The sequence below is a fragment of the Ruegeria sp. AL1 genome, assembly GCF_056540905.1.
In genome coordinates this window covers 108,109-220,509 of record NZ_JBQFXP010000007.1, presented here as the reverse complement: position 1 = coordinate 220,509, position 112,401 = coordinate 108,109, and the positions used below count along the sequence as shown (strand labels likewise).

Annotated in this window: 114 protein-coding genes (2 of these 114 cut by a window edge); 45 read left to right on the top strand and 69 right to left on the bottom strand. The window is 59.9% G+C overall.

Features of this window, described 5'->3' with window-relative positions; all coding sequences use genetic code 11:
- Positions 1 to 87 carry the 5' portion of a response regulator transcription factor gene (locus ACRZ9X_RS13180; RefSeq protein ID WP_480519545.1) on the bottom strand. The gene continues 600 nt to the left of window position 1, outside the view, so only the first 87 of its 687 coding nucleotides appear in the window; the start codon lies at positions 85 to 87; its stop codon lies beyond the left edge, outside the window.
- A 161-nt stretch (positions 88 to 248) separates the two neighbouring features.
- On the opposite strand from ACRZ9X_RS13180, the gene ribA reads away from it, so the two are divergent.
- Complete coding sequence (gene ribA, locus ACRZ9X_RS13175; RefSeq protein ID WP_480519543.1) at positions 249 to 1,343, top strand: GTP cyclohydrolase II; 1,095 nt, start codon at positions 249 to 251, stop codon at positions 1,341 to 1,343.
- Positions 1,340 to 1,840: a L,D-transpeptidase family protein gene (locus ACRZ9X_RS13170; protein ID WP_480519541.1), complete on the top strand. Its 501-nt coding sequence runs from the start codon at positions 1,340 to 1,342 to the stop codon at positions 1,838 to 1,840. Before ribA ends, ACRZ9X_RS13170 begins: the two co-directional genes overlap by 4 nt.
- Here the strand turns inward: ACRZ9X_RS13170 and ACRZ9X_RS13165 are convergent.
- Positions 1,824 to 2,483 (bottom strand): YggS family pyridoxal phosphate-dependent enzyme, encoded by a 660-nt coding sequence (locus ACRZ9X_RS13165; protein WP_480519539.1) that lies wholly within the window; start codon positions 2,481 to 2,483, stop codon positions 1,824 to 1,826. The genes ACRZ9X_RS13170 and ACRZ9X_RS13165 overlap by 17 nt on opposite strands.
- A gap of 103 nt (positions 2,484 to 2,586) precedes the next feature.
- Positions 2,587 to 3,558: a porin gene (locus ACRZ9X_RS13160; RefSeq protein WP_480519537.1), complete on the bottom strand. Its 972-nt coding sequence runs from the start codon at positions 3,556 to 3,558 to the stop codon at positions 2,587 to 2,589.
- A gap of 270 nt (positions 3,559 to 3,828) precedes the next feature.
- Between ACRZ9X_RS13160 and ACRZ9X_RS13155 the strand changes: the two genes are divergently transcribed.
- The 4 genes from ACRZ9X_RS13155 (at position 3,829) to holA (ending at position 8,430) form a co-directional block, all read left to right on the top strand.
- Positions 3,829 to 4,320, top strand: coding sequence for a DUF3576 domain-containing protein (locus ACRZ9X_RS13155; RefSeq protein WP_480519535.1), 492 nt, complete (start codon positions 3,829 to 3,831; stop codon positions 4,318 to 4,320).
- A gap of 72 nt (positions 4,321 to 4,392) precedes the next feature.
- On the top strand, positions 4,393 to 6,927 hold the full coding sequence (gene leuS, locus ACRZ9X_RS13150) for a leucine--tRNA ligase (RefSeq protein WP_480519533.1): 2,535 nt from the start codon (positions 4,393 to 4,395) through the stop codon (positions 6,925 to 6,927).
- Positions 6,914 to 7,405: an LPS assembly lipoprotein LptE gene (lptE, locus tag ACRZ9X_RS13145; RefSeq protein WP_480519531.1), complete on the top strand. Its 492-nt coding sequence runs from the start codon at positions 6,914 to 6,916 to the stop codon at positions 7,403 to 7,405. Before leuS ends, lptE begins: the two co-directional genes overlap by 14 nt.
- A complete protein-coding gene (holA, locus tag ACRZ9X_RS13140; protein ID WP_480519529.1) occupies positions 7,402 to 8,430 on the top strand; it encodes a DNA polymerase III subunit delta in 1,029 nt (342 codons plus the stop codon). Before lptE ends, holA begins: the two co-directional genes overlap by 4 nt.
- Here holA and ACRZ9X_RS13135 read toward each other — a convergent pair whose 3' ends face one another.
- Positions 8,431 to 9,624 (bottom strand): TIGR03862 family flavoprotein, encoded by a 1,194-nt coding sequence (locus ACRZ9X_RS13135; protein ID WP_480519527.1) that lies wholly within the window; start codon positions 9,622 to 9,624, stop codon positions 8,431 to 8,433.
- A gap of 45 nt (positions 9,625 to 9,669) precedes the next feature.
- On the opposite strand from ACRZ9X_RS13135, the gene ACRZ9X_RS13130 reads away from it, so the two are divergent.
- On the top strand, positions 9,670 to 9,969 hold the full coding sequence (locus ACRZ9X_RS13130) for an HNH endonuclease (protein ID WP_480519525.1): 300 nt from the start codon (positions 9,670 to 9,672) through the stop codon (positions 9,967 to 9,969).
- On the opposite strand, the gene ACRZ9X_RS13125 is transcribed toward ACRZ9X_RS13130, so the two are convergent.
- Genes ACRZ9X_RS13125 through ACRZ9X_RS13115 form a run of 3 tightly spaced genes read right to left on the bottom strand, consistent with a single transcriptional unit; the run spans position 9,970 to position 12,058 of the window.
- Complete coding sequence (locus ACRZ9X_RS13125) at positions 9,970 to 10,707, bottom strand: VOC family protein (RefSeq protein WP_480519523.1); 738 nt, start codon at positions 10,705 to 10,707, stop codon at positions 9,970 to 9,972.
- Positions 10,704 to 11,312, bottom strand: a complete 609-nt coding sequence (locus tag ACRZ9X_RS13120) for an enoyl-CoA hydratase/isomerase family protein (RefSeq protein WP_480519521.1) — start codon at positions 11,310 to 11,312, stop codon at positions 10,704 to 10,706. The genes ACRZ9X_RS13125 and ACRZ9X_RS13120 overlap by 4 nt, the downstream gene beginning before the upstream one ends.
- Entirely contained in the window at positions 11,309 to 12,058 is a 750-nt protein-coding gene (locus tag ACRZ9X_RS13115) for an SDR family oxidoreductase (RefSeq protein ID WP_480519659.1), read from the bottom strand. The genes ACRZ9X_RS13120 and ACRZ9X_RS13115 overlap by 4 nt, the downstream gene beginning before the upstream one ends.
- Before the next feature lie 133 nt (positions 12,059 to 12,191).
- Between ACRZ9X_RS13115 and ACRZ9X_RS13110 the strand changes: the two genes are divergently transcribed.
- From ACRZ9X_RS13110 to lpxK, 5 genes are all read left to right on the top strand, one after another.
- Positions 12,192 to 13,715, top strand: a complete 1,524-nt coding sequence (locus ACRZ9X_RS13110) for a DUF2125 domain-containing protein (RefSeq protein WP_480519519.1) — start codon at positions 12,192 to 12,194, stop codon at positions 13,713 to 13,715.
- 126 nt (positions 13,716 to 13,841) lie between these two features.
- Complete coding sequence (locus ACRZ9X_RS13105; RefSeq protein ID WP_480519517.1) at positions 13,842 to 15,188, top strand: TldD/PmbA family protein; 1,347 nt, start codon at positions 13,842 to 13,844, stop codon at positions 15,186 to 15,188.
- Positions 15,175 to 15,975, top strand: coding sequence for a 3'(2'),5'-bisphosphate nucleotidase CysQ (locus ACRZ9X_RS13100; protein ID WP_480519516.1), 801 nt, complete (start codon positions 15,175 to 15,177; stop codon positions 15,973 to 15,975). Before ACRZ9X_RS13105 ends, ACRZ9X_RS13100 begins: the two co-directional genes overlap by 14 nt.
- Complete coding sequence (locus ACRZ9X_RS13095) at positions 15,972 to 17,207, top strand: 3-deoxy-D-manno-octulosonic acid transferase (RefSeq protein WP_480519515.1); 1,236 nt, start codon at positions 15,972 to 15,974, stop codon at positions 17,205 to 17,207. Before ACRZ9X_RS13100 ends, ACRZ9X_RS13095 begins: the two co-directional genes overlap by 4 nt.
- On the top strand, positions 17,194 to 18,192 hold the full coding sequence (gene lpxK, locus ACRZ9X_RS13090) for a tetraacyldisaccharide 4'-kinase (protein WP_480519513.1): 999 nt from the start codon (positions 17,194 to 17,196) through the stop codon (positions 18,190 to 18,192). Before ACRZ9X_RS13095 ends, lpxK begins: the two co-directional genes overlap by 14 nt.
- Before the next feature lie 41 nt (positions 18,193 to 18,233).
- Here lpxK and ACRZ9X_RS13085 read toward each other — a convergent pair whose 3' ends face one another.
- Positions 18,234 to 18,896, bottom strand: a complete 663-nt coding sequence (locus tag ACRZ9X_RS13085; RefSeq protein WP_480519511.1) for a DsbA family protein — start codon at positions 18,894 to 18,896, stop codon at positions 18,234 to 18,236.
- A gap of 15 nt (positions 18,897 to 18,911) precedes the next feature.
- Positions 18,912 to 19,418, bottom strand: coding sequence for a DUF721 domain-containing protein (locus tag ACRZ9X_RS13080; protein WP_480519509.1), 507 nt, complete (start codon positions 19,416 to 19,418; stop codon positions 18,912 to 18,914).
- Positions 19,419 to 19,523: 105 nt separating this feature from the next.
- On the opposite strand from ACRZ9X_RS13080, the gene mutY reads away from it, so the two are divergent.
- Entirely contained in the window at positions 19,524 to 20,555 is a 1,032-nt protein-coding gene (gene mutY, locus ACRZ9X_RS13075) for an A/G-specific adenine glycosylase (protein WP_480519507.1), read from the top strand.
- Between the two features lie 59 nt (positions 20,556 to 20,614).
- On the top strand, positions 20,615 to 21,751 hold the full coding sequence (locus tag ACRZ9X_RS13070) for an alkane 1-monooxygenase (protein WP_480519505.1): 1,137 nt from the start codon (positions 20,615 to 20,617) through the stop codon (positions 21,749 to 21,751).
- Between the two features lie 82 nt (positions 21,752 to 21,833).
- Here ACRZ9X_RS13070 and ACRZ9X_RS13065 read toward each other — a convergent pair whose 3' ends face one another.
- The 4 genes from ACRZ9X_RS13065 to ACRZ9X_RS13050 form a co-directional block, all read right to left on the bottom strand.
- Positions 21,834 to 23,219, bottom strand: coding sequence for an adenylate/guanylate cyclase domain-containing protein (locus ACRZ9X_RS13065; RefSeq protein ID WP_480519503.1), 1,386 nt, complete (start codon positions 23,217 to 23,219; stop codon positions 21,834 to 21,836).
- Between the two features lie 137 nt (positions 23,220 to 23,356).
- Positions 23,357 to 24,460 carry a DNA methyltransferase gene (locus ACRZ9X_RS13060; protein ID WP_480519501.1) on the bottom strand — a complete coding sequence of 368 codons (1,104 nt, stop codon included), beginning with the start codon at positions 24,458 to 24,460 and terminating at the stop codon, positions 23,357 to 23,359.
- Positions 24,461 to 24,565: 105 nt separating this feature from the next.
- Complete coding sequence (locus ACRZ9X_RS13055) at positions 24,566 to 25,183, bottom strand: ribonuclease HII (RefSeq protein ID WP_480519499.1); 618 nt, start codon at positions 25,181 to 25,183, stop codon at positions 24,566 to 24,568.
- A 114-nt stretch (positions 25,184 to 25,297) separates the two neighbouring features.
- The gene (locus ACRZ9X_RS13050; RefSeq protein WP_480519498.1) at positions 25,298 to 25,783 is read right to left on the bottom strand and encodes a hypothetical protein; all 486 of its coding nucleotides are present in this window, start codon (positions 25,781 to 25,783) and stop codon (positions 25,298 to 25,300) included.
- Positions 25,784 to 25,959: 176 nt separating this feature from the next.
- Here ACRZ9X_RS13050 and ACRZ9X_RS13045 point away from each other — a divergent pair, with 176 nt between their 5' ends.
- The 3 genes from ACRZ9X_RS13045 to ACRZ9X_RS13035 all read left to right on the top strand — a co-directional run bounded on the left by ACRZ9X_RS13045 (position 25,960) and on the right by ACRZ9X_RS13035 (position 28,583).
- Positions 25,960 to 26,247 (top strand): hypothetical protein, encoded by a 288-nt coding sequence (locus ACRZ9X_RS13045; protein WP_480519496.1) that lies wholly within the window; start codon positions 25,960 to 25,962, stop codon positions 26,245 to 26,247.
- Entirely contained in the window at positions 26,219 to 26,920 is a 702-nt protein-coding gene (locus tag ACRZ9X_RS13040; RefSeq protein ID WP_480519494.1) for a winged helix-turn-helix domain-containing protein, read from the top strand. The genes ACRZ9X_RS13045 and ACRZ9X_RS13040 overlap by 29 nt, the downstream gene beginning before the upstream one ends.
- A gap of 91 nt (positions 26,921 to 27,011) precedes the next feature.
- A complete protein-coding gene (locus ACRZ9X_RS13035; protein WP_480519492.1) occupies positions 27,012 to 28,583 on the top strand; it encodes a DUF427 domain-containing protein in 1,572 nt (523 codons plus the stop codon).
- Positions 28,584 to 28,593: 10 nt separating this feature from the next.
- Here the strand turns inward: ACRZ9X_RS13035 and ACRZ9X_RS13030 are convergent, their stop codons facing one another.
- The 6 genes from ACRZ9X_RS13030 to ACRZ9X_RS13005 all read right to left on the bottom strand — a co-directional run bounded on the left by ACRZ9X_RS13030 (position 28,594) and on the right by ACRZ9X_RS13005 (position 32,311).
- Entirely contained in the window at positions 28,594 to 29,391 is a 798-nt protein-coding gene (locus tag ACRZ9X_RS13030; RefSeq protein ID WP_480519490.1) for a DUF1217 domain-containing protein, read from the bottom strand.
- Entirely contained in the window at positions 29,388 to 29,789 is a 402-nt protein-coding gene (gene flbT, locus ACRZ9X_RS13025) for a flagellar biosynthesis repressor FlbT (RefSeq protein ID WP_480519488.1), read from the bottom strand. The genes ACRZ9X_RS13030 and flbT overlap by 4 nt, the downstream gene beginning before the upstream one ends.
- Positions 29,786 to 30,163, bottom strand: a complete 378-nt coding sequence (gene flaF / locus ACRZ9X_RS13020) for a flagellar biosynthesis regulator FlaF (RefSeq protein WP_480519486.1) — start codon at positions 30,161 to 30,163, stop codon at positions 29,786 to 29,788. Before flaF ends, flbT begins: the two co-directional genes overlap by 4 nt.
- A gap of 78 nt (positions 30,164 to 30,241) precedes the next feature.
- A complete protein-coding gene (locus tag ACRZ9X_RS13015) occupies positions 30,242 to 31,489 on the bottom strand; it encodes a flagellin N-terminal helical domain-containing protein (RefSeq protein ID WP_480519484.1) in 1,248 nt (415 codons plus the stop codon).
- Positions 31,490 to 31,698: 209 nt separating this feature from the next.
- A complete protein-coding gene (locus ACRZ9X_RS13010; protein WP_480519482.1) occupies positions 31,699 to 32,046 on the bottom strand; it encodes a flagellar biosynthesis protein FlgN in 348 nt (115 codons plus the stop codon).
- Positions 32,036 to 32,311, bottom strand: a complete 276-nt coding sequence (locus tag ACRZ9X_RS13005) for a rod-binding protein (protein WP_480519480.1) — start codon at positions 32,309 to 32,311, stop codon at positions 32,036 to 32,038. Before ACRZ9X_RS13005 ends, ACRZ9X_RS13010 begins: the two co-directional genes overlap by 11 nt.
- 110 nt (positions 32,312 to 32,421) lie before the next feature.
- Here ACRZ9X_RS13005 and ACRZ9X_RS13000 point away from each other — a divergent pair, with 110 nt between their 5' ends.
- From ACRZ9X_RS13000 to ACRZ9X_RS12990, 3 genes are read left to right on the top strand one after another with little or no spacing between them, the layout of a single operon-like run.
- The gene (locus tag ACRZ9X_RS13000; RefSeq protein ID WP_480519478.1) at positions 32,422 to 33,609 is read left to right on the top strand and encodes a flagellar hook-length control protein FliK; all 1,188 of its coding nucleotides are present in this window, start codon (positions 32,422 to 32,424) and stop codon (positions 33,607 to 33,609) included.
- A gap of 3 nt (positions 33,610 to 33,612) precedes the next feature.
- Positions 33,613 to 34,275 carry a flagellar hook capping FlgD N-terminal domain-containing protein gene (locus ACRZ9X_RS12995; protein ID WP_480519476.1) on the top strand — a complete coding sequence of 221 codons (663 nt, stop codon included), beginning with the start codon at positions 33,613 to 33,615 and terminating at the stop codon, positions 34,273 to 34,275.
- Between the two features lie 54 nt (positions 34,276 to 34,329).
- Entirely contained in the window at positions 34,330 to 35,199 is an 870-nt protein-coding gene (locus tag ACRZ9X_RS12990) for a phosphotransferase (protein ID WP_480519474.1), read from the top strand.
- Positions 35,200 to 35,204: 5 nt separating this feature from the next.
- On the opposite strand, the gene ACRZ9X_RS12985 is transcribed toward ACRZ9X_RS12990, so the two are convergent.
- From ACRZ9X_RS12985 to ACRZ9X_RS12965, 5 genes are all read right to left on the bottom strand, one after another.
- On the bottom strand, positions 35,205 to 36,506 hold the full coding sequence (locus ACRZ9X_RS12985) for an NAD(P)/FAD-dependent oxidoreductase (RefSeq protein WP_480519472.1): 1,302 nt from the start codon (positions 36,504 to 36,506) through the stop codon (positions 35,205 to 35,207).
- The gene (locus tag ACRZ9X_RS12980; RefSeq protein ID WP_480519470.1) at positions 36,503 to 37,321 is read right to left on the bottom strand and encodes an ABC transporter permease; all 819 of its coding nucleotides are present in this window, start codon (positions 37,319 to 37,321) and stop codon (positions 36,503 to 36,505) included. The genes ACRZ9X_RS12985 and ACRZ9X_RS12980 overlap by 4 nt, the downstream gene beginning before the upstream one ends.
- Positions 37,318 to 38,208, bottom strand: a complete 891-nt coding sequence (locus ACRZ9X_RS12975; protein WP_480519468.1) for an ABC transporter permease subunit — start codon at positions 38,206 to 38,208, stop codon at positions 37,318 to 37,320. Before ACRZ9X_RS12975 ends, ACRZ9X_RS12980 begins: the two co-directional genes overlap by 4 nt.
- A complete protein-coding gene (locus ACRZ9X_RS12970; protein WP_480519466.1) occupies positions 38,208 to 39,335 on the bottom strand; it encodes an ABC transporter ATP-binding protein in 1,128 nt (375 codons plus the stop codon). The genes ACRZ9X_RS12975 and ACRZ9X_RS12970 overlap by 1 nt, the downstream gene beginning before the upstream one ends.
- A gap of 69 nt (positions 39,336 to 39,404) precedes the next feature.
- Positions 39,405 to 40,490 carry a polyamine ABC transporter substrate-binding protein gene (locus ACRZ9X_RS12965; RefSeq protein WP_480519464.1) on the bottom strand — a complete coding sequence of 362 codons (1,086 nt, stop codon included), beginning with the start codon at positions 40,488 to 40,490 and terminating at the stop codon, positions 39,405 to 39,407.
- Positions 40,491 to 40,630: 140 nt separating this feature from the next.
- Between ACRZ9X_RS12965 and ACRZ9X_RS12960 the strand changes: the two genes are divergently transcribed.
- Together ACRZ9X_RS12960 and ACRZ9X_RS12955 are read left to right on the top strand one after the other, a co-directional pair.
- Entirely contained in the window at positions 40,631 to 41,314 is a 684-nt protein-coding gene (locus ACRZ9X_RS12960; protein WP_480519462.1) for a GntR family transcriptional regulator, read from the top strand.
- Between the two features lie 75 nt (positions 41,315 to 41,389).
- Complete coding sequence (locus ACRZ9X_RS12955) at positions 41,390 to 42,787, top strand: aspartate aminotransferase family protein (protein WP_480519460.1); 1,398 nt, start codon at positions 41,390 to 41,392, stop codon at positions 42,785 to 42,787.
- 77 nt (positions 42,788 to 42,864) lie between these two features.
- Here the strand turns inward: ACRZ9X_RS12955 and ACRZ9X_RS12950 are convergent, their stop codons facing one another.
- A complete protein-coding gene (locus tag ACRZ9X_RS12950) occupies positions 42,865 to 44,151 on the bottom strand; it encodes a lytic murein transglycosylase (protein WP_480519458.1) in 1,287 nt (428 codons plus the stop codon).
- An 88-nt stretch (positions 44,152 to 44,239) separates the two neighbouring features.
- Positions 44,240 to 44,953: a helix-turn-helix transcriptional regulator gene (locus ACRZ9X_RS12945; protein ID WP_480519456.1), complete on the bottom strand. Its 714-nt coding sequence runs from the start codon at positions 44,951 to 44,953 to the stop codon at positions 44,240 to 44,242.
- Between the two features lie 82 nt (positions 44,954 to 45,035).
- On the opposite strand from ACRZ9X_RS12945, the gene ACRZ9X_RS12940 reads away from it, so the two are divergent.
- Positions 45,036 to 45,731 (top strand): glutathione S-transferase family protein, encoded by a 696-nt coding sequence (locus ACRZ9X_RS12940; protein WP_480519454.1) that lies wholly within the window; start codon positions 45,036 to 45,038, stop codon positions 45,729 to 45,731.
- The gene (locus ACRZ9X_RS12935; RefSeq protein ID WP_480519452.1) at positions 45,728 to 46,114 is read left to right on the top strand and encodes a DUF1801 domain-containing protein; all 387 of its coding nucleotides are present in this window, start codon (positions 45,728 to 45,730) and stop codon (positions 46,112 to 46,114) included. The genes ACRZ9X_RS12940 and ACRZ9X_RS12935 overlap by 4 nt, the downstream gene beginning before the upstream one ends.
- Here the strand turns inward: ACRZ9X_RS12935 and rnr are convergent.
- The 3 genes from rnr to dapE are packed head-to-tail and all read right to left on the bottom strand — an operon-like array spanning position 46,105 to position 50,127.
- A complete protein-coding gene (rnr, locus tag ACRZ9X_RS12930; protein WP_480519450.1) occupies positions 46,105 to 48,363 on the bottom strand; it encodes a ribonuclease R in 2,259 nt (752 codons plus the stop codon). The genes ACRZ9X_RS12935 and rnr overlap by 10 nt on opposite strands.
- Before the next feature lie 45 nt (positions 48,364 to 48,408).
- The gene (locus ACRZ9X_RS12925) at positions 48,409 to 48,984 is read right to left on the bottom strand and encodes a TIGR04282 family arsenosugar biosynthesis glycosyltransferase (RefSeq protein ID WP_480519448.1); all 576 of its coding nucleotides are present in this window, start codon (positions 48,982 to 48,984) and stop codon (positions 48,409 to 48,411) included.
- Between the two features lie 3 nt (positions 48,985 to 48,987).
- Complete coding sequence (gene dapE, locus ACRZ9X_RS12920) at positions 48,988 to 50,127, bottom strand: succinyl-diaminopimelate desuccinylase (RefSeq protein ID WP_480519446.1); 1,140 nt, start codon at positions 50,125 to 50,127, stop codon at positions 48,988 to 48,990.
- A gap of 208 nt (positions 50,128 to 50,335) precedes the next feature.
- Between dapE and ACRZ9X_RS12915 the strand changes: the two genes are divergently transcribed.
- Positions 50,336 to 51,394: a transporter substrate-binding domain-containing protein gene (locus tag ACRZ9X_RS12915; protein ID WP_480519444.1), complete on the top strand. Its 1,059-nt coding sequence runs from the start codon at positions 50,336 to 50,338 to the stop codon at positions 51,392 to 51,394.
- Here the strand turns inward: ACRZ9X_RS12915 and ACRZ9X_RS12910 are convergent.
- Both ACRZ9X_RS12910 and ACRZ9X_RS12905 read right to left on the bottom strand, forming a co-directional pair.
- Entirely contained in the window at positions 51,391 to 51,735 is a 345-nt protein-coding gene (locus tag ACRZ9X_RS12910; protein ID WP_480519657.1) for a hypothetical protein, read from the bottom strand. The two genes, ACRZ9X_RS12915 and ACRZ9X_RS12910, sit on opposite strands and share 4 nt — an antisense overlap.
- Positions 51,736 to 51,788: 53 nt before the next feature.
- A complete protein-coding gene (locus ACRZ9X_RS12905) occupies positions 51,789 to 54,914 on the bottom strand; it encodes an ATP-binding protein (RefSeq protein ID WP_480519442.1) in 3,126 nt (1,041 codons plus the stop codon).
- Between the two features lie 492 nt (positions 54,915 to 55,406).
- On the opposite strand from ACRZ9X_RS12905, the gene ACRZ9X_RS12900 reads away from it, so the two are divergent.
- Positions 55,407 to 55,955, top strand: coding sequence for a hypothetical protein (locus ACRZ9X_RS12900; protein WP_480519440.1), 549 nt, complete (start codon positions 55,407 to 55,409; stop codon positions 55,953 to 55,955).
- A 136-nt stretch (positions 55,956 to 56,091) separates the two neighbouring features.
- On the opposite strand, the gene dapD is transcribed toward ACRZ9X_RS12900, so the two are convergent.
- Positions 56,092 to 56,919, bottom strand: coding sequence for a 2,3,4,5-tetrahydropyridine-2,6-dicarboxylate N-succinyltransferase (dapD, locus tag ACRZ9X_RS12895; protein WP_480519438.1), 828 nt, complete (start codon positions 56,917 to 56,919; stop codon positions 56,092 to 56,094).
- Positions 56,920 to 57,026: 107 nt separating this feature from the next.
- Positions 57,027 to 57,938 carry a threonine/serine dehydratase gene (locus ACRZ9X_RS12890; RefSeq protein ID WP_480519436.1) on the bottom strand — a complete coding sequence of 304 codons (912 nt, stop codon included), beginning with the start codon at positions 57,936 to 57,938 and terminating at the stop codon, positions 57,027 to 57,029.
- Positions 57,939 to 58,017: 79 nt separating this feature from the next.
- Between ACRZ9X_RS12890 and ACRZ9X_RS12885 the strand changes: the two genes are divergently transcribed.
- Positions 58,018 to 58,860, top strand: a complete 843-nt coding sequence (locus ACRZ9X_RS12885; protein WP_480519434.1) for an LOG family protein — start codon at positions 58,018 to 58,020, stop codon at positions 58,858 to 58,860.
- Positions 58,861 to 58,863: 3 nt separating this feature from the next.
- The gene (locus ACRZ9X_RS12880) at positions 58,864 to 59,961 is read left to right on the top strand and encodes a cystathionine gamma-lyase (protein ID WP_480519432.1); all 1,098 of its coding nucleotides are present in this window, start codon (positions 58,864 to 58,866) and stop codon (positions 59,959 to 59,961) included.
- Here ACRZ9X_RS12880 and ACRZ9X_RS12875 read toward each other — a convergent pair.
- Entirely contained in the window at positions 59,956 to 60,345 is a 390-nt protein-coding gene (locus ACRZ9X_RS12875; protein ID WP_480519430.1) for a hypothetical protein, read from the bottom strand. The two genes, ACRZ9X_RS12880 and ACRZ9X_RS12875, sit on opposite strands and share 6 nt — an antisense overlap.
- 159 nt (positions 60,346 to 60,504) lie before the next feature.
- Here ACRZ9X_RS12875 and ACRZ9X_RS12870 point away from each other — a divergent pair, with 159 nt between their 5' ends.
- From ACRZ9X_RS12870 to ACRZ9X_RS12860, 3 genes are all read left to right on the top strand, one after another.
- Entirely contained in the window at positions 60,505 to 61,422 is a 918-nt protein-coding gene (locus ACRZ9X_RS12870; RefSeq protein WP_480519428.1) for a DnaJ C-terminal domain-containing protein, read from the top strand.
- A complete protein-coding gene (locus tag ACRZ9X_RS12865; protein WP_480519426.1) occupies positions 61,419 to 61,757 on the top strand; it encodes a hypothetical protein in 339 nt (112 codons plus the stop codon). The genes ACRZ9X_RS12870 and ACRZ9X_RS12865 overlap by 4 nt, the downstream gene beginning before the upstream one ends.
- Positions 61,758 to 61,820: 63 nt before the next feature.
- Entirely contained in the window at positions 61,821 to 63,473 is a 1,653-nt protein-coding gene (locus tag ACRZ9X_RS12860) for a U32 family peptidase (RefSeq protein ID WP_480519424.1), read from the top strand.
- Between the two features lie 3 nt (positions 63,474 to 63,476).
- On the opposite strand, the gene ACRZ9X_RS12855 is transcribed toward ACRZ9X_RS12860, so the two are convergent.
- The 5 genes from ACRZ9X_RS12855 to ACRZ9X_RS12835 form a co-directional block, all read right to left on the bottom strand.
- Entirely contained in the window at positions 63,477 to 64,091 is a 615-nt protein-coding gene (locus tag ACRZ9X_RS12855) for a cytochrome P460 family protein (protein WP_480519422.1), read from the bottom strand.
- Between the two features lie 221 nt (positions 64,092 to 64,312).
- On the bottom strand, positions 64,313 to 65,497 hold the full coding sequence (gene rlmN, locus ACRZ9X_RS12850) for a dual-specificity RNA methyltransferase RlmN (RefSeq protein WP_480519420.1): 1,185 nt from the start codon (positions 65,495 to 65,497) through the stop codon (positions 64,313 to 64,315).
- Between the two features lie 79 nt (positions 65,498 to 65,576).
- Complete coding sequence (locus ACRZ9X_RS12845; protein ID WP_480519418.1) at positions 65,577 to 65,954, bottom strand: lysozyme inhibitor LprI family protein; 378 nt, start codon at positions 65,952 to 65,954, stop codon at positions 65,577 to 65,579.
- A gap of 136 nt (positions 65,955 to 66,090) precedes the next feature.
- Complete coding sequence (locus ACRZ9X_RS12840) at positions 66,091 to 66,258, bottom strand: hypothetical protein (protein ID WP_480519416.1); 168 nt, start codon at positions 66,256 to 66,258, stop codon at positions 66,091 to 66,093.
- A 146-nt stretch (positions 66,259 to 66,404) separates the two neighbouring features.
- On the bottom strand, positions 66,405 to 66,938 hold the full coding sequence (locus tag ACRZ9X_RS12835; RefSeq protein ID WP_480519414.1) for an invasion associated locus B family protein: 534 nt from the start codon (positions 66,936 to 66,938) through the stop codon (positions 66,405 to 66,407).
- Positions 66,939 to 67,116: 178 nt separating this feature from the next.
- Here ACRZ9X_RS12835 and ACRZ9X_RS12830 point away from each other — a divergent pair, with 178 nt between their 5' ends.
- Positions 67,117 to 68,115, top strand: a complete 999-nt coding sequence (locus tag ACRZ9X_RS12830; RefSeq protein ID WP_480519412.1) for an asparaginase — start codon at positions 67,117 to 67,119, stop codon at positions 68,113 to 68,115.
- A gap of 3 nt (positions 68,116 to 68,118) precedes the next feature.
- On the opposite strand, the gene ACRZ9X_RS12825 is transcribed toward ACRZ9X_RS12830, so the two are convergent.
- The 8 genes from ACRZ9X_RS12825 to hutI form a co-directional block, all read right to left on the bottom strand.
- A complete protein-coding gene (locus ACRZ9X_RS12825; RefSeq protein WP_480519410.1) occupies positions 68,119 to 68,439 on the bottom strand; it encodes a YciI family protein in 321 nt (106 codons plus the stop codon).
- A gap of 22 nt (positions 68,440 to 68,461) precedes the next feature.
- Positions 68,462 to 68,890 carry an SRPBCC family protein gene (locus ACRZ9X_RS12820; RefSeq protein ID WP_480519408.1) on the bottom strand — a complete coding sequence of 143 codons (429 nt, stop codon included), beginning with the start codon at positions 68,888 to 68,890 and terminating at the stop codon, positions 68,462 to 68,464.
- On the bottom strand, positions 68,878 to 69,207 hold the full coding sequence (locus ACRZ9X_RS12815; protein WP_480519406.1) for an ArsR/SmtB family transcription factor: 330 nt from the start codon (positions 69,205 to 69,207) through the stop codon (positions 68,878 to 68,880). The genes ACRZ9X_RS12820 and ACRZ9X_RS12815 overlap by 13 nt, the downstream gene beginning before the upstream one ends.
- 40 nt (positions 69,208 to 69,247) lie before the next feature.
- Positions 69,248 to 70,126 (bottom strand): phosphoserine phosphatase SerB, encoded by an 879-nt coding sequence (gene serB / locus ACRZ9X_RS12810; RefSeq protein WP_480519404.1) that lies wholly within the window; start codon positions 70,124 to 70,126, stop codon positions 69,248 to 69,250.
- 168 nt (positions 70,127 to 70,294) lie between these two features.
- The gene (gene hutU, locus ACRZ9X_RS12805) at positions 70,295 to 71,977 is read right to left on the bottom strand and encodes a urocanate hydratase (protein ID WP_480519402.1); all 1,683 of its coding nucleotides are present in this window, start codon (positions 71,975 to 71,977) and stop codon (positions 70,295 to 70,297) included.
- Positions 71,974 to 72,771, bottom strand: a complete 798-nt coding sequence (hutG, locus tag ACRZ9X_RS12800) for an N-formylglutamate deformylase (RefSeq protein WP_480519400.1) — start codon at positions 72,769 to 72,771, stop codon at positions 71,974 to 71,976. Before hutG ends, hutU begins: the two co-directional genes overlap by 4 nt.
- A complete protein-coding gene (hutH, locus tag ACRZ9X_RS12795) occupies positions 72,771 to 74,306 on the bottom strand; it encodes a histidine ammonia-lyase (protein ID WP_480519398.1) in 1,536 nt (511 codons plus the stop codon). The genes hutG and hutH overlap by 1 nt, the downstream gene beginning before the upstream one ends.
- Entirely contained in the window at positions 74,303 to 75,508 is a 1,206-nt protein-coding gene (gene hutI, locus ACRZ9X_RS12790) for an imidazolonepropionase (RefSeq protein ID WP_480519395.1), read from the bottom strand. Before hutI ends, hutH begins: the two co-directional genes overlap by 4 nt.
- 79 nt (positions 75,509 to 75,587) lie before the next feature.
- Here hutI and ACRZ9X_RS12785 point away from each other — a divergent pair, with 79 nt between their 5' ends.
- The 3 genes from ACRZ9X_RS12785 (at position 75,588) to ACRZ9X_RS12775 (ending at position 79,277) form a co-directional block, all read left to right on the top strand.
- Positions 75,588 to 76,943: a formimidoylglutamate deiminase gene (locus ACRZ9X_RS12785; protein ID WP_480519393.1), complete on the top strand. Its 1,356-nt coding sequence runs from the start codon at positions 75,588 to 75,590 to the stop codon at positions 76,941 to 76,943.
- A gap of 18 nt (positions 76,944 to 76,961) precedes the next feature.
- On the top strand, positions 76,962 to 77,666 hold the full coding sequence (locus ACRZ9X_RS12780; RefSeq protein ID WP_480519391.1) for a GntR family transcriptional regulator: 705 nt from the start codon (positions 76,962 to 76,964) through the stop codon (positions 77,664 to 77,666).
- A gap of 93 nt (positions 77,667 to 77,759) precedes the next feature.
- The gene (locus ACRZ9X_RS12775; protein WP_480519389.1) at positions 77,760 to 79,277 is read left to right on the top strand and encodes a malonate--CoA ligase; all 1,518 of its coding nucleotides are present in this window, start codon (positions 77,760 to 77,762) and stop codon (positions 79,275 to 79,277) included.
- On the opposite strand, the gene ACRZ9X_RS12770 is transcribed toward ACRZ9X_RS12775, so the two are convergent.
- From ACRZ9X_RS12770 to ACRZ9X_RS12740, 7 genes are all read right to left on the bottom strand, one after another.
- On the bottom strand, positions 79,264 to 80,001 hold the full coding sequence (locus ACRZ9X_RS12770) for a metallophosphoesterase family protein (RefSeq protein ID WP_480519387.1): 738 nt from the start codon (positions 79,999 to 80,001) through the stop codon (positions 79,264 to 79,266). The two genes, ACRZ9X_RS12775 and ACRZ9X_RS12770, sit on opposite strands and share 14 nt — an antisense overlap.
- Positions 80,002 to 80,124: 123 nt before the next feature.
- A complete protein-coding gene (serA, locus tag ACRZ9X_RS12765) occupies positions 80,125 to 81,720 on the bottom strand; it encodes a phosphoglycerate dehydrogenase (RefSeq protein ID WP_480519385.1) in 1,596 nt (531 codons plus the stop codon).
- 72 nt (positions 81,721 to 81,792) lie between these two features.
- Entirely contained in the window at positions 81,793 to 82,947 is a 1,155-nt protein-coding gene (locus ACRZ9X_RS12760) for a phosphoserine transaminase (RefSeq protein WP_480519383.1), read from the bottom strand.
- A 193-nt stretch (positions 82,948 to 83,140) separates the two neighbouring features.
- A complete protein-coding gene (gene gcvP / locus ACRZ9X_RS12755; protein WP_480519381.1) occupies positions 83,141 to 85,996 on the bottom strand; it encodes an aminomethyl-transferring glycine dehydrogenase in 2,856 nt (951 codons plus the stop codon).
- Positions 85,997 to 86,139: 143 nt separating this feature from the next.
- Entirely contained in the window at positions 86,140 to 86,505 is a 366-nt protein-coding gene (gene gcvH, locus ACRZ9X_RS12750; protein WP_480519379.1) for a glycine cleavage system protein GcvH, read from the bottom strand.
- An 18-nt stretch (positions 86,506 to 86,523) separates the two neighbouring features.
- Entirely contained in the window at positions 86,524 to 87,621 is a 1,098-nt protein-coding gene (gene gcvT / locus ACRZ9X_RS12745) for a glycine cleavage system aminomethyltransferase GcvT (protein WP_480519377.1), read from the bottom strand.
- Between the two features lie 290 nt (positions 87,622 to 87,911).
- The gene (locus ACRZ9X_RS12740; RefSeq protein ID WP_480519375.1) at positions 87,912 to 89,108 is read right to left on the bottom strand and encodes a Zn-dependent hydrolase; all 1,197 of its coding nucleotides are present in this window, start codon (positions 89,106 to 89,108) and stop codon (positions 87,912 to 87,914) included.
- 129 nt (positions 89,109 to 89,237) lie between these two features.
- On the opposite strand from ACRZ9X_RS12740, the gene ACRZ9X_RS12735 reads away from it, so the two are divergent.
- From ACRZ9X_RS12735 to ACRZ9X_RS12720, 4 genes are read left to right on the top strand one after another with little or no spacing between them, the layout of a single operon-like run.
- Positions 89,238 to 89,888 carry a histidine phosphatase family protein gene (locus ACRZ9X_RS12735; RefSeq protein WP_480519373.1) on the top strand — a complete coding sequence of 217 codons (651 nt, stop codon included), beginning with the start codon at positions 89,238 to 89,240 and terminating at the stop codon, positions 89,886 to 89,888.
- 11 nt (positions 89,889 to 89,899) lie between these two features.
- A complete protein-coding gene (locus ACRZ9X_RS12730) occupies positions 89,900 to 90,514 on the top strand; it encodes a glutathione S-transferase family protein (RefSeq protein ID WP_480519371.1) in 615 nt (204 codons plus the stop codon).
- A gap of 14 nt (positions 90,515 to 90,528) precedes the next feature.
- Complete coding sequence (locus tag ACRZ9X_RS12725; protein ID WP_480519369.1) at positions 90,529 to 91,584, top strand: saccharopine dehydrogenase; 1,056 nt, start codon at positions 90,529 to 90,531, stop codon at positions 91,582 to 91,584.
- A gap of 3 nt (positions 91,585 to 91,587) precedes the next feature.
- Entirely contained in the window at positions 91,588 to 92,730 is a 1,143-nt protein-coding gene (locus tag ACRZ9X_RS12720; RefSeq protein ID WP_480519367.1) for a saccharopine dehydrogenase family protein, read from the top strand.
- Between the two features lie 93 nt (positions 92,731 to 92,823).
- On the opposite strand, the gene ACRZ9X_RS12715 is transcribed toward ACRZ9X_RS12720, so the two are convergent.
- The 4 genes from ACRZ9X_RS12715 to ACRZ9X_RS12700 all read right to left on the bottom strand — a co-directional run bounded on the left by ACRZ9X_RS12715 (position 92,824) and on the right by ACRZ9X_RS12700 (position 94,696).
- Entirely contained in the window at positions 92,824 to 93,027 is a 204-nt protein-coding gene (locus ACRZ9X_RS12715) for a hypothetical protein (protein ID WP_480519365.1), read from the bottom strand.
- A 48-nt stretch (positions 93,028 to 93,075) separates the two neighbouring features.
- Positions 93,076 to 93,306: a DUF1127 domain-containing protein gene (locus ACRZ9X_RS12710; RefSeq protein ID WP_480519363.1), complete on the bottom strand. Its 231-nt coding sequence runs from the start codon at positions 93,304 to 93,306 to the stop codon at positions 93,076 to 93,078.
- Between the two features lie 202 nt (positions 93,307 to 93,508).
- Complete coding sequence (locus ACRZ9X_RS12705; protein ID WP_480519361.1) at positions 93,509 to 93,826, bottom strand: DUF3775 domain-containing protein; 318 nt, start codon at positions 93,824 to 93,826, stop codon at positions 93,509 to 93,511.
- Between the two features lie 99 nt (positions 93,827 to 93,925).
- Positions 93,926 to 94,696 (bottom strand): DUF1365 domain-containing protein, encoded by a 771-nt coding sequence (locus ACRZ9X_RS12700; RefSeq protein WP_480519360.1) that lies wholly within the window; start codon positions 94,694 to 94,696, stop codon positions 93,926 to 93,928.
- 284 nt (positions 94,697 to 94,980) lie between these two features.
- Here ACRZ9X_RS12700 and ACRZ9X_RS12695 point away from each other — a divergent pair, with 284 nt between their 5' ends.
- The 3 genes from ACRZ9X_RS12695 to ACRZ9X_RS12685 are packed head-to-tail and all read left to right on the top strand — an operon-like array spanning position 94,981 to position 96,613.
- The gene (locus ACRZ9X_RS12695; protein WP_480519655.1) at positions 94,981 to 95,496 is read left to right on the top strand and encodes a sigma-70 family RNA polymerase sigma factor; all 516 of its coding nucleotides are present in this window, start codon (positions 94,981 to 94,983) and stop codon (positions 95,494 to 95,496) included.
- A gap of 10 nt (positions 95,497 to 95,506) precedes the next feature.
- Positions 95,507 to 96,157, top strand: coding sequence for a ChrR family anti-sigma-E factor (locus ACRZ9X_RS12690; protein ID WP_480519358.1), 651 nt, complete (start codon positions 95,507 to 95,509; stop codon positions 96,155 to 96,157).
- Between the two features lie 51 nt (positions 96,158 to 96,208).
- Positions 96,209 to 96,613, top strand: a complete 405-nt coding sequence (locus ACRZ9X_RS12685) for a hypothetical protein (protein WP_480519356.1) — start codon at positions 96,209 to 96,211, stop codon at positions 96,611 to 96,613.
- Positions 96,614 to 96,616: 3 nt separating this feature from the next.
- Here ACRZ9X_RS12685 and ACRZ9X_RS12680 read toward each other — a convergent pair whose 3' ends face one another.
- From ACRZ9X_RS12680 to ACRZ9X_RS12655, 6 genes are all read right to left on the bottom strand, one after another.
- On the bottom strand, positions 96,617 to 97,846 hold the full coding sequence (locus tag ACRZ9X_RS12680) for a DNA recombination protein RmuC (RefSeq protein WP_480519354.1): 1,230 nt from the start codon (positions 97,844 to 97,846) through the stop codon (positions 96,617 to 96,619).
- A gap of 58 nt (positions 97,847 to 97,904) precedes the next feature.
- Positions 97,905 to 99,761 (bottom strand): DNA mismatch repair endonuclease MutL, encoded by a 1,857-nt coding sequence (mutL, locus tag ACRZ9X_RS12675; protein ID WP_480519352.1) that lies wholly within the window; start codon positions 99,759 to 99,761, stop codon positions 97,905 to 97,907.
- Between the two features lie 284 nt (positions 99,762 to 100,045).
- On the bottom strand, positions 100,046 to 100,975 hold the full coding sequence (locus ACRZ9X_RS12670) for a metal ABC transporter permease (RefSeq protein ID WP_480519350.1): 930 nt from the start codon (positions 100,973 to 100,975) through the stop codon (positions 100,046 to 100,048).
- Complete coding sequence (locus tag ACRZ9X_RS12665; RefSeq protein ID WP_480519348.1) at positions 100,972 to 102,177, bottom strand: metal ABC transporter permease; 1,206 nt, start codon at positions 102,175 to 102,177, stop codon at positions 100,972 to 100,974. Before ACRZ9X_RS12665 ends, ACRZ9X_RS12670 begins: the two co-directional genes overlap by 4 nt.
- 3 nt (positions 102,178 to 102,180) lie before the next feature.
- Positions 102,181 to 102,984 (bottom strand): metal ABC transporter ATP-binding protein, encoded by an 804-nt coding sequence (locus tag ACRZ9X_RS12660; protein WP_480519346.1) that lies wholly within the window; start codon positions 102,982 to 102,984, stop codon positions 102,181 to 102,183.
- A gap of 3 nt (positions 102,985 to 102,987) precedes the next feature.
- Entirely contained in the window at positions 102,988 to 103,941 is a 954-nt protein-coding gene (locus tag ACRZ9X_RS12655) for a metal ABC transporter solute-binding protein, Zn/Mn family (protein WP_480519344.1), read from the bottom strand.
- Between the two features lie 198 nt (positions 103,942 to 104,139).
- Here ACRZ9X_RS12655 and deoC point away from each other — a divergent pair, with 198 nt between their 5' ends.
- From deoC to ACRZ9X_RS12640, 3 genes are read left to right on the top strand one after another with little or no spacing between them, the layout of a single operon-like run.
- Complete coding sequence (deoC, locus tag ACRZ9X_RS12650) at positions 104,140 to 105,138, top strand: deoxyribose-phosphate aldolase (RefSeq protein ID WP_480519342.1); 999 nt, start codon at positions 104,140 to 104,142, stop codon at positions 105,136 to 105,138.
- Positions 105,139 to 105,185: 47 nt separating this feature from the next.
- Entirely contained in the window at positions 105,186 to 107,519 is a 2,334-nt protein-coding gene (locus ACRZ9X_RS12645; protein WP_480519340.1) for an aldehyde dehydrogenase family protein, read from the top strand.
- Between the two features lie 25 nt (positions 107,520 to 107,544).
- A complete protein-coding gene (locus ACRZ9X_RS12640; RefSeq protein WP_480519338.1) occupies positions 107,545 to 108,360 on the top strand; it encodes an SDR family oxidoreductase in 816 nt (271 codons plus the stop codon).
- A gap of 242 nt (positions 108,361 to 108,602) precedes the next feature.
- Here ACRZ9X_RS12640 and ACRZ9X_RS12635 read toward each other — a convergent pair whose 3' ends face one another.
- The 5 genes from ACRZ9X_RS12635 to purH all read right to left on the bottom strand — a co-directional run.
- Positions 108,603 to 109,907, bottom strand: coding sequence for a M16 family metallopeptidase (locus ACRZ9X_RS12635; protein WP_480519336.1), 1,305 nt, complete (start codon positions 109,905 to 109,907; stop codon positions 108,603 to 108,605).
- Positions 109,904 to 111,244, bottom strand: coding sequence for a M16 family metallopeptidase (locus ACRZ9X_RS12630; RefSeq protein ID WP_480519334.1), 1,341 nt, complete (start codon positions 111,242 to 111,244; stop codon positions 109,904 to 109,906). Before ACRZ9X_RS12630 ends, ACRZ9X_RS12635 begins: the two co-directional genes overlap by 4 nt.
- Before the next feature lie 80 nt (positions 111,245 to 111,324).
- On the bottom strand, positions 111,325 to 111,843 hold the full coding sequence (locus ACRZ9X_RS12625; protein ID WP_480519332.1) for a DUF3035 domain-containing protein: 519 nt from the start codon (positions 111,841 to 111,843) through the stop codon (positions 111,325 to 111,327).
- Between the two features lie 49 nt (positions 111,844 to 111,892).
- Positions 111,893 to 112,363 carry a signal peptidase II gene (lspA, locus tag ACRZ9X_RS12620; protein ID WP_480519330.1) on the bottom strand — a complete coding sequence of 157 codons (471 nt, stop codon included), beginning with the start codon at positions 112,361 to 112,363 and terminating at the stop codon, positions 111,893 to 111,895.
- Positions 112,363 to 112,401, bottom strand: the 3' portion of a protein-coding gene (gene purH / locus ACRZ9X_RS12615) for a bifunctional phosphoribosylaminoimidazolecarboxamide formyltransferase/IMP cyclohydrolase (protein ID WP_480519328.1). It continues 1,551 nt past the right edge of the window; 39 of the gene's 1,590 nt are visible here — the last part of the coding sequence; its start codon lies beyond the right edge, outside the window — the gene reads right to left on this strand; the stop codon is at positions 112,363 to 112,365. Before purH ends, lspA begins: the two co-directional genes overlap by 1 nt.

Genomic DNA, 112,401 nt, shown 5'->3' with positions numbered 1-112,401 from the left:
GTCCTCGGTCATCACAAGCTGCTCACTCAGCGCTTCGCGCAGATCCTCATCATCGTCTACCAGCAGGATTTTCTTAAGCTGTGCCATATCCGGTCCTCCTAAGCCTTTTCCACCACTTGCGTGCAAAAGACGCCATCAACAAGGTTTGCTGCAATGGTTTCACGCCCTCGTGTCTGAGACGGAGGAATTGTTTCACATTTCGCCCAGATCGCGGTAGGAGAAAGATCGAACGTTACAGGGTAACATGCATGAGCCTTTTTCCCGACATAACCGAATTGCTGGCCCGTGCCCGCGCGGACCTGCGCATGGGTGTTCCGGTTGTATTGACAGACGACAGTGGCACAAGTGTCCTGGCGCTGGCCTCAGAAACGCTCAGCCCGCAGCGGCTGGCTGATTTGCGCGGGCTTGGTGGCAACCCGGTCGTGGCCATCACGGTCAGGCGGGCAGAAACTCTGAAAGCACGCGCCTATGATGGTGATTTGGCGCGCATTGCGATTCCGGCAGAGGCAGATCACGCCTGGGTTAAGTCCGTGGCCGACCCATCCGATGACCTGAATTCTCCGATGAAGGGACCGCTCGTGTCCGAGCGTCAGGGCAGTGCAAACCTGCATCGCGTGGCGATTGCGCTGACAAAGTCGGCGCGCTTGCTTCCGGCCGCCATCGTTGCACCTGTCGAAAATGGTGCGGCATTTGCAGCGACCCATGGGCTGACCTGCATCGACCATTCCCGTGCGGCCCCACATCTGACGGACCGCAGCCCGCTGCACGCGATTGCTGCCGCGCGCCTACCGATGGATGTATCAGAGGCGGGGCGCTTGCATGTGTTTCGTCCAGAAGACGGGGGCGAAGAACACTATGCGGTAGAGGTTGGTCGCCCCGACCGCGACAAGCCCGTGCTTGCCCGCCTGCATTCGGCCTGTTTCACGGGTGATCTGATGGGCAGTCTGAAATGTGATTGTGGCCCGCAATTGCGTGGCGCATTGGCTCAGATGGGCACCGAAGGATCTGGTGTATTGCTGTATCTGAACCAGGAAGGGCGCGGGATCGGGCTTGCCAACAAGATGCGCGCCTATTTTCTTCAGGATCAGGGCTTTGACACGGTTGAAGCCAACCACCGGCTGGGTTTTGAAGACGATGAGCGCGATTTCCGGCTGGGGTCTGATATCCTCAAGTCACTCGGGTTCAATTCGGTTCGGTTGCTGACCAATAACCCGGCCAAGATCGCCATGATGGAGCGCACGGGAATCGCAGTGACCCAGCGCGTGCCCCTGAAAGTTGGCGAAACCGCGCATAATCGGGGGTATCTGGCGACCAAAGCCGCGAAGTCGGGCCATCTGTTGTGACATCAGCCGATTTGGTCCTGACGCCACGTGGTGTAAGGTTTCTTGGACGTATCTTCCCATGTGTGATTGGAAAGGGCGGCGTGCGTGCCGAAAAGTCAGAAGGTGACGGCGCAACGCCAGCCGGAACCCATCGGATCGTTGGAACGCTGTATCGTGCCGACCGCATGGCTTGCCCGAACACCTGGGCCAGCCCCATTGGTCCCGGCGATTTATGGTCGGATGATTCAGAAGACGCAGCTTATAACCACCGGGTGCCGGCCCCTTATCACGGCAGTCACGAACGCTTGCGCCGCGCCGATCCCCTGTATGATTTGGTTCTGGTCACGGACTGGAACTGGCCGAACGCGGTTGCGGGGCGCGGCTCTGCCATTTTTCTGCATCAATGGCGTCGACCGGGGTATCCCACCGAGGGCTGTGTGGCCTTCCGGCGCGACCATCTGCTCTGGATCGCGCAACGCATCGTGCCCGGTTCGCGCCTGATTATTCCTGAGGTTTGACCCGCGCGCCGAATATGGCGGACCCGACCCGAATATGCGTCGCGCCCAGCGCAATCGCAGTCTCGAAATCGCTGCTCATCCCCATGGACAGTCCGTCCAGACCGTTGCGAGCCGCGATCTTTGCCAGCAACGCGAAATGCAACGCCGGTTCTTCCGCGACAGGGGGAATACACATTAGACCACACACCGGCAGGTCCAATGCGCGGCATTCGCCAACAAACCCATCGGCGTCTGCAGGCATGATGCCCGCCTTTTGCTCCTCCTCGCCGGTATTGACCTGAATGAACAGATCCGGGCACGCGCCAATCTCTTGCGCGAGGCGGGCGAGGGTCTTAGCCAGTTTTGGACGGTCCACGGAGTGAATGGAATCACATAGTTCCATGGCCTGCCGGACCTTGTTGGTCTGGAGGGGCCCGATCAAATGCAGATCAATGCCGGAATACCGGCTTCGGAAATCGGGCCATTTGCCCACGGCTTCTTGCACGCGGTTTTCTCCGAAACAGCGATGACCCTGCTGCAAAACGGCCTCGACCCGCTCATTCGGCTGCACTTTTGAGACGGCAATCAACTTGACCGAGCCCGCAGCCCGATCAGCAGTGGCTTCGGCTTGGGCGATGCGGTTTTTGATGTCTTGCAGGGGCATGGGACCTCTTGGTTCAGTGCTAAGCGCAGAAAAACACCATGTCGGCCCAAAAGAAAAGGGCAGGTCCGAAGACCTGCCCTAAAAGCTTGTAGTTCAGATCAACTTAGAAGTTGAAGACCACACCGAAGTCGGCCTGAACAGTATCGTCGGTACCATCGTCGGTGTTACCAACACCACCGGCCAGCGATACACCGCCACCCAGATCGTAGGTTGCGCCGATACCATACTGCTGGTTGTCGTCGTCGCCGCTACCGTCGCCGTATGCAGCGATCAGAGTGGTTGCTGCGCCCAGGTTGTAGGCGACAGACAGACCCCAAACGGTACCGTCGTTGTCGGAAGTGGTGGATTCAGTTTCGTCGTCACCAACCAGAGCGGTTACGTTCCAGTCGCCGAAGTCAGCGCCCAGAGTGAACAGCAGCAGGCTTGGGTCGTCGCCACCACCAGAGGAGTCGGTTTCACCGTAAGCGATAGCTGCCGTGATGTTGTTGAACGCGTAGCTAAAGCTGATATCCCACTGGTCAGCACCGCTCAGAGCGGCATTGCCGTTTTCTGTGGTGTTCTGGTCATACGACGCACCAAAGGCAAAATCGCCAATTGCGTACTGGAAGAACACAGCGTTTGCGCCTGCACCGGTCGACGAGAAGGCCAGGAAGTCATAATCGATCGCAGAAGTCTGACCGATGAAGCTTTCCAGACCCGGCTCGTTACCACCGCGGTTCGGCAAGTTGTCAAAGGCACCCGAGACGTTGCCCGCGTCAACACGCAGACCGCCGTAGATAACCGAGAAACGTGCGCCGCTCAGCTCAGCCGCGTCGGCTTCGCCGGTGCCGCTGTCTTCGTTTGCTTCCAGGCGAACACGCGCCGAGAACTGAACACCGCCATCGGTTTCCGCGTCGCCGTCCAGGTTCAGACGGAAGCGCGAGATCAGGATGGTGTCGTCGATGTTGTTGTTGGTGTCGGAACGATCTTCCTCATAACCAATACCAAAGCGACCAAAGCCGCTGAACTTGATATCAGCCGATGCCATGCTTGCAGTCGCCAGCAGGGCAGTCGTTGCGAAGAGAACTTTTTTCATCTTGTTTCCCTCGGTTTCAAACATTTTTTACTCGAGACGTGTTAGGCACATGTCTCAGCACGGACATCGTTTCGCTCTTTTTGCCCCCTTGGCGCAAGGTCGGCATAAGAACCGTGCCGTCATTCGGGTTGGATTGGTGCAAGGATGCCACAGTAATATCGGGGCCGATCCTGCCGCGCGGTTCACTTCCATATGCAAAGAATTGACTTGTCGCACCACAGGTCCTTGTCTAGGAGTATTCGCGACCGTTCATGACAGGCGATACAGGACATGCTGAAAACCCGCCCACAGACGATTCTGGCATTGATTGCAGCAGCGGCTTTAGCATCAGCTTGCGGAAGCCCCCCTCCGGGTGATGCCAGCCGATTGACTTCAGATGGCAGCGGAACCCTGGAACGTGAACTAAACGAGCCCGACCGGGCGACAATCTGGGATGTGTTCGGACCAAACAACTCGGAACAGGTGACTCAGGTCAATCGGTATCTGTGGACCGCTTCGCTGGACGTTCTGAATTTCCTTCCGGTTGAAGAGGTTGATCCCTTTACTGGTGTGATTCTGACGGGTTACGGGCGACCGCCCGGTGGTGGGCGTCAATATCGTGCCACCGTCCATATCAGCGATCCGGCCCTAGCCGCGCGGTCACTGTCGGTCTCGTTGCAAACCAACGGAGGCGCACCGGTCAGCGCCGCAACCACCCGCGCGGTCGAGGATGCGATTCTGTCCCGTGCCCGCCAGTTGCGCATTGCGGACAACAGGCTCTAGCCACCCGCCGAAAATCACAATATTACCACGCCGGGCTCTGTCCCGGCGTTTTCATTCACGAAGGACCGCACGATGTCGCGCTACTCGGCCACCGAAATCGAAGCAAAATGGCAAGAGGCCTGGGACAAGGCCGGGATTTTCAACGCCAACCACAAGGCGGATAAGCCGAAATACTACGTGCTTGAGATGTTCCCCTACCCGTCGGGGCGCATTCATATGGGGCATGTGCGCAACTACACGATGGGTGACGTGATCGCGCGGCACAAGCTGGCGACGGGTCACAACGTGCTGCACCCGATGGGCTGGGATGCCTTTGGAATGCCTGCGGAAAACGCGGCGATGGCCATCGGCGGCCACCCCAAGGACTGGACTTATGGCAACATCGCCGACATGCGCGGGCAGATGAAGCCACTGGGCCTGTCCATCGACTGGTCGCGTGAGTTTGCCACCTGTGATCCCGAATATTACGGCCAGCAGCAGGCTTTGTTTCTGGATATGCTTGAGGCCGGTTTGGTCTATCGCAAGAACGCCGTGGTGAACTGGGACCCGGTCGACATGACTGTTCTGGCCAATGAACAGGTGGAAAACGGGCGCGGTTGGCGCTCGGGTGCTTTGGTGGAACGGCGCGAGCTGACGCAGTGGTTCTTCAAGATTTCCGACTATTCCGAAGAACTGCTCGACGCGCTGGACACGCTGGAGAACTGGCCCGCCAAGGTGCGGCTGATGCAAGAAAACTGGATCGGCAAGTCGCGCGGGTTACAGTTTTCCTTTGACCGCACCGATGGGGGCGAACCGATTACCGTCTATACGACTCGCCCCGATACGCTGCTGGGCGCGTCTTTTGTCGGCATCTCGCCAGATCATCCGATTGCCAAACAGCTTGAGGCGGAAAACGCCGAAGTCGCTGAATTCGTGGCCGAATGCCGCAAGGGCGGCACCACCGAAGAGGCCATCGAAACTGCTGAAAAACTGGGCTATGACACCGGCATCACCGTCAAACACCCGCTGGACCCGAATTGGGAACTGCCAGTCTGGATCGCCAATTTCATCCTGATGGATTACGGCACTGGCGCGATCTTTGCCTGCCCGGCCCATGACCAGCGCGACCTGGATTTCTGCCGCAAATACGGTTTGCCCGTGGTGGATACCTTCTTTGCGCTGGACGATGACACCCCGGTCGACAAGATCGCTTTCGTTCCACCGAAGACCGAGAAAGTCCGTTGGGTGAATCACTTCGCCGGGCTGACCGAGGCCACCGGCGACGAGGCCATCAACGCTACCGTCGATTTCGCCGAAAAGGCTGGTTGGGGCGAAGGCGTCACCAAGTATCGCCTGCGTGACTGGGGCCTCAGCCGCCAGCGCTATTGGGGCTGCCCGATTCCCGTGGTGCATTGCGACACATGCGGCGTGGTGCCCGAGAAGAAAGAAAACCTGCCGGTTCGCCTGCCCGACGACGTTACCTTTGACAAACCGGGCAACCCGCTCGACCGTCACCCGACCTGGCGTGACTGCGCCTGCCCGAAATGCGGTGCTCCGGCCAAGCGTGAAACCGACACGATGGACACGTTCGTCGATTCGTCCTGGTATTTCGCCCGCTTCACCGCCCCACGCGCCGAAACGCCGACCGATCTGGCCGAGGCTGAATACTGGATGAATGTGGACCAGTATATCGGCGGGATCGAGCATGCGATTCTGCACCTGCTCTATTCCCGGTTCTTCGCGCGGGCGATGAACATCACCGGCCACCTGCCGCAAAAGGCCATTGAGCCGTTCAATGCGCTGTTCACGCAGGGCATGGTGACGCATGAGATTTATCAGACCCGCGACACCAATGGCCGCCCGGTCTATCACCTGCCCGAGGATGTGATCGACGGCAAACTAGCCGACGGCACCGAGGTCGAGATCATCCCTTCGGCCAAAATGTCGAAATCGAAGAAAAACGTGGTGGACCCGGTCAGCATCATCTCAGCCTTTGGGGCAGATACCGCCCGATGGTTCGTCCTCTCCGATTCGCCGCCCGAGCGGGACGTGGAATGGACAGCATCGGGGGCCGAGGCTGCGTTCAAGCATCTCAGCCGCGTGCATCGCATCGCGTCGGAAATCGCCGAATCGGACGCCCCGGCCAATGCCGAGGATGAAACCCTACTGCGTGAGATGCACAAGGCGATCCATGATGTGTCGGGCGGTGTTGAATCCTTTGGCTTCAACGCCTCTATCGCCAAGCTTTACGCGTTTACCAACACGCTGGCCAAATCCAAAGCCGGGACGGACGCCAAACGTCAGGCGGCCAAAACGCTGGCTCAGCTGATGTCACCGATGACCCCGCACCTATCCGAAGAACTCTGGCACCTGCTGGGCGGCGAAGGTCTGGTGGCGACCGCCCCCTGGCCGGTTGCGGATGAGGCGATGCTGGTCGACGATACCGTCACCCTGCCGATCCAGATCAACGGCAAGCGCCGGGCCGAAATCAACGTGCCAATGGAAATGGACAAGGCCGAGGTTGAAAAAATCGCGCTCAGCACCGAAGCTGTGCAAAGGGCGCTGGATGGAGCCGCGCCCAAGAAAGTGATCGTAGTTCCGGGCCGGATCGTGAATGTCGTCGTTTGATCGCAGAACCCTGTTGTTGATGCCGCTGGCGCTGGCCGCCTGCGGTTTTCAGCCGGTGTATGCCCCGGATGGGACAGGAACCGCGCTGGACGGGCGGGTGGCCGTTTCGCAGCTTAACACCGCCGAAGGATTTCTGCTGGTCCAGAACCTGGAGCGTCAGCTGGGGCGCAGCGCCTCGTCAGGCGAAGATTACCAGTTGGATGTGCGCGTCTCGACCACGACACGATCCGCCGCAATCACCACATCGAACGAAACCAACCGATATACGATTGATGGCCGGGCCACATATGCGCTGAAGTCCAATGAAACCGGACAGGTCGTAACATCCGGTGCCGTGGCCGATTTCGTGGCCTTTTCAGCCGCCGGATCAACCGTATCCACGCTGGCGGATGAGCGGGACGCCATCGAACGGCTGATGGTGATTCTGTCGGACCAGATCGTAACGCGGCTATTCACCACTCCGGATTTGGCCGCATGAAGCTGAGCCCGCGTGAGGCGGATGGGTATTTTGCCAAACCGGACCCGAACAAGACGGGGCTGTTAATCTATGGTGCCGACGCCATGCGCGTCGCCCTGAAACGCCAACAGGTGCTTGCCGCGTTGCTTGGCCCCGGCGCCGACGAGGAAATGCGCCTGACCCGCATTCCGGGCAGCGAACTCCGTGGCGATCCCGCGATGTTGTTGGATGCGGTCAAGGCCGTCGGTTTTTTCCCGGGCCCCCGCGCGGTCTTTGTGGAAGAGGCGACTGACACGGCGGCCCCCTCCATCATCAGCGCCTTGCAGGACTGGTCTGCTGGTGACGCGCAGATCATTGTCACTGCCGGTCAGTTGAAACCCAGCTCGAAAATACGCAAAGCGTTTGAATCGCATGCAGATGCATTTGCGGTCGGCATCTATGACGATCCGCCCTCGCGCGCCGAGGTTGAGCGAATTCTGGCGCAGGCGGGGTTGCAGAACATACCCCGCGATTCCATGGCATCACTGTCAGAACTGGCGCTTGCGCTCAGCCCCGGTGATTTCACGCAAACCATCGAAAAACTGTCGCTGTATAAACGCGGTGACACCACAGAGCTGACCCTTGAGGATTTTGATGCCTGCGCCCCACGCTCGACCGAGGCGGCGCTGGATGACGTGCTGAATGTCGTGGCCGAAGGTCGCGCCGCCGAAATCGGCCCGCTGATGCGACGCCTTCAGGCGCAGGGTACCAATGCGGTGACATTATGCATCGGGGCGACCCGGCATTTTCGCACGCTCTATGCCTGCGCGTCCCATCCGGGAGGCGCCGCGCAGGGGATCGGATCGCTGCGGCCTCCGGTCTACGGCAAACGCCGCGACCGGGTTTTGCGACAGGCTCAGGGCTGGGGGCCCGCCAAGCTGCAGACCGCATTGACGGTTCTCACAGATACGGATCTGTCTCTGCGCTCGGCTGGCCAGACAGCCCCTGCGATGGCGTTGGTCGAACGTGCCATGATCCGTCTGGCGATGCTGGCCCGGTCTCGCTAATCAGCCGCGTAAGGTTTGCAGATCCAGCCAGTGTGCGGCCGAACGCCCGGCCCAACGCCCGGTGGCCAAACAGGCAGTCAGCAGATAACCACCGGTCGGAGCCTCCCAGTCCAGCATTTCCCCGGCGCAGAAAACGCCGGGGACGGATTTGAGCATCAACCCCTCATCCACGGCCGCACGCGCAACACCACCGGCGGTCGAGATCGCCTCATCCATCGGGCGTAGTTTCGCACCGAGAACTGGAAGCTGTTTCAGCGCCATAACTCTGGTGGGCGTCGACACTGAAGACTGTTTTACCATCTCATGAAACAGCGCGATCTTCTGAGGCGGCAGTTTCAACGACTTCTTCATCCACTGCGAAAGCGTGGTTTTCGGATTTTTGGCACTGAATCGCGATTGCAAAACCGCGACATCCAGATCAGGCAGCAAATCGACGTAAAGTTCAGCTCCTGCACGCAGAGCCGGGGTCAGGGAATACAGCCCGCCGCCCTCCAATCCGGTCGCAGAGATCGTCGCTTCACCTCGGCTTTCCACGTCGCCAGCCATCCAGCGCACCGATTTCAGCGCTGCACCTAAATGGGGGTGCATATGATCGTTCCATTCGACGGACACTGCGGAATTGGACGGGGCAAACGGTGTCAGGTCGATGCCTTTACCTGTCAGATGTGCCGCCCACTCGCCATCCGCGCCCAACCGTGCCCAACTGGCACCACCCAATGCCAGAACAGTTGCGGCGGGACGAAGATCCTGCACGCCGTCCGGCGTTTCAAAACGTAGGGCCGCACCATGCCAACCTTGCCAGCGCCACCGTGTTCGAATCTGGACGCCGGACCGATCCAGACGCCCCAACCACGCACGCAACAAAGGCGAGGCTTTCATCACCTCGGGAAACACGCGCCCGGTCGAACCGACAAACAAATCCTGCCCCAGATCGCGCGCCCAGTGCTGAACGCCTTGTGCGTCCATCTCGGAAATGATCGGGCGCAACCAGTCCGCCGCATCGCCATAAGCGGTCATCAGCGTTTCAAACGCTTCATTTTTGGTCAGATTGAGGCCCGACTTACCCGCCATCAGAAACTTGCGCGCAACGGATGGCTTGGCTTCGGCCACCAGAACCTCGTGCCCGGCACGGGACAGCTGTTCAGCCGCCATCAGCCCCGCCGGACCTGCTCCGATCACTACCGCTTGCGCCACTTTATCCCCCTTGAATCGCCCATGTAACAGCGCGAGATTACTGCCATGTCGGCAAGCAGTGATCCGATCTGTCCGCTTTGCGACCGCCCAATCCCGGATGGGGGCGGCAGCCTGCACCATCTGATCCCAAAACTCAAAGGAGGCAAGGGCGGCCCAACCGTTTTGCTACACCAGATCTGCCACAAAGAGGTCCACGCCACCCTGACCGAGGCGGAACTGGCGCGCAGTTTTCACACAGTCGAGGCCCTACGTGCGCATCCTCGGCTGAAAAAATTCCTGGCCTGGGTGCGCAAACGCCCACCGGGGTTTCGCTCGAAAGTTTCCGGCAAACGCCGCGGGCGCTGATCACACAGGCAGAACCGGGTCGCCGGATGGGTCAGTTTGCGCGTATTCCAAGCCCTCGATCTCGATCCCCCGATAGTCGGGGACAGCGGCAAAGCTGGCATCGGCGATGTGCTGAAACTCCAGCGTCGTATAGGGGCGTTTCCACAGCCATTCCCGGTTGTCCACCGACCACAGATCCGGATTGGGCGGTGTATCATCAGTGAAAGCATAGAAATGCAGGTCAAACCCAAAATCCGCCACGTCCTGCATCGACAAAAGACGCATCCCAAGCGCACGGCAATGGGTGTCTTCAAGCGCGATATCGCCCGTGCGCAACGTGATCTGGCCGATGCGCGCCTCGGCGAAGGGTGCATTCGGGTCGGCCGCGTTTTCGGGCCTGTTGTCTTCGAAGTCATGTTGCAGCAACTCGATGACAAACCCCTCGGGATCGCTGAGATGGCACATATAGCCGATGTCCCGGAACTGCCGCGGAGCGCTGACCGCCACCCCCTGTTGCCGCAGACGCGTCACCGCCAGATCGACATCCGGCACCGTAACGCCGATCTTCCAATACCGCTGCCCCTGGTCATGATGGTAACCGCCGCCGCCGGGCATCAGCAGCAGGTCGGCGTCCCGTCCGGGGTAGCCGACATACCGGTTTTGGCCGTCCGCACGTATCTGCATACCCAGTGAGTCGCGATAAAACGCGGCCAATGTGTCAGGATCGGCCACGCGCAGGCGCACTGTTGCCAACCTCATGAACACAGCTCCGCGATGCCTTTGGCGATCTGCGGATCGGCCGCCAGACTGTCGGCTACCAAATCGTGCGCCGTCTGCATCAGTTGACCGGGCTCGACCACGCGGTCCACCAGACCAAAGGCAAAGGCTTCGTCAGCCGTGATTTTCTGCCCTGCCATCAGAATCAGGCGCGTGCGCGCCGGGCCGATCAGCGCTGCCATTCGCTTGGGATCAGACGGTTGCGGCAGGAATCCCAGCTTCATCACCGGATAAAAAATTTTGGCCGTCGGCACCGCAATGCGCAGATCACATGCCAAGACCATGCCGTTGGCGCCACCCGCCAGCGTACCGTTCAATGCAGCAACGGTCAGGCAAGGCAGTGCCGCAATCGCACCGGACAGCTGCTCCCACAAGTCCGAGGTCGCCAGCCCCGCCCGGGCCTCATCAAGGTCAGCCCCGGCGCTGAATACCCGACCTGCGCCGGTCAGGATCAGAGCCCGCGCGTCGGTGGCATCCTCAGCAATGCGCACCAGCTCGGACAACATGGCCTCGGTCAGCGCGTTGGCCTTGTCCGGGTTGTTGAGCGTAACGGTCCACAACCCGTACTCTTGCGTCAGATCAATCACGTCAGGCCGACGCGCTTGCGGATATCGTCCAGCCGCAGCTTGATTTCGCCGCCCAGAAATTCATCCGAGTCCTGCGAACACATCCACAGCAAGGCGCGCGCGGGCCAGTCAGGCGGGATGTGGTCTTCCCAATCCAGCTGGCTGACCGGATTGATACCACTCGTCTTGATCACGCGCTGCATTTCCGTGGCCACGGTGCCGGGTGACAGGCCCATAGCCCGGATGCCGTTATGCGCCTCTTCAAGATGGAGACATTCGGTCAGCATCTTTGCGCCAGCCTTGGAGGCGCAATAGTGGCTCCAGGCTTCGATCGCGTTGGAAGCCGCACCGGAGGACACGGTCAACACGGTACCCCCGCCTGCCGCGCGCATGATCGGCAATGCCGCGCGCATGCCGTAGAACACGCCTTTTAGGTTGATATCGATGGCCTTGCTCCAGGCCCCGGCATCGGCGTTGGACAGATGAAAGATCGGATCGATCACGCCTGCATTCCCGATCAGTACATCCAGGCCGCCGAACCGCGCCACGCAATCGGCGACAACCTGTTCGACTTGCGTAAAATCACTGACATCACAGGCCAGTGCAATGGCGTTATCCCCCAGCGCTGCGGCCAGCGCATCGATCTGATTCCGGCTGCGCGCCACCAGCGCAACATTGGCACCGGCTGCGGCAAAAACGCGCCCGGCCTCGGCCCCGATGCCACGGCTGGCCCCGGTGATCAGTACTGTTTTTCCTTGCATATTCATCGGCGATTTCTCCGGATTTGACGTTGCTTCAAGTGGTAACGTGCAAATGGGGAAATGGTCCACCCCTTGCCCCTTGACGATACCCGCCGCAACCACGACGATGCCGGCAAAATTGATCAAGAAGGGTTCTCTGATGTCCGTTTTTCTTCGCCGTACCTGCGGGGCGGTTCTGGCCTATACCTTTGCCGCGCAGGCCGCAGTCGCGGATGTGACCGCAAATGATGTCTGGGCCGACTGGCAAGCCTACCTGAGCGGGGTCGGCTATACCGTGACGGGCGATCAAAGCGTTTCGGGCGATGTCACGACCATCACCAACATGACCATGTCGATGGCCATTCCGGACACGGATGAACAGATCGACATGGTTGTGCCGGAAATGACGTTGACGGAAAACGGCGACGGGACCGTCACGATTGGCCTGCCCGACAGTTTCCCCATGACCATTTCGGGCGAAGCTGAAGGAGAGAGCTTTTCCGCCGAGCTGCTATACAACCAAGACGCCCTGAACATGGTTGTTTCGGGCTCACCGGACGAAATGAACTATGCCTATTCAGCGGCCAGCCTCGAAATTTCACTGGGAGAGCTGCAGTTTGGCGATGAAACCGTGTCATCGGATGTGCTGGGCGTCAGTGTCAATCTGAGCGATTTCTCTGGCACATCGTTGATGAAAATCGGCGAGATCCGTGATATCGCCCAACAATTCACAGCGGCGGATCTGAGTTACGATCTGGCGTTCGACGATCCTGAAAGCGACGATACAGGCCGGATCAGTGGCAAGCTGAACCAGCTGGCATTCAACGGCGATACCCGTATCCCGAACGGAGCTGATTTCGCGGACGTCAAAAGCATCTATGATGCGGGGTTCGCAGCCTCGGGCACTTTCACATACGGGTCAGGCAACAGCGAGATTTCAGGGGCGTCCGAAGGTCAGCCTTTTACCATGGGCAGTTCGTCCCAGGGCGGTCGGTTTACCGGCAGCATCGACGCGCAGCGTATCGTTTATGATCTTGAGCAAAACAGCTCGAATCTGGCCGTCACGACCTCGGATCTGCCTTTCCCGATCGAGATCGCGATGGAAACGGCCGGGTTGAAGTTCGAATTCCCGGTTCAGGCATCCGAAGAGATTCAGCCCTTTGCCTTCGCCATGAACCTGACCGAGTTCACCATGTCCGACGTGCTGTGGAGCCTGTTCGACCCGGCGGGCGCACTGCCCCGCGATCCGGCGACCGTGTCGCTGGACACCGAGGGAACGGCAAAGATTCTGGTCGATTTCATGGACCCCGAATCCGTCGAACATCTTGAGATTTCGGACGAAATGCCGGGCGAGCTGCATTCACTGAAAATCAACGAGTTGCTGATCTCGATGGTTGGCACCCGCCTGTCGGGCGATGGTGATTTCACCTTCGATAATTCCAACCTTGATCCAATCAACCCGCTTCCGGTTCCGGTCGGCGTAGCCAATTTGCAGCTTGTGGGTGCGAATGCTCTGATCGACACGCTGATCTCGATGGGGTTCGTGTCAGATCAGGATGCGCTTGGCGCGCGGATGATGATGGGCCTGATGGCCGTTCCGGGCGAAGAGCCGGACACCCTGAACTCGACCATCGAGTTCACCGAGGATGGTCAGATTCTGGCCAATGGTCAGCGGATCAAGTAACCTGGTGCCGGGGTGAGGCCGGTCCTGCGGCCTTACCCCGCCTCAAATCGACGTCGCAATTGTTCCGCAGGCCTTGCGGGACGCCCGGTCCGGGGCTAGGTCCAATGCATTCAGACCGGAGGCCTCATGACCCAAACACCCCAGAATATCAGCCAGACCCTTCTGGATGCGGCGCGCAAGGCAGGCGCTGACGCAGCAGATGCCATCGTAATTGACGGGTCTTCGGTTTCGGTCGAGGTGCGCGGCGGAGCGCTGGAACATGCCGAGCGGGCCGAGGGGACAGATCTGGGTCTACGGGTCTTTCTGGGTAAACGGCAGGCCATCGTGTCCAGTTCCGACAGTCGGCCCGAAACCCTGACGGCCATGGCGGAACGCGCGGTCGCCATGGCGCGCGAAGCCCCGGAGGACCCGTTTACCGGGCTTGCGGACGCGGCTCAGTTGATCACCGATTGGGACATGGACGCGCTTGAGCTTTTCGATCCCGCACCGGAACCCAGCGCCGATGCCCTGCTGCAGGACGCCCTGTCCGCCGAAGCGGCTGCTCTGGAGGTTGACGGTGTGTCTCAGGTCTCGGACGCGTCGGCGGCTTATGGGACCCACCGTGTTCATCTGGCGGCGACCAACGGCTTTTCGGGCGGGTATGCGCGCAGCAACCGGTCAACGTCTTGCGTGGCCATTTCCGGCGAAGGCACCGGGATGGAGCGTGATTATGACGGGGACAGCCGCAGCTTTCAGTCCGATCTGCGCAGTCCGGCTGATATCGGTCGCACCGCCGGTGAACGCGCCGTGCAGCAGGTGGGCGCGTGCAAGCCCGAAACCGGCACCTTTCCCGTGCTGTTTGACGAACGGATTTCGTCATCTCTGATCGGTCATTTGCTGGCCGCCAGCAATGGCGTGGCCATCGCGCGTGGCGCATCATGGCTGAAGGACAGCCTTGGCCAGCAGGTCCTGCCCGCGCAGATCTCGCTGATCGAGGACCCGCATCGCCCGCGTATTTCAGGCTCGCGCCCGTTTGACGCCGAAGGTCTGCCAACCCGGCAGCGCGCCATTGTCGAAAACGGCGTGCTGACCGGGTGGACATTGGATTTGTCCAGCGCGCGCAAGCTGGACATGGTGTCCACCGGCAATGCCGCGCGCGGGGTGTCCGGCCCGCCGTCACCCAGCAACTGGAATCTGAGCCTGACCCAAAGCGACCGCAGCCGCGCGGACCTGATACGGGATATGGGCACCGGGCTGCTGGTCACCTCGATGATCGGATCGACCATCAACCCCAATACCGGAGATTATTCTCGCGGTGCATCGGGGTTCTGGGTGGAGAACGGGGAAATCTCGCATCCGGTGAACGAATGCACCATCGCGGGCAATCTGCGTGACATGCTGATGCGGATCATTCCCGCCAACGACGCGCGCACGTATCTGTCGCGCGTCGTGCCGTCGCTGCTGATCGAAGGGATGACACTTGCCGGCAACTGACCTGTCCCTGCTGATTGATGCCGCGCACGAGGCTGGCCAGATCGCGACGCGTTATTCCGGGCCCCTGGCGCAACGCTGGGACAAACCCGAAGGCGCAGGACCGGTGACCGAGGCAGATCTGGCCGTCAACGCCATGCTCGAACGTGACCTGCAGGCTGCGCGCCCGGATTATGGCTGGCTGAGCGAAGAGACTGAGGACTCCGACACGCGCCTGACCCGGGATCGGGTTTTCATCATTGACCCGATCGACGGAACCCGCAGCTTTGCCGAAGGGTCACGGACATGGGCGCATTCACTGGCCATCGCTGAGCAAGGACGGGTCACTGCGGCAGTGATCTATCTGCCTTTGCGCAACCTGTTATATGCAGCGGCTGTGGATCAGGGCGCGACCTTGAATGGTGCTCTGATCCGGGTCAGCCAAAATCCTGATCTGACCGGGGCCGAAGTGCTGGCGGCCCGACCCAATCTGGACCCCCACCATTGGGCGACCGGAGTCGCGCCAGACTTCAAGCGCGTTTATCGTCCCTCACTGGCCTATCGCATGGCGCTCGTGGCACAAGGCCGGTTCGACGGGATGTTGACGCTGCGCCCCAGCTGGGAATGGGACATTGCCGCCGGTGATCTGATTCTGCGCGAAGCCGGAGGCACCTGTACCACCCGGCAAGGCAAGCCTCTGGTGTTCAACAACCCGACGCCGCGTCTGAACGGTGTGGTCGCGGCCGAGACACGCCTGCACGCGCAACTGATGACGGCACTGGACACGGACGGACCTGGTATTCCGGCATGAGCAAGCCAAGTTCACTCAGCCTGTCGATTTACCGGGTTCTGTCCTGGGGCGTTCCACAAGCCCCAAGGGCCACGCCACCACCCCGCCCCAAAGGCGAGCTTTTGTGGATACATGTCAGCGCTCCCGAACGCATGCGGGCCGTAAACGATTTCTGCAACCGGGTCCTGTCGGCCCGACCGGGATTATCCTTGCTGCTGACCGCCCCTGCGGATGCTGATCTGTCAAACTGGCCCGAAGGACAAGAACCTCTGAAGACCCTGCCGACCGAGCAGACCGGTGCCGCACGCGCGTTTCTGGAGCATTGGCGCCCTGACCTGGGCATCTGGATTGGCGGAGGATTGATGCCAAACCTTATAACCCGCGCAGACGAAGACGGCATACCGATGATCCTGATCGAGGCCGAACCGGACGTCAACGTGGCGCGCGGCGGGCGATGGCTGCCGGACCTCGCCCGACAAACGATGGAGTGTTTCGGCACGATTCTGACGACTGCCGAAGAGACCGCGCGCCAGATTCGCAAGCTGGGCGTAACCTCTGCGAAAGTCTCGGTCTCGCCACCGCTTTACATCAGCCCAAATCCGCAGTCCTGGCCTGAAGATGAATTGATCGAAACCAATCATGCGCTGGCCGGACGTCCGGTATGGCTGGCGGCATGGGTGCAGGACAAAGAGTTCATCTCGGTGCTGAGCGCACACCGGCAGGCGATGCGCATGTTACCTCGGCTGGCGCTGGTCCTGCATGTGGCCGACGCCGCCGAAGCTGGCCCGCTGCAGCGCAGGCTCGAGGCGATGGACCTGCGCTGCGCCCAATGGGGCGACGGTCAGCCGATCGAGGACACGACGCAGGTGATTCTGTCCACTGACCCCGAAGAGCTTGGCTTGTGGCACCGCGTGGCACCGGTGACCTTCATGGCAAGCTCGCTGGAACGCGGTGCGGGTGGACGGGATCCCCTGACCGCAGTGGCCTTGGGTTCGGCGGTCATCCACGGGCCGCATGTGGGCAAACATCGCGGGATTTACGATAGTCTGAAGCAGGTAGAGGCTGCGCTGACCATCAGAACAGCCACGGAATTGGGGGATGGCGTGGTCGAATTGCTTGCACCAGATCGCACGGCCCATATGGCGCTGGCCGGGTGGCAGGTGGTGACCGAAGGTGCGCCACAGGCAGATCAATTGATCGACATGATACAGGACAGGCTGGATCACCGGGAGGCACAGGATGCGCGCGCCTGACTTCTGGAATACCGGACCGGATCAACTGGATATGCGGGCGCGCCTGCTGTCGCCGTTGGGGCGCATCTACGCAGCAGCAACAGCCCGCAGATTGGCATCGGAAACCGGCATCAAACTGGACATCCCGGTCATTTGCGTCGGCAACCTGAACGCGGGCGGCACAGGCAAAACGCCCACCGTGATCTGGTTATTGGACCATCTGCGAGGTCGCTTCCACATCCCGCATGTGGTGACGCGCGGGCACGGCGGTTCATTGGACGGCCCGGTCCGCGTTGATCCAAGGGTTCACACCGCCGATCAGGTCGGGGATGAACCGCTTTTGCTGGCCGCCTTCGCAGACGTTTGGGTCGCCAAGGACCGTGCTGCCGGGGCAAAGGCGGCAGCGGCAGAAGGGGCAAGTGTAATCGTCCTGGATGACGGCTTTCAGAACCCCTCGGTCGCCAAGGATTTCTCGGTTGTTGTGGTGGATGCGGCCCGCGGGTTCGGCAACGGTCTGTGTTTGCCCGCTGGCCCGCTGCGCGAACCTGTTGCGGTCGGGCTCGCGCGCGCCGATCTTGTGTTGTCATTGGGCGAAGACGACGCGCAGACCGGATTTAAAACGCAATGGGGTGGCCAGTTGTCGGTGCCACATGCCACGGGCAAGGTCTGTCCGCTGCAAACCGGTATGGACTGGAGCGACGCCACGGTTCTGGCCTTTGCCGGAATTGGCCATCCTGAAAAATTCTTTCAAACCCTGCGTCAGCAAGGAGCCACCGTAGTGCGCGCCGAGGCTCTGGACGATCACCAGCCCCTGACGATGGCATTGATGACCCGGTTGGAGAATGAGGCAAAAGCCCTGAATGCACAGATGGTGACAACGGAAAAAGACGCCGTTCGTCTACCTGCTGCGTTCCGCAGCAAGGTTTTGGCGCTGCCCGTGCGCCTGCAGATCGAACAGGACCAGATGGTAAGCGAGATGTTGGCGCGTGTTGCGCCTTCACCGTAAGAAAGTGGCCAGCCCCCGGCGCAGGCTGACCACAGGACAGATCAGCTGCCCAATTCGTCTTCGATCAGCTTCTTGAAGCTGTCATAGGACTGGTTTTCAACTTTCTTGCCATTCACAAGGAAAGATGGCGTCGCCTGAACGCCGTCGCGTTCGGCGTTTTCCTGATACCAGGCCACCAGGGTCTGCGCCCGGGTGCCGTCCTGCAGGCAGGCTTCAAGCTGGTCCTTGTCGATACCCGCAAGGCGCCCGATCTTGCGCAGCTCGTCCACGATCTCGGCCGGACCACCGGCACGGGTCCATTCGGACTGACCCTCATAGATCAGATCAGAGATGCCAAAGAACTTTTCGGGGCCGCCACAGCGTGCCACCATCGAAGCCCACAGACCATAGCGGTCAAAATACACCTCGCGATAGATGAACTTGACCTTGCCTGTATCGATGAAGTCTTTCTTGAGCTGCTTATACGGCCCGGTGTGGAAATTCGCGCAATGCGGGCAGGTATACGACGCATATTCGATGATTTCGACCGGTGCGTCCTCGGCCCCCAGCGTCATTTCGACGATCGAGGATGTATCCAGATCGGCTTCTTGCGCCTCGGCGCTGCCGATCAGCGGATTGGTCGGGTTGGAATTTGACAGCGACAGCCAATAGCCGCCTGCGGCGATGGCAACAGCTGCACATATTCCGGTTGCAATACGGCTCATGTACTCAGCCCTTTCTCAGCATTTTTGCTTGGATAAAACGTTACGGCCCAGACGTTCAAGAGCCGCGCGCAAGTCACCGTCATGAACGTCGCGTGCGACTTTTCCGGCCTCGGCCACGATCTCGGGTGCAATCTCGGGTTTCGCTTGTTTCGGCTTGTGGTCGAAACTGGCCTGCCCCTCGGCAAATCCGGTCGGAGCGGTCTGCGTGATGCGGATGCGATTGATGGCGTTATACCCGTAAACGGCATTCACCTTGTCCCGCAGCTGTTCCTTTTGCATCTCCAACATCGGAGCCTGCGGTCCGGTTGTCAGGACGGTCAGCGTCGCGCCAAACCCGTTGCGTCCGTAACCCACATTTACGGGCCGTGCGACAGAAGCAATATCCTGCCCGACAATGTCGGCCCAATGGGTCAGCAAGCGCGAAATGGCAAAACCGCGGCTTTCACCCGCACGCCTGATCTGATCGTTCAGAACGGACGCGGTTCGTTTGAACCCACGGGTCGAGGAACGTCTGCGTTGCATCTGGTTTCCAACTCCTGCACCGCTATTGTAGTAGGCTGGGACCCCGGCGCCAGCGAAACCCGACAAGGAGTTGAATAAAACTTGCGAGACGGCCATGACATTTCTGTGAGTGACGCGTTGTTGGGCTGGTACGACCGCCATGCGCGCGTGATGCCGTGGCGGGTTGGTCCGTCGGACCGCGCGGCAGGCGCTCGCCCTGACCCTTATCGGGTCTGGTTATCTGAGATCATGTTGCAACAAACTACCGTTGCAGCGGTGCGGGACTATTTCCTACGCTTCACCACGCGCTGGCCCACAGTTCAGTCTCTGGCGGCGGCTCCGGACGCGGACGTCATGGGGGAATGGGCCGGTCTGGGCTATTACGCGCGTGCCCGAAACCTACTGAAATGCGCACGGGTGGTGGCGGAAAAGCATGGCGGGCACTTCCCCGATACCTATGACGCCCTGATTCAACTGCCCGGTATCGGGCCGTACACGGCCGCCGCGGTTGCCGCCATCGCCTTTGACCGCCCCGAGACCGTGCTGGACGGCAATGTCGAGCGGGTAATGGCCCGGTTTTATAACCTCCATGACCCTCTGCCCGGTGTGAAGCCGGTTCTGAAACTCAAAGCCGCCGGGCTGACGCCGATCAATCGCCCCGGCGACTATGCGCAGGCGGTGATGGATTTGGGAGCCACCATATGCACCCCCAAGTCTCCGGCCTGTGGGATTTGCCCCCTGCGGGACCCCTGTCAGGCGCGGCAAGCGGGTACGCAGGCCGATCTGCCCCGCAAATCGCCGAAAAAGCCCAAACCCACCCGGCACGGGCATGTCTACATCGCCAGACGCGCGGATGGTGCGATGCTGTTGCAACGACGCCCGGACAAAGGTCTGCTGGGCGGAATGCTGGGATGGCCGGGGTCCGACTGGTCCGAATCTCCGCCCGAAGCGCCGCCGTTTGAGGCGAACTGGCAGGTGTTGCCTGCTGAGATACGCCACACTTTCACGCATTTCCATCTGATCCTGCGGGTCTGGAGCGCCGAAGTGCCAGACGAGCTCGCGCCCGCAGGTCTTTCCATTATCGAAAAACACGCCTTCCGGCCCGGCGAATTGCCGACGGTCATGCGCAAAGCCTATGACCTGTGGCGCGGCCATTAGAGCGCTGTGCAAATCCAGCTCCCCGGTCTAATTTGCGCACAACCTGTCGGAGACCTCAGATGATTGCACCAGATATCCTGTCACGCTGGCAATCCGCGCTGCCCTTTTGGGTTTCGATGCTGCTGATCCCATTGATCTGGATCACCGCGTTTACCGGCGGTTGGTGGATCATATTGGTGCCCCTGTCGACCTGGTGGGCCTTTGCCATCCTTGACCGATTTACCGGTCTCAATCTGGAAAATGCGGACCCACAGACACCCGACACACAATTGCGCTGGTACATCGCCCTGACCAAGATTTGGGCCCCGGTTCAGTTCTTCACGCTATTTGGGCTGATCTGGTTTACGGCCCACAGCACGCATCTGAGTTCAGTCGAGAAAATCGGCCTGTTCTTCGGTATGGGCGTGATCTCGGGCACGATCGGGATCAATTACAGCCATGAGCTGATGCACCAGAAAGGCCGCGCAGAGCGGTGGCTGGGGGATATCCTGCTGGCAATGGTTCTGTATTCTCACTTTCGGTCGGAACACCTGCTGGTCCATCACCGCTATGTCGGCACACCGCGCGACCCGGTCACCGCCCGGTATAACGAAGGGTTTCACCGCTATTATCCCCGCGTCCTGCGCCAATGCCTGATCTCGGCTTTCCGGGCCGAGCGTGACAAGCTGGCCCGAAAAGACCGGCCCTGGACCGACCCGGCCAACCCGTTCTGGCGATATTGGGGCTTGCAGGCTGCGATGCTGGCTCTGGCTTTCCTGTTGGGTGGCTGGGCCGGGCTCGGCCTGTTTCTGGTGCAGGCGGGCACCGCGATCTGGCAGCTGGAGCTTGTCAATTACGTGGAGCATTATGGCCTGACGCGCAAATATCTGGGCGACGGAAAATATGAGCGGGTCCGGCCGCGCCACTCGTGGAATGCATCACAGAAGGCCAGCAATTGGTTGCTGATCAACCTGCAGCGCCATTCGGACCACCATTACAAGCCAAACCGCCGCTTTCCCCTGTTGCAGCACCATTCCGAGGATGCAGCTCCGCAACTGCCCCATGGGTACCCGGTGATGACAATCGCGGCGATGATGCCGCCGCTCTGGCGGCGGGTGATGAACCCCAAAGTGCGGGCGTGGCGGCGACAGTATTACCCGGAAATTACCGATTGGCTGGCCTACAACAAGGCGCGAAATCCGATGCCCGGGGCATGACCGCAGCGCGCATTCGCGCGCTGCCGGGCCCAACTGGAAAAGTCGCATCTTTGATGCAATGCTGACAGGCGGGAGCACCGGATTATGTCAGCGCCCAGATGTCCATTGGTGCGGCGACCCCACGTACTTGCTGCGCGGGTTTTTGTTCAAACCCGGACAACAGGCCCGGGTTCGCGGGGGCGTCCGGCACGGCCTGCGCACGGAGTACATCGCTGATTATGACGCGCGCGCCAAAATCTCGGGTCAGTGCCTCCAGCTTGGCGGCGACATTCACCGCATCCCCGATCACGGCAAATTCCAGCCGGTTGGCCCCGATATCGCCCAGAACGACCTGGCCGAAATGCACGCCAATGCCCACTTCGATCTCGGGCTCACCTGATCGCCGGCGATCCAAATTCCACCGGTCCATCGCCCCGACCATCGCGCGGGCGCAGGACAGGGCGTTGCTTGCATCCTCGGGCGTGGGCACAGGCGTCCCAAAGGTCGCCATCAGCCCGTCGCCCAGATATTTGTCCAGCGTGCCGTGATGGCGAAACACCTCAGTCTCCATCCGCGCGTGAAACCCGCGCAGAACCTCGATCACCTCATAAGGATCGCGACCGGCGGCGAATCTGGTGAAACCCACGATGTCGATGAACAAAACCGCCACATCCTCTTTCCGCACCTGCTTCAGCGGCTCATCATTCTGGCTCAGCTCGTCGATCACGTTGGGCGAGAAATACCGAGACAGGTTCGCCCTCTCCCGCTCCAGGCCCGCATTCGTCATCAAGAGACGATTGAGACGGCGCATGGAGATGCCCAGCGTCACGGCGACCATCATGAAAACGATCACCTGCTGGATGCGAAGCGATGGATGATAGCTGTTGGGATCCATCAACTCAGCCACATCCGGATAGCCCGCCAACGCCCCGGCCACACGTTCGCTGAGGCCCGGAATAGGGGTCGCCACCCACCAGGCGACGAGCCATCCGGCCGTCCACATCATCGCCGTCCAGAGCCCGATTGCCACGACCGTGCGCCAGGAATATGCGAGGGTCCCGGCGGCAAGAATGATGAAGAAATACTGGAAATTGTCGAACTGATACTGCATCGCCAGCGGCCGTACATCGTCGCTGAACGGGTTCGGAACGATCATGCCCAAGGTCATGATCAGCAAATCGGCGAAGATCAACAGCAGCTCGGCCCGGGACTGCCCCACCCGTCCGGCCCGCCGGATCATCCAGCCATTAGCGCAGATCAACAGCAGGATGAAGTGATACCACATCACCTCCCAATGAGGGTTCAGAAAAACCAGCAGAACACCGGTCAGACCCATCGCAACCCAGCGCGCACGAACGGCAAGTTCCAACCCTTCACGCTTGTGTCGCTCCAGCGCAGCTTCAGTATACTTGTTGTCCTGATCTTGCACGTCGGCGCGTGATAACAAAAACCGGCTGAAAGGCGAGCGGCTGGCTGTGGTGTCGGACATTGTTGAGGTTCCCTCGCTGCGCTGCGGCTTTCGGGCACTCATACAGAATCAGGAATGTGATTGAAACAAAAAGACCCCGCCGGGCACGGCGGGGCAAGGCTTAGTGCCATGTGTCAGGCCACAGGCACCGGCGGTATTCAGTTATGCATTTCAGCCCGGATCTGCTGGCGCAGCACGTCGATCGGCACTGTTTTTCCGTCACGCTTGAAACACCAATAGGTCCAGCCATTACAGGACGGCGCGTTTTCCAGATGCGCCCCCACCTGATGAATCGAGCCCTTGACGTTGTCGCCCACCAGCGTGCCGTCGGCGCGCACCTTGGCCTTGTGGCGCTGGTTCATGGAATAAAGCTCTTCGCCTGGTCGCAGCATGCCACGTTCGACCAGTTGGCCAAACGGCACGCGCGGCTCGGCGCGTTTGCTGGCGCTGACTTCCAGCGCCTCGCGGTCAAACTTGCGGACCTTGGCGATGCGCTTCTCGGCCACCTTGCGGTAACTTTCCTCGCGCTCGATCCCGATGAATTCGCGGCCCAGCATCTTGGCAACGGCCCCGGTTGTGCCGGTGCCAAAGAACGGGTCCAGCACTACGTCGCCGGGATTTGTCGAACCAATCAGAACGCGGTGCAACAGCGATTCCGGCTTCTGTGTCGGATGCGCCTTGTCGCCGTTCTCATCCTTCAGGCGTTCATGCCCGGTGCAGATTGGCAGCACCCAATCGCTGCGCATCTGCACACCTTCGTTCAGGGCCTTCAGCGCCTCATAGTTGAACGTGTACTTCGCGCCTTCGCGCTTGGACGCCCAGATCATCGTCTCATGCGCGTTGGTGAACCGCTTGCCGCGGAAATTCGGCATCGGGTTCGATTTGCGCCAGACAACGTCGTTCAAAATCCAGTATCCCGCATCCTGCAAAGCCGAGCCCACACGGAAGATATTGTGATATGAGCCAATCACCCAAATCGCACCATTGGGTTTCAGCAGACGATGCGCCGCCTTCAGCCATTCGCGGGTGAACTGGTCATAGGCCCCAAAGCTCGAGAACTGATCCCAGTGATCATCGACCGCATCAACCTGAGAATTGTCGGGCCGGTGCAACTGACCCTTCAGCTGCAGATTATATGGGGGGTCCGCGAAAATCAGGTCAACCGACGCCTCGGGCAGACTGTTCATCGCCTCGATGCAGTCCCCGGATAGAATCGTGTTTAAAGGGAGCGCGGCTGCGCCCTTTGTCTTGATTGTGGTCATATCACTGCCTCAGTTCCACGGCGCTTTTGCGCTCATTTGGTTGAGACAAGGATGAGTCAAAGATGATTCGCCGTCAAATTCTTTTTTGAATCAGTGACTTACGATTTACTCTTGATACAAGATATTGTGGACCGGTTTGAACGAACGTCTATGGTGTGGGGTCACACCAAGATTTCGCAGCGCCTCGCGATGCATTTTTGTCGGATAGCCTGCGTTTGACTCCCATCCATAACCAGGATGCTGTTGCGCCAAATCCACCATGACCCGATCGCGCCAGTTTTTTGCAATGATTGACGCCGCCGCAATTGAAACTGATCGTGCATCCCCCTTGACCACCGCTTGCGATGGCAGGCCCAGATGGCGCGGAATCATATTCCCATCGATCAACAGATAATCCGGCGGCGGGTCCAGCGCGGCTACCGCGCGCTCCATCGCAAGATGCGAGGCGCGCAGGATATTGTGTTCGTCAATTTCAGCGACCGAGGCTTCGGCGACAGCCATTTCAGCCCGCGTCCGCAAGGCATCCTCCAACACAGCGCGCCGCTTTGCCGTCAGCTTTTTTGAATCGTTCAGTCCATCCGGAACATCATCCGGGTTCAAAACAACTGCTGCCGCCACAACCGGACCTGCCAGCGGGCCGCGCCCCACCTCGTCCACGCCTGCGATCCGGACATATCCGCGCGCCAGCAGTGCCTGTTCCAATTCGAAATTTGGTGTCGCCATATATCCGGAAAACCGCGTTTCGCGGCACGGTGCAAGAAAAAAGAAAGGGGTGACTTAAGCCACCCCTTCCCAGCGCGGCGCTTCTTTTTGGCGCCGCTCCTGCTCGAAACCCAATTACCGATAAACCACGCGGTATCCGTTGTGGCGCAGGCATGACGGTTCATACGCCCGCTTTACCGTCTTGCCATTCCAGAAACCGACCTTGCACTGCTGGGGCAGGCTATGGGCATGTTTGTAATGCTTTTTCAGACATTTCGGCGCCAGCAGAGGCTGATGATGTGAATAGTGTTCATATTTGCGCAAACAGCGCTGCGGCAGATTATACCGGGCCACGTGCTTTGGCAGCGGTCGCACATGGTGCTTTTTTGCCTTGTGGTGGTGGTGCTTCTTCTTTTTCACATAATGTTTCTTCACGTATTTTCGCGACACCGAGTCTTTGCGCTGCTCCTTGTGATAGTGATGCGCTGCTGCGCCAATGATGGCGATAGCCGCCAAACCACCCAGAAGATCGCGTGTATCCGCAGCCCGGGCTTGCGAGGCTGACACACCGGTAATGGCAACTGCGGTCGCTACGATCAGAGCAATGAATTTCTTATGCATGATGCAGGTCCTTTCGGGTTCTGAGGCGACCCCGTTACGGACCGCGTATTTGATGCCCCAAACCTGCGCCCACCCCCGTTAGACAAGCAATATCGACAGGTTGTTATCGGATATCAGCACTGCGAACCCCCTACAGTTATTGAATATCCGGCCAACACATGCGCAGGATGCAGCTTATGAAACAGATCCTCTCTTCTCTGCTCATAGTGGCGCTGGTATCGGTTGGCTCTGCGGCGTCAGCGGCGGATTGTTATGCCGATTACAAGGCCAAACAGGACAATCCCCTGCGGCTGCATTACGGCGTCATGAAGGTGTCGGGCTGCAACAAGGGCAAGGCAAAAAATGAAGTCGCCAAGCGATTGAAACGGTCGGGGTGGACGCTGCTGAATGTCATGTCCGTCTTTGGACCGGAAGGGTTGGATCAAAGGAAGGCCAATGCCGGAAAATTCTATCTCCGTTACTGAGGCCCGCCGGTCCGGTGTCCGTCTGGTCGGCCTGGGTATTGCCGCCATCGTCGTGATCCTTGTGACCGCGGCGGTGTTTCTGTTCTGGACCCTGCCCGATGCCAACGCCTTCAACGCGAGAGTCGAGCGGCTGTTTGTCGAATCTGATCTGACCTCGCAGTCCGAAATTCGCCTGTTGGAAATTCTGGCGCAATCCGGCACTGCCTTTGCGGATACGCTGTCCAGCTACCGGATGGTGATCTTTGTCCTGCTGGTCTTTGCCAGTGCCATGCTGGTGACCGCATTGGTGTTTCTGGTCATGCTGGTGCTTCTGAACCGCCGCATGGCGCAGATCGAACGGACAGGTATTCAGGTCACGTCCCTGCTGATCAGCCGGGAAGAGAACACGGTTTATCTTAACAACATGGATTTCAAACTGACCCCGGCGGCGATGGAGACCCTTTCGGTGCTGGCTGAATCCCGCCTGGACGATGAAGTTCTGTCGGGCGTCCAGATCGAGGCGATGATCTCGGGCAAAAATGCCGCCGATTGTGACGAGGCGGCCGGCGCCACCCGGATCAAACGCTTGCGCGATGCGTTGGGCAATCAGATGGTCAGCGAATTGCTGGTCAAGAATATCGCCAAGAAAGGCTATATGCTGTCGATCGAAAAAGACGTGATTCAGATGGTCTGACACCGTTTTTCGCGGTAGATTCGCGGCTTCCCCTTGGAATCCAATCGCCAAGAGCCCATCCTTTAGGAACCCAGGGCTCGGGAGGTTACAGATGAACGTCCACGCCACACCAAAACTCAAAGGCTATGGAATTTCGGTCGAGCCGCTGCAGGGTCGCATCGCGATTTATCGTGGCGATATCATGCTGGCCGAAAGTCACAATGCCAAGGTCATGTACGAAACCCGGTTGCCGCCCGCCATCTACGTGCCGCGCGCGGATCTGTGTGTCGAGTTGAGCCCCGAGACGGAATTGCAGACCTTCTGCCCCTTCAAAGGGACGGCGACCTATCATGATATCAGCCTGCCTGATGAACGATTGACAAATTCCATCTGGGCCTACGAGGACGCCCTGCCGGAAAGCGCCGCGATTCAGGGGCATATCGGTTTTGCGCCGGATGCTGCCACGCGGGTTGATCTTGGGGAAAACACACTGCGCGATCCCGATGACGGTAATATCAGCGGCCCTCTGATCGATTGGCTGATGCGCGGCGCGTCGGAGATTCAGTCACCGGACGCCTTCACCCAGGCACTGGCCGAAAAGATGCTGGAACACGGTATCGCCATTCAACGCCTCAGCACGCTGGTCTGGTCTCTGCACCCGCTGATCGCTGGCAAGCACTATGTCTGGGAGAAAGATGCCGAGGAAATTTCGACCTTCACCCCAACTTATGAAATTCACGATCACCCGGCCTTCACCAACAGCCCTTTGCGGCACGTGTCGAACGGGCTGGGCGGGGTGCGTCAGCGTTTGAACGACGACAATCCGCATAACAGTTTCCCCATCATCGAGGATTTGCGCGCCAAGGGCGCAACGGATTACGTCGCGATGCCTTTGCCCTTTTCCGATGGACGAACAAATGTGCTGACGCTGACCTGCGATCACCCCGACGGGTTCACAACCGAAAATCTTGGTCTGGTTTTTGAATGCTCCTCGGTCATCGCACGGTTTTACGAGGTGTTCACCCAACGCGAAAACGCGCAGGTCCTGCTGGAAACCTATGTCGGCAAACGGTCGGGCGCGCGGGTTCTGGGCGGAGAAATCCGGCGCGGAGACGGCGATGACATCGATGCGGCGATCATGTTCTGCGATCTGCGCAACTCGACCTCATTGGAAGAACAGCTTGGTCGCAGCGCCTATATCAACGTCCTGAACGCGTTTTTCGAAACCGTGTCCGGTATCGTGCACGACCACGATGGTGAAGTTCTGAAATTCATCGGCGATGCTGTGCTGGCTGTATTCCCGGCAGGGGACAACGCCGCGCAGGCCCGTTCGAACGCCCAAAGCTCGGCCGTCAAAATCGTCGAAAAACTGGCCGAGTTGCGCAGCTCGGACGCTGATCATCACTGCGACTGTTCCATCGGCGTCGCCTATGGGCAGGTGACATATGGCAATGTCGGTTCACAAGAACGGCTGGATTTCACTGTGATCGGCCAAGCTGCCAATGTAGCGGCACGATTGGGTGAATATGGAAAGTCTATAGGTCACAGAGTCGTTGTCTCGCAGGATATCGAGCCCGCATGCGAACATGCGATTTCGCTAGGACCAATTCAATTGCACAACGTGTCTAAACCTGTGTCTTCTTACGCGTTACGCGGCCCAGCAGATGAGGTTCTGGATGCCTGATCGACAAGATTCAGGAAATCGCTCCCAACAGGATCAGCGCGGTTTGGCCCGGCGAGGCTACAGACTGCAAACTGGCAATCTGCTCGCGAGCCAGATAAGTATCTGTAAGCTTCTGCAGGGCTTGCGGGTCGGTAAACTGTGAAAGGTCGGGGGATCCTGTTTGACGGGACAGTCTGTCGCGAAAGATCGTGGTTTGTTTGTCGAGATCCAGTTGCGCAAATGAAGAAGGCAGTCCCAGTGCGGTTTCCATCATCTTTCGAAGCGGCGGCAGCCCCATCAGATCCAGCCATTTTCGCGTTTCGCTACCGCCTTGTCCGGCTAATTCCGACAATGCGTGCTGAGCAAAAAGCGCAACGCGCATCGAGTCATTCGTTTCGCCAACCAACACTTCGAACCGGGCGACCAGATTGTCCTGTGCAATCTTTTCCATATTGGTGATCAGCCCGGTTTTGGGCGTGTCACCTGGCCCCAGGCCAAAGGCATCGGAGAAATCACGGTATCGGCTGTCGGCCAATCTGTTGGCCAAAGCATCCTCGGCCCGGGTGCCATCCGATAAAATCTTCTGGATGAAGAACCGGTTGTTCAGATCATCCTGCAGACCAAAGGCTCCCAATGCGACCTGCAGCAAACGCCTGTCCGACACCAGGTCTTCTGCTTTGCGTACCTTTCCGATGTTTTCCAGAAAATACTCTGTATCGCGCCGATTAACGTTCGACTCGGAATAGCTTTGGAATTGGGTGTCATACGTGCGCTGCAGAAATCGCCAACCAACCAGTCCTCCGCTGGGTAAGACCGGCTGAAAGGTCATTGCTGATAGGCCATCAGGCGTTCTTCGCGCGGCAGCAAGGATCGCAGCGACTTCAGACATTTATAGTATTGCCCGGCGACCAGAGCTTCGGTCGTTTCGGCCAGAACCCGTCGGCTGTCGGCGTCAGTGAAAACCTGGCTCAATTCCTCGACCCGGCGCAGCAATTGCTGACGGGACTGCTCAGGCTCTGCATCGCCTGACAATACCAGCTGGGCGGCGTAACAAACACGGCGCACGGGTGTGTTGACCTCTTCCGGGTGGATGGCATCACGCAGGCGCAGCACATTCGCCTGAGGCGTCATAATAGAGAACCGACTACGGCGATCACCGTTTTCAATTACCACGCCGTTGATCAAAACCCGTTCCTTGGGGGCCAGTTTCAGAACCAAACCGCTCATCCATTACCTCGCATCTGACGCAGCCCGCGCAAGACAGACATATTGATCTCAAGCAGCGGCTCAATCGGGGCTTTGTTTCCCAAAACCTGACTACTGTGATGTTCCGTGAATTCGGCAAGGTAGAAGATTCGGGCCCGCAATTCGTTGGGCAGACCGTTATCCGAATCCGACACTCCCGTTGCCAGCACACTCCACAACCGGCGATTTTCGTGCAGCGCCTGCACAAAGCCCGCGAAATCTGTTGCCTTTCGAGCTGCCGCCGCTTTCAACCGATGCGTTATTTTTGAGATCGCTTCATATTCCGTATCCCGGGGCGTTCGCGTCGGAGGAGCCGATTGCGCGTATCCGCGCTGGGCGAAGGTTTGCGGTGTCACTTGAAATCCTTCCAATTGTTCTTCTAAGGACGATCAATTCCGGCGCGCGCGAAACGCGCGCCGGGTTGGTGCCTGTAATTAGCGGAACAACGACAGGATGGACTGCGGTGCCTGGTTCGCAATCGACAGCGACTGTGTCGCCAATTGCTGTTGTACCTGTAGCGCCTGCAGACGGGCCGAGGTTTCTTCCATATCCGCATCCACCAGCGATCCGATCCCCGATTTGAAGGAATCCGACAGGTTCGAAATGAACTCTTTCTGAGTTTCAATCCGACCCTGCGCCGAGCCAAACGCAGCCGAGGCGTCAATCGATGTGTCGATCAATGTTTCGATCGTCCCCAAAGCCGCTGATGCACCCGCGCTCGTGGTCACGTCAATCGATGCCAATGCCCCAAGGCCGCCCGAATTTGCGTTGGTAAACTGAGCCGACACGGTCACATCCCGATCTGCGTCAGCGCCAGCTGTGGCTGTGCCGGTCACGAAGGACAGCGTACCCGGAGAACCGGAATCATAATCGATGGCAACGCCGGTGATCCCCAATGCATCGATCTGGTTTTTCAAACCTACGGCAACGATCGCGTCTGTATAGGCCGAATCATACGTCCCCGATGGGTCCAGATCCCCGGCCTGAACGGTGTACGACGCAACCTTGTCGCCGATGGTGATGGAAACCTTGTCGCCAGCGGCAAAGTTATCGGTCGAACTGTCGATGACGATGTCGCCCGATCCGCCTGCTTTGTCCATGGTGAAACCAGCCGCGTCATTGTCGGTGGTCACGTTGTCCGAACCCGCCAGAACGCCCTTGCTCACATACCCGCCGGTCGACAGGTTTTGTGCCGCGACCGAAATCGACGAGGCTGATACGTTGCCGCCGGAATCGCGATCAAGCGAAGCCAGAACCGAGGCCGAGCTGGCAGACCCGTCAACAAGGTTCAGCCCGTTGAACTGTGCCGCACCAACAACCGAGGCAATCTGATCACGCAATGCGGCCACATCGGTATTGATCTTTGCCCTGTCAACGTTGTCTTCCTGCGCCGCGACAATCTTGCTTTTCATCTGAGTCAGCAGGTCTGTCACGGTCTCCGAGGCGTTGCGGGCAACAGCGACCGTCGATTCGCCAAGCGCCAGGCTGTCCTTGATCGCGTTGAACCCTTTGACGTCCGACTCCATCACTTTCGAAATCGCCCAGACAGCCGAGTTGTCCTTGGCCGTTGCCACGTCCTTGCCGGTGGAAATGGCGTTCTGGGTCATTGCAAGGTTTTTGTTGACCGACTTGAGCGTTTGCAGCGCAACCATTGCGCCGTTATTCGTCAGAATGCTGGACATATTTGTCATCCTTCATGCGTTCGGGCGCGTTTGACGCCCCTGTTGAACCCACCAAAGCGGCAGGTGGTCTGTCGTTCTGACGTTTGCGTGGTGCCGCCCGGCCCACGCGCCACTTGGTCTTTCAAGTGCCCGCTCACTCTGGACGACGATCCCCTAACGGAGTGCTAAAACGCACAACCGAAAACCGTCGGATTTTAGTCAAACCGCTCTTACGCCCGCTTTTCCAACTTAGCTTGGCCACGAATGGTATACCCGCTGCGCTGCCCGGCGGCGTCATATGTACTGAACTCCTGTCGGACCTGCCGCAACTCCGACATTCGGGTTGCAACCGCGCGAATCCCATCAGCAGCCGCATTCAACAGCGCCTGATTTCGCGCAACTTTTTTTTGCAGACGAATCAGATCCTCGCGGGCCAGAACCTGCAGATCATTGATCTTGTTGATCAGTCTTTCTTTTTCGGGCAGCACGTGATCCAGATGATCAAGTTGCCCGTCCACGAGGGCCGTCCGCTCGTGATCCAGCAGGTCTTCGAGGGTTTGGATCAGGTCAGTCGACATTGGTTTTCTCCGTCATTGCCGTGAACAGAACTTCCGACAGGCCAATTCCCCCGGACTGCGCGATGTGCCGGGCCTGATGTTGCACGAGAATCGAGGCGAACTGATCCTCGCCCGAACCGCCGCCAAAGGACGATCTGGCCTGACCCAGCCCGGCGGATTTCAACATCTCGGCCAGAAAGGTGGCTTCCAATTCCACGACCGCGGCCTGCAATTTCTGTGTCGGCGGGGTAATTTGCTCAGTGACACTAGTAATCGGTAGTTTCATCGGATTCTCCGAATTTTCATTGGAATTTCCCCGATCAAAGAGCAAAGCGGTTAAAATAAACGTAACCTCCTGCGGGCACTATCCGGGCAGTCCTTAGGAGCCGGAAGAAAATGCCCAATCCCCTGACATCTCTCCTGCCCGCGCCCGCCGAGGGCGCGAAATCAAGCGTTCTCAAGACCGGGCAGAAGGAATCGGATACTGCGTTTTCTTTTGAAGACATTTTTAGTGAAGAGACGACAGAAGAGGGTGCAACTGTTGAAGTGGACGTTGATCTGGTGGCAGAATCTGAACAGGATCTAGATAAGGAGGATGCCGAGCCAGAGGTATCGTCCGCCGACGATACGCCGCTGGATCCTGAGATGGCGGTGACGTTCGGGCCGCACGCCCAAGGCGATCAGTCGGATAAAGGGTCCAATAACCCAACTGAGACTGCCCATCTGGTGGTGATGTCGCAGCCCGCGATGCATCCGCATCATTTACCCCTAAAAGCGCAACCCGATCCGCTGCGTGTTGAAAATGCCGATATGGTCACGTCACAGGTTCGAAACGGCAACAAAGCGCAGCTCGGGGTATTTCTGCCGACAACGCGGCAGGAGCCGTCGATAGAGGCGCAGCCGCAGAACCCCGGACCGGGTATTGTGTCGCCGGACCGGTTTTCGAAATCTCGGGCCGAAGGCTCCTTGAACGCGCAAGGGACTCAGGGTTTTACCGCCAAAACAAAGACCCCAGCGCCGGCGGTTGCCGCAAAAGCGGAACCGTCGCAACCACACCCCATCGCTATCAAAGAAGACATAGCCGTCGAGATAAGTGACTTGGATCCGCCGCCCCCGACACGCGAAACCACAGCAACGCAAAGCACACGGGACAAAGTCGAGGTGCCCGCCACTGCGTCGGGCCGCGCCGAAACGGCCCGGGCCATTGCCGGACAATTGGCAGCTGCGGTGTCGCCACGCCCCGGATCGGGCGGGGTCGAGATCGCGCTGAATCCCGAAGAACTGGGCCGCGTCTCCATAACTTTGAATGGCCGCGAAGACGGTCTGATGGTTTCAATAGCAGTCGAGCGGCCCGAGACGCTGGACCTGATGCGCCGCCATATCTCGGTCCTTTCGGCCGAGTTTCAAAGAATGGGCTACGGTGCAATGTCTTTCGACCTAGGGTCATCCGACAAAGACTGGCAGGACACCGACGCGTCAGATACCCGCGTTTCGAGCGAGATCGAGACACCTGACGATGTTCCAGACCGTGACGAGCATCCCCAACCAATGGCCTCGGTCCGCGGCCTTGATATGAGGCTTTGACCCATGATCCCAACTGTTCAATCCACCAGCCCAACGCCATCGGTACAAAAATCGGACCCAGGGACATCTTCCGGCCTTACATCGGACTTCGAAACCTTCCTGCGCATGTTGACCGCTCAGGCGAGGAATCAGGACCCGTTGGAGCCTCTGGATTCATCAGAGTATGCGTCGCAGCTGGCCCAGTTTTCGATGGTCGAGCAGCAAGTCAAAACCAACGATATGCTCACCGATCTGGCGCAATCGTTCGCGAGCGCCAATCTGGGGCAATTGACGCAATGGGTTGGCATGGATGTACAGTCCGCCGCCGCATTCCATTTCGGCAATACACCTGTGACCTTGTACGCAAAAGCGGACGCCAGCGCGGACAAGGCGGATCTGGTGGTCAAGAACGCGCAAGGTGCTGTTGTCAGTCGCGTTTCGGTTCCGGTAGATCAGTCAAGCTTTCAATGGGCGGGCGTCGATCAAAACGGAACACCACTGCCCGCAGGGGCGTATTCAGCACAAATCGAGAGTTTCAGAGGTCGCGATCTGGTGTCGAGCCAACCCGTCTCGGCATTCAGTCGCGTCGTTCAGGCCCAAGGTGGTGCAGACGGCATTATCTTGACCTTGAACAGCGGCGCCCGGATTGCCAGCGATCAGGTCTCGCAAATCCGAACAGGTTCTTGATCTGAGACCATCGGCAGGTCAAAGGTAAGCGATAGCGACTCATCCCAATTTTTGGTGTCCGCCCTGACTGATCTGCCGCCCCCCTCTTCTCTGATCAAACATCTATGCACCCGGCATCTGGTCGAACCCGATGCCCGGTTCGAAACCCTGTATGGCGGGCGCACGAACCAGGTGTGGAAGGTGCTGGGCGGTGCCGGTGATACGGTGTTGAAGCTGTATCGCGCAGGGTTCCAAAATCCACTGTTCCGCAACGACGCCAATCTGGAGGCATCCTGCCTCAACGCCTTGAAAGACACCGGGTTCGTTCCAAACCTGCGGGCCAGTGGACGGTTTGAGGCGGTCAACTGGGTCATCTACGATCACGCCCCGGGAACCCCCTGGCGCTCCGGTGTCGCAGATGTTGCGCACCTGCTGAGGCGTGTGCATCAGAGCCAAGCTGCTCTGAATGCCCCGAAAGGGGTCAATGGCAGCAGAGAATTGCACCGACATACGCTCGAGATTCTCTCTCACTGCAGCGCCTCACGCCGAAACGAGCTTATGCGGTGGCAGCCTGAAAACTCGGTCGAGCCATTGGCGCTAACCCATTTGATCCATGGGGACCCCGTTGCAGGCAATATTCTGCGTTCGGCGCAGGGGCTTACCCTGATTGACTGGCAATGCCCAGCCATGGGTGATCCATGCGAAGACCTGGGAATGTTCCTGTCGCCTGCGATGCAGGCGATTTATCGCGGCACAGCCTTGTCGGCTGAGGAACAGTCCGAATTTCTCAATGCGTACGGGCTGGCTGACAGAGTTGACCGTTATCGAAGGTTGCGCCCCTGGTTTGCGTGGCGGATGGCTTCGTATTGCCTATGGCGGCTCGAAAACGGTGCGCCGGACTATGCGGTGGGACTGGATTTGGAACTGACGACTTTACAAACCTGATCCCACTACAAGTCTGCAAGACCCATCACGGCATATGCCGGCGGCATCACCACCCGTCGCCAGCGACCAAGCGGAAACCGGCGCGGCGGCGCCGCTATTGGTTCAGGCAGGTTTGCCGGTTTACCCAACGCAAGCTGCGCCAACGCCCGCCCGCAATAGGTTCCCATCGCCACGCCATTGCCGTGATAGGCAAATCCGACAAACAGTCCGGCATGGCCGGGAACAGGTCCGGCAAAAGGCACAAGATTGCGCGACATGCACACCATGCCCGACCAGATATGCGTGACCTCGATCCCGACCCAATCCGGGAACATTCGGTGAAAGTCCCGCAACACTTTTCGACGAATACCCGCTTCGGCGCGGGGTGACGAGATCAGCCCGCCGCGCATCCCGAACAAGAATCGCCCGTCCGGCATCAGCCGAAAGTAATGCAACAGGTTGCGCGTATCATAGGCCATTTGATCCGAGGTCCATCCCTGCGCCTGCTGTTCCGCATCCGAGATCGGGCGTGTCACCAAAACCGTGGATTGTGCAGGCATATAACGACCCGCGATCCATGACGGGATATCCTCGCTGGAATATCCGTTTGTGCAGACCAGAACCTGATCGGCCCGGATCTGCCCTTTTGGGGTGGACAGACAGAACCCGGCTGCGGTTTCGCTCAGCGACAAGACCGGGCTGTGCTGATAGAGCTCGACCCCCTTCTCAAAGGCAGTCGCCGCCAACCCGAACAGGTATTTGCGCGGGTTGAGCCCAAACCCGACGGGGTTGGTATAGCCGCCATGAAACCCTCGACCCAGACCAAGACCCGCCAGTTGCTCTTTTTCATGCAGCGTGCCGGACACGGCTGCGGTGCGCCGCAATTTTTCCATCGCCCGTGGTGAATGCGCAAGTTGCGTCTCGCCTGCCGAATGTGTGTCCGCCTCGATGCCATGGCGTTCCAGAACATCGGCAACCAAAGAAACCGCGTCGCTCTCGGCGCGCGCATAGTCTTTTGCGACAGCCTCGCCGTAGCTGCGCGCCAAAGACGTTTCGCTTCGTTTTGCACCGCCAAGGCAACAAAACCCGCCGTTGCGGCCAGACGCCCCCCAACCGGGGCTTTCCGCCTCAAGTACCGCAACCGAAGCGCCATTTTCCGCCAGCGTCAGCGCCGCGGACAGCCCGGTAAACCCACCGCCGATGACGGCCACATCCACAGTGCGGTCTTGGTCCAGCGCGGGCCAGTCCGGGGCCGCGACAGTTTCATCCCACCAACAATTGAAACGTGGTGCCGGGCCATAAGTATAGTCTGGAAAAATCCGCCTCATTCGGTGCGGGCCGCAGCCAACTCATCCTGTTTTTGTTTGACCATAGCGCGTTTGGTCACAAGCGATGCGGTGATCACCCCAATAGTCACAACAGCGATCATGAGCGTCGACAGCGCGTTGATCTCGGGGCTGACACCAAGACGCACGGCCGAGAAAATCTTGATCGGCAAGGTTGTAGCCGAAGGGCCCGAGGTAAAGGAAGCGATCACCAGATCGTCCAGCGACAGAGTGAACGCCAGCAACCAGCCCGAGATCACCGCCGGCGCGATGATCGGCAGGGTCACCAGGCGGAAGGCCTGCGCGGGTGAGCATCCAAGGTCCAGCGCTGCCTCTTCCAGGGATTGGTCGAACGTGACCAGACGCGAGGAAACAACGACCGAGACGAAACACATCGAAAATGTAGTATGGGCCAGCACGATTGTCAGGATACCCCGATCCAGCCCGATGCCGATAAAGAGCAGCAACAGGGACAAGCCGGTAATCACTTCGGGCATGACCAAGGGCGCATAGATCATGCCGGAAAACAGCGTGCGGCCAAAGAATCGCCCGCCACGCACCAGCACATAAGCGGCGGCGGTGCCCAGAATGGTGGCCAATGTCGATGAAAATACAGCCACCCGGATCGTGACCCATGCGGCGTCCAGAAACGCCTCGTTCTGCAGCAACTCGCCGTACCATTTGGTCGAGAACCCCGCCCAGACCGTCACCAGCTTGCTTTCGTTGAAGCTGAAGATGATCAGGATGATCATAGGTATATAGAGGAACGCAAAACCCAGCGTCAGTGAAACAGCGTTGAACCAGCTGAGCCTGTTCATTGTCCCGCCTCCGTCTGCTTTTGCTGGTTACGCTGGAACAGCACGATCGGAACCACCAGGATCAGCAGAAGAACCACAGCCACGGCACTGGCCACCGGCCAGTCACGGTTCGAGAAGAACTCCTCCCACAGAACCTTGCCGATCATCAGCGTGCCCGATCCACCCAAGAGCGAAGGGATCACGAACTCGCCAATCACGGGGATCATTACCAGAAAGCAACCCGCTATGATGCCCGGACGGGACAGAGGGATCGTGACCAGCCAGAACGCCTGACTGCGGGAACAGCCCAGATCTTCGGCAGCTTCGATCAGGGATTCGTCCATTCGTTCCAGCGCCGAATAGATCGGCAGGACCATGAAGGGCAAATAGGTGTAAACGATGCCGATATAGACCGCCGTCTGTGTGTTCAGAATAGTCAGCGGGGATGAAATAATGCCGGTCCACAGCAGAATCTGGTTCAGGTAACCTTCGTTCGAAAGGATGCCCATCCATGCGTAAACGCGGATCAGGAACGAAGTCCAGAAGGGCAGGATCACCAGCATCATCAGCGTGGGCCGCCACTCGGTCGGCGCGCGGGCCATGCCATAGGCCATGGGATAGCCAACAAGCAATGTCAGAAAGGTGGAAATCACTGCGATTTTGACGCTGGACAGGTAAGCTTTCCAATACAGGTCATCTTCGGTCAGCCAGATGAAGTTCTCCAGGTCCAGCTGGCTGAAGAACTCTTTGATCCCGGACCAACCCTGCGAGAGATCCAGTGTCGGCGTATAGGGCGGAATCGCCAATTCTATATCCGAGAGCGAAATCTTCAGGACAATGAAGAACGGCACCAGAAACAGCGCCAGCAGCCAGACATAGGGAATGGCGATCAGGAGCGCGCGACGCATCAGTTTGCCAGCAAGACCGCAGCGGTCGCTGTCCAGGACAGCCAGACCGGGTCTTCCCAGGTGAAGGATCGGCGCGAGATGCGGCGGGTGTTGGCTGTCTGCGCCTTTATGATCGTGCCGTTGGGCAATTCGACGTGATAGGTCGACAGATTACCCAGATAGGCGATGTCATGCACCTTGCCCTGCACCGCGTTGATGGCATCCGACGGACGGTCCGCCGAGATGGTCACCTTTTCGGGCCGGATGGCAAGATGGCACGCCTGACCTTGCGAGAACCCATTGCTCGAGGTTGCCGTCAGCGGAGCCTGACCTTCCGCCCACTCGATTTGATAGGCGTCTTCGCCATTCGGCGTCGCCCGGCCTTCGATGATATTCACATCTCCGATGAAATCGGCCACGTAGACGGAACTTGGGTTTTCATAAATCCGGTCCGGTGTCGCCACCTGCATCAATTTACCCTGATCCATAACGGCCACGCGGCTGGCAACGGTCATCGCCTCTTCCTGATCATGAGTAACGATGACAAAGGTCGTGCCGGTTTTTTCCTGAATATCCATCAGTTCAAACTGCGTGTCCTGCCGCAGCTTCTTGTCCAGCGCGCCCAGCGGCTCATCCAGCAGCAACAGCTTCGGCGCCTTTGCCAATGATCGGGCCAGCGCCACCCGCTGACGCTGACCGCCCGAAATCTGGTGCGGTTTGCGGCGGGCGAATTGCTCGAGCCGGGTCAGGCGCAGCATCTCTTCAACCCGGTTCTCAAGGTCTTGCTTGGGCATATTATCGCGCCGCAGACCAAAGGCGATATTGTCCCAGATGCTGAGATGAGGGAACAGAGCGTAGGACTGGAACATCATGTTGACCGCCCGCTTGTTCGGCGGGATCGGGTCAATATCCTGCCCACCCAGAAGGATGTGGCCATCGGTCGGTGTTTCAAACCCGGCCAGCATCCGCATCATGGTGGTCTTGCCGCAGCCTGACGGCCCGAGCAGCGCAAAGAATTCTTTTTCAAAGATGTCCAGAGACAGATTGTCGATCGCCGTGAACCCACCAAATCGCTTGGTGACGTTCTGAAACTGGATCAAGGGTTTCGCCTGTGGGTCATCCCACGGCGCAAAGACGTCTGAGTTCACAACGGCCCCCGTTTGGCGATCTGAGAAATGGGGCAAGGCGGTCGCACCGCCTTGCCGGAAGAAACCGGGTCAGGTGCCCGATTTGATCTTGGTCCACAGACGGGTCACGACCCGCTGCGTCTTCGCCGGGTAGGGCGTGGTGATATAGAGATTCTGCATCGTGGCATCATCCGGGTAGATCGCCGGATCACCGATCACGTCTTCTTCCAGGAACTCTTGCGAGGCCGCGTTGCCATTGGCGTAATAGACATAGTTCGATGCGGCGGCCATGTTGTTGGCGTCCAGAATGAAGTTCAGGAACTTATGCGCCCCTTCCGGGTTCGGTGCATCCGCCGGAATTGCCATCTGGTCAAACCACATCAGCGAGCCTTCGGCAAACGGGTGGTATTCAATCTCGACCCCGTTATCTGCCTCGGCCGCACGGTCACGGGCCTGAAGAATATCACCTGACCACCCCACGGCCACGCAGATGTCTCCGTTGGCCAGCGCGTTGATATACTCCGAGCTGTGGAATTTCTGGATATAGGGGCGCACGCTGGTCAGCACCTCTTCGACCTTGCCAATCACCTTGGCATCATGGCTGTCCGGGTCTTCGCCCAAATATTGCAGCGTCATCGGAATCATTTCCGCAGGCGCATCCAGGAAATGAACGCCACAACCGGCCAGCTTTTCCATGTTCTCCGGCTTCAGCACCAGGTCCATACTGTTGAGCGCAACATCATCGCCCAGCGCTTCGCGCACCTTACCGACATTCACGCCGATCCCGGTGGTGCCCCACATGTAGTTGATCGAATAAGCGTTGTTTGGATCATACCCGGCGGTGCGTTCCTGAATGACATCCCACAGATTACCCGAATTCGGCAGCTTGGCTGCGTCAAGCTGCTGAAACGCGCCCGCCTGAATCTGACGTTGCAGGAACGTGCCGGTTGGCACGACCACGTCATACCCCGATCCACCGGCCAGCATCTTGGTCTCCAGAACCTCGTTGCTGTCGAACACGTCATAGATCAGCGTCAGGCCCGTCTCTTCCTCGAATTTCTCCAACAGTCCTTCGTCAATATAGTCGGACCAGTTATAGACGCGCACTTCTTCGGCAAAAGCTGCCGAAGTCCCCAATGCGACGACCGCTGTCAGTGTCAGCGTTTTGAGTTTCATTTTAGACTCCCTGCAAGTGTGCGGGTATTTTCCCGTTTTTTTTGATTTGATCAAGTTTTGCGTTTTCCCCCGAACGCGGATATGGTTTCACGAGGTCAGGCACCTGACAAGTAAACATCACCGGAAACGGGAAAAACCAATTGGATTTGATCAAAAATAAGGCGCTCGGGACCCCAACGGATGCACAAAAGCAGCCTGCGCATGAACAGGTCTACCAAACTCTCAGATCTCAGATCATGTACGGGGATCTGGTGCCCGGACAGCCCGTCACGATCCAGGGGCTGACCGATTCGCTTGGCGTTGGAATGACCCCCGTCCGCGAAGCGATTCGCCGACTAATTTCAGACGGAGCGTTGGTGTTTCAGGGCAATCGTCGCGTCAGCGTTCCCCTATTGTCCAGCAGCGATGTCGAGCAGATGATCTTCGCAAGAGTTGCAATAGAATCAGAGCTTTCCAGCCGTTCGACCGCCAATGTGACCGCATCGGACATAGATCATCTGGAACAGATCGACCAGCGGCTGGACCGCACGATCACAGATGGCGATGTCAGCGGATATCTGCACATGAACCACAGGTTTCACCAAACACTGTATGCCCATGCAAACGCCCCGATCCTCAGCGATCTGACAGCGCGCCTGTGGCTCAGATTCGGACCATCGCTGCGAGTAGTCTGCGGCCGGTTCGGCACCCGGAATCTGCCGGATCGACACAAAGACATCATCGAGGCTCTGCGCGCAGGGGATGCCGGGAAGGTTGCCAAGGCGACTGCGCAGGACATCCAGCAAGGTATGGATTTGATGGCCGACGGTTTGAAGACAGGCTAGGCGGTGTCGATTCGATTGACAGCAAATAATTTGATCATATTGTGACCTCCAACCGCTTTCGCAGGAGAAGTGCCGATGTCGACCATCACCAACCATATGCCCACGGCCGAGCTGCAGGCCCTGGATGCCGCCCACCACATGCACCCTTTCTCTGCCAACGGATCGCTCGGCAAAGAGGGCGTGCGGGTCATCACCCGGGCCAAAGGGGTGTATCTGACCGATAGCGAAGGCGAGGAAATTCTGGATGCCATGGCGGGCCTGTGGTGTGTCAACATCGGTTATGGCCGCGAAGAACTGGCCGAGGCCGCATCCCGCCAGATGCGTGAACTGCCCTATTACAACACGTTCTTCAAAACCACACACGTGCCGGCGATCGCCCTGTCCAGGAAGCTTGCCCAATTGGCCCCGGGCGATCTGAATCATGTCTTCTTCGCCGGTGGCGGGTCAGAGGCAAATGACACCAACATTCGTTTGGTACGCACGTATTGGGCCGAAAAAGGCAAACCCGACAAGAACATCATTATCAGCCGCCGCAACGCGTATCATGGCTCCTCCGTGGGCTCGGCATCTCTGGGTGGCATGGCCGGAATGCATGCCCAGGGCGGCATTCCCATCCCCAACATTCACCATATCAACCAGCCGAACTGGTGGGCTGAAGGTGGGGATATGTCGCCCGAGGAATTCGGCCTGGCGCGCGCGCGCGAACTGGAGGAAGCCATACTAAAGCTGGGCGAGGACCGCGTCGCGGCCTTCATTGCCGAACCGGTGCAGGGCGCAGGCGGTGTAATCGTAGCCTCTGATACTTACTGGCCGGAAATCCAGCGCATCTGCGACACCTACGAAATCCTGCTGATCGCGGATGAGGTGATCTGCGGCTTCGGCCGCACAGGCAACTGGTTCGGCTCCGAAACACTCGGTATTCGTCCTCAGATCATGACCATCGCCAAGGGCCTCAGTTCGGGCTATGCCCCAATTGGCGGATCCATCGTCAATGACGAGATCGCCGGGGTGATTGGTGAAACCGAGTTCAACCACGGCTACACCTATTCCGGCCACCCGGTCGCAGCGGCTGTCGCATTGGAAAACCTGCGCATTCTGGAAGAAGAAAAGATCGTTGATCACGTTCGCGACACCGCCGCACCCTATCTGAAAGAAAAATGGGAAGCCCTGACCGATCATCCGCTGGTGGGCGAGGCCAGTATCGTGGGTATGATGGCATCCATTGCCCTCACACCGGACAAGGCCAACCGGGCCAAATTTGCCTCCGAACCCGGCACAATCGGTTACATCTGCCGCGACCACTGCTTTACCAATAACCTGATCATGCGCCATGTGGACGACCGGATGATCATCGCGCCGCCACTCATCATGAGCCCGTCAGAGATCGACGAAATGTTTATCCGCATCCATAAATCACTGGACGAAGCACATGCGGACATTATCCAAAAGGGGCTGATGAAAGCAGCAAATTGAACCGCCCCGACTTCATCTGGCCAAAAATATCCCGGGGGAGTCGCGGCTTGCCGCGGCGGGGGCAGAGCCCCCCCGCTCTACCTTAGCCGCTCAAGCAGCCGCAGGGACGGATATCCATCCGGCAACAATCCTTGCGCCAGTTGATAAGCCCGCACCGCATCTGTCGTATTGGGCCCCGTGCGTCCATCGATACCCTGGGTGTCAAACCCGGCTTGAGTCAGTAAGGTTTGCAGTTCCTTCTTCTCGGTAAAGCTCAACACCCGGTCGCCACGAGGCCAACTGGCCTGAAAACGGTCACCGCCTGCAAGACGATCAGAAAGATGACCGATCCCGATGACATAGGCATCAGCCCCGTTATATGCCTCGATCACCCGGAAATTCTCAAAGATCATCAGCGCCACGCCCTGCCCGCCCGCAGGCAACAGAATGGCTGCCTGACCGTGATCCGGAACCGGCTGGCCACCGCGCGAAACAACCCCGAGGGCGGCCCAGTCTGACGGCATCCGGGTTTGATCCCGTCTGGCCATGGCGTAATCAAACCCATCTGGCAACCGCACTTCGACACCCCAGGGTTGACCTTTGACCCACCCATGCCGCGCTAGGTAAGACGCGGCCGAGGCCAGCGCGTCTGTCGGATCTTCCGACCAGATATCGCGACGCCCGTCGCGGTCGAAATCCACCGCATGTTCGAGATACGAGGTCGGCATGAACTGGGTATGCCCCATGGCTCCGGCCCAACTGCCCACCATCTGCGCAGATGTAACATCTCCAGCCTGAATGATCTCCAACGCCGCGATCAGCTGACGTTCAAAGAACTGCGCGCGCCGTGCGTCGAAAGCCAGCGTCGCCAGCGAGCGAATTGTCTGATCCCCTCCACGGAAAGACCCATAAGAAGTTTCAAGGCCCCAGATCGCCGTCACCACCTCTTTTTCAACGCCATAATGCGCCTCGATCCGGTTGAGCGTGGCCTGATACCGCTCCAGCCCCGCGCGCCCGTTGGCAATGCGCCGGTCAGAAACGGCGGCGTCCAGATATTCCCAGATCGGCTTGGAGAATTCCGCCTGATTGCGGTCGCGCTTGATGACATCTGAATCATAACGCAGCCCGGCCAGCGCCTGGTCCAGCGTCTCCGCATCAATGCCCTGCTGCGCGGCGCGGTCCCGGAACGCTCCAAGCCACGCCTGAAACCGTGCGTTTCCTTCTGTAGACACCCGGACCTCCCTAGATGCGGGCCGCAGGACCGGTCGGATTGAAACCGTCACATCTGCCGAGGCCATCTGATATTGGCCGCCCTGCGCAAAGGTTCCGTCTTTCGATTGAATTGGGCCCGCCTGCACTATGGATGCCCATAATGCAGCGGTCATGACGCCGCTTATGCATTTATGCATTCCGTTTTTTCCTGATTACTGCTCAGGCAGGATGATAGCGCAAAAGCGGAAATTCTCAAAACGCTCAGGTTGGCTTTGGGCGCGCTTCCGCTTCCCGTTCGGCCCGGATTTGCGCCAGCGCGTCGCGCAGCATCGCAACGCGGTTGGGCCGAAAGCTGTCTTCGGTCATGTTCATATCCTGCATGCGGTCCAGCCGGAACACCCGAAAATCCTGCCGCAGATGGCACCAGCTGATCAGAACGCTGGCACGATCCATGTAAACGATGCTCAGCGGATTGACCTTTCTGCGGGTGGCCGCGCCTTTGGCATCGGTATAGGCAAACTCGACCGCACGCTCATCCCACGCCGCCTGCCGCAGGTCGGCGACCTTGATTGTGGGCATTGCGGGCCGGTCGAACCGAGTCGCGGTCAGCACCGCATGGCTCAGCCGGTGCGACTGGCGCGGCGGCAACCGTCCCTGCAGCTTGCGCAGGGCCGCGCTGGCCGCGTCCGACAGCGCTGGATCGCCGATCAGCTGCACTTCACGCAGGCCCAGAACCAACGCTTCCAGTTCATCATTGGTGAAGCCAAGCGGCGGCAGTGTGGCGTCTTCGATCAGGGTAAAGCCAAACCCCGCCTCGCCGTCGATCACGGCACCGAGGCCGCGCAGCGCGTCGATATCCCGATGGATCGTGCGCGGCGATACACCCAGATCCTGCGCCAGTTGAACCGACGTTCGGGGCGACGGTCCAGAGCGCAGCGATTGCATCAGTTGGAACAGGCGGGCGGTGCGGGACATGATGGAAGCTACCCTAAACCTGATGACGGTTTCTGTCATCAGGCCACCCTATCCTCATGTCATCTCAACGACGGAGCCCCCAATGCTGACCCTACTCACCTTCCCCTCAGCCTTTGGCCAGTTCAGTGCCAGCCCCTTCTGCGTAAAGACCGCACTGATGCTGCAAAGCGCAGGGCAGCGCTGGCAGCGGTCAGACATGCTGGACCCCCGAAAAATGCCGCATCAGAAGCTGCCGGTCCTGCGCACGCCCGAACGTCTGGTCCCCGACAGCGACCTGATCCGCGAGTGGCTGGAGGCGCAGGGGGCCGATTTCGATACCGGTTTGAACGACGTACAGAAGGCCCATTCCCGCGCGCTGATCCGTCTGGCCGAGGAACATCTGTATTTTCACATCGTGCAGGACCGTTGGGCCAATGATGAGATCTGGCCGATCCTGCAGGATACGTTCTTCACCACGATCCCGGCACTGATCCGCAAACCTGTGGCCAATTCGATCCGCAAATCGGTGCTCAAAGGGCTGTCATTTCAGGGCGTGTCGCGGTTTTCGCCGGCCGAACGGCAGGACAGGCTGGAACGCGATCTCGAAGCGATTTCAGCCTATCTGTGGCAATCCCCCTATCTGATGGGCGACGCCCCGACCTCAGCGGATATGAGCGTTGGGCCCATGCTGGCGGCGATGCGCGCGACGCCTGCGGATACCGCGCTGACCCGCCGGATCAAACAGGATAAGCTGCTGGACAGTTACGTGACCCGGATGGAGCAGGCGATCCCCCTATGACGCCCTTTGACGACCCCAATGTGGCCGCCGCTTATGATGCGCTGCCGGAGAACACGCGTGCGGGGGCTTTGGTCCTGCGCGCGCTGATCTTCGAGACTGCGGTGGCCCTTCCCCAAGCTCAGCCGCTGCAAGAAACGTTGCGCTGGGGCCAGCCCGCTTATCTTGCACCCAAAGGGTCTACGATCCGATTGGGCGGGCATAAGGCGGCACTCTTTGCGCTGTTTGTGCATTGCCAGAGCCGGTTAATGGGCGAGTTCACCTCGGCCTTTCCCGGCGAGGATCGGATCGACGGCAACCGGGCGGTGTTGTTTGACGACCCCACGCAAATCGACGCCACTCGGCATGGCTGGCTGATCGCGCGGGCGCTGACCTATCACCTCTGACGGCGTTTGCGTTCGACCTTACGCTTGATCTTGTCCTTCTTGCGCTTGGTGCTGACCGCCTTGCGCCGCGTCGCCCTTTTGGCTGGCCCTCGACCGCGCGGCAGAGCCTGATCGTCAATCGACAGCAGTTCCAGTTCCAATCCACCCGTCACCGGAGTCGCCGAGGTCAGCCGCACGGTGACGCGCTGGCCGATGGCGATGATGAGGCCGGTGTCAGACCCCATCAACGTCCCGGCCTCGCGGTCGAAATGAAAGAACTCGCGTCCCAGAGACCGTACCGGCACCAGCCCATCCGCGCCGGTTTCATCCATCTTCACGAAGGCCCCGAAACGCGCGATGCCGCTGATGCGGCCGGTGAACTCATTGCCCACCCGCTCGCTCAAATAAGCCGCCAGATAGCGGTCGGTGGTATCCCGTTCCGCCATCATGGATCGGCGTTCGGTGTCCGAGATATGGGTAGCGGTTTCCTCCAGCCGCCCGATTTCGTCCTCGGTCAGCCCGTCCTTGCCCCAGCCATGGGCCGAAATCAGTGCCCGATGCACGATCAGGTCGGCATAGCGGCGGATCGGCGAGGTAAAATGCGCATAGTTCCGCAGTGCCAGCCCGAAATGACCAAAATTCTCGGGGTTGTAATAGGCCTGCGCCATCGAGCGCAGCGTGGTCAGGTTGATCAGTTCCGCATCTTCCGTCCCTGCGGCAGCGTTCAGCAGCGCGTTCAGATGGCGGGTTTGCAGCACCTGCCCCTTGGCAAGGTTCAACCCGGCGGCCTGAGCGGTTTCCCGAAGGCTCTCCAACTTTTCGGGCGCGGGTTCCTCGTGGACCCGGAACAGCAGCGGGCGGCGTTTCGCGATCAGGGTCTCGGCGGCGGCAACATTGGCGAGGATCATAAATTCCTCGATCAGCTTATGTGCGTCCAGCCGGTCGCGAAACGCCACGCTGGTTACTTCACCCGTGTCGCTGAGCACGATCTGACGCTCGGGCAGGTCCAGTTCCAGCGGCTGCCGCTCGGCTCGCGCCTTTTTTAGCGCGGCATAGGCGGCATAGAGCGGCCTCAAGACCGTCTCCAACAGTGGCCCGGTGCGGTCGTTGGGGGTGCCGTCGATGGTTTCCTGCACCTCGGCATAATGCAGCGATGCGGCCGAGCGCATCAGGCCCCGCACGAACCTATGGCCGATCTTGTTACCCTCGGCATCGATCTGCATCCGAACGGCGATACAGGCGCGCGGGACACCTTCGTGCAGCGAGCACAGATCGCCCGACAGACGATCCGGCAGCATCGGCACCACCCGGTCGGGGAAATAGCTGGAATTGCCGCGCTTGCGCGCCTCGCGGTCCAGCGCCGTGCCGGGCTGCACATAGGCGGCAACATCGGCAATGGCGACCCAGATCACATGGCCGCCGGGGTTCTTGGGATCGTCATCCGCGTGCGCATAGCAGGCGTCGTCATGATCCCGCGCATCCGAGGGGTCGATGGTCAGCAGCGGCATATCCCGCAGGTCTTCCCGCCCTTTCAGGCCAACGGGTTTGGCCTTATCGGCCTCGTCGATCACCTTGTCGGGGAAGTCGTCCGGGATCCCGTGTTGGTGGATCGCGATCAGCGAGACCGCCTTGGGCGCGGTGGGGTTACCCAGCCGTTCGACAATCCGCGCGCGGGGCAGGCCCATGCGGTTCTTGGGCCCGGCCTGTTCGGCCTCGACAAGTTCGCCATCCTTTGCGCCCAGCAGGGCACCTTCGGGCACCAGCCATTCGTTTTGTCCGGCTTTGTCGATGGGCACGATCCGCCCACCCTCGGCCCCTTTGCGAAAGATGCCGACGATCTTGCGCGGGTTGGTCCCGATGCGGCGGATCAGGCGGGCTTCGTAATTGTGGTCTTCCTCATGCACCACGGTCAGGCGGGCCAGAATTCGGTCGCCCTCGCCCAGCGCCGGGTCGCTGGCGCGGGTTATCAGCAGCACGATGGGCTCGACCCCCTCGCCATGCCATTCCAGCGGGCGGGCAAACAGGTCACCATCGGCGTTCGGGGCCTTCACCTGTAACACGCTGACCGGAGGCAACCTGTCGGGGTCACCATAGCTGCGCTTGCGCTTTTCCAAGTGGCCGTCGGCCTCCAATTCACGCAGGATGCGCTTCAGGTCAATCCGCGCTGCGCCCTTGATCCCAAAGGCTTTGGCGATATCGCGTTTCGAGGTCAGGGTGGGGTTCGCCGAGATCCAGTCGAGGACCTCCTGCTTGGTGGGGATGCGAGTCATGATTTCGGCGTATCACGGGCGCGCGACGGCGTCATGACCAAAATTTCAACGCCTCAGATCGGCCACCGTATCCACATCGCGCAGATGCCCCAGCAGCGCGACGCGAAGACCCGGAACCGAGGCCAGCGTGTCCGCCAGCGCATGTTCCGTCGACCAGCGGGCATTGCGGAACAGACCGCGCGGCAGGGCCGCATAACGCTGCGCCCCGACCAGCCAATAGCCCCCATCGGGTGCGGGCCCGAATACCATCTGCGCCTGGCCCAGCGCGGCAAAGGCCTGCGCGATATGGGCGCGTGAAATCCCGGGAATATCGGCCCCGATCAAGCAAACCGGCCCTTTCGGCATGCCCCGCAACATCCGCCCCATGCGATCACCCAGATCACCCGGTCCTTGCGCCGCGCGCGGCAGGTCCGCAGGCCAGATACGGCTGCGCAACCCTTCGCGATCCGGCGACACCGCCAGCACGATCTGCCAGCGCGGATCGCGCAGCTTGCGGATCAGTGACCAGGTCTGATGCCGGAACCACCAAGCCGCCCCAACCATGCCGATATCGCGCCCCAACCGCGTCTTGACCCGGCCCGGGCGAGGCTCTTTCACCATGATCACCAGAGTGCGCTGCATCGGTCAGGCAAAATATTCCGTCAGAATACGGGAATAGATCGCCTTGAGCTGTTCAATCTGCGCAACCTCGACGCATTCATCGACCTGATGCATGGTTTTGCCCACCAGACCGAATTCAACGACCGGGCAATGCGCCTTGATGAACCGCGCGTCGGACGTGCCCCCGGTCGTGGACAGTTCGGGCTGCACGCCGGTCTCAGACTCCACCGCCCTTGCCACCAGATCAGACAGCGGTCCGGGCGGGGTCAGAAAGCTTTCGCCCGAGATCTTGATGCGGGTATCGACCGCGACACCGAACTCCTGCTCCACTTTCTCGGCCTCATCTTTCAGCCACGCGCTCAGGCTGGCCCCGGAATGCAGATCGTTGAACCGGATATTCACCGTGCCCGCACATTGCGCCGGGATCACGTTGGTGGCCGGGTTGCCGGTGTCGATGGTCACAACCGCCAAGGTTGAGGCATCAAAATGGTCCGAGCCCTGATCCAGTTCATGACTGGCCAGCCGATCCATCAGCCGCGCCATTGCGGGTAAAGGGTTCTTCGCCCGATGCGGATAAGCCGAATGCCCCTGCACACCGGTGACGGTAAACCAGGCCGACATCGACCCGCGCCGCCCGATCTTGATCATCTCACCCATGTGGTTCGGGCAGGTGGGCTCACCTACCAGACAGACCGACATACGTTCATTCGCGGCATCCATGTGATCCAGCAAGGCGGTGGTGCCGTCCAGCGCGTCGCCTTCCTCATCCCCCGTGATGGCCAGAATGATGGCCCCGTCCGGAGGTGTGTTGCTCACGAAATCGATGGCCGCAGTGGCAAAAGCAGCAACGCCCGATTTCATGTCGGTTGTCCCGCGCCCATACATCACCCCGTCGTGAGTTTCCGCGCCAAAGGGGGCCCTTGTCCACGCCGCTTCATCCCCGACCGGCACCACGTCCGTGTGGCCATTGAACCCAAAGCTGCGGGCATGACCTTTCGCACCCCATCGGGCAAAAAGGTTGCTGACACCGCCTCGATCAACCCTGGTACAGTCGAATCCGGCGTCAGACAGAATTCCCTCAAGCAGAACCAAGGCCCCGCCCTCGTCAGGTGTGACCGAAGGGCAACGGATAAGGTCCGCCGTCAACTTTACCGGGTCTGTCATATGTGGCCCTTTCCCGTATCCTACACGCAGGTTCGCGCACAGATTCAACGAATTGGCCAGTTTGCCAACCCCTGCGCGACGTTTTCTGAAAAGGATTTGGCAGATCGTATCGGATTGATACGCCAATAAAACATTTCAGATGACCCGGCGATTACCTTGTGACCCGTCTCAAAATCGCGCTACAGGGCCGCGAAACAGGTTTTAGACAATGACTCGCGCCCTTTTCACATGGATTTGCCTGACAGTCGCTGCGCTTGCTCAGCAAAGCGTGGCGCAAACACTGACGGTCACGACAGTCACCCGCCCCCCGTTTTCCTATGTCGAAGACGACGTACAAACCGGGTTTTCGATGGATTTACTGGCCGCGCTGGCCGAGTCGCTGAACTGGACATACGACACCAATCGGGTTGACGCCTTTGGCGACATGCTGCTGGCAGTTCAGGACGGGACGGCTGATCTGGCGATTGCCAACATCTCAATCACCGCAACCCGTGAAACCGTGATGGATTTCAGTCAGCCGATCTTTGAAGCAGGGCTGCAGATCATGGTTCCGTCCGACGCTGCCCGGCGCCCGTCGCTGTTACAGGCCCTTTTGTCGCGCGAGCTGTTCATCGCCATTGGTCTGGCCTTTGCCATCCTGCTTGGCGGCGGCATGCTGATGTGGAGCTTTGAGCGCCGCGCGCAGCCCTATTTTGACCGCAAGCTGAACGAAGCTTGGTTCCCCTCGTTCTGGTGGGCCCTGAATCTTGTGGTCAACGGCGGTTTTGAAGAGCGCATGCCGCGAACCCCATTCGGGCGCTTGCTGGGCGTGGTCCTCGTGGTCTCGTCCCTGTTCATCGTGTCAGTGTTTACCGCCCGCATCACCTCGGTCATGACGGTGGACGCGATCACCGGCAACGTGAATTCGGTGAACGATCTTTACGGTAAGCAGGTCGGCACCATTTCCGGGTCGACAGCGGCCAGTTTCCTAAACCGGCGGGAAATTGAGTTCCAGGGATATGGCGATCTCGACAGTATGATCGCCGCGTTTGAGGGCGACCAACTCGACGCGATCGTCTTTGACGCCCCGATCCTGTCCTATTACGCCTCGCACGAGGGACGCCGGATCGCTTCGGTAACCGGCGGAGTGTTTCTGAGAGAGAATTACGGCATCGCGTTTCCGACCGGTTCCCCGCTGGTCGAGGATGTCAATCAGGCCCTGCTGGCCTTGCGCGAAGACGGAACCTATGACGAGATTTACCGCAAGTGGTTCGGAGCGCGGAACTAAGCCTCGGCTTCGTCGCCGAAAAACGGCGTCATCTGCGCAACAATCACCGCGTTCTCGTCCAGCGCGCGTTGCATGAGCGCCCGCTCTTCTTCCGCGATGTCATGACCCTGTGCCTCGCGCTCGGCCAAAGTGCCATAGCCCGTTACGTCCAGTGGCGCAGTGTCGGCCTGTTTCAGAATGGCCACCGTTTCACGCACGGCCTCGGCCTCATCCACACCGCTGGCAAAACACATCAACGCCGCGCCGGTTGCCTTGTCGGGCAGCCCGTCCCCTTCCTTTCGGCCAATCTGGACCAATAGAGTATAGACTTGCTGGCGTGAGGGTTTCTTTTGCTTTTCCATATGCGCGGCCATAGCGATGTGAATCAGGGCGGTCAAGCGTCGCCGCGACAGGGTCAGGCCAGATCCGAGAGCGCCTTGTCAATTCTGACCAGCATCGGTGAATCGCCGGCTGTCAGTACGACGCGACGCGCGCGCGACAGATATTGCTGCGCCTGTTGCTGTCTCTTTTTCGCTTTGCACAACAAACCCATAATCATGTCACAACGGGCAATGTAATGACCGGACGGGTCAAATTGCGGATTCTGTCGCACCCGTTCGATCATCGAAATCAGCTGCTTCTCTCCCGAAACAAAAATGCGCAGGACTGAGCGCAAGTTTCTCAGCAAAACCCGGAAAGACCCGCCCCCTTCACCGGTCAGAATGGCCAAATACAGCTCGCACAGATACAACCGCCCCCAATCAGCAGCCACCTGCGATCCATCCAGATCGCGCTGGCGGATTACGGTCTCGATCTGCTGCACTCCTTCGGAAATCCGCCCGTCCATTGCCAGCGCCACACCCAGCATGGTTTCCGGGCCCACGGTAAACAACGCCCAGCCCTGCGCCTGACAGGCGTTGATGTGACGTTGCACAGATTGCAAAGCGCCTGGCTTGGCCAATGGCACAAGTGCGCCCACGTGTGCGGCGTCGGCAATGGCGCGCTCAAATTCCACATGCGAGGCGGCACGCGCCGCTTCGGCTTGGGCCAAGGCCAGCGCGTGATCATCCGTAACCATAGCAATCAGCGCTTTCATAGCCATCCCGTAACCCAGAGAACGGGGGTCGCCCCGGCTGGTGCCGTCAGCGATCATCTGTTCGGCGGCCTCATTTGCGCCGGAAACCCGGCCCCGGGTCAGCTCGTTCCAACCAACGGTCGCAAGATAGAAGTTCTGGATATATGCATCGTCCAGATGTTTCAGCACCTGCTGGATGTCCCGCTTGGCGTCTTCAAACTCAGCATTCGGTATTGGATCAAAATAGATCGACACCGACAGCGCATTGACCATCGCATATGCTTTGGACACCGGATCGCCAAGCCGTTCAGCCATACTGCTCAGTTTTTGCTGGACACTATGCGCTTCGCGGTATTTTCCGTTGCAAACCAGACATGAGACGTGGTGATGCAAAAACAGGGCGTGCTTGGTATGATCCCCGATCTTGTCCAGCGCAGTCTGCAGGCCTTCTGCCATGTCAATCAGCTGAACCACCCGCATCGAGATATTCGAGCACAGCCCGAAATTGGCAGCAAGCTCAACGAATTGTGCCGATGTCGCACAGCTGGGGTCGGCCTTATACAGAGTCAATGCCGCAAGAAGGTGACGGTTGGCTTCGTCCAGCGAAAACACCCCCAGCGATTTCGCCCCGGCCATGGCGCTATATGTGAAGGCCTTGGCTGCCTGATCGGTCTGGCCATAATGAAACGCAAGAGTTTCGGCTGCTTCATGCAAGCGGTTGGCATTGCGCCGTTCCAGTGTTTGCGCGATCTCCAGGTGCAATGCAGCGCGATGCCGGCTGACAAGGCTGTCATAGACACAGTCGCGCAGAAGGACATGTTTGAACATGTAGTCTGACGAATTCGCCTCGCGGTAGATGATGTCCTTTTCCTGCAATCGTTGCAGTGCTCGCCCGACATCTTCGAACTGGTCCAGGACATGGGCCAGCAAACCCGGATCGAACCGGCGACCGATGACCGAGGCGGCCTGCAACAATGCGCGATCGCCCTGTCCCAAAACCCGCACCCGAGAGGCCAGCAATCCTTGCATACTGGGCGGGACAAGGCTTGTGCTGGCGTCTGGGTCATAGCTGGCGGCGCCGCCATCTACGCGCAAAGCCCCCTGATCCATCAGGTAGGTCAGGATTTCTTCGCCAAATAACGGATTGCCGCCCGCAAGATTGACCAACATGGTGGTCAACTCATCGGGCACTGTGTCGATGCCCAGACGTGTCTGCGCCATATAGGCGACGTCATCCGCCGCCAACGGTTTCAGCGCAATGGTACGGACCGCCGAATTAGGTGCCCACCGCGGATCGTATTCCGGACGCCGGGTCTGGATCATCAGGAAATTTGAATACCCTTCGCCTTCGACCAGATCACGCAGCAAAGCTTCCGAGGCGCTGTCCATCCAATGCGCATCTTCGATGACAAGAATCACTGGCCCGACACCACACAACGCCTGCAGGAGTTTCGGCAACAGGCTTCGGGTCCGCAGTCCGATCAGAACACCATCCAGACCGTCCAGCGATCCTTGCGGCGGTGCAAGCCCCAGAACATTCATCATCAGCCCCAGATTTTCATCCGAAGCCAGACCCGCGCTCGTCAGGCCCGATGTGAGCTTTCGTTGAATCTCGGGGGGATCTGCCTTGTCGCGAATCTGAAACGCCGTGCGAATGATCTCAAGGATCGGCAGATAGGGCGATTGCTGACCATCGGCAAAACAATGCCCGGTCAGAACTCTGGTCCCTTCGGGTTTGAGCCTGTTCAGGAACTCATGCACCAGACGTGTTTTGCCCAGTCCCGGCTCGGCCACGAGATCGACCACTGAAATCGAGTCGTTCGATTGCTGCAGAGCCTCGGACATGATCCTCAGATCGGGAATGCGTCCAACATAGGTACTCAGACCTTGCGCCAGTGAGGAATGAAATCGGGTAACACCGCTTTGAACCGCCTGCAATTCCCAAAGCTTGTGTGGTTTGGTCAACCCTTTGAGGTGGTGTTCCCCGTCGAATTTCACCTCGGACACCCATTCCACCAACCGCCGGGTCGTGTCGCAAATCAGGGTGCCGCCAGCGGGCGCGAGGCTTTCGACACGCGCGGCCAGATTGACCGTATTACCCACGGCGGTCGCCGGTGCGCCGTCGCCCTGAACCGCTGCTACCAGGACGTTGCCTGAACTGACTCCGATCCGCATCTTTGGCCGCAGGCCAAATCGGGCCTGAAGATCGTCGGACGCGGTATCCATCGCCGCATGAATTGAAATCGCGGCACGACAGGCCCTTAAAGCCGGGTCTTCCAATGCATCGGGAATGCCAAACAGCGCCATAATACTGTCGCCGGCAAAATCCCGCGCTGTGCCGCCATGTTCTTCGACCGATTTGGTCAAAAGCTCATAAACAATCCGCAAAAAGTCGAGCGTCTTTTCTTCACCCAGTTCGGACACAATCGCGGTGTAGTCTTCCATATCCGCAAACAGAACTGACACCTGACGTCGTTCACCGAAGTCAGTTGGGTAACTGTCCGATATGTTTAGTGCATCCCCCATTCTTAATACTAGGTTTACCCCACCTGTCCCGTTCCCGCCACCACCAGAAATATCCGCTTAACGAAGTCGTGTTCTAAATCCGATGGGCGCAATGGTCTTTTTGCTGGAAAATCAGGCTTAACTGAGGCGCAAACTATAAGAATGCACGGTATCACGGTACGGCATAGGCCTGCCTTCAGCTTCGCTTTTACGGTCGCCGAATCTGCGCGATCCGCGAAACTCTCAGAAAAACACTTGTTTGCTCGAATAGATTGTGCGGACCTCGAATCGATTCCCATAGGTTGAGATTGAGCCTGTTTCTGCCCATCCGACTTGCAGATACACGCAAGTATTGGCCCATCAGGCGACTCTACACCGGGTCATTATGAGGTCGACGACCCAATTCATAGAATTTCGGCACTGCAGTAAATTTTTTTTGAAAAGGGGAATTAAATGAGCGTGTTATCCAAGCTTTTGACCACCACAGCCAGCATTTTTACTCTGGCATTAACTCCAATTGCCATCACAACCTTCATGGCAGACCCTGCGTTTGCTCAAGAAGAAGGCGGCGGAAACGAAGGTGGCGGTGAGACCGGTGGAAACGAAGGCGGCGGCGAGACCGGCGGAAACGAAGGCGGCGGTGAGACCGGCGGAAACGAAGGCGGCGAGACCGGCGGAAACGAAGGCGGTGGTGAGACCGGCGGAAACGAAGGCGGCGGCGAGACCGGCGGAAACGAAGGCGGTGAGACCGGCGGAAACGAAGGCGGCGGCGAGACCGGCGGAAACCAAGGCGGTGAGACCGGCGGAAACGAAGGCGGCGAGACCGGTGGAAACGAAGGCGGCGAGACCGGTGGAAACGAAGGCGGCGAAACCGGCGGAAACGAAGGCGGCGAGACCGGCGGAAACGAAGGCGGTGAGACCGGTGAGAACGAAAACCGCGAAACCTACAACAACGATGAAGAGCACGGCGAAACCCCGGCTTTCATCTATAAGACCAAATAACAAGAACACCTGCTTCAGGGACCAAATAGGGACCCAGTTTTGTTAACGCGTTAAAATTTGTAGCTATGAGAGTAACAAACGAGGAAAGGCCGGGGCGCTACTTCCCCGGCCTTTTCACGGAAAACACTCCGTGAGATCAGTCGCGCAGCAACTCGTTGATCCCGGTCTTGGACCGGGTTTTCTCGTCCACCCGCTTTACGATCACCGCGCAATAGAGGCTGATGTTGTTCTTAGACGGCATTGAGCCTGCGACAACCACCGAATAGGGCGGGACCTCGCCATAGGTGACCTCGCCGGTTTCGCGATCGACGATCTTGGTGGATTTGCCGATGAACACGCCCATCCCCAGAACCGAACCTTCGCGGACGATACAGCCCTCGACCACCTCGGACCGGGCACCGATAAAGCAGTTGTCTTCGATGATGGTGGGGCCTGCCTGCATCGGCTCCAGCACGCCGCCGATGCCGACGCCGCCCGACAGGTGCACGTTTTTACCGATTTGCGCGCAGGATCCGACAGTGGCCCATGTGTCGACCATGGTGCCCTCGTCCACATAGGCCCCGAGGTTCACGAAAGATGGCATCAGCACCACACCCGGTGCAATAAAGGCCGATTTACGGACGACACAGTTCGGAACCGCGCGGAAGCCAGCGGCTTTCCACTGGTTTTCACCCCAACCGGCGAACTTGCTGTCGACCTTGTCCCACCAGCCGCCGTTTTGCGGGCCTCCGGTCTGGATTTCCATGTCCTTGATGCGGAAGCCCAGAAGGACTGCCTTTTTGGCCCACTGGTTCACATACCAATCGCCGCTGTCCAGCTTCTCGGCCACCCGCAGCACGCCGCTGTCCAAGGCGTTTAACGTATCCTCGATTGCCTCGCGGGTTTCGCCTGAGGTCGCGGGGGTGATGGTGTCGCGCGCTTCCCACGCGGCTTCGATGGCGGCTTCCAGTTGCGCGTTCGACATTTTGGGGCTCCCTGTAGAATCTGTTCACGTTGGTCTTGCGTATAAGCGTGCGCAGAACTGGCCGCAATGCGACGCAGAACGCACGGTTTGCGGCTGTTGAGCGTGTCTTACGGGCCCAGCGGGTCCGGAGAGATATTGCCGCCGCAGATCAGCACCGCCACACGCTCATCCGGTTCGGGCTGATATGCGCCCGACAACAGCGCGGCCAATGCTGCCGCACCGGCTGGTTCAACCAGAATACGATGCGCCTGCCACAGGCGTTTCTGCGCCTCGGCAATGGCGGCGTCTGGCACCAGAACCGATGTCATGCCCTGCGCCAGATCGAAACAGATCGACCCGATCCGCCGCGCGCCCAGCGCATTGGCGGCGATGCCGGAAACCGAAACATCCACCGGTTCCCCGGCCTGCAAAGCCGCGTTCAAAGCGCAGGAGGTTTCGGGCTCGACCGCCACAACGTTGCGCGCGCCCTGAAACCACGCCAGCGCCCCGGCGATCAACCCGCCGCCGCCCACGGCGACCAGAACAGTGTCGGCTTGCAGGCCCTGCGCCTCCCATTCGGCAAAGCAGGTGCCCTGCCCGGCCACCGTTGCGGGCGCGTCATAGGCGTGGATTTGCATCGCGCCGGTTACAGCCTCATGTTCTTGCGCCTGCGTCAGCGCATTGGCGTATTCGCCCGGCACCACGCTGAGGTCCGCGCCGATCCGTTCGATCAGGGCTATCTTGGACGGCCCCGCCAGTTCGGGAACGAATATCTTGGCCGGATAGCCCAGCGCATGCGCCGCATAAGCCGCCGCTGCGCCGTGGTTGCCCCCGGATGCGGCCACGACACCCGCGTCCGGCACATCCGAGCTCAGCAGCGTGTTGAACGCTCCGCGCGCCTTGAAGCTGCCGGTGTGCTGCATATGCTCCAGCTTCATCTCAACCGGATAACCCAGCATCCGGCTTTCCATCACCGGCGTGACCTGCGCAAAGCCCGCGATCCGGTCCCGCGCGGCTGAAATCTGATTTTTCCAATCCATTCTTGTCTTTCCGTGACTGGCACTCTGCCCGCGAACCCTATAGCTGTTTCAGAGACACGCAAGCAGGGATCGATCACCGATGAGAGAAGACCGCCACAGCCCGTTTCGCGACGCGCAGACCGACCGCTCGACCGCGAGCGAGGTCCCGGACACGCCGCAGACACGGTCCCCGGCTCACCGGCTTGCCTTTGCTGACGACGAATTCCTGTGCCGGGATGAGCTGCGCCCGGTGCGCCTGCAGCTTGAACTGCTCAAGCCCGAGATGATCATGTCCGAACGTCAGATCACCTCGACCATCGTCATGTTCGGCGGCGCGCGTATCCCGGAACCGGCGCAAAAGCACACCGCGCGGACGCAAACACTGGCTGATCTGTCAGAATATTACGACGAGGCGCGGGAATTTGCCCGGCTGATGACGCTGAAATCCAATGAGACCGGCGGGCGGGAAAACGTCATCATCACCGGCGGCGGCCCCGGCGTGATGGAGGCCGGAAACCGTGGCGCGCAAGAGGCGGGCGGGGCCTCGATCGGGCTGAGCATCGTGCTGCCGCATGAACAGGCACCGAACCTGTTCGTGACGCCTGAGCTCAGCTTCAATTTTCACTATTTTGCCATTCGCAAAATGCATTTCCTGATGCGTGCGCGTGCCATCACCATCTTCCCCGGCGGCTTTGGTACGATGGATGAGCTGTTCGAGTCCCTCACCCTGATTCAAACCGGTCGGATGGACCGCGTACCCTTCCTTCTGTTCGGGCGTGAGTTTTGGGAAAAGGTCATAAACTGGGACGCTCTGGCCGATGCGGGCACGATCTCGGACGAGGATCTGGACCTGTTTCGCTTTGTCGACACGGCGCAAGAGGCGGTCGATCTGATCGACAACTGGGAACCTGCCCCGCCCCGCGACGCGATTCCGGGGCGCTGAGCGATGGCCCCCAAGATCGGAGAAATGTTGCACCTGCGCGGGAATGCCTTGGACAAGGGCGAACCCGTGGCGCTGCCGCTGACGCAAAGCAGCATGTACCACCTGCCGGGCGCACCGGACGGGCATGCCACCTATGGAAGGGTCGACAACCCGACATGGGTGCAGCTGGAACATGTCCTGTCGCATCTGGAGGACGCGCCCTGTCTCAGCTTTCCGTCCGGGATGGGGGCGATTTCAGCCGCGCTGTTTGCAACGGTGCAGGCCGGATCGCGGGTGCTGATCCCGTCGGATGGCTACTATGTGACCCGCCTTCTGGCCGACAAGTTCCTGTCGCGCTTGGGTGTAGAGATCACAGAACGCCCGACCAATGCCTTCTCGGACGGCGGGTTTGACGGGTTCGATGTAGTGTATACCGAAAGCCCCTCGAACCCCGGTCTGGACATGATCGACCTAAGGGCTGTCGCGGATCAGGTGCGGGCCGCCGGTGGCGTGACGATTGCGGACAACACCACCATGACGCCGCTGGGGCAGCGCCCGCTTGATCTGGGCATCGATGTTGTTGTGTCCTCGGACACCAAAGCGATGGGCGGGCACTCGGATATGCTGATGGGCCATGTCGCCAGCCGCGACCCGCAGATCATGGAACGGGTTGAGGAGTGGCGTAAGGTCTCAGGCGCGATCCCCGGCCCGCATGAGGCGTGGTTGCTGCATCGCGGGTTGGAGACGCTGGATGTGCGGTTCGACCGCATGTGCGCCTCGGCGCAGGTACTGGCGGAACGGTTGGCCGCACATCCCGCTGTGCGTCTGGTGCGCTATCCCGGCCTTCCCGGCGACCCCGCGCACGCGTTGGCCACGGCACAAACCTTGCGGTTCGGGTTCCTGCTGTCCCTGACACTGGACAGCGAAGACAAAGCCGAGGCTTTCATCAACACCTGCCCCCTGTTGCGCCCCGCCACATCCTTTGGCGGTGTCCACAGTTCCGCCGAACGCCGCGCCCGATGGGGCGACGCCGTGGACCCTGCCTTTGTCCGTCTGTCGGTTGGCTGTGAGCCGGTGGAAGAGCTTTGGCAGGCCGTCGAGGCCAGCCTGAACGCCCTATGACTTCTTCTTGGGGTCCCGCAATTCGGTGAACACGTAGATCGGCAGCACAACGCTGGCGACCAGCGCGCCCAGCCAGACCAGCAAGGTCGCCGCCAGCAGATTGGCGACCCCGCCCACGGTCAGGCCCGAGGCGACCAGATCGGTCACCAGCAAGCCCACAAAGGTCACGATCAACGCGATCCCGCCTTTGATTGCAGGTGCTTTCTTTTCCCCGATCTTCAGGATCAGCGGCTCGGCCACCACCTGCACGACTGTAAAGATGACCACCACCACGATGAAGGATATCGGCTTGATCGCAAAGCCGGATAGCAACAGCACCGCCAACAACAACCCGATGGCATTCCCGGCCAGCAAGGCCAGAGCGGACTTTATTCTGCGAGACATGGGGCGATCTCCGTCAAATAGCAATTCGAAACATCCCGATATTATCAGGGCTGACGCGTTTTACGAGGTAATTCGGTGTGCTCTTCATTTTGACCTGTTGAAATCACATGATAAAACACCTTCATCAAGATCAGCCCCACCCTTTTCCCGCGAGGTGAGATGAGCGACGATCCCTATTCCGTTCTGGGCATTTCCAAAGATGCCAGTGACGCCGACATCAAGAAAGCCTATCGGCGCATCGCCAAGGAATGCCACCCGGACCTCAAACCCGGTGATGCCGAGGCCGAGGCCAAGTTCAAAGCCGCGGCCGCGGCCTATGACCTGCTGAAAGACCCCGAGAAGCGGGCACAGTATGACAGGGGCGAGATCGACGCCTCGGGTCGGGAACGCCCGCAGCAGCAATATTATCGCGACTATGCCGAGGCCGCCGGAAACCCCTATCGCGGACGGCAGGCGGACCCGGACGACATGTCCGACATCTTTGCCGAGTTCATGCGCGGACGCGGTGGCTATGGCCAGCGCGCCCATGAATTCCACGCACCGGGGCACAACATGAACTATTCCCTGCAGATCAGCTTTCTGGATGCGGTCTTTGGGGCCAGCCAGAAACTAACCTTGCCAGACGGCGACCGGATCGAAGTCAAAATCCCCGCAGGGATCACCGACGGTCAGACCATCCGGCTGCGGGGCAAGGGCGCTCCGGGCTATGGCGAGGGGCCTCCGGGGGATGCACTGGTCACTGTCTCAGTGGCGAACCACCCGGTCTTTGACCGGCAGGGCGACGACATCCACATCACGCTGCCGATCACGATTGATGAGGCTGTTCTGGGCGGCAAGGTCCCGGCCCCCACCATTGATGGCGGCGTCAATGTCAGTGTCCCGGCTGGCACCAGCAGCGGTAAAACCCTGCGTCTGCGCGGCAAAGGGGTCAAGAAGCGCGGCTCGTCCGAGCGTGGAGACCAGCTGATCGAACTGACCGTCACCCTGCCCGACACAATGGATGACGACCTGAAACAGTTCATGGAGACGTGGCGCGAGACCCACCGCTATGATCCGCGGAAAGGAATGCCGTCATGACCCTGACCGAGAAACAACTGATCGAAACCGTCACCCGCCTGACCTCGGATAGGCTGACCGAGTACCTTGCCGCCGAGATCGTGATCCCCGAACAGTCCGACGATGGGCTGGTGTATCAAAGGATCGACGTCGCTCGGTTGGAACTGGCCTGCGAGTTGCATGAGCAATACGATATGGAGGCCGATGCGCTGTCGATGATGATCTCTCTGATCGACCAGATGCACGGGTTGCGCGCCGAGTTGCGAGAGGTGCTGAACGCGGTCGAAGCGCAACCGGAACCGGTGCGCCAGCAACTGATCGAGGTCATCGGCACAGCGCGGTTCCGTCGCAGATAACGGGGTTTTGGCGGCGCGGGATTTGGCGTAGAAGGCGCGCTTGATCCAATGCCCGGTAGTCCCATGACCCAGTCCCGATCCGAATTGCTGATGCCTGCGGGCAATCTGCGCAAGTTGAAACTCGCCATCCTCTACGGGGCGGACGCGGTCTATCTGGGCACGCCCGATATGTCGCTGCGCACGAAATCCGAGTTCTCGCTGGAAGAGGTGATTGAAGGGGTCGAATTCTGCCACAGCCATGGACGGCGCGCCTATCTGACCCTGAACCTGTTCTCGCACAACAAGGACATTCCGAAACTGGACGAGTATATTGATACCGTCCGCAAGGTGAAACCCGATGGCCTGATCATCGCCGACCCCGGTGTGTTCCAATATGTCCGAGAACGCGCCCCGGAACTGCCGCTGCATATCTCGACGCAGGCCAATATCTGTTCTTGGCTGTCGGTGAAGTTCTGGCAGGATCAGGGAGCCGAGCTGGTGGTTCTGGCCCGCGAGGTGTCCTATCCCGAACTGGTCGAAATTCGCGAGAAATGCCCCGACATCAAGCTTGAGGCGTTTGTGCACGGGGCCATGTGCATGACCTATTCGGGCCGCTGTCTGCTGTCGAATTTCATGGCCGAACGTGGGGCCAATCAGGGCAATTGCGCCAATTCCTGTCGCTGGAACTATGGGCTAAAGCTGCGCCTCAAGGACGGCACTCATCAGGAACTGCGCATTACCGACGAAAACGCCGACCTGTTCGAATTCCTTCTGGAAGAGGGCTGCCGCCCCGGTGATCTGATGCCCATCGAAGAGGATGATCGCGGCTCGTATATCCTCAACTCGCGTGATCTGTGCATCATGCCCAAGCTGGATGAGTATCTGAAGATCGGCGTCGACAGCCTCAAGGTCGAAGGGCGCGGTAAGTCGGAATACTATGCCGCCATCGTCGCGCGCGCCTATCGGATGGCCATCGACGACTATCACGCGGACCCCGAGAACTGGGACCCCAAGCCTTACATGCGCGAACTCGAAACCGTTGGAAATCGCGGCTATACGCTGGCGTTCCACGAAGGGCGACTGACCAACTACGCGCATGATTACGAACACACCGCCGCCATCGCGCAATGGGAATATGCCGGGATCGTCACCGAGGTGACCGACGACGCCTTTCTGGTCGAGGTGAAGAACAAGCTGGAACCGGGCGATGTGCTAGATTTCGTCTCACCCATTTCGCGTGAGACGGTTCTGCTGCGCGTCTACGATTTCGAGCGGGCCCATGACGGCGCGCGGCTGGACGTGGTGCATGGCAGCACCAAAACCGTCATCCGCCTGCCCTTTTCTCTGTTCGATCACGAAGACCCGGATGATCTGCGCGCCCGCTTCCCGGCCTATTCGGTGCTGCGCAAGGAGCGCGCGCTGACCGACGAACATTGGAGCCGCATCCGCTTTGACAAGCTGGTGCAGGGGCTTGAAACCTCGGGCCGAGACAATCCCGCAGCCTATGCCCGCCGCCGCGATGCGCTGGTAGAAAAGATCGGAGAAGACGGCAACGAACGCCGGTTCAAGACCAATCGCATCGGCACCGAGGGCTGCTGTGGCAAGGGCTGCAACGGGTGTTTGATCTTCTGGCAGGATGAGAAATACGCACTGGCCCGCGAGGTCTTGTCAAAGCGCAAGCAAGGCGAACAACTCAGCCGCAGCGAAGCCACCGCACTGAAACTGCCAACGGGCTGAGGGTCAATTCTCGACCTGAAATTCCTCGGGGACGTAGAAAGTATAGTCTCGATCAGCCACTGCTGCGTGGCAGTCGTGGCAATAGGCCACACGACTTGAACCGCTGCCCATCGTGTCGCCAAACAGCGAGCCATCAGGCATCACCATGACATAGCGCCAGTCTGCCGTATCCGGGCTGGTGCCTGCGGCCAGCTTCTCCATCACAAATAGCGCGCCGGGATAAACCTTGCCTTCATCGGTCACGGTCATGCTGTCCTTGGCCAGAACCGACCCCGTCGGCAACAGCTCCCCTTCTTGAAGAGTGCCATAATTATGCGCCATCCGGTTGGCGTAACTGTTGACAAAGCGCTGACCATGCGTGGCCGAAATGTACGGAGCGTCGTTGAACAAGGGCCAGCTTTGGTAGTTGCGGATCATGTCCAGCTTAGCGGCCGCGTACCCCCGGGCCATGCGACGGGTCAGCCCCTTGTAATGCTTGCGCGCCTCATCCTTGCTGAGCTCGGCGGGATTCTCGATCGCCAGATGCGCGTTTTGATCGCTTTCCTGCGCCAGCACGCCCGACGCGCAAAATGCCAAAACGGTTGAAATTCCAGTCAGATAGTTTTGCTTTGCAATCATTTCCGTGGCCCATCCGTTGAACGGTTCGCCTGAACGCTGCCTCAGATTATGACTCGAAAGATAACGCCCCGATGATAACTTGCTATGACCCTGTTCACAGTTTCACCCGCTTGTGCACAATGGTGATGCTGAAAACCCATGCCAGAATACCCAAAGACTACCAAAATGAGACTTTGGACAACAGGGGGGTTCACATTAATTCGCCTGTAATCTTTGGCGGCTTATCCCAGACCTGCCTCGGATTCGATCTGTTTGCGCGATTTTCGGGCACGCTCGGTGGCTGATTTCAACTGGCCACAGGCCGCCATGATGTCCTCGCCCCGCGTCTTGCGGATGGGCGACGCATAACCCGCCTGATAGATGATATTGGCAAACGCCCGGATACGGTTGTTCGAGCTGCGCTTATACGGCGCGCCGGGCCATTCATTGAATGGGATCAGGTTGATCTTGGCCGGGATTTTATGGCGTTTGATGTGGTAGATCAGACGATGCGCATCCGCGTCAGAATCATTCACGCCGTCGAGCATCACATATTCAAACGTAATCCGTTCCGAATTTGACGCGTTGGGATAGCTCGCCAAAGCGCCCAGCAGCTCCTCGATATTCCAGCGTTTGTTGATCGGAACCAGAACATCGCGGATCTCATCCGTGGTGGCATGGAACGAGATCGCCAGCAGGCAACCGATTTCTTCCGCAGTACGCGCAATTTCCGGGACAACGCCCGATGTGGACAGGGTGATCCGGCGACGAGACAGCGAGATTCCCTCGGGGTCCATGGCGATCTTCATCGCGTCGCGGACATTGTCGAAGTTATAGAGCGGCTCACCCATGCCCATCAGAACGATGTTCGACAGCAGGCGGGTTTCGTCCTTGGGCGCGCCGGGGGTGGGCCATTCCTCAAGATCATCGCGGGCCATCATCACCTGCCCGACAATCTCGGCCGCTGTCAGGTTGCGCACCAGTTTCTGGGTACCCGTGTGACAGAAGGAACAGGTCAGCGTGCAGCCCACTTGTGATGAGATACACAGGGTGCCGCGATCTTCTTCGGGGATATAGACCACCTCAACCTCATGCCCGCCCGCGATGCGGCACAGGTACTTGCGGGTGCCATCTTCGGACACCTGACGGGTCACAACCTCGGGGATTTCGATCACGAAATTCTCGGCCAGTTGTGCGCGGTATGCTTTAGCGAGGTTGGTCATCTCCGCAAAGTCGCGCTTACCCCACTGATAGATCCACTGCCAGATCTGGCCGGTCCGCATTTTGGCCTGCTTTTCCGGCGTGCCATGTTCGATCAGAACCGCGCGCAGTTGGTCGCGGGTCAGACCGACAAGGTTCACCTTCCCCTCGGGCAGCTTGCGGGGAATGGTCATGACGTCTTGAGTGATCGGCGCTTTGGGCGACATTGGCGTATCTCGGTGGATTCTGGCCTGGGATGCGCCTCTATATAGGAACGCACGCAAAGATCAAAAGGAATCGTGCCGGTCAGTCTGCATGACCCAGCAATTCGTCCACGCGCGCCCGGCCAAGATCGACCCGACAGGCGGTAATGGCGATTCCAGTCCCCGAGCCGCCGCCAAAAGAAGCGCCAACCGCTTCGCATTGCGCATCGCGATAAGCCACCCACGCGGCATGCGCCGCCGTCAGCGCCGGAAGCATCGAGTCGCGGCCGGTGACCTCATCCAGTTCCCGCGCTGCGTCGCGGGCCAGCGCATAAGCGGAGTCTATCGCCGTGTTCACCCGCATTTCCATCACTCGCACGCAATCCCCGATGTCGACCTGAGACCCCGCATCCACGCATTCCAGTGCCGGATCACCCATAGCCGCCACCGGAAAGATCAAAGCCCCCACAATGTATCGCATCGCCAACCTCCCGTGTACATCTGCGCGGACAGGACCAGTTTGTCCGCACATTCCAGCATAATTCGACCGCAGAGGCAAAACCACTGCGGTCAAGTTGGCTTGGGTCTTCGACGTCAGTTCAGGGCTGCCCCGACGCTCAGACGCCCGCAGGCAGGACAGAGCAATCGGCTGCATCCAGCTCTTTCACCGGGTCTTCGGGCCCGCATTGCTCACCTGTAATGGGATAGGTGTCCGGGTCTTTTTCACATGCGCTCAAAAACATGGCAGACACCATCATCAGGGCAATAAGTGCTTTGGGGATCATCAAGGCAACTCCTTCTTGTTACTGAACAGATTAGTTCAGATTTCAAGGCAGTCGTCCTTGATACGGATCAAATTTTTTGAATACATAGCAGATTTTGCCAGACAATCCTGACCGGACAGCCTGTGCGGCATCCCGGTCTAGGCATGTCAATTCGTACAGCGTGTCTCGGCATCTTCAATGGCTGCGGTAAAACCCAGCAGAGAGAACGTATCTTTCGTCTGAGTACCCCGTTCCGAGCGCGCGGTCAGAACCGCCTCGGTGCCGCGCTTCATTGCGGTGACAATCTTGGCATCATCCGAAGCGGTGGCCGGCCAGGCCCATTCGCCTTCGGTGAATAGCTCAAACTCGCTGCCGTCCACGGTCAGGTTCACCGTCGATCCGGATGCAAATGGGTAACCGCCGGTAAACGTGACCTGCCCCTTCACCTCTGCATTGGGGCGATAGAATACGAAAAGCAGAATATCACTGCGACGCACCGAGACCACGCGGCCACCGCGTGTATTGACGGTTTCTTTGGGGGCAGACACGCTCCAGCATTCGGTCGGGTCGTCTTCGACGAAAACGCTCCAATCCGTCTTCGCCGCCACGCGATTGGTGCTGGTCGCCTGCTGAGCGATTGCAGCTGTGGCCATCCCTGCCATGCACAGCCCCGCGATCACGCGGACAAGCTTTGATCCCATCTGTCCAGCCTCCTAGCCCGACCTATACCTCATACCCACCGGGACAGCCTGCGGACCCTGACGGTCCGTCTGTTAAGTTGCGTATTCCGGTGTTTGCCGACATACACACACTAACGCAGGTTTCGCCACAGGCGAAAGGGCGATTGGCAGATTTTTGCGCATGTTAAGGAGGGTCCAGATGACGCAGCCCATAGCTATGACCGAACTGTGGCGAGGACCCTTGCTTGAAAGCCTGCATCTGGGCCATGCGGTGATCTGTGACGATAGTGGTCAGATCGTGCACAGCTGGGGGGATCCGAACGCGGTGATCTACCCACGATCCTCGGCCAAGATGATACAGGCGCTGCCGCTGATCACCTCGGGTGCTGCGGCCAAATACGGCCTGACATCCGAACATCTGGCGCTGGCCTGCGCCTCGCATAACGGCGCGCATATCCATACCGACCGGGTGTCCGCGTGGCTGGACCATCTGGGCCTGGCCGAGCCCGATCTGCGTTGCGGCGCGCAAGAGCCTCAGGACATGGCCGCGCGCGACGGGCTTATTCTGGCCGATGACACGCCCTGCCAGATTCACAACAACTGCTCCGGCAAACATTGCGGTTTTCTGACCGTGGCGCAGCATATGGGTGCGGGGCCGGAATATCTTGAAATCGACCATCCGGTGCAGCAGGCCTGTCTGGCCGCTTTTGAGGAAACCACAGACGAGTCCAGCCCGTGTTACGGCATCGACGGGTGTTCGGCGCCGAACTTTGCCGGGTCGCTGACAGGGCTTGCACGGTCAATGGCGTGGTTTGCATCCGCCGCCGACCGCTCGGACCGGGCCAGCGATGCGGCGCAGCAGCTAACAGCGGCGATGATGCAGCACCCGGAACTGGTCGCAGGCGAAACCCGCGCCTGTACTGAGTTGATGCGCGCCATGGATGGCCGCGCCGCGATCAAAACCGGGGCCGAGGCCGTCTTTGTTGCGATCATCCCGGAAAAACGCATGGGAGTCGCGCTCAAGATCACCGATGGCACCACCCGCGCCAGCGAATGCGCCATCGCCGCCATTCTCGTCAGCCTTGGCGTGCTTGAGGCCGATCACCCGGCCACACGCAAGTTCCTGAATGCCACGCAATACAGCCGCCGAGGGCTGGAATGCGGTGTGATCAAACCTGCGCCGGGTTTCCCCGGTTAAGGCTCACATCTCGATCTCATGCACCTCGGCCACTTCGACCGAGCCGGATCCGTTCACGACCATCGGGCAGCCCTTGGCCATCTCGGTCGCGGCTTCGATGCTGTCGGCCTTGATGACAGTAAAGCCCGAGGCCGGGTTCGCGCCGCCATTATCGACCACACCGGTGCTGCTGACCGTGTAAGACTGGCCCACCGGATTGCCGGGGATGTCCAATGCATCGCTCATGGAACCAAACCAAGCACCCCAGGCGGCCATTGTCGCTTCGATCTCGGCGGGGTCGGTGGGGGTGTGGCCCCCGTGATAGACAAACAAATATTGGGGCATAACGCTCCTCCCTGTTGAAAATCTATTTTGCCAGCGCTTCGAGCTTACGCAGCGAAGACGTCCAACCCTGATTGTGGTTTGTCGCCGCCTCGGCATCCGCCAACTCGCGGTGATCCAGCGTCAGGCGCGATCCGGTATCTGTCGCCACCACCGAGAAGGTCACATGGCTTTCGGCCCCCCGCTTGTCCTGATCGTCATGCCAGCCCCATGTGAACCCCACGGAATGCGGCGGATCGACATGGGTTACATGGCCCGAAACCTTGAATTTTTGGCCTTCACCGTTCTTCATCACCGAATACCACGGGCCGGTGCGCGAGAAATCCAGATCATGTTCTGGCACATGCAGCCCTTCAGGCCCCCACCATTGCAACAGTTTTGCCCCATCGCTGATCCATGCAAAAAGCACCTCGGGGGTGATGGGAAAATCCCGCTCCAGTTTCAGGTCGGCCATGAGTTCTCCCTTTCGATAATATCGCTCAGGCGGTCGAGGCTGTTTTCCCAGAATTGCCGCTTCGAAATGGTCCACTCGGCAATCGCGCGCAGCCCCTCGGGCCGGATCGAATAGATCCGCTGCGTACCCTTTACCCGCTGCTGCACCAAACCGGCTTCGCGCAGCACTTTCAGATGGCGGGAGATCGCGGCACCGGACATGCCCCGCCCTTCGATCAGGTCACCGGCAGGCAGCTCTCCGTGCTCCATCAACTGCTCGACGATCGAGAATCGTGTGGCGTCGGACAAGGCAGAAAAACTGGTCAGAAGCGTGTTCATGACCATTATTTAACACAAATGTTAAATTAAAGAAAGCCCGTTAGCTATCGACGAATTCAGAACGGGCATATCCCTGCAGATACAGCAGTGCGGTCAGGTCTCCGTGGTTGACCCGCACATTGCATTCCGCCGCGACCGAGGGTTTAGCATGCAGCGCAACCCCCGTCCCCGCGCGGCCCAGCATTCCAAGATCGTTGGCCCCGTCACCCACGGCGATCACGTCCGCCTCAGCGATGCCTAAACGGGTGGAGATCTGCTCCAGCGCTTCGATCTTGGCCTGCCGTCCCAGAATGGGGCGCTGCACGTCTCCGGTCAGCTTGCCATTTTCGACCAGCAACGTATTGGCCCGGTTCTCGTCAAAGCCCAACTGCTCGGCCACGCGCGCGGTGAACGCGGTGAACCCGCCAGAAACCAGAGCCGCATAAGCCCCATTTGCGCGCATCGTCGCCAGCAACGCCTTGCCTCCGGGCATCAGCGTGATCCGGTCGTTCAGAACTTTGCCAATCACGCTTACATCAAGCCCTTTCAGCAAACCAACCCGTTCGGTCAGCGCGCCTTCGAAATCCAGCTCACCATTCATCGCCCGCGCGGTGATGTCTTTGACCCGGTCGCCCACACCAGCCTCATCGGCCAATTCGTCAATGCATTCCTGCTGGATCATCGTGCTGTCCATGTCGGCCAGCAGCATTTTCTTGCGGCGTCCTTCGGTGGGCTGCACGATCAGGTCCACGCCCATCTGCTGTAGATCTCCCCAGACATCCCATAGGTTGCCGGGCATCTCGGAAAGCGTGAACTCTGCCGCCTCATCAGGGCTGAGCCAAGCTCCATCGCCCCCGCCCCACGCGTTGCGCAGCGAGTCGACTAACGCCTGATCCAATATCGGCGCGGTCGGGTTAGTCAGCAGGGTAGCAACGTACATCTTCGATCTCCGGCAAGCTCACCTGCGGGATATCGCAGGTGCAGCATGTGCGCCAGAGACAGTTTGACCTAAGCGTTTTGCGTTTTGTTCTGGATCAAAACTATCGAAATGCGCGTTCGACCGCAGGGAGAGGCAGCGTATTTCGATTCAAATCAAACGCAAAGCGATCTAGCCCAGAATACCCGGCAGCCGCAGCCCGTGTTCGCGCGCGCAGTCTTTGGCGATCTGGTAACCCGCATCCGCGTGCCGCCAAACGCCCGACGCCGGATCGTTCCACAAAACACGCTCCAACCGCCGCGCGGCGTCCTCGGTCCCGTCGGCGCAGATCACCACGCCCGCATGCTGGCTGAAGCCCATGCCGACGCCTCCGCCATGGTGCAGCGAGACCCATGTCGCACCGCTGGCGGTATTGATCAGCGCGTTCAGCAGAGGCCAGTCCGACACCGCATCCGAGCCATCCAGCATCGCCTCGGTCTCGCGGTTGGGGCTGGCGACGGAACCCGAATCCAGATGATCCCGCCCGATCACAACCGGCGCTTTCAGCTCACCATTGGCGACCATCTCGTTGAAGGCCAACCCGGCGCGGTGCCGGTCGCCAAGCCCGATCCAACAGATGCGCGCGGGCAGGCCCTGAAAGGCAATCCGGTCCTGCGCCATATCCAGCCAGCGATGCAAGTGCTCGTTCTCGGGGAACAGCTCTTTCATCTTGGCATCGGTCTTGTAGATATCCTCGGGGTCGCCGGACAGGGCGCACCAGCGGAACGGGCCGATCCCCTTGCAGAACAGCGGGCGGATATAGGCGGGCACGAAACCGGGGAAGGCAAAGGCGTTCTCAAGCCCTTCATCCTGCGCCACCTGACGGATGTTGTTGCCATAATCCAGCGTTGGAACGCCCGCGTTCCAGAAATCGACCATTGCGGCCACATGCTGTTTCATCGACGCCCGCGCGGCTTTTTCCACCGCTTTAGGGTCTGTTTCTCGCTTTTCCCGCCATTGCGCCATGGTCCAGCCCAGTGGCAGATAGCCGTTGATCGGGTCATGGGCGCTGGTCTGGTCGGTGACAATATCGGGACGCAATCCGCCCTCGGCCATGCGGCGGTAAATCTCGGGGAAGATGTCCGCCGCATTGCCCAGCAGACCGACGGATTTCGCCTCTCCCGCCTTGGTCCAGCGGTCGATCATCTCAAGCGCTTCATCCAGCGTTTCGGCCTTTTCATCGAGATACTTAGTGCGCAAACGGAAATCGATCGAGTCCGGGTTGCATTCCACCGCCAGACAACAGGCCCCGGCGAAAACGGCCGCCAAAGGCTGCGCGCCGCCCATGCCGCCCAGACCGCCGGTCAGAATCCACTTGCCCGTCAGGTCGCCGTCATAGTGCTGACGCCCGGCTTCGGCAAAGGTCTCATAGGTGCCCTGCACGATGCCCTGCGTGCCGATGTAAATCCACGAGCCCGCGGTCATCTGGCCGTACATCATCAGGCCCTTGCGGTCCAATTCGTTGAAGTGATCCCATGTCGCCCAATGGGGCACGATGTTCGAATTCGCAATCAGTACCCGCGGCGCATCCTTATGCGTGCGAATGATCGCAATCGGTTTCCCGGACTGGACGATCAGGGTCTCGTCCTCTTCCAGATCCTTCAAACCCGCAACGATCCGGTCGAAATCATCCCACGTGCGCGCGGCACGTCCGATACCGCCGTACACAACCAACTCATGCGGATTTTCGGCCACATCGGGGTGCAGGTTGTTCATCAGCATCCGCAGCGGAGCCTCGGTCACCCAGCTTTTGGCGTTCAGTTCGGTGCCGGTGGGCGGAAAGATGTCGCGGGTGTTCTTGCGGGGATCGGTCATGAGGTCAACTCCAATGCGGTGTCTTGGATCGCGTCCAGAATGTCGTGCAGCCAGCGGCGCAGGCGCGTGGCTTTGGTGTCGTCAAACGCCCAGGGCGCAGTTTCCGAGGTCAGGTAGGTGGACTGCGCCAGTTCCATTTGAATGGCATGCAGCCCCTCGTCTGGGCGGCCATAGTGGCGGGTGGTCCAGCCGCCGCGGAACCGACCGTTCAGAACCGTGCTAAACGGAGAGGACGCGGCGAATTCACCCGCAACAGACTCGATTTCGGGCGCGCAAGTCACGCCGCCGTCGGTTCCGATATTGAGATCTGGCAAGGTGCCATTGAACAAAAACGAAATGCGGCTGCGGATCGAATGGCAATCGAACAGCACCGCAATGCCGTGTCGGTCTTTGACCCGCTGCAATTCAGTCTCTAACGCAGTGTGATAGGGCACGTGATAAGCAAGACGACGGGCTTCGATCTCATCGGTTGATGGCTCCTGCCCGTCCAGCCAGATCGCCTGACCATCGAAATCGGTCAACGGCACCAGCGTCGTGGTGTTCTGTCCGGGGTATAATGAGACGCCCGAAGGGTCTCGGTTGGCGTCGATCACATAGCGGTGGATATGCGACTGCACGACCGTCGCACCCTTCAAAAGCCCGTCATAGAGCCTGTTTATTTGCCAATCCGTATCCTTCAGGCTTTGTCCGTTCGCGTTCAGGCGGGCCGCAATGTCCACCGGGACATGCGTTCCGCCATGCGGCTGTCCCAACACGATGGGGCCGTCGCCACGCTGAACCGCAACCACCTGCATCAGACCAGCCCTGGCATCGGCACGTCGACCGCTTTCAGCACGGCACCATCAGCAACGAGCGCGCGCGCCTGCTCTAATTCGGGTGCGAGGTAACGATCTTCCGCCAGCCCCGGGATGTCAGCGCGCAAGCGGCTGATCACGCGCTGCAGCGGCGCGCTGGTTTGCAGCGGCGCGCGGAATTCCACGCCCTGCGCAGCGCAGAGCAGTTCGATCCCCAGAATATAGTTCAGGTTCTCGACCATCCGCGTCAGCCGCCGTGCACCGTGGGCAGCCATCGAGACGTGATCCTCCTGATTGGCCGAGGTCGGCGTGCTGTCGGTGACGCAGGGGTTGGCCAGATGCTTGTTCTCGCTCATCAGGGCCGCGGTCGTCACCTCGGCGATCATCAGGCCCGAATTCAACCCCGGCTCGGGCGTCAGGAAGGGCGGCAGATCGAAGCTGAGCGTCGGGTCGACCATCAGGGCAATCCGTCGTTGCGCAATCGCGCCGATCTCGGACAGGGCCAGCGCGATCATGTCAGCGGCAAAGCCCACCGGCTCGGCATGGAAATTCCCGCCCGAAACGATGATATCGGCCTCAGTCAGCACCAGAGGGTTGTCTGTGGCGGCGTTCGCCTCAACCTCGAGCGTCGCGGCGGCCTGCCGGATGATATCCATCGCCGCGCCCGTCACCTGCGGCTGGCAGCGGATGCAATAGGGGTCCTGTACGCGGGTATCGCCGTCGCGGTGGCTCTCGCGGATCTCGGACCCGCCCAGCGTGGCGCGCATCGCCGCGGCGGCCTCGATCTGGCCGCGATGACCGCGCAGGGTGTGAATTTCTGGTTGCAACGGCGCGGTCGAGCCCATGATCGCGTCGGTCGAGGCGGCAGAAATGACCAACGCATTCTGCGCCGCACGCCATCCCTCGAACAGACCTGCCAGCGCATAAGCCGTCGAGAACTGAGTACCGTTGATAAAGGCCAGGCCTTCCTTGGGGCCCAGTTGAATCGGCTCTAAACCGACGGTATTCAGCGCTTCGTCACCCGGTAGGACGGTGCCATTCACCTCAGCCTCACCCGCGCCAATCACCACCGCCGTCATATGCGCAAGCGGGGCCAGATCGCCCGAGGCCCCGACCGAACCCTGCGCCGGGATCACCGGCGTGACACCCTGCGCCAGCATCTGTTGCAACAATTCGATCAGGTCCCAACGCACTCCGGATGCCCCGCGCCCGAACGACAGCAGCTTGAGCGACATCATCAACCGCGCCAACCGCCTTGGCACCGCAGGCCCGACACCGCAGCAATGGCTGAGGATCAGGTTGCGTTGCAGCGTCGAGGTATCCTCGGCCGCGATCTTGTGGCTGGCAAGTTTACCAAAGCCCGTGTTGACCCCGTAAACTGCATCAGCCCCCTGCGCGGCCTGCGCGATGCGGGCGGCGGCGGTCTCGACCTTTGGGCGGCATGCGGGGTCCAGCACAATCGGGGCCTCGGACCAATAGATCTTCTCAAGCTGCGCCAGTGAAACCTGACCCGGCACAAGGGGCATGGGCGTCATGACAGACCTCCGAAAATACGTGTGTGCAAGGGGTTGAAGCCGATGCGATAGGACAGTTCAGCCGGATGCGAAACATCCCAGACCGCCAGATCAGCGCGCAGCCCGGCGGCGATGGTGCCGGTGTCCTCAAGACCCAAGGCGCGGGCGGCATGGCAGGTCACGCCCGCCAGCGCCTCTTGCGGGGTCAGGCGGAACAGGGTGCAGCCCATATTCATCGTCAACAGCAGCGAAGTCAGCGGTGACGAGCCCGGATTGCAATCGGTGGCCAAAGCCATTGGAACGCCCCGTGCGCGCAGCGCCTCAATCGGCGGCAACTGGGTCTCGTGCAGCGTATAGAAAGCACCGGGCAGCAGAACCGCAGCGGTGCCCGACTGTGCCATGGCGTCAACGCCCGCTGCATCGAGATATTCGATGTGATCTGCCGACAACGCCCCATACGAGGCCGCCAATTTGGCACCACCCAGATTGGACAGTTGTTCAGCGTGCAGCTTCACCGGCAGGTCCAATTCACGCGCCGCGTCGAACACGCGGGCGATCTGGTCTGGGCTGAACGCGATCCCTTCGCAGAAGCCGTCAACCGCATCCACCAAGCCATCGGCGGCAGCCGCGCGCAGCGTCGGGATACATATTTCGTCGATATATGCATCCGGTTGTCCGCTATATTCCGGGGGAATGGCGTGGGCACCAAGAAAGCTGGTTTTCACTCTAACAGGACGTTTCTGCGAGATTTGGCGAGCCACCCGCAGCATCCGAAGCTCAGTTTCGGCATCCAACCCATAGCCGGACTTTATCTCGATACAGGACACGCCCTCGGCCAGCAGCGCATCGACACGCGGCAGCGCCCCGGCCAGCAGATCATCCTCGGATGCGGCACGGGTGCCGTTGACGGTCGACAGAATTCCACCCCCGGCGCGCGCAATCTCTTCGTAAGACGCGCCGTTCAAACGCATCTCGAACTCAACCGCGCGGTTGCCGCCAAAGACGATATGCGTGTGGGCGTCAATCAGAGCCGGGGTCATCAGCCGGTCACCAAAATCGGTGCGCGGCCAATCGGCAAATCGATCCGGAACCTCAGACTGCGGACCCACCCATGCGATGATCTCGTCCTCAACGACGACGGCCCCGTTTTCGATCAGGCCATAAGCCGGGTCATCGTTCATTGCTGCGATCTGATTGCAGAAAAATACAGCTTTTTCCGTCATGGCGATTCTTTTGGTTCCCTCAGTAATGCTTTTTACGTATATGGTTAAAAATATAAAATCTACACAAATTGAGATGACCATGGCCCTGCACGCAAAAACCGCCTTGTTAGGATTGGACTGGAGGCAAAACCTGCGGCTTTCCATTGAGGATGGTCGGATCAGCGAGATCCACGTGGGTGCTGCCGCGCAGGCAGATGACATTTGTGTGGACGTTTTGCTGCCTGCAACGGGTAACCTGCACAGTCACAGCTTTCAGCGCGCCATGGCCGGCATGACCGAAACGCGGGTCGCGGGGCGTGAGAGCTTCTGGACCTGGCGCGATCTTATGTACCGGTTTCTGGACCGCCTGAGCCCGGACCACATCGAAGCCATCGCCGCGCTGACGTTTATGGAAATGCAGGAGGCAGGGTATGCCTCGGTAGGCGAGTTTCACTATGTCCACCATCAGCAGGGCGGAGCGTCTTACGAAGATCGCGCGGAACTCAGCCACCGCATTTTCGCGGCTGCCGGCCTGACAGGCATCGGGCTGACCCATTTGCCTGTGCTGTATACCTATGGCGGTGTGCGGCAAGAGCCGCTTGCCGGAGGGCAAAAGCGCTTTGGCAACTCGGTCGAAACGTTCATGCAGCTGGTGGATGAATGTCGGTCGCATCTGCCGCATATAGACTCTGTTCTTGGCATTGCGCCTCATTCTCTGCGCGCCACATCTGGTGATGATCTGCGGCATGTGGTGGATCTGACACCCTCGGGGCCGGTTCACATTCACATCGCCGAACAGGTCAAAGAGGTTGACGAGGTCATCGCAGCCCTCGGGCAGCGTCCTGTGTCCTGGTTGCTGGACAATGTCGGGGTCGACCACCGATGGTGTCTGATCCATGCGACCCATATGACCGATGAGGAAACCCGCAGGATGGCGCAGTCGGGGGCGGTGGCGGGCCTGTGCCCGATCACCGAGGCCAATCTGGGCGACGGCATCTTTAACGGTGGAGAATATGTCAAATCCGGCGGGGCATATGGTGTGGGATCGGATTCGAACATTCGGATATCCCTCACCGAAGAACTACGCATGTTCGAGTATTCGCAACGCCTGCGCGACAGGACACGCGCGGTCCTGATCTCCGACACCGGGTCGGTTGGTCACACCCTTTACACCACCGCTGCCCATGGAAGCGCGCAAGCGCTTGGACGCGATGCCGGGCGGATCGAGGTAGGCAAGTTGGGCGATCTTGTGGCGATTGATCGCTCGTGCCCGTCTTTGTGCGCATTGCGTGATGATCAACTGCTTGACGGTTTGTGCTTTGCATCGTCCGACAGGATCGTCACCGACCTGTGGTCTGCCGGGCGGCATATGGTGCGCGACGGACAACACGTTGCGCGCGCGCAGATCACCAACGCTTACCGGGCCGCCATTGCCGATCTTCTGGCCCTTCTTTAGACACTAAATCAGATCTCCATGACCCAGAACAGCGACACCACCAGCTATAAGGACATCAAGCAGACCGTGCTGCATCGCATCCGGTCCGGGCAGTGGCGACCCGATAGCCTGCTGCCGAATGAAGAAGAACTGGCCATCGAATTCTCTTGCACCCGAACGACGGTCAACCGCGCCTTGCGCGAACTTGCGAACGAAGGATTTCTGGAACGGCGGCGCAAAGCCGGAACCCGGGTTCTGAGCGCACCGCAAAGGCAGGCACGCTTTACCATTCCGCTGGTCCGGGAAGAGGTCGAAGCCATAGGCGGCACCTATCGTTATGCGCTGGTCTCGGCCGAAATTCAGCCCGCCCCGGAATGGTTGAGTGCCCGGTTGCAGCTGCGGCCCGGTCAGACGGCCATGCATGTGCGATGCATGCACTACAACGGCAACACTCCGTTTCAATATGAGGATCGCTGGATCGTCGTGGACAGCGTCCCGCAGGTCGAACAGGCCGATTTTTCTGATATCGGGCCGAATGAATGGCTGATCCAGACCGTGCCCTTCACGAATGTTGAACTGACCTTTCTGGCCAGTCGCGCCGACGCGGCAGTTGGCGGGTTTCTGGATGTACCAGAAGGCGAACCCGTCTTTACCGCCGAGCGCATCACCTGGCTGCAGGGTCAACCAGTGACCTTTGCCAAGATGTATTTCGCAGCCGGTTACCGCATGACCACACAATTCTGAGCCGCGGCTGCGTATTTCCACATCGCAGAGGCTTTACCCTCCGGCAAATCCGGGACAGGTTCAAAGGCATCTTTCGACCCGAGGATTTTGGCAATGGGCAACCCGCTTTACGATCAGCTGTTTGGCATCCATGCAGGCAAATCGACGCCATTCTTGCATCTTCCGGACGGAACAAGCCTGACTCACGCAGATTTTCTGGATATGGCGGCGCGTATTGCAAATGCCCTGACCGGGATGGGTCTGGAACCCGGAGATCGCGTGGCCGTTCAGGTTCAGAAATCACCCGAAGCGCTTGCGCTATATGCCGCCTGTGCACAGACCGGGCTGATTTTTTTGCCGCTCAACACCGCCTATACCAGTACCGAGCTGGCCTATTTCGTTGAAAACAGCTCCGCCTCATTGCTGGTCTGCGATGCAGCGAATGAACATGGACTCTTGCCTGTAGCGCAGGCGCAGAAGGCCCGGCTCGAAACACTGAACGCAGACGGGACCGGCAGTCTGATGCGTCGGGCATTGGGGATGTTGCCTGCGTTCGAGCCTGTGCGCCGTTCTCAGGACGATCTGGCCGCATTTTTGTATACATCAGGCACCACCGGGCGATCCAAAGGCGCGATGCTAACGCAGGCCAATCTGTTATCCAACGCGCACACTCTGGTGCGCGAATGGCGCTTTAGCCGCCAGGACGTGCTGCTGCATGCATTGCCGATCTTCCATACGCACGGGTTGTTTGTAGCCACGAATGTGATCCTGGCCTCGGGCGGATCGATGATCTTTCTGCCGAAATTCGATCTGGAAGACATCCTGCGGCTGATGCCCAAAGCCACATCCATGATGGGGGTTCCTACGTTCTATACCCGATTGCTGGGCGACGACCGGTTCACTGGCGATCTGGTGCAGCACATGCGATTGTTCATCTCGGGTTCGGCCCCGCTGCTGGCCGAGACGCATGAGCGGTTTCAGGCGCGCACCGGCCACCGCATTCTGGAACGCTATGGCATGACGGAAACCAACATGAATACCTCCAACCCTTACGAAGGCGAACGTCGCCCCGGGACGGTTGGATTTCCGCTGCCGGATGTCGAATTGAAAGTAACCGATCCCGAAACCGGCGAAGACATGGCCCACGGTGAGATCGGCATGATCGAAGTGCGCGGCCCGAACGTGTTTCAGGGCTACTGGCAAATGCCCGAAAAAACCGCTGCGGAACTGCGCGCGGACGGGTTCTTTATCACCGGCGATCTGGGGCGTGTGGACGCGGATGGCTATGTCCATATTGTCGGGCGCGGCAAGGATCTTATCATTTCGGGCGGGTACAACATCTATCCCAAAGAGATCGAGCTGGTTCTGGATGATCAACCCGGTGTTCTGGAAAGCGCCGTCATCGGCGTTCCGCACCCCGATTTTGGTGAGGCAGTGCTGGCGGTTCTGGTGCCCGAACCCGGCCAAAGCCCGGATTTGGCGGTGATTCAATCAGAGGTGCAGGAACAGCTTGCGCGGTTTAAGCACCCGCGCGAGTTGATCGTTCTGGACGCGTTGCCGCGCAACACGATGGGCAAGGTTCAAAAAAACGTTTTGCGCGACAGTTACGCGGGCATGTTCAAAACCGGGTAAGACGCAACGGGACTCGTCCCTTATCGGTCAAAACCCAGCATTCACGCCCTTCAAACACCACTGACGACAGCGGGCGCCCATAGCCCGCGCCGGTATCCAGATTGATCCGGTTTCCGCAATGTTCGACGCGATCAACAGGCGTGTGGCCATGTACGACCAGCCAGGGGTAGGGTTTGACCGCGTCCAGAAACTCGTGGCGGATCCAGACCAGATCATCCTCGGTCTGCTGCTCCAGCGGAATACCGGGCCGCAATCCGGCATGGACAAACAGTAGCTCTGCTTCCTGATGATATGTCGGCAGGGCATTCAGAAAATCCAGATGTTCTTGCGGCACAGCGGCCCGCGCCTGTTCATGAACTTGATAGATGCGAGCGGATGGGGTGACCTGCACGCCGTAAGAGGCCAGCGTTTCGATCCCGCCGATCCGGTCGTGCAGCCAATGCAGCTCGATCGGCAGGCGGGTGTCATTCAACGGGTGGTCCTGCATGAACATCGAAAACATCCGGTCATGGTTTCCCTTCACCATAACCCAGTTTCGGCCCGCGCCTTGACCTTCGATCAACACATCCAAGACGCCACGACTGTCCGGTCCGCGATCTGTATAGTCACCCAGAAACACGATACGCGCATCCGGGCCGCCATCTGCCTCGATCCGGCGCAGCGCAGCATTCAGCATGTCAAGCTGACCGTGAATGTCACCGATGGCGTAGATGGGCGTGGTCATGACAGGGCCTTTCAGGTTGGGGTCGCGGGACTTGTGCCGCGAAATGCCCCTGAACGAAAGAGAATGCCCGCACCTTTTTCCGGCGCGGGCATCATTTTGTATCGAAACCCCGACTGCGAAAGCTCAGGCCACGTCAAACTCCAGCGGTTTGATCTGGGTGAACAAACCCGTCTCGGCCAGCTTGGCCCGCGCCTCGGCCGGGACGGGTTCGTCGACATAAAGCAACGCAATTGCTTCTCCCCCGGCTGCCGAGCGGCCAAGGGTAAAGTTGGCGATGTTCACGTTGTTCTCCCCCATGGTTTGCCCTAACGCACCGATGATGCCCGGCACGTCTTCATTGGTGGTATAGAGCATATGCGCTCCGATCTCGGCATCGATGTTGATCCCTTTGATCTGGATGAATCTGGGTTTTCCATCACTGAACACAGTGCCGCCGATAGAGCGCTCGCGCTTGTTGGTCACGACCGTGACCTTGACGTAACCTTCGAACGCACCTGATTTGTCCTGATTGGTGGTCGAGATTTTGATACCCCGTTCCTTGGCCACCACCGGTGCCGAGACCATATTCACCTCGGGGTTAAACTTTTTCATGATGCCAGCAACGACCGAGCAATTCAGCGCGGCCAGATTCATCTCGGCCGCAACACCGTCATAGAGGATGTTGATTGCCTTGATCGGCTCGTCCGTCATCTGGCCGATGAAGCTGCCCAGATGACCTGCCAACTTGATCCAGGGGCCCATGACCTTGGCCTCTTCCGCTGTCACGCTGGGCATGTTCAGCGCGTTTTCGACGGCGCCGGTCAGCAGATAGTTCGATATCTGCTCGGCCACCTGCAGCGCAACGTTCTCCTGCGCTTCGGTTGTGGCCGCGCCCAGATGCGGCGTGCAGACTACGTTGGGCAGGTTGAACAGCGGGTTGTCCTTTGCGGGCTCCACGCTGAACACGTCAAAAGCCGCGCCCGCAACCCGCCCCGATTTCAGCATCTCGGCCAGCGCTTCTTCATCGACCAGACCGCCACGAGCACAGTTGACGATGCGGACGCCGGGTTTGGTTTTCTCAAGGTTTTCGCGGCTCAGGATGTTGCGGGTCTGATCGGTCAGCGGCACGTGCAGGGTGATGAAGTCGGCGCGCGACAGCAGCTCGTCCAGTTCGACCTTTTCGACGCCCATCTTGGCGGCTTTCTCTTCGCCCAGATAAGGGTCATACGCGACCACCTTCATCTTCAGACCAAGGGCGCGTTCGCAGACGATACCGCCGATATTACCCGCACCAATCACGCCAAGCGTCTTGTTGGTCAGTTCGATCCCCATGAATTTGGACTTTTCCCACTTACCCGCGTGGGTCGAGGTGCTGGCTTCGGGGATCTGCCGCGCTACGGCGAACATCATCGCGATGGCATGCTCGGCTGTGGTGATCATGTTGCCGAAGGGCGTGTTCATCACGATCACACCTTTCTTGCTGGCGGCATCCTTGTCGACATTGTCGGTCCCGATCCCGGCGCGGCCAATGACTTTCAGATTGTCCGCCTTTTCCAGAAGGGTCGGCGTCACCTTGGTGGCCGAGCGGATGGCAAGGCCGTCATACTGGCCGATCACCTCGGCCAGCTTGTCCTTGTCCTTGCCCAGATCGGGCATGAAATCCACGTCGATGCCGCGATCCCGAAAGATCTGCACGGCGGTTTCGCTGAGTTTGTCAGATACGAGTACTTTGGGGGCCATATCTCTGGTCCTTGAATATTTGGGAGATGTCCGGGCCACAGGCGGGCCCAGATTTTTCGTCGAAAAATCTTGTCAGGCGGCTGCCGTTTGCGCAGCGATCTCGGCCTCGAAGGCCCATGCGAGCCATGGCAACATCGCCTGAATGTCCGAGGTCTCAACCGTGCCGCCGCACCAGATGCGCAAACCCGCAGGGGCGTCGCGATAGGCACCGATATCCAGAGCGATGTTCTCGACCTCAAGCCGCTTTGCAACGGACTTGGCAAAAGCCCCACCGTCCCGAATGCGCGGATCGGTGAATTTCAAACACACCGAGGTGTTCGATTGCGTCGCAACATCGTCGGCCAGATTGGCGATCCATGCGTTCTGCTCACAGAACGCATGCACCGCCCCGGCATTTGCGTCCGCGCGAGAAATCAGGCCCTGCAGACCGCCAACCGAGCGCGCCCAATCCAGCGCGAACAGATAATCCTCGACCGCCAGCATCGAGGGCGTGTTGATCGTGGCCCCGGTAAAGATACCATCGATCAATTTGCTCCCTTTGGTCAGGCGGAAAATCTTGGGCAGAGGCCATGCGGGCGTGTAGCTTTCCAGCCGTTCTACCGCACGAGGGCTCAGGATCAGCATCCCGTGGGCCGCTTCTCCACCCAGCACTTTCTGCCAACTAAACGTGGTCACATCCAGTTTGTCCCAAGGCAGGTCCATCGCAAAAGCCGCAGAAGTTGCGTCGCAGATTGTCAGACCCTGACGGTCATCCGCAATCCAGTCGCCATTCGGAACCCTCACGCCCGAGGTCGTGCCGTTCCACGTGAACACCACGTCATTGGCGAAATCGACCGAGGTCAGATCGACGATCTGCCCGTAATCAGCCGTTTTCACTTCGGCGTCGATCTTCAACTGCTTGACCACGTCGGTGACCCAGCCCGCACCGAAACTTTCCCACGCCAGCATCTCAACCTTGCGCTCACCCAGCAGCGACCACAGCGCCATCTCAACCGCGCCGGTGTCCGAGGCGGGAACGATGCCGATCTTGTAATCTGCCGGAATGCCCAGCACCTCGCGCGTGCCTTCGATGGCCGCTTTCAGCTTGTCCTTGCCGACAGCAGCACGATGCGACCGACCCAATGCAGCATCGGCCAGTTTGGACAGTTCAAATGTGGGGGGTTTGGCGCAGGGGCCCGAGGAAAAACGCGGATTCGCCGGCCGCGTCGCCGGTTGTTCGATAGTCATCTGTATTACCCTTCCAGATACACGCCCCTCGTTGGGGAGGGGTGTCCCACGGACAGGGGTATGGGGCCGTCGCAGATGCAGCAAGCGAAAAAGACGATTTCGCTGCAAAAAACGACACCTAAATCAGACGCGCATGAGAAATGAGGTTTCCGATAAGCGAAAACCCCGCCGATTTCGCGGCGGGGTTTTGGAATTATTCGGCGGCTTCTTCGTATTCCGACATCGGCGGGCAGGTGCAGACGAGGTTTCGGTCGCCATATGCGTTGTCGACGCGGTTGACGGGGGACCAGTATTTGTCGACGCCCATCGAGCCCGGAGGGAAACAGGCCTGTTCGCGGCTATAGGGCCGGTCCCAGTCGCCGACGAGATCGCGCACCGTGTGAGGGGCGTTTTTCAGCGGGTTGTTTTCCGCGTCGATCTTGCCGTCGATGATGTCCTGCGCCTCGGCCCGGATCGAGAGCATGGCGTCGCAGAAGCGGTCCAGCTCGTCCTTGGGTTCCGATTCCGTAGGCTCGACCATCAGGGTTCCGGCCACCGGCCAGCTCATCGTCGGGGCATGGAAACCGCTGTCCACCAGCCGCTTGGCGACATCGTCCACGGTCACATGCGCCTCGGCGTCCAAAGGCCGCGTGTCGAGGATACATTCATGCGCCACGCGGCCGGTTTCCGAGGTGTAGAGGATCGGATAGGCCTCGGCCAGCCGTGCCGCGATGTAGTTGGCGTTCAGGATCGCCACTTTGGTCGCCTGCGTCAGACCCGCTCCACCCATCAGCAGCACATAGGCCCAGCTGACCGGAAGGATCGACGGCGAGCCAAAGGGCGCTGCCGAGACCGGGCCCACCGCAGTGCCGTATTCCGGGTGGCCGGGCAGGTGTTCCTCCAGATGTGCCTTGACGCCGATCGGACCCATGCCGGGGCCGCCACCGCCATGCGGAATGCAGAAGGTCTTGTGCAGGTTCAGGTGGCTGACGTCGCCGCCGATGTCACCGGGACGCGACAGGCCCACCATGGCGTTCATATTGGCGCCGTCGATATAGACCTGACCGCCGTGATCATGGGTGATCTGGCAGACCTCCTGCACGGTGGTCTCGAACACGCCATGGGTCGAGGGATAGGTGATCATGCATCCGGCCAGATGATCCGAGTGCTTCTCGGCCTTGGCGCGGAAGTCATTCAGGTCGATATTGCCGTTCTCATCCGATTGCACCGGCACCACCTGCCAGCCCACCATCTGGGCCGAGGCCGGGTTGGTCCCGTGGGCCGAGGTCGGGATCAGGCAGACATTGCGATGCCCTTCGCCGCGCGCGAAGTGATAGTTGCGGATGGTCAGCAGCCCCGCATATTCGCCCTGCGCGCCCGAGTTGGGTTGTTGGGAGATCGCGTCATAGCCGGTGATCTGGCACAGTTTGTCGTTCAGATCGGCAATCATCTCGTGATAGCCCTGCGCCTGATCTTCGGGGCAGAACGGGTGCAGATTGCCGAACTCGGGCCAGGTGACCGGGATCATCTCGATCGTGGCGTTCAGCTTCATGGTGCAGGACCCCAGCGGAATCATCGCCCGGTCCAGCGCCAGGTCGCGGTCGGCCAGACGGCGCATATAGCGGGTCATCTCGGCCTCGGCCCGGTTCTTGTGGAAAATCGGGTGGGTCAGATAGGGCGTCTCGCGCAGGGCGTAATCCGGCAGGCGGTAGGCCACATTCGAACTGTCGTCTTCCTTGTCGATGCCGAAGGCGCCCCAGACGGCCTCGATGGTCTCGGGCCGGGTCTGTTCGTCGAGGCTGATGCCCACGCGCGTGTCACCCACCTTGCGCAGGTTCACACCCCGCGCCACGGCGGCCTCCATGACCGTCTTCTGCAGATGACCAACCTCGACCGTGATGGTGTCGAAGAACACTTCCGGCTCGACGGCAAAGCCCGCCTCTTCCAGACCGGCGGCCATGCGCGAGGTCTTGCGGTGCACCGATTGCGCGATGGCCTTGATGCCGTCGGGGCCGTGATAGACGGCATACATCGAGGCAATGACGGCCAGCAGCGCCTGCGCGGTACAGACGTTCGAGTTCGCCTTTTCGCGGCGGATATGCTGCTCGCGGGTTTGCAGGGCGAGGCGGTAGGCCTTGTTGCCGCGGCTGTCGATGCTGACACCGATGATCCGGCCCGGCATCGCGCGTTTCAGCTTGTCGGTGGTCGCCATGTAAGCCGCGTGCGGGCCGCCATAGCCCATCGGCACGCCAAAGCGCTGGGTCGAGCCGATGGCGATATCCGCGCCCATCTCGCCCGGTGACTTCAGCAGCGCCAGCGACAGGATGTCAGCAGCGACGATGGCGATGGCTTTGTGTTCATGCAAGGCGGCGATCTCGGCGGTGAAGTCGCGCACATGCCCGTGGGTGCCGGGATACTGAAAGATCGCACCAAAGACCGCGCCTGCTTCCAGTTGGTCGGGGTCGCCCACCTGCACGTCGATTCCCAGAGGTTCGGCGCGGGTTTTTATCACAGCGATGGTCTGCGGGTGGCAGTTGCGGTCGACAAAGAAGGCCGCGTTATTGGCTTTCGACCGACCACCACGCTTGGCCATCGCCATGGCCTCAGCCGCTGCGGTGGATTCGTCCAGCAGCGAGGCGTTGGCAACGTCCAGCCCGGTCAGATCGCTGACCATTGTCTGGAAGTTCAAGAGCGCCTCAAGACGGCCTTGGCTGATCTCGGGCTGATAAGGCGTATAAGCGGTGTACCAAGCCGGGTTTTCCAGAATGTTGCGCAGGATCGGCGCAGGCGTGGTGGTGCCGTAATAACCCTGCCCGATCAGCGAGGTCAGAACCTTGTTCTTGCTCGCCACCTCTTTCATGTAGAACAGCGCATCGCGCTCGGTCATCGCCGGACCCCAGTCCAGCGGCTCTTTCTGGCGGATCGCAGGTGGAATGGTGGCGTCGATCAGCTGATCCAGCGTCTTGAAGCCGATCACCTTGAGCATATCGCGCATCTCGGTCGGGCTGGGCCCGATATGGCGGCGGTTGGCGAAGTCATAGGCTTCGTAGTCGGTCAGTTTGAAAGCCATGTGTGCGCTCCTCACGGATAGGTCAGAGTCGGCGGAGGCTGCGGGAGCCTCCGGCGTGGGGTGAGGGCCGTCTTGGACTCGGTCCCGTGGACAGAGTCAGGCCCGAACGGGCGGAGCCCCGGAAACAGGACCCCAATTGAGAGTCAACCGATGAAGTCTTTGTAGCCGGCCTCGTCCATCAGATCTTCGAGCTGCGCGGCGTCTGCGATCTTGATCTTGTAGATCCACGCCTCGCCCTCGGGGTCTTCGTTCAGTGCGCCGGGGTTGTCGGCCAGCGCCTCGTTGACCTCGATGATCTCGCCATCAACCGGTGCATAGAGTTCCGAGGCCGCCTTGACAGATTCGATCACGCCGATCTCGCCGTCCTTGGCGAATTCCTCGCCTGCTTCCTGTTGTTCGACAAAGACCACATCGCCCAGCTGTTCGGCGGCATGTTTGGTGATGCCCAGAGTGGCGGTGTCGCCCTCAACGTTCAGCCATTCGTGTTCTTCGGAATAATAGGTTGCCATGGTCTCTTTCTCCTGACTTCAACGCTTGTAGTTCTGGGTGACGAAGGGCAGCGCCACGATCTCGGCCGGTTGCGGCTTGCCCCGGATGATCAGATTGACCGACTCGCCCGGCGTGCTGTGCGCCATGGCGACATAGCCCATCGCAACAGGTCCGCCGACCGTGGGGCCGAAGCCGCCCGAGGTGATCTGGCCGATTGTGGAACCGTCTGTGTTCTGGATTTCCACGCCCTGACGGGCGGGCGCGCGCCCCTCGGGCTTGATGCCGACCAACTTGCGCGCAGGCCCTTCGGCCAGTTCCTTCTTCACTCGGTCGGCGCCGGGAAATCCGCCCTCTTCCTTACGGCGTTTCTGAATGGCCCAGCCAAGGCTGGCTTCAATCGGCGAGGTGCTTTGGTCAATGTCATTGCCATAGAGGCACAGACCCGCCTCCAGCCGCAGGCTGTCGCGCGCGCCGAGGCCCGCCGGTTCGCAGTCTTCGTGAGCCAGAAAGGCTTTGGTGACCTCGATCGCTTTGTCTTCGGGGATGGAAATCTCATACCCGTCCTCGCCCGTATAGCCCAGACGCGAGATGCGGCATTCCACGCCGTTGATATCTGCCACCGTGGTTTCCATGAATTTCAGGTCACGGGCCGCAGGGCACAACTCGCCCACCACATCCTCAGCCTTCGGCCCCTGAACCGCCACCAGTGCCCGGTCGAAAATCTCGGTCACCTCAACGCCTTCAAGGTGTTCGCGCATATGCGGAATGTCCTGATGCCGCAGGGCCGCGTTCACCACCACAAAGTAATGATCGCCCGCATTCGACACGATCAGGTCATCCATGATCCCGCCGTCGGCGTTGGTAAAGAACCCATAGCGCGCCTTGCCCTCTTTCAGAGTCGCATAAGCCTGCGGGCACAGCGCCTCAAGCTTTTCACCCACATCCTCACCCCGCAGGATCACCTGGCCCATATGGCTGACATCGAACACCGCAGCCTTTTCGCGGCACTGTTTATGCTCACCCATAATCCCAAGCGGATATTGCACGGGCATCTCCCAGCCGGCAAAATCAACCATTTTGCCACCCAGTTCGACGTGCAGATCATACAAAGGCGTGCGCTTCGGTGCGTCTGTCATGGCGGATACCTTCTTTCGTATCTAATGGTCGGAACGCATGCCTGTCAGTCTGACCCAAGCTGCATATTTTGCAACGATTCAGCCCCGGTGTTTTGGCACTTCATCGCCAACGGGACAGGCCTGTATACGGGCGTATGCATCAATAATGTTCCTATAGGAAACTTTTTTCCGTTAGGCAACACTCGATCTGCCGACGTCGGTCAACTTCAGCATGCGCGGGAAGACACGTCCTTGTTGACGACTGTTTACCCCAAGCCAAACCGCTGGAAAATTTGTATTTTCACCGCGCCTTATCGCGCAGCCGCCCCGAGCGCCTGAACGGCATGATCCAGCACATTGAGACCTGCAATCAGGTCATCCTCGGCGGTGTCCTCGGCAAAATCATGGCTGATTCCGTTGATCGAGGGCACAAACAGCATCGCAACCGGCATCAGACGCGAGACATTGGTGGCGTCATGCAAAGCCCCCGATGGCATCCTGCGCCATTTGCCCGGCGCGACCGCCTGTGCCCCGCTTTCCAGCGCCTTGCGCAGGGTGGAATCCATGCTCACCGGCTCCAACCCCAGCATCGGGCCGTAGTCCAGTGTCATGCCAAGTTCCTCGGCCACCTGCTGCGCGGTGGCGCGGATGATCTCTTCCATGCGCAACAGACGGTCAGAGTCACCATCGCGCCATTGCATCGAAAACCGCACGCGTCCCGGCACAATGGAGGAGGCGTTCGGGTGCAGATCTACATGCCCGATGGTCCAGACCGTTTGCGGCGTCACCACATTGCGGAACCGGTCATTGAGCCGCGTGTTGAACAGCGACAGAGCCTGAAACGCATCGCGGCGCAGGTGCATCGGCGTGGTGCCTGCGTGGTTCTGCTGCCCCTCAAACGTGATGCGCATGTCGCGGATACCGACGATATCCGTCACCACGCCGATCTGTTCACCTGCCGCATCCAACGCCGGACCCTGTTCGATATGCATCTCGATGAAACCACTGAACCGGGTCGGATCGACAAAATCCTGCGCCATGTCGGCCATCGACGCCCGCGCCGCGGCAAAGCTGACGCCAGCGCCGTCGGTCAATCCGTCGCCTTTTTCAAGCAGCAAACCGCCCGACCAGACCGCCGAGCCGGTGGTAACGCCGAACCGTCCCTCTTCGTCCTGAAAACTGACGACCGAGACCGGACTGTCGCTGGATCGCGCGATCTCAAGCGCAGCGATGACGCCCAACGCGCCATCCAGCCAGCCGCCTTCGGGCTGGCTGTCGGAATGGGATCCCATCAGCAGCGACGGCCCGTCCGTCAGGCCGAACAGATTGCCGACCGGGTCGAAATGCGGCGTCAGGCCCGCCTCGGCCATACGCGTGGCCAGCCACTGGCGTGCGGCGATGTCAGCCTCGGAATAGGCCGGACGGACGACACCCTTGCCAACACCTGATGCTCCAAAGCTGCGCAGTTTGTGCAGATCGGCCAGAAATCGGTTTTCGTCTATCGCCATGACACTCCCCCTTGTTCGGGCCAACCATAGCGCCCGACCGACAAGGTGCAATCACCGTTCGATTTTTGCCAAACCCCTCTGGTCCCGACCCCGAACCTGCCCTAAGACTTGCCCGCAAGAGGGACCGTCATGTCATATATCACACTGGTGCGCCACGGGCAGGCCAATACAACCGCGCGGGATGAGCAAAGCTATGACCGGCTCAGCGATCTGGGTCACCAGCAGGCGCGCTGGCTGGGGGCGCATCTGCGCGATACCCAGCGTCATTATCCGCGTGTCTATTGCGGCACGCTGAACCGGCATGTGGAAACCGCGACCAGCATGGGGCTGGCAGACCCGATCCGCGACGCGCGCCTGAACGAGATCGAGTATTTCACCCTCGCGCAGCTTTTCCAGCAGCAACACGGCGTCGAAATCCCCACTGATCGCGAAGGGTTTGTCGAACATCTGCCGCGCACCTTCGCCGCCTGGTCCAAGGGCGAGATCGCCGACGCACCCGAAACGTTCGATCAGTTCGAAACCCGCGTCCGCGACGCCCTGCGCGAGATCGGGACCGAGGGCGGGCCGGCCATCGTTGTGACCTCGGGCGGGTTGATCTCGATGGTGGTGCGGCAGGCAATGGGGCTGGATATCCCGTCGATGGCGCGCGTGGCGCTTGCCATCATGAACACGTCGATGCATCGTCTGCACCCGATTGGCACGCAGCTGAGCCCGGTTCTGTTCAACGCGGTGCCCCATCTGGAAGCACCCGACCGGCAGTTCGCGCAAACCCACCTGTAAGGAGGCCCTGTATGCAGCTTTATTACGCCCCCGGTACCATTTCCGTTGCCGTGGCCATCGCGCTGGAAGAGGCAGGGCTTGAGTACGAAGCGGTCAAGCTGAACTTTGCAGACGGCGAGCAGACCAAACCGGCCTATCACCAGATCAACCCCAAGGGCCGGGTCCCGGCGCTGGTGGTTGACGGAGGCATCCTGACCGAAACCGGCGCGCTGCTGGACTATGTGGCAACGGTTGCGCCGGACGCCGGTCTGGTTCCTACCAATCCGGTGATGGCCGGGCGCATGCGCGAGGTGATGTATTACCTCGCCTCCACCATGCATGTGAACCACGCGCACAAGATGCGCGGGCACCGCTGGGCCGACAAGAAATCCAGCTGGAAGGACATGAAAGACAAGGTCGCACAGACGATGACGGCGTCTTGTGCGTATATCTCGTCAAACGGCCTGCGCGGCCCGTTTGTACTGGGCGAGGCGTTCTCGTTGGCCGATGCTTATCTTTATGTAGTGTGCAGTTGGTTGGAGGGAGACGGCGTGGATGTCGCGGCGTTTCCCAAGATCATCGCTTTCCGCGAAGCGATGGAGGCGCGGCCTTCGGTTCAGGCCGTGCGCGCTGCAGGCATGCTCTGACAAAAGGACTGATAATGACACATCTTTGGGTCCGGGCAGAACAGCGCCCGAACGAGGAACGGGTCGGGTTGACCCCCGAAGGCGCCGCCGCGCTGATCGCGGCAGGCATCCGTGTGACGGTCGAGGAAAGCTCTGTCCGTGCCATTCCGCTGGATGGCTACAAGCAGGCTGGCTGCGAGATCGCGGCTGAGAATTCATGGCCCAAGGCTCCACAGGATGCGATCATCTTTGGCCTCAAGGAACTGCCCGAGGACGGCACCCCTCTGCCCCACCACCACATCATGTTTGGTCATGCGTATAAAGGCCAGCATTCCGGGCGCGCGCTGTTGGACCGGTTCAAGGCCGGGGGCGGTACGCTTTATGATCTGGAATACCTCGTGAATGAAGACGGCCGCCGGGTTGCCGCCTTTGGCTATTGGGCAGGATATGCGGGCGCGGCGGTCACGCTGAAAACATGGGCCGCGCAGCAACGCGGACAGGAATGCCCGCCAGTTGGCGTCTATGCCAACAAAGACGCCCTGAACGCCGAATTGCTGGCCGAGTTGGACGCCACCGGCGCCGACCGCCCCTCCGCGATCGTCATAGGTGCGTTGGGCCGTGTTGGCACAGGTGCCGCAGATATGTGCGAAGCGATAGGCGTCCCCGTCACGAAATGGGACATGGCCGAAACCGCGAGCGGCGGCCCGTTTCCCGAGATAATGGCCCACAACCTGTTCCTGAACTGCATCTTCGCCCGCCCCGGCACACCGGTCTTTGTCCCGCGTGAGGCGCTGACCGCGCAGCGCAAACTGACCGCCATCGGCGACGTGGCCTGCGATCCGGACAGCGATTACAACCCGGTGCCAGTCTATGACCGGGCGACCACATGGGACGCGCCCGCCCTGCGCGTAGCCGCTGACCCGGTGATGGACGTGATGGCCATCGACAACCTGCCCTCAATGCTGCCGGTCGAAAGCTCGGAAGACTATGCCGCGCAACTGCTACCCTCGCTGCTGACGCTCACCGATCTGGACAGCGGCGTCTGGGGCCGGGCAGAAGCAACCTACAAAACTCATATTGAAGGGATCTGAGCGATGACGATTCACTGGTGTGGCACCGGCCTGTCGGCCATCCCCGGCCTGCGCCGCCTGATCGAAGGCGGGCACAAGGTGACCGTCTGGAACCGGACCACCAAGAAAGCCAAGGCCGAGGTCGGAGACCTGACCGACGACATCCGCGCCTTCGACATTGAAGCGCTGGGTAAGGTTCTGGAACAGGGCGACGTCATTGTCTCGATGCTGCCCGGCGACTGGCACGTCCCGCTGGCAGAACTGGCGATCGCAAAAGGCGCAAACTTCGTCTCATCCTCCTACATCGCCCCCGAGATGCGCGCGCTGGACGACAAAGCGCGTGAGGCCGGTGTGGCGCTGGTCAACGAAGTGGGTCTTGACCCCGGCATCGACCACCTGATGGCGCACGCTCTGGTCGCAGACTACCGCGCCTCGGACGCATTCGATCCGCAAAACCACCTGAGTTTCATCTCTTATTGCGGTGGCGTGCCAAAGAACCCCAATCCGTTTCGGTACAAGTTTAGCTGGTCGCCGCTGGGCGTGCTCAAAGCGCTGCGCTCGCCGTCGAAATCGATCCGCGACTACGCCCCGCTGGACGTCGCCCGCCCCTGGGACGCGATCAGCAGCTATATCGCGCCGCTGCCCACGCCGGAAAGCTTTGAAGTCTATCCAAACCGGGACTCCCTGCCCTTCATGCAGGAATACCAGTTCGAGGATCACTGGACCGTCAAGGAATTCGTCCGTGGCACCCTGCGCCTGAATGGCTGGGCCGATGCGTGGTCGGACGTCTTTGCCGAGATCGAAACCCTGTCCGGCCCGGAAGGCGACGCCCGCCTGAAAGAGATGTCCGATCAGTTCTGGGCGGAAAACGCCTATGACGAAGGCGAACCCGACCGCGTGGTCCTGTGCGTGGGCCTCAAGGCCGAGCGCGACGGTATCCCCGTCTGGCACAAAACCTATGTCATGGACGCCTGGGGCGACGCGCGCGGCACCGCGATGGCGCGTCTGGTATCGGTTCCGGTCTCGCTGGCGGTCGAAGCGGTTCTGAACCGCGCCATCCCGGCTGGTGTGCACGCCGCCCCTAGCGATCCGAAGCTGGTGCAAGGCTGGATGGCTGAGATCGACACGCTGGCGCAACATCTGCAGATCGTGGATCACCTGACCTAAGACAGCAAAAAGCCATTCCAGAGGGTCTGGAATGGCTTTCATTGGTCATCTTTCAGCATGTTACCGCTTTCTTATGTCCCCTTTGCAGGGCCTTCAGATATATCGCTCGATCGTGTCCTCGATGTCGCTGCGATTGATGCCAAGCTCTGACAGGTGCTGATCCGACAGGCTGTCCAGATACTGCGCGGCTCGCACAATATCGGCAGAGACCGAACGGATGCGCATGGCCCGGTCGAACAGCAGCAAAGCACTTGCCGCGGGGGTTGGATGATTGGTCGGCTGAATAACATCGAACATGGGGCGTTCCCTTCTTGTCTGTGTCGTTGGGTGCAGGGTGCAATGGCTTTACTGGCGATAGGGGACACCACCATAGACGCTCTGATACGCGCGCTGATTGATGTCTTCGGGGGCAATCCCGATGTCTTTCAGCTGCGCGTCAGTCAGGCTTTCCAGCTCACGCGCCGTTTTGGCAACAAGCCGGCGGCGAAACGTTTCGACCTTTGTTTCGGCATAGTTCGCAAACAAGCCCGAAAAGAACAGTCCGCCCAGAGGCTTTGCGGTATGTGCATAGGTCATCAGATTTCCTCCAAATCCAAGTTTTGCGTTGCGTCACAAAACAGATAAAGGAGGCCCGCGTTAACGCGGCCAAACCAGACAATTAAAATTTGTTAATCTTTCTCAAGCCCCGGGTAGTGCCCAACAGGATCCTTCATCTGGCCAAAAATATCCCGGGGTGCGCGAGGGGCTGGCCCCTCGCTCCGAGGAATTCAACCAGCGCCTACATCAGATCGTTTTCGATATCCTCAGCCGATATTCCCAAGGCGTCCAATCCGTTCTCAAGATGGTCAGACAGATGCGGCGTTCCGATCAGATAGTCCGCGCACGGGGTCGAGGCCTCGGATTTTGCGGTGGCGATGGCCTCGGCCAGATCTTCAGCGAAAAAGCTTTCGCGACCGATCCACATGACAGCGACCAGTTCCGCCTGCTCATCCTCGCCCATCCGGTCGATGAATGCGCGCAATTCGCCCTCGGCGCGATCCAGTTCACGCCCCATCATCGCGACCTGAGCGATCTTTCTTGCCGAGATTTCCAACATAACCCAACTCCTCGTGTTCGCGGTGTTGGACTTATCTGAACCATTCCCGGTGGCCTGAGTCTTTGATCTCACGCAAAAGACGACGACAGCGCATCGGATTTACCGATGCGCGCGCGAGATTGGCTGCTCGGGCACCGGCGCGCGGCGGAACGGGCGGAACCGCGCCTTCTTGGCCCATAATTTCAGCGCCTGCCACAGGATCAGAAACATCGTGCGGCGGGCTCCGAAAGGCCGCCGTATCAACGACGTCAGAATGACCCCGTTGGTCAAGGGCTGCCGGGGTCCGGTCAGGGTGGCGATCAGCCCGCCTTTTTCACGGCCATAGTCGATCCAGACACCCACCCGATCCGGGCGATAGTCGAACCGAAAGGTATAATCCCCTTCGATCTTCTGAAACGGCGACACGTGCATCAGCTTATCCGCAACGATCCGGTCCGACGGGCCAATCGGCGCAAAATTGGGCTTATGGCACAGATAACTGTGGCGGGTGCCGAACGTGTTCGTCACCTCAGCAACCACGGTGAACAGCTGATCTTCGGCGTCGAAACAGAACCAGAAGCTGACCGGGTTGAACACATGTCCCAGAACGCGCGGTTGGGTCAGCAGCTCGACCCGCGCAGGTTGCGCAATATCCATCGCATCGAACTGCTCGCGCAGCCAGACGGCACCGCGCCCTTGTTTCGGGGGGCCGCCATGGTCCCGGCTGCGCCAGTTGACGACATTGGCCCGGTCAATGGAAAACAGCGCCGGGGTGTCCAAACGGGCTTCGGGGTCCAGCAGGATGTAATCGACGGAATAGCGGAACGCGTTATCAATCGCACCTTTGCGGCCGTGATAGGTGTGCCCTGCGATATGATCGACCCTGCTCATCCGTTTCCTGACGCGTCTGTAAACTGTTCAAACCGCTTTTGTTTTCGCCTGAACACGCATGTAAATACTACGTAATACGAATTTTCGCAGATCAAAAAATTTCACAAAGTGATCCGCCTTGGGCTGGCCCGCGTAATGTGGTTATGTTTACCGAGATCGATACCGTGACCTTGGATGAACCGGTGGGCGACCGCCCCGCACAGAAACCTTGGCGCGCGAAGAAACGCATCAGGGGCAGACCGGTGAACCGAGCGAACGGCAGTTGTGACACCAGAACCGAATGGGTGGGCCATGTGTCCCGCATTCGGGATGCGCAGGATCAGGCGGCCTTTGCCGAGCTGTTTCAGCATTTCGCGCCGCGGATCAAAGCGTTCCTGATGAAATCGGGATCGGATGCCGCCCTGGCCGAGGAGTGCGCGCAAGAGGTGATGGCGACCTTGTGGCACAAGGCGCATCTGTTCGATCCGACCCGCGCGACTGTGGCCACATGGGTGTTCACGATCGCAAGGAACAAGCGCATCGACGTTCTGCGCAAGCAACGCCGCCCCGAGCCCGAAGATTTGGGATGGGGTCCCGAGGCCGAGCCGGACCAGGACGACGTGATTGCGTTGCAACAGGAAACCGCGCAGCTGCGGGACGCGTTGACCGCGTTGCCAGAGGCGCAAAGACAGCTGATCGAGAAAGCCTATTTCGGCGATCTGAGCCATCGAGAGATTGCATCTCAGACCGGGCTGCCACTGGGCACGATCAAATCGAGGATACGGCTGGCGCTGGATCGCCTGCGCCATGCGATGAACTGAGATGATGAAGATGAGCAAGGAAATCAAACATCACCTGACGGACGAGCTGCTGATGGCCTATGCCGCAGGCACCCTGCCCGAGGCGTTCGACCTGATGGTCGCCACGCATCTGTCGCTATGCGATCACTGTCGCGCTCGGGCGGAAAGCTTTGACGCCGTGGGCGGGCATGTTCTGGAGGATCAGAACGCGGGCGTGCAGATGACCGAGAATTCTCTGGCCGCGACCATGGCCCTGATTGCCCAGGGCGCGCCGATGACCAAGGCCAAGCGACCGGGCTGTGCGGTTCTGCCTGCCCCGCTGCAGGATTATGTGGGCGGTGACGTCAACGATATCAAATGGCGTCCGATTGGCATGGGGGTGAAACAGGCCATTCTGCCGACCACGCGCGAGGCCACGGCGCGTCTGCTGTTCATCCCCGCCGGATGCGCAGTGCCCGATCACAGCCATAATGGTATGGAACTGACCATGGTTCTGCAGGGCGCATTCTCGGATGAGGTGGATCATTTCGCCCGTGGCGATGTCGAGATTGCAGATGAAGATCTGCATCACACCCCGACCGCAGACATGTCCGAGGATTGCATCTGTCTGGCCGTGACCGATGCGCCGCTCAAGTTCAACAAACTGATGCCGCGCCTGTTTCAGCCCTTCTTACGCATCTGAGCGGTCGGGGCGTTCTGTGCTGCACCGCCCAGAGCCACAGAGGAGACTGTTATGATGAAACTTCTGATTTTGGCTGCTGCGTTGATCGGGCTGTCCACGGCGGCTTTTGCGCAGCAAGCTGCGGATGTCAGGTTTCAGCCGGGCAATTTCGGGACGATGGTCAGCGGTACGATCATTGGTGACGAGTATTTTGATTATAGGCTGGGCGCAAAGGCGGGTCAGGAAATTTTTGCCGATCTCAAGGTCAGCGACACCAATGGCAACGGCGTGATCTATTTCAACATTCTGTCACCGGGCAGCGATGGCGTTGCGATCTATAACGGGTCAATCAATGGCAATACCGCCCGGATCGACCTGCCCGAGGACGGAGAGTACACCATCCGCGTCTACCTGATGGGCAATGACCGCGATACCGGCAAGACGGTCGGTTACAATCTGGACCTGTCGATCCAGTAGCGCCTAACCCTCGGTCTTGCCCAGCGGCACCACGTTGGTGTGATCCTCAGGCGCAAGTTCCTCGAAATCGAAATTGTCCAGCCGCTGTGCCCGACGCCCGGCCTTTTCCGCGCTGATCTTGATTTCCGAAATATCCTTGGCCGCCTGCCCGAAATGGCGATCCAGGTTCGAGACACGCTCACCCAACCGGTCCACATCCTTGTGCAGCATCCCCAGCTCTTTACGGATCGCACCCGCCTGTTCCCGCATCCGCGCGTCTTTCAGGATCGCGCGCATGGTGTTCAGCGTCGCCATGCAAGTGGTGGGCGACACGATCCAGACGCGTTTGGAAAAACTCTCTTGCACCAGTTCGGGGAATTTGGCGTGTAGCTCGGCATAGACCGCCTCGGAGGGCAGAAACATCAGCGCGCCATCGGCGGTTTCACCATCCAGAATGTATTTCTCGGCAATGTCGTTGATATGCTTGCGCACCGTGCTGCGGAACATCTGCACCGCCGCTTTCAGCTCGGTATCATTGGTCGACCCGATCAGCGCCTCATAGGCCTCGAGCGGGAATTTACTGTCGATCACGATAGGGCCCGGCGGGTTCGGCAGATTGATCAGGCAATCCGCCCGCCGCCCGTTCGACAGCGTCGCCTGCAGCCGAAAGCTGTCCGACGGCAGTGCCTTGGACACGATGTCATTCAGCTGAATCTCTCCGAACGCGCCACGGGTTTGTTTGTTCGACAGGATATCCTGCAGCGACAGCACATCGCCCGACAGTTTGGTGATATTATCCTGCGCCTTGTCGATGGCGGCCAGACGTTCCTGCAATTGCGTCAGCGAGGTCGCGGTCTGTTTCGATGAGCCGTGCAGCGATTCCTTCATCCGTTCCTGCATCTCGGCCAGCGCACGCGCGGATTTCATCGCATTGTCCGCCAGCCGGTCATTCATCTGCTGCTGGACCGAGGACAGCCGCGATTCGACCGTCTGAATCACCTGCACCTGCGCATTGGCTTGCGTGTCCGAGACATGCTGCAATCCGCCGCGCAACTGCTCTTGCCCCTGCCCCAGCTGCTGCACATGCTGGCCCAGATGCGCCATTTGGCGCGCCAATGGCTCGGCCATCCGGGCAGACCGCTGCGCCGCCCGCAGAGACAGAAACAACAGCAACAGGATCAGCGCCAGAACCCCGCCCGCAATCAGGATCACAGGGTCGGTCAACGCATATTGGGTGCCTGCTATCTCAATCATCGCGACTCAGTTTGTTCTTGTTTTGTTTCAATTCTCTTAACCCGCACGCGATATCAAATCAACTGCGCCCGAACAGGCGTTCGATATCGGCCAGCTTCAGTTCGACATAAGTGGGCCGCCCGTGATTGCATTGGCCGGAATGGGGCGTCGCCTCCATCTCGCGCAGCAGGGCGTTCATCTCTTCGGCCCGCATCCGGCGGCCTGAGCGGACGGAACCATGGCAGGCGACTCGGGACAAGATCGCCTCGATCCGCGCCTGCACCATCTGGCTTTCGCCCTGATCGGCCAGTTCATCGAGGATGTCGAGGATCATAGCGCGCGCGTCAACTTCGCCCAGAATGGCCGGGGTCTCGCGTACCGCGATGGCCCCACCACCAAACGGCTCTAACGTCAGACCGAGGCGCGACAGGTCATCGGCCACAGCCAACAGGCGAGCGCAGTCGCCCTCGGACAGTTCGACAATCTCGGGGATCAGCAAAGCCTGCGCGGCCACCCCGTTTTCAGCCATCTGAGCTTTGAGCTTTTCATAGACCAGCCGCTCATGCGCCGCGTGCTGATCGACAATCACCATGCCATCGGCGGTCTGCGCGATGATGTAATTCTCATGCACCTGCCCGCGCGCCGCGCCCAAGGGTAGATCATCCGCCGGGGCTTCGGCGACGGGCGTGGGTTCCGGCACGGGCTCAACGACGCGACCGCTGTAGTCCTGCGACAGTTCCGCAAAGCCCGGGGATTGCGCCCGGTAAGCCGCCTGCCGCGCTGCAGCAGAGGGGCGTTCCATCTGATATACCCGCGCGGGCGCGTGCTGCGCCGGTTCAGGCCGCATCGCGCCCAAGGTCGCATTGGCAACGGTCGAGGAAGCGCGATGTCCCGCCTCTGCCAGAGCGTGCCGCAGAGCCGAGACGATCAATCCGCGCGCAACGCCAGGATCGCGGAACCGGACCTCGGATTTCGCGGGATGCACATTCACATCCACCAGCGTCGGATCGCAGTCGATGAACAAGGCCGCCGCCGGGTGACGGTCGCGGCTGAGGAAATCGAAATAGGCCGCGCGCAGGGCACCGGTCAGCATCTTGTCGCGCACCGGACGGCCATTGACGAACAGGTATTGCGCCACCGCAGCCCCGCGCGAATAGGTCGGTAACGCGGCGTAGCCAAAAAGGCGAATGCCCTCGCGCGTGGCGTCGATCTGCAAGGCATTCTCGGCAAACTCGCGCCCGATCACGCGGGCCAGACGGGCGTGCAATGCGTCAAATAGATCGCCATTCTCGCGGTCGGCGCGGAAGGTCACGCGCCCCTCGCCCCCGCCCGACACGTCGCGCAGAGTGAAGGTGATGGCGGGCTCGGCCATTGCCAGACGTTTCACGGTGTCGGTGATCGCCTGTGTCTCGGCCCGGTCGGTGCGCATGAATTTCAACCGTGCGGGGGTGGCAAAGAACAGGTCGCGCAGCTCGACCACAGTGCCCGAACGCAGGGCGGCTGGTTTCACTGCGTCCATCTTGCCGCCCGCGACGTGAATCTGCGCAGCGTCCGCTCCCGGCACGCGGCTGGTGATGGTCAGACGACCGACCGCACCCAAGGAAGGCAAAGCCTCGCCGCGAAACCCGAAGGTATGGATGTTCAGCAAATCCGAACCGTCGATTTTCGAGGTCGCATGCCGCGACAAGGCCAGCGGCAGGTCCCCGGAGGCTATACCGCACCCGTCATCGGTGACCCGAATCAAAGTCTTCCCCCCGTCCGCAATGTCGATGCCGATGCGGGTCGCGCCAGCGTCTATTGCGTTCTCGATCAGCTCCTTGACTGCCGAGGCCGGGCGTTCCACCACTTCGCCGGCAGCGATGCGGTTGATCGCCGCGTCGTCAAGCTGCCGAATAATGGGCCGATTTTCGTGTATATTGCGGTCTGCATGCACCATACCGCTATACCTAGCACGGTCACATGCGATTCTGCCACCGGTTTGAGACCTTCTTTCAAGCCTTGGAAAAAAGCAGTCCGGCCAGCGCGACCGCGCTTTTGAGGGGGGGAGCGCACGTTGCCGCAGCGGACCGGACTGACCTAAGTGAGTGGTGGTCATACGATTAACAATTGAAGATTCATTACCATGAGGTTTGGAAAAAATCTTGCCAAGAATTTCTCATTGTTTCCACTTGGCGGGGATTGGCCGAAATCAGGCGGAGCCGGTTGGCGTTAACGTGCCTGTCAAGCGGAACTTGGGGCGCCGGCCCGTTTGCGGCAGGGTCCGAACATCGCAGCGCCCGCCAGAATCACCCCCGAGATCGTTGCGATCATTCCGGCGGCGCTGACAGCATCGGCACCGCCCAGCCACAGCGGGCCGTAGCCTGCAAGGATATAGCCCGGAACTGCGGACCCGATGGCAAAAACAATGCTCCATGCGATCTGAGATTCCAGTCGATTGGTCATCATCCGCGCCGCAGCGGGCGGGCAGATGAACATGGCAATAACAATGATGGACCCGACCGCATCGAACGCGGCGACGGCCGCGATGGCGGCGACAATCACCAATGCAAAACCCAACAGGCCGGTGCGAATGCCGATGGTACGGGCGAACCCCTCATCGAAAGTTGAAATCTTGAGAGGCCGCCAGAGCACCCATGTAAAGGCAACAACCACCAGCAATGTCAGCCCGATGCGCGGCAGTTCCGGGGGCAACCCAGCAAGAGACTCGATATCCCAAAGCGACGCCCAGCCGGTGGCATCCAGCCAGATCAGGCTTTCCAGGTTGCCATAAAGCGCGTGTTCCACATCCAGATGCACGCTCGAGGTGTCGGTCTGTTCCAGCAACAGGACACCGGCCGCAAACATAGTGGTAAACACTACACCCATCGCGGCACCCGGCTCGATCTGCCCCAGCCGCCTGATCGCCTCAATCATCACCACGGCGACCACGGCCGCGCCGGCTGCGCCCAGCATCATGGGCCAGGTCGAAATCGCTCCGGTCAGGATAAAGGCCACAACGATCCCCGGAAGAACCACATGGCTGATCGCGTCACCGATCAGGGCCTGACGCCGCAGCACCAGAAAGTTACCCGGCAGGGCACACGCAATGGCCGCGAAGGTGCCGATCAGCAAGGGTGTCAGCGACAGTGCGACAAACTCTTCTCCGGTCATGCGGGCACCCCCTGTGGGCCACCAATCCGGCGGTCGATCTCGGCGATCTGATCGCGGGTCAGCACCGTCTCGATGTCGCGCAACCCGTCATAGAGCGCTGCCGTCGCCTCATGCGCCTGATCAGCCCGCACGATGTCCCACCGTTTCTCGTCACGCAGGGCTTTGGCGGCACGGGCCTTTCCAGCCTCGGTCGCCACCCCGTCTGCGCGGGCCAGACCGGCCCGGCGCAGCAGGCGCAATGTCAGCGGTTCATATATCTTTTGGCCCTGCGCCAGTGCCAGAAGGCCTTGCCGGATATGAACCCGACGCTGGAACTTGAGATGCCGCAAAACTGCGGCCAACACACCACGCACGGGTGCCAGCAACATGGAAATGGCAAACAGCGCAAAAGCAACCAGCACAATGATCGGGCCTGTTGGCAGGTTGGGGGCCGAAGCGGACACCGCCGCGCCCACAAACCCCGAGACCCCACCCATCAGCCCGGCCAACAGCACAACCTGGTCGGACCGCTCGGTCCAGAAACGGGCGGTGACCGGTGGGATGATCAGCAAGGCCACGATCAGGATCAGACCGACGATCTTCAGGCCAACCACAGTCACCGCCATCACAAGCCCCATCATCGCAAGGTCAATGCAGTGGACCTGCACCCCTCGCGCGGCGGCATATTCCGGGTCAAACGCAACAAGGGTCATCGGACGGCGGATGATCATCACAAGGATCAGCGTCGCAGCCCCGCCCAGCGCGATGATCAGCGCATCAGCCCAGAGCATCCCGGCGGTCGAGCCCAGCAGGAACCCTTCAAGCCCGGCCTGCCGCCCCACACCCAGAGTCTGGATCACGGTCAGAAGAACAATGCCAAACCCAAAGAACACCGATAAAACCGCGCCGATCGCGGCATCTTCGGCCAGCCGCGTATGGCGGGTCAGCCAGTTCATGCACAAAAGCCCCACCCATGCAGACAGGGCAGAGCCGGCCAGCAAGCCGATCAGATTGCGCCCATCGCCGCCAAAGGCGACCAGGACCAGAAAGGCCAGGCACACTCCGGGCAGGGTCGCATGGCTGATCGCATCGCTGACCAGCGCACGTTTGCGCAGAAACAGGAAAGTGCCGGTGACACCGGCTGACACGCCCAGCAGACACGCCCCGATGGCAACCAGCGAGGCGTTATAGCCCAGCTGAAGGGTCAGGGCATCCCACAGCATGTCTTACCCCAGCGCGCGCGAAATCTGGTCGATCTGGGCGGTGGCCAGACGGCCTCCGTATGCCGTTTGCAAGGCCTCTGCCGTGAATGCCTCGGCCACCGGACCTTCGGCAACTTTGCGGGTGTTGATCAGGAAGACATGGTCGAAATAGTCGGTGACCGTGGCGAGGTCGTGATGCACGACAACAACGGTTTTCCCGGCTTCTTTCAGCGATTTCAGAACGGCAATAATCGCCTTTTCCGTTGCGGCATCCACACCGGCAAAAGGTTCATCCAGCAGGTACAGATCAGCCCCCTGCGCCAAAGCACGGGCAAGGAACACGCGCTGTTGCTGCCCGCCCGAAAGCTGCCCGATCTGGCGATCCGCAAAATCGCGCATACCGACCCGGTTCAGACAATCCATGGCGCATGAGACATGGCGGGCCCGAACCCGGCCCAGCAGGCCAAGCTCCCGAGACAACCCCATCAGAACCACATCGATCACGCGGGTCGGAAAATCCCAATCGACGCTGGCGCGCTGAGGCACATAGGCGATGCGGGCGCGTTGTTTCTCGATCGGAGTGCCGAACACAGTGACCTGCCCCGACAGCGCGGGCACAATCCCCAGCGCGGCTTTCAGAAGCGTCGATTTACCCGCGCCGTTTGGTCCGATGATTGCTGTCATCGCACCTGGCTGCACGGTCATGTCGACCGAGAACACGGCCGGTTTCTGACCGTAAGAGACGGTCAGACCGCGTATGGCCAGCGGGCTATGGTCGAGACCACTGTCGTGAACCGCTTCGCCCTGATGTGTGGCTAGCTCCAGCATCACTCAGAACCCCGCCGACAAGCTGTCATTCATACCGCGTTCGGGCACATCCGCGCCCAGCGCCCCGGCAATCACGGTCATGTTGTGATCCAGCATCCCGACATAGGTGCCTTCGTAGGTGCCCGGCTCGCCCATCGCATCTGAATACAGTTCGCCACCGACGGTGACCTCGTGCCCTTTGGCCGCCGCGCCTTCAATCAGCGCCCGCATGGACCTGTCCGACACCGAGCTTTCGACAAACACGGCGGTGATCTGACGGTCGACCAGCAGGTCAACAAGTGCGCCAATCCGGTTCAGGCCAGCCTCGGACTGAGTCGAGATGCCCTGAATGCCCAGAACTTCAAATCCGTATTCCGCACCGAAATAACCAAAAGCATCATGCGCCGTGACCAGAACACGACTGTTATCGGGAACCTCGGCAAGAACGCGGTTGCCATAGGCGTGCAGAGCATCAATCTGCGTCAGCAAGACTTGGGCGTTGGCTTCAAACAGATCAGCCGCCTCGGGGCGCGTTTGTGTCAGCGCTTTTTGCACTTCGATCACAACATCGCGCCACAAAACCGGACTCATCCACAGATGAGGATCGTACTTGTCGGCATAATCGTCATGGGCGCGCAGTGTGGTTTTGTCGACACCCTCTGCGACGGCGACCACATTGCGTTTCCGCCCGAGATCATGAAAGAAATCTTCCATCTGAGCTTCGAGATAAAGCCCGTGCCACAACACCAGATCCGCACGGGTCATTGCCACGATATCACTGCGGGTCTGGCGATATGCGTGAGGGTCAACTCCGGGACCCATCAGCCCTTTGACCTCAACCTGATCCCCACCCACCTGATGCACAGCATCCGCGATCATGCCGGTGGTGGCTACCACTTTCAAAGGCGCATCGGCCCATGACGCCATCGGCAAGGCAACAAGGGCCGTTAGGGCAGAAAAAAAAGTGCGGCGAATCATTTGTGACCTCGGGTGAGCATCTCTGTTAGAATGAATATGCGAACCATTCGCAAATTAGTCAATGCTTCTGCGAGTCATTCGCAGGAAACCTGTCTTTTTGTCCATTTGGTCAAAAAATTCACTCCTGAGCTGGCAGTTTGCCTTTCATTTACCCGCAACCCATGCGATTTTGGCGCAAACCTCCCAAAGGATGTGAAGATGGAAACGCAGAGCTCAGACAGCCCCGTGCGCACCGCGCATCTGCCGCAAGTGACCGAACCCCGGAATCCGGGCATGGAACTGGATCTGGACTGGGTGCGCGCCCTGCAGGCCAACACCTCGGCCATTGAACGCCGCGCGGCGACCCTGCCGGGGCGGCGGTCGGTGAAGAAAGATTATCAGGCCGCATGGTTGCTGAAGGCAATCACGATGATCGACCTGACCACGCTGGCGGGCGATGACACCGTGGGCCGTGTGCGCCGCCTGTGCGCCAAGGCCCGCCAACCGGTTGCGCCCGCGCTGTTGCAGGCGATGGACATACCGCCGATCACAACCGGCGCGGTCTGCGTCTATCACGACATGATCGAACCCGCCGTTGCAGCGCTGAAGGGCACCGGCATCCCGGTGGCTGCCGTCTCCACGGGCTTCCCGGCGGGTCTGTCGCCCTTCCATCTGCGCGTGGCCGAGATCGAGGAAAGCGTGAAGGCCGGAGCCGAGGAGATCGACATCGTGATCTCGCGCCGCCACGTGCTGTCCGGCGATTGGCAGGCTTTGTATAATGAGATGAAAGCCTTCCGTGCCGCCTGCGGTGATGCGCATGTAAAGGCCATTCTGGCCACCGGAGAACTGGGCAGCCTGCGCAACGTCGCCCGCGCCTCGGTCGTGTGCATGATGGCGGGGGCGGATTTCATCAAGACCTCGACGGGCAAGGAAAGCGTCAATGCGACCCTGCCCGTGTCACTGGTGATGATCCGCGCGATCCGCGATTTTTATGACCGCACCGGGTATCGTGTCGGCTACAAACCGGCGGGCGGGATTTCAAAAGCCAAGGATGCGCTGGTTTATCTGTCGCTGATCAAGGACGAGTTGGGCAACCGCTGGCTGCAGCCGGACCTGTTCCGCTTTGGGGCCTCATCCCTGCTGGGCGATATTGAACGGCAATTGGAACATTATGTCACCGGAGCCTATTCTGCCGGTTACCGCCATTCACTCGGCTGAGCCTGTAGCGACGTCAGAACAGTGAGTATTTGGGAAAAGATGAAGTCATGAGCGTTACAGAAATCTTCGAAACCATGGACTATGGCCCCGCCCCCGAAAGCGCGGCGGAAGCGCTGGCCTGGCTGGTCGATCAGGGCGATAAATTCGGCCACTATATCGACGGGGGGTTCACCAAACCGGGCAAAGGGTTCGAAAGTCGCAACCCGGCGACCGGAGAGGTTCTGGCCAAGCTGACGCAAGCCAAGCAAGGGGACGTGGACGCTGCGGTCACCGCAGCGCGTAAGGCGCAACCCAAGTGGGAGAAGCTGGGCGGCGCGGGGCGGGCGCGGTACCTTTATGCCATTGCACGGCTGTTGCAGAAGCATGCGCGGCTGTTTGCGGTGCTGGAGAGCATGGATAACGGCAAGCCGATACGGGAATCCCGTGACATCGACATTCCGCTGGCACAGCGGCATTTCTATTACCACGCGGGTATGGCGCAACTGATGGAAAGCGAGTTGCCGGACGCGCAGGCACTCGGTGTTTGTGGGCAGATCATCCCGTGGAACTTCCCATTGCTGATGCTGGCGTGGAAGATCGCGCCTGCGCTGGCGATGGGGAATACGGTGGTTCTGAAACCGGCCGAATACACTTCGCTGACCGCGTTGCTGTTCGCCGATATCTGCACGCAAGCCGGGCTGCCCAAGGGCGTCGTCAATATCGTCACCGGCGATGGTGCGGTGGGCGAGATGATCGTGAACGCCGACGTGGACAAGATCGCCTTTACCGGTTCGACTGTTGTGGGGCGGCGTATTCGGGAGGCAACGGCAGGTTCCGGCAAGGAACTGACGTTGGAACTGGGCGGAAAGTCTGCCTACATTGTGTTCGACGATGCGGATATCGATTCCGCCATCGAAGGTCTGGTCGATGCGATCTGGTTCAATCAGGGTCAGGTCTGCTGTGCCGGATCACGCCTTTTGGTGCAGGAAGGCATCGCCGACCGTTTCCACGACAAACTGCGCGCGCGGATGGATGGCTTGCGCGTTGGCGACCCGCTGGACAAATGCATCGACGTTGGCGCGGTTGTCGATCCGGTGCAGTTGCAGACGATCAAAAGCATGGTCGAAAGCAACACGGTTGGGCATGTGCATCAGGCTGCCTGCGAATTGCCTGCAAATGGCTGCTACTACCCACCGACGCTGATCTCGGGCCTTGAGACCTCAGACCCGCTGATGCAGGAGGAGATCTTTGGCCCGGTGCTGGTGTCCTCGACCTTCCGTACTCCGGCTGAGGCGGTCGAGCTGGCCAACAACACCCGCTATGGGCTGGCCGCGACGGTCTGGACCGAGAATGTGAACCTTGCGCTGGATATCGCGCCCAAGCTGGTCGCAGGCGTAGTCTGGGTGAATGCCACCAACCTGTTCGACGCCGCCGCGGGATTCGGCGGCGTGCGCGAAAGCGGTTTTGGCCGCGAAGGCGGTTGGGAAGGTCTGACGGCCTATACCAAACCCAAATACAAAGCCAAGCCGCTGGCGAAACTCGAAGCGGCCACAGGCGAAGGCGCGCCAGTCGATCCCATCGACCGCACCGCCAAGATGTATGTCGGCGGCAAGCAGGCGCGGCCCGATGGCGGCTATTCAAAACCCGTCTGGGGCAAAATCGGCCTATTGGGCCATGTGGGTCTTGCCAACCGCAAGGACGTGCGTAACGCGGTTGAGGCCGCCGCAGGGGCCAAAGGTTGGTCCAAAACCACCGGCCATCTGCGGGCGCAAATCCTGTATTACATCGGCGAGAACCTCTCGGCCCGCGCCAGCGAATTTGCCGCGCGTATCGATGGCATGACCAGTGGCAAGACCGGCGCGAAAGAGGTGGACGCCTCGATCCAGCGCCTGTTCACCGCCGCAGCCTGGGCTGACAAATATGACGGTCAGGTGCATGGCGTCCCGATCCGGGGCGTTGCCATCGCGATGAAGGAACCCGTTGGCGTGATCGGTGCGCTCTGTGCGGATGAGGCACCGCTGCTGGGTCTTGTCTCTGCCATGGCCCCCGCAATTGCGATGGGCAACCGGACGGTTCTGGTGGCATCCGAGCCTTATCCGTTGGCCGCAACCGATTTCTACCAGATCCTGGAAACCTCGGACGTGCCAGCGGGCGTGGTCAACATCCTGACCGGCAGCCACGCTGAATTGGCGAAACCTCTGGCCTCGCATCTGAACGTGGATGCAGTCTGGTCGTTCTCGTCCACCGATCTGTCGAAAGAGATCGAGGCCGTGTCTGCCGGGAACCTTAAGCGCACATGGGTCACTAACGCGACGGCAATGGACTGGAGCATGGACCATTCGCGCCGCTTCCTGCAGGCTGCGACCGAAGTGAAAAACATCTGGGTGCCCTACGGCGAATAGGGTACCCGCATCAGCGGAGGCCCATATGGATTTCTCAGGACAAACCGTCATCGTTATCGGCGGCACCAGCGGTATCAACCGAGGCATTGCCGCGGCTTTTGCGGCCTCGGGTGCCAAGCTGGCCGTGGCCAGCCGGTCGCAGGACAAGGTGGATGATACCGTCGCCGCGCTGAAAACTGCTGGCGCGCAGGACGCCATCGGCGCGGCATTTGACGTGCGCGATCCGGACGAGGTGGCCGCGGGCTTGAAACAGTTCCACGACACGATTGGGGATTTCGACGTCCTGGTCTCGGGCGCGGCGGGGAACTTTCCTGCGCTGGCAGCCGAAATGTCCGTAAATGCATTCAAAACCGTGATCGATATCGATTTGATGGGCACTGTCCATGTGATGAAAGGGGCTTATCCTTACCTCAAACGACCCGGTGCCAGTATCATCAACATCTCGGCCCCACAGGCATTTCTACCCTATGAAGGACAGGCTCATGTCTGCGCCGCCAAGGCCGGAGTCGACCAGATCACCCGCACCTTGTCGATGGAATGGGGAGGCGAGGGCATTCGGGTGAATTCCGTCGTGCCCGGATTTATCGAGAATACGGAAGGGGCCCGGCGCCTTGCCCCGACCGAGGATGCCGCCGAAAAACTGCGCGCGGACGTCCCCGTCGGTCGCTGGGGCACCGTGCAGGACGTGGCCAATGCCTGCCTGTTTCTGAGCTCGGATTTGGCGAGCTACATCAGCGGGACCGTCCTGTCCGTGGACGGAGCACTGTATCAGCGCGGATCGGGCAAGTTTGGCCAGATGATGGGGCAGATGTTGCGTGCACAGATTAAAACACGCGCATAAATCTGATTAACCTGTGAATTTGGTCATGTTCAATGCCAGATGACCGACCCAACGCAAGGCGCATTCAACGGACTGAATCTGGAATCACTGAAACCGCAAAAGTCCCGCAGGCTGCTGAGCACGGCGTCGGTCATATCGACGACGCGTTGAAAGCCGCGCATTTCAGGCATGCGCGGCAGAAGCTGCTCAACAGCAACAATCACACGCTTCAGGCGCAAAGGCAGCCCGCCGCAGCCTGAGGTTCAGCCGTCCAAGCCTTCGGGCTTGCCAACGATGGTGAAATGCAGCCCCTCGGGGTCCAGCAGTTCCGAGGCAACACGGTTTACATCCTCGAGCGTCACGGCGTTAACCTTGTCGTTGCGGGTGGCGATATAGTCGATGGGCAAGTCTTCCATCTGCATGCCCACCATGATCCCCGCAATCTGGCCGTTGCCATCGAACCGCAGAGGATAGGCCCCGGTGAGATAGGTCTTGGCGTCATCCAGCTCTTTCTGGGTCACACCTTCAGATGCGGCGCGCGCCCATTCGTTGCGAATGACCTCGACCGCATCGGCGATGCGATCATTGGCCGAAGACACCGAACCCAGATAGACCGACGCCAGGTCCTTGGGCACAAGAAAGGTCGAGACACCATAGGTCAGGCCACGCTTTTCACGCACTTCCTGCATCAGACGGCTTTCGAACCCGCCCCCGCCCAGAATATGGTTCAGGATGAAGGCTGCAAAGAAATCGGGATCGTGGCGATCAATTCCGGCATGACCAAACAGCGCCACCGATTGCGGCGTGTCGAACTCGACCACACTGACACCACCGGCGATTGTCACGTCCGCGCGGTCGGGGATAGGTTTTCCGGTCGCGGGCAGGTCCGCCAAAAGTTTGTCCAGCAACACTCCCAACTCGTCAGCGGTGATGTCACCCACCGCGCCCACATATAGCCGGTCCTTGGCAAAGACATTCTCATAGGCCGTCACGATATCGTCACGGGTCAGCGCGGTGACACTTTCGATTGTCCCCTTGCCGTCCGAGCCATAGGGGTGATCGCCATAGGCCATCTGTGCAAAGCTGCGCCCGGCGATGTCATTGGGGTCGGTCTGGTCTGATCTCAGGCCGGAAATAACCTGCGCCCGCACCCGGTCCACCGCATCCTGATCAAAGCGCGGCTCGTGTATGGTGGTGCGTAGCAGGTCGGCCACATCATCGCGGTTCTCGGTCAGAAACCGGGCAGAAATCGACACGGTATCATCCGTCGCCCGATAGCTGAACGATGCAGCCAGAGATTCAAGTTCGCGCGCATAGCTGCGCGCATCCATATCGCCTGCGCCCTCTTCGATCAGGCCGCTCATCAGATAGACCGCGCCTCGCTTGTCGGGATCATCCAAAGAGGTACCCCCGCGAAACCGCAGTTCCAGCGCAGTGAAGGGGATCGAGTGATCTTCGACCAGCCAGGCCGTGATCCCCCCGGGCGAGGTGACTTCCTGTATCTCGATCTCGGCCCAGGCGGGCACGGCCAAGACAACGGCGATCAGGGTTGCGAACAGCTTTTTCATTGCGTCACCTCATCGTCGCGCATCAGCCAGCCTGTCACGGATGCTTCGCGTTGCAGCACCTCGCGCGCAGCGGCGATAATCTCGTCCCCGGTCACGGCCTGCAGAATGTCGGGCCAGGCCTGCACATCCTCGACCGTGAGACCGCTGGTCAGCGCGCGGCCATAGCGGTTACCGATCCCGTCCACATTGTCACGGGCATAGGTCTGGGACGCACGCAGCTGCATCTTGATCCGGTCCAGATCGTCTTCGTTCACACCTTCGGCGATGAAGTCGGCCACAACCTGATCCATTGCATCCTCGGCCTCTTGCAAGGAAACACCCTGCGCTGGAACAATCAGCAGATCAAAGGTCGTGTCATCCAGCGACAACCCGCGGTAAAATGCGCCGGTAAAGACCGCCTTTTGCTGTTCGAACTGCAGCTTTTCATTCAGGTACGAGGTCGTACCGCCGCCCAGTAATTCGGCCAGCAGAAACAGCGCGGCGGCCTTTTCCTGTGCACCCGCATCGCGTTCCGGTGCCAGATAACTGCGCTGAACATAGGGCTGCGAAACCCGAGGATCCTTGAAGGTCAGGCGGCGTTCAGCGGTTTGCGGCGGCTCTTGCGAGCGAATGCGTTCGGGCAGATCGGGATTGGCCGGGATGACGCCGTAATAGGTTTCCGCCAGTGTCTTGACCTCATCGGGGTCAACATCACCGGTCACCACCAGAATGGCGTTATTGGGCGCGTAATGGGTCTGGTAGAAGGACAGCGCATCCTCCATATCCAGCGTCTCCATCTCATGCCGCCAGCCGATGATCGGCACGCCATAGCGATGGTTGAGGTACTGCGCCGCGCTCAGCTGTTCACCAAACAAGGCGCGCGGGTTGTTTTCGGTGCGCTGGTTGCGCTCTTCAAGGATCACGTCGCGCTCGGTGACGATATCCTCTTCGGTCAGACGGATGTTGCGCATGCGGTCCGCCTCCATCCGCATCATCAATTCCAGCCGGTCGGCGGCGACACGCTGGAAATATGCGGTGTAGTCATAAGAGGTGAACGCGTTGTCATTGCCGCCATTGGCAGCCACGGTCGCGGAAAATTCGCCCGGGGCCAGCGTATCGGTGCCTTTGAACAGCAGGTGCTCCAAAAAATGCGCCACACCGGACGATCCGATCGGTTCATCCGCGGAACCCGCACGATACCAGACCATATGCTGCACAACAGGGGCGCGGTGGTCCTCGACCACAACAACGTCCATGCCGTTATCCAGCGTGAAGGTGGTAACCGCCTCATGCCCTTCCTTGGCCACAAGGGGGGTTGCGACGATCAGGGCAGCCGACAATACCAGGGCCCGAACCATGGGACATCCTCCGTTTCGTTTCACGCTTCAAACTACGGTGGTCCCGCGCGGGTTCAAGTGCGATGACGAAAAGTTAAGGATTATTCATCCGCCGGGGGTGCCGAGGGTGTTTCGATCCCGGCGCGGCGCGCCGCCTGGTTCTGAGCTTCCGCATTCAGCGCATCACGCCGATAAACCTGTTCGTACCGGTCCACGTTGAACAGGCGCAGGCGGGTCAGGCGGCCCTGACGCTTGCGGAAATCGGCATCCTCCTGCGCCAGAACCTGACGCGTGTCCGGCGCCACGCCATAGCGGCTTGAGGCGGTGACCAGCGCCGCGTCCCCTGACGGAATCGAGGTATTGGGATTCAGCGCCGCAGCATTGCCGCCCAAAGCAACCACCGCATCGGCATTGGGGGTCGGGTCGGTCAGGTTCCCGCCGCCCGGTGTCGGTGCGGGCAAGAAGGCATAATCTTCGGGCTGGGTCAGCGGCTTAACAGGCAGCACAGAAAACTCATCCGGTCCCGGCCCCGGCGCCTGCAGATGGCGCAAACCAATATCGGAACACCCCGCAATTGCGAGGACAGCCGTCAGGGCAAAAATGGAACGCGGCAACCGCATCAGAGTCTCCAGCCTTTTTGGGCGCTTTTACCTTATTTCCACAGGCGCGTCACGTGGGCTTTTTGCCCTCGAACAATACAAGCCCGATCGCGCCTGCAAATATGAACACATCCGCCAGATTGAACACGAACGGGTTGTCGATACCGCAGCAGGACATATTCAGAAAGTCCAGAACATAGCCGTAAAGCACACGGTCGACGACATTTCCCAGCGCGCCGCCGATCAGCAACCCGCCGCACAGCAACATCATTTTCGACGGGGCCGTGCGCAAAAGCCAAATCAGAACACCGACGCAAATTCCCAGCGAGATACCGATCAGCACCCAGCGCGCGGCATCGCTGTTGCCCTGAAACAAGCCAAAGTTTATGCCGCGATTCTCGCCGTATTTGAACACCACAAGTGGCGGCAGCACGTCGATATTGCCCTCGGCCACGCGCATGACATGAACGACCAGATATTTACTGGCCTGGTCAATCAGAAAGGCTGCGAGGCTGGCCCAAAGAAGAAGGGGATTGCGCATCAGTGCCGGAAATGCCGCATGCCGGTGAAGACCATGGC

Coding starts and splice junctions, on each gene's coding strand:
- ACRZ9X_RS12900 (WP_480519440.1), top strand. CDS start 55,407: ATGAGCGTGTTATCCAAGCTTTTGACCACCACAGCCAGCATTTTTACT.
- flbT (WP_480519488.1), bottom strand. CDS start 29,789: ATGAGCGGTTTGGTTCTGAAACTGGCCCCCAAGGAACGGGTTTTGATC.
- holA (WP_480519529.1), top strand. CDS start 7,402: ATGAAGCTGAGCCCGCGTGAGGCGGATGGGTATTTTGCCAAACCGGAC.
- ACRZ9X_RS12740 (WP_480519375.1), bottom strand. CDS start 89,108: ATGGCGATAGACGAAAACCGATTTCTGGCCGATCTGCACAAACTGCGC.
- ACRZ9X_RS13035 (WP_480519492.1), top strand. CDS start 27,012: ATGAACGTCCACGCCACACCAAAACTCAAAGGCTATGGAATTTCGGTC.
- hutU (WP_480519402.1), bottom strand. CDS start 71,977: ATGACCGATCCCCGCAAGAACACCCGCGACATCTTTCCGCCCACCGGC.
- ACRZ9X_RS13095 (WP_480519515.1), top strand. CDS start 15,972: ATGAGCAAGCCAAGTTCACTCAGCCTGTCGATTTACCGGGTTCTGTCC.
- ACRZ9X_RS12865 (WP_480519426.1), top strand. CDS start 61,419: ATGACCCTGACCGAGAAACAACTGATCGAAACCGTCACCCGCCTGACC.
- ACRZ9X_RS12940 (WP_480519454.1), top strand. CDS start 45,036: ATGCTGACCCTACTCACCTTCCCCTCAGCCTTTGGCCAGTTCAGTGCC.
- mutL (WP_480519352.1), bottom strand. CDS start 99,761: ATGGTGCATGCAGACCGCAATATACACGAAAATCGGCCCATTATTCGG.
- ACRZ9X_RS13110 (WP_480519519.1), top strand. CDS start 12,192: ATGTCCGTTTTTCTTCGCCGTACCTGCGGGGCGGTTCTGGCCTATACC.
- ACRZ9X_RS12660 (WP_480519346.1), bottom strand. CDS start 102,984: ATGCTGGAGCTAGCCACACATCAGGGCGAAGCGGTTCACGACAGTGGT.
- ACRZ9X_RS12820 (WP_480519408.1), bottom strand. CDS start 68,890: ATGGCCGACCTGAAACTGGAGCGGGATTTTCCCATCACCCCCGAGGTG.
- rnr (WP_480519450.1), bottom strand. CDS start 48,363: ATGACTCGCATCCCCACCAAGCAGGAGGTCCTCGACTGGATCTCGGCG.
- serB (WP_480519404.1), bottom strand. CDS start 70,126: ATGTACGTTGCTACCCTGCTGACTAACCCGACCGCGCCGATATTGGAT.
- ACRZ9X_RS12710 (WP_480519363.1), bottom strand. CDS start 93,306: ATGACCTATGCACATACCGCAAAGCCTCTGGGCGGACTGTTCTTTTCG.
- ACRZ9X_RS13070 (WP_480519505.1), top strand. CDS start 20,615: ATGATTGCACCAGATATCCTGTCACGCTGGCAATCCGCGCTGCCCTTT.
- ACRZ9X_RS13130 (WP_480519525.1), top strand. CDS start 9,670: ATGTCGGCAAGCAGTGATCCGATCTGTCCGCTTTGCGACCGCCCAATC.
- ACRZ9X_RS12715 (WP_480519365.1), bottom strand. CDS start 93,027: ATGTTCGATGTTATTCAGCCGACCAATCATCCAACCCCCGCGGCAAGT.
- ACRZ9X_RS12870 (WP_480519428.1), top strand. CDS start 60,505: ATGAGCGACGATCCCTATTCCGTTCTGGGCATTTCCAAAGATGCCAGT.
- ACRZ9X_RS13015 (WP_480519484.1), bottom strand. CDS start 31,489: ATGTCCAGCATTCTGACGAATAACGGCGCAATGGTTGCGCTGCAAACG.
- gcvH (WP_480519379.1), bottom strand. CDS start 86,505: ATGGCAACCTATTATTCCGAAGAACACGAATGGCTGAACGTTGAGGGC.
- ACRZ9X_RS12965 (WP_480519464.1), bottom strand. CDS start 40,490: ATGAAACTCAAAACGCTGACACTGACAGCGGTCGTCGCATTGGGGACT.
- ACRZ9X_RS12655 (WP_480519344.1), bottom strand. CDS start 103,941: ATGATTCGCCGCACTTTTTTTTCTGCCCTAACGGCCCTTGTTGCCTTG.
- ACRZ9X_RS12645 (WP_480519340.1), top strand. CDS start 105,186: ATGAGCGTTACAGAAATCTTCGAAACCATGGACTATGGCCCCGCCCCC.
- ACRZ9X_RS13165 (WP_480519539.1), bottom strand. CDS start 2,483: ATGCCCCTGCAAGACATCAAAAACCGCATCGCCCAAGCCGAAGCCACT.
- ACRZ9X_RS12665 (WP_480519348.1), bottom strand. CDS start 102,177: ATGCTGTGGGATGCCCTGACCCTTCAGCTGGGCTATAACGCCTCGCTG.
- ACRZ9X_RS12880 (WP_480519432.1), top strand. CDS start 58,864: ATGGCCCCCAAGATCGGAGAAATGTTGCACCTGCGCGGGAATGCCTTG.
- ACRZ9X_RS12735 (WP_480519373.1), top strand. CDS start 89,238: ATGTCATATATCACACTGGTGCGCCACGGGCAGGCCAATACAACCGCG.
- ACRZ9X_RS13030 (WP_480519490.1), bottom strand. CDS start 29,391: ATGACCTTTCAGCCGGTCTTACCCAGCGGAGGACTGGTTGGTTGGCGA.
- ACRZ9X_RS13060 (WP_480519501.1), bottom strand. CDS start 24,460: ATGACCACAATCAAGACAAAGGGCGCAGCCGCGCTCCCTTTAAACACG.
- gcvT (WP_480519377.1), bottom strand. CDS start 87,621: ATGACAGACGCACCGAAGCGCACGCCTTTGTATGATCTGCACGTCGAA.
- ACRZ9X_RS13050 (WP_480519498.1), bottom strand. CDS start 25,783: ATGCATAAGAAATTCATTGCTCTGATCGTAGCGACCGCAGTTGCCATT.
- dapE (WP_480519446.1), bottom strand. CDS start 50,127: ATGACAGACCCGGTAAAGTTGACGGCGGACCTTATCCGTTGCCCTTCG.
- lpxK (WP_480519513.1), top strand. CDS start 17,194: ATGCGCGCGCCTGACTTCTGGAATACCGGACCGGATCAACTGGATATG.
- gcvP (WP_480519381.1), bottom strand. CDS start 85,996: ATGGCTTTCAAACTGACCGACTACGAAGCCTATGACTTCGCCAACCGC.
- ACRZ9X_RS13155 (WP_480519535.1), top strand. CDS start 3,829: ATGCTGAAAACCCGCCCACAGACGATTCTGGCATTGATTGCAGCAGCG.
- ACRZ9X_RS12705 (WP_480519361.1), bottom strand. CDS start 93,826: ATGTTGGAAATCTCGGCAAGAAAGATCGCTCAGGTCGCGATGATGGGG.
- ACRZ9X_RS12925 (WP_480519448.1), bottom strand. CDS start 48,984: ATGCAGCGCACTCTGGTGATCATGGTGAAAGAGCCTCGCCCGGGCCGG.
- lptE (WP_480519531.1), top strand. CDS start 6,914: ATGTCGTCGTTTGATCGCAGAACCCTGTTGTTGATGCCGCTGGCGCTG.
- ACRZ9X_RS13005 (WP_480519480.1), bottom strand. CDS start 32,311: ATGAAACTACCGATTACTAGTGTCACTGAGCAAATTACCCCGCCGACA.
- ACRZ9X_RS12875 (WP_480519430.1), bottom strand. CDS start 60,345: ATGTCTCGCAGAATAAAGTCCGCTCTGGCCTTGCTGGCCGGGAATGCC.
- ACRZ9X_RS13080 (WP_480519509.1), bottom strand. CDS start 19,418: ATGCAACGCAGACGTTCCTCGACCCGTGGGTTCAAACGAACCGCGTCC.
- ACRZ9X_RS12980 (WP_480519470.1), bottom strand. CDS start 37,321: ATGAACAGGCTCAGCTGGTTCAACGCTGTTTCACTGACGCTGGGTTTT.
- ACRZ9X_RS12950 (WP_480519458.1), bottom strand. CDS start 44,151: ATGACCGCTGCATTATGGGCATCCATAGTGCAGGCGGGCCCAATTCAA.
- ACRZ9X_RS12625 (WP_480519332.1), bottom strand. CDS start 111,843: ATGCGGTTGCCGCGTTCCATTTTTGCCCTGACGGCTGTCCTCGCAATT.
- ACRZ9X_RS12680 (WP_480519354.1), bottom strand. CDS start 97,846: ATGATTGAGATAGCAGGCACCCAATATGCGTTGACCGACCCTGTGATC.
- ACRZ9X_RS13065 (WP_480519503.1), bottom strand. CDS start 23,219: ATGTCCGACACCACAGCCAGCCGCTCGCCTTTCAGCCGGTTTTTGTTA.
- deoC (WP_480519342.1), top strand. CDS start 104,140: ATGGAAACGCAGAGCTCAGACAGCCCCGTGCGCACCGCGCATCTGCCG.
- ACRZ9X_RS12955 (WP_480519460.1), top strand. CDS start 41,390: ATGTCGACCATCACCAACCATATGCCCACGGCCGAGCTGCAGGCCCTG.
- hutG (WP_480519400.1), bottom strand. CDS start 72,771: ATGCAGGTGGTTGCGGTTCAGCGTGGCGACGGCCCCATCGTGTTGGGA.
- ACRZ9X_RS12785 (WP_480519393.1), top strand. CDS start 75,588: ATGGCCCTGCACGCAAAAACCGCCTTGTTAGGATTGGACTGGAGGCAA.
- ACRZ9X_RS12975 (WP_480519468.1), bottom strand. CDS start 38,208: ATGCGTCGCGCGCTCCTGATCGCCATTCCCTATGTCTGGCTGCTGGCG.
- ACRZ9X_RS12855 (WP_480519422.1), bottom strand. CDS start 64,091: ATGATTGCAAAGCAAAACTATCTGACTGGAATTTCAACCGTTTTGGCA.
- ACRZ9X_RS12885 (WP_480519434.1), top strand. CDS start 58,018: ATGAGAGAAGACCGCCACAGCCCGTTTCGCGACGCGCAGACCGACCGC.
- hutI (WP_480519395.1), bottom strand. CDS start 75,508: ATGACGGAAAAAGCTGTATTTTTCTGCAATCAGATCGCAGCAATGAAC.
- ACRZ9X_RS12910 (WP_480519657.1), bottom strand. CDS start 51,735: ATGGAAAAGCAAAAGAAACCCTCACGCCAGCAAGTCTATACTCTATTG.
- ACRZ9X_RS12685 (WP_480519356.1), top strand. CDS start 96,209: ATGATGAAACTTCTGATTTTGGCTGCTGCGTTGATCGGGCTGTCCACG.
- ACRZ9X_RS12775 (WP_480519389.1), top strand. CDS start 77,760: ATGGGCAACCCGCTTTACGATCAGCTGTTTGGCATCCATGCAGGCAAA.
- ACRZ9X_RS13055 (WP_480519499.1), bottom strand. CDS start 25,183: ATGGCGACACCAAATTTCGAATTGGAACAGGCACTGCTGGCGCGCGGA.
- ACRZ9X_RS12815 (WP_480519406.1), bottom strand. CDS start 69,207: ATGAACACGCTTCTGACCAGTTTTTCTGCCTTGTCCGACGCCACACGA.
- ACRZ9X_RS13010 (WP_480519482.1), bottom strand. CDS start 32,046: ATGTCGACTGACCTGATCCAAACCCTCGAAGACCTGCTGGATCACGAG.
- ACRZ9X_RS12890 (WP_480519436.1), bottom strand. CDS start 57,938: ATGGATTGGAAAAATCAGATTTCAGCCGCGCGGGACCGGATCGCGGGC.
- ACRZ9X_RS12635 (WP_480519336.1), bottom strand. CDS start 109,907: ATGAAAAAGCTGTTCGCAACCCTGATCGCCGTTGTCTTGGCCGTGCCC.
- ACRZ9X_RS12780 (WP_480519391.1), top strand. CDS start 76,962: ATGACCCAGAACAGCGACACCACCAGCTATAAGGACATCAAGCAGACC.
- lspA (WP_480519330.1), bottom strand. CDS start 112,363: ATGCGCAATCCCCTTCTTCTTTGGGCCAGCCTCGCAGCCTTTCTGATT.
- ACRZ9X_RS12835 (WP_480519414.1), bottom strand. CDS start 66,938: ATGGGATCAAAGCTTGTCCGCGTGATCGCGGGGCTGTGCATGGCAGGG.
- dapD (WP_480519438.1), bottom strand. CDS start 56,919: ATGTCGAACGCGCAACTGGAAGCCGCCATCGAAGCCGCGTGGGAAGCG.
- ACRZ9X_RS12985 (WP_480519472.1), bottom strand. CDS start 36,506: ATGAGGCGGATTTTTCCAGACTATACTTATGGCCCGGCACCACGTTTC.
- ribA (WP_480519543.1), top strand. CDS start 249: ATGAGCCTTTTTCCCGACATAACCGAATTGCTGGCCCGTGCCCGCGCG.
- ACRZ9X_RS12670 (WP_480519350.1), bottom strand. CDS start 100,975: ATGACCGGAGAAGAGTTTGTCGCACTGTCGCTGACACCCTTGCTGATC.
- ACRZ9X_RS13105 (WP_480519517.1), top strand. CDS start 13,842: ATGACCCAAACACCCCAGAATATCAGCCAGACCCTTCTGGATGCGGCG.
- ACRZ9X_RS12630 (WP_480519334.1), bottom strand. CDS start 111,244: ATGGTTCGGGCCCTGGTATTGTCGGCTGCCCTGATCGTCGCAACCCCC.
- serA (WP_480519385.1), bottom strand. CDS start 81,720: ATGGCCCCCAAAGTACTCGTATCTGACAAACTCAGCGAAACCGCCGTG.
- ACRZ9X_RS13160 (WP_480519537.1), bottom strand. CDS start 3,558: ATGAAAAAAGTTCTCTTCGCAACGACTGCCCTGCTGGCGACTGCAAGC.
- ACRZ9X_RS12730 (WP_480519371.1), top strand. CDS start 89,900: ATGCAGCTTTATTACGCCCCCGGTACCATTTCCGTTGCCGTGGCCATC.
- ACRZ9X_RS12760 (WP_480519383.1), bottom strand. CDS start 82,947: ATGACTATCGAACAACCGGCGACGCGGCCGGCGAATCCGCGTTTTTCC.
- ACRZ9X_RS12995 (WP_480519476.1), top strand. CDS start 33,613: ATGATCCCAACTGTTCAATCCACCAGCCCAACGCCATCGGTACAAAAA.
- ACRZ9X_RS13085 (WP_480519511.1), bottom strand. CDS start 18,896: ATGAGCCGTATTGCAACCGGAATATGTGCAGCTGTTGCCATCGCCGCA.
- ACRZ9X_RS13115 (WP_480519659.1), bottom strand. CDS start 12,058: ATGAATATGCAAGGAAAAACAGTACTGATCACCGGGGCCAGCCGTGGC.
- ACRZ9X_RS12725 (WP_480519369.1), top strand. CDS start 90,529: ATGACACATCTTTGGGTCCGGGCAGAACAGCGCCCGAACGAGGAACGG.
- ACRZ9X_RS12640 (WP_480519338.1), top strand. CDS start 107,545: ATGGATTTCTCAGGACAAACCGTCATCGTTATCGGCGGCACCAGCGGT.
- ACRZ9X_RS13125 (WP_480519523.1), bottom strand. CDS start 10,707: ATGAGGTTGGCAACAGTGCGCCTGCGCGTGGCCGATCCTGACACATTG.
- ACRZ9X_RS12915 (WP_480519444.1), top strand. CDS start 50,336: ATGACTCGCGCCCTTTTCACATGGATTTGCCTGACAGTCGCTGCGCTT.
- ACRZ9X_RS12845 (WP_480519418.1), bottom strand. CDS start 65,954: ATGCGATACATTGTGGGGGCTTTGATCTTTCCGGTGGCGGCTATGGGT.
- ACRZ9X_RS12690 (WP_480519358.1), top strand. CDS start 95,507: ATGAGCAAGGAAATCAAACATCACCTGACGGACGAGCTGCTGATGGCC.
- ACRZ9X_RS13040 (WP_480519494.1), top strand. CDS start 26,219: ATGCCGGAAAATTCTATCTCCGTTACTGAGGCCCGCCGGTCCGGTGTC.
- ACRZ9X_RS12840 (WP_480519416.1), bottom strand. CDS start 66,258: ATGATCCCCAAAGCACTTATTGCCCTGATGATGGTGTCTGCCATGTTT.
- ACRZ9X_RS12860 (WP_480519424.1), top strand. CDS start 61,821: ATGACCCAGTCCCGATCCGAATTGCTGATGCCTGCGGGCAATCTGCGC.
- ACRZ9X_RS12825 (WP_480519410.1), bottom strand. CDS start 68,439: ATGCCCCAATATTTGTTTGTCTATCACGGGGGCCACACCCCCACCGAC.
- ACRZ9X_RS13000 (WP_480519478.1), top strand. CDS start 32,422: ATGCCCAATCCCCTGACATCTCTCCTGCCCGCGCCCGCCGAGGGCGCG.
- leuS (WP_480519533.1), top strand. CDS start 4,393: ATGTCGCGCTACTCGGCCACCGAAATCGAAGCAAAATGGCAAGAGGCC.
- hutH (WP_480519398.1), bottom strand. CDS start 74,306: ATGACGCCCATGCCCCTTGTGCCGGGTCAGGTTTCACTGGCGCAGCTT.
- ACRZ9X_RS12935 (WP_480519452.1), top strand. CDS start 45,728: ATGACGCCCTTTGACGACCCCAATGTGGCCGCCGCTTATGATGCGCTG.
- ACRZ9X_RS12770 (WP_480519387.1), bottom strand. CDS start 80,001: ATGACCACGCCCATCTACGCCATCGGTGACATTCACGGTCAGCTTGAC.
- ACRZ9X_RS12830 (WP_480519412.1), top strand. CDS start 67,117: ATGACGCAGCCCATAGCTATGACCGAACTGTGGCGAGGACCCTTGCTT.
- rlmN (WP_480519420.1), bottom strand. CDS start 65,497: ATGTCGCCCAAAGCGCCGATCACTCAAGACGTCATGACCATTCCCCGC.
- ACRZ9X_RS12700 (WP_480519360.1), bottom strand. CDS start 94,696: ATGAGCAGGGTCGATCATATCGCAGGGCACACCTATCACGGCCGCAAA.
- ACRZ9X_RS13045 (WP_480519496.1), top strand. CDS start 25,960: ATGAAACAGATCCTCTCTTCTCTGCTCATAGTGGCGCTGGTATCGGTT.
- ACRZ9X_RS12945 (WP_480519456.1), bottom strand. CDS start 44,953: ATGTCCCGCACCGCCCGCCTGTTCCAACTGATGCAATCGCTGCGCTCT.
- ACRZ9X_RS12720 (WP_480519367.1), top strand. CDS start 91,588: ATGACGATTCACTGGTGTGGCACCGGCCTGTCGGCCATCCCCGGCCTG.